Genomic DNA, 115,343 nt, shown 5'->3' with positions numbered 1-115,343 from the left:
TGAGATCATATAAGAGTGTACATATGTACATGTACTATTTTAGAGTCAAATTATCCGTTTTTCATTTTCTGCACGTGCAGAAAACCTGCAGAAAATATGCATCCGATTTTCTGCAATGGTTATTCAAGTTTGTGGGTTTTAAATTTTCGATCTTTTTTTTCATATCATTATCTCATAGATAATGGTAGTAAAATGGTCAGAGCCAGGTCCATGATGGAGACATGCTGCAACTTTTCATCAAAGTGAAGCAGAGTGAAGCATTGTGAGGAGAAAATCCGCTATTAAATATTATTCTGATTTAATATCTAGGCATAATTTTTTGAATTTAGATCTTTATTGCGGAAATCCTGCAGTTACACGTAGATATTACTCAGGTCAATGATAGTAATTCAGGAATTGGTACATGAGTACACAATTTGCTTTACAATAGATCTAATAATATATATTTTACATATCCAATTACATGATTTTTAGTGGTTTTTGATTGAGAGGCAGGCGCTTCATATGTGCAGCAAATAGATCTTTTTTTCTGCCATTCTTCAATCAGGTGTGTAACTATTGAAGAGTGGATTTTAATAATTCCCTGTCTCCTATTTTTCCCAATGAATTCCAAAATAATTGAATACCGGCCGGTTCAGAGTATAGTTAGTGACAAAATCCATGGAAATACCGAAATTTAAATACTCATAATCACATTATTGCTTATGTCCGGATGGTCTGCAAATCCTGCGAGAATCATCTTTTGCCTCGGTATTCTAATACTACTAGGAGTTCTGATGATTCCGTTTCATCCGGATTTTCCAATGCAAAATTCTGTTTTCCATGAAAACCTGATTATCCATCCTACTGATGCAGTTGAGATGGATCCAGACATGTATCATGAAATCCTGGATAAAATATCTCTTCCGGATGGATTTCACATTAACATATACGCAACTCATGTTCCGGGTGCACGATCTCTCTCATATAGTAAAAACAGAACGCTCTACATCGGAACCAGGGAAGACAAAGTATATGCTGTTCGTGATTCCGATGAAGATGGTTTTGCAGAGAATCGAACCATTATTGCTAGCGATCTTACCATGCCAAATGGAGTAGCAATACTAGAAGACGATCTCTATGTGGCAGAGATTAGCCGGATAATAAAATTTCCAGGAATAGAAATGACTCTTCCTGATATCCCAGATTATGAAATCTTGTATGCTGGTTTTCCAAAGGATACAGCTCATGGCTGGAAATTTATCAGGTTTGGTCCAGATGGTAAGCTCTACATTCCGGTCGGAGCACCCTGTAATATTTGTCTACCACCTGGTGATTTCTATGCTGCAATCCACCGGATTAATCCTGATGGAACAAGCCTTGAAAAATTTGCTTCGGGTGTAAGAAATACCGTTGGATTTGACTGGGATCCAAAGACAGGTGATCTTTGGTTTACTGATAATGGAAGAGATATGTTAGGAGACAATGTTCCCCCAGATGAGCTAAATCATGCCCCCACACCAAAAATGTTCTTTGGGTACCCCTATCTTCATGGAGGTAACATTATAGATCCGGAATTTGGTGATCTGTCTCCGGACGGATGCAAAAACTGTACTCCTCCAGCCAGAGAACTCGGACCCCATGTAGCTTCTCTGGGTATGAGATTTTATACAGGTGAAATGTTTCCAGACTCTTATACAAATGCAATAATCATAGCAGAACATGGATCCTGGAACCGGAAAGATCCTATCGGGTACCGGTTAACTATTGTACAGCGGGAAAACGGGATTCCGGTTTCTTATGAACCATTTATCGAGGGATGGTTACACAACGGAACGGTGTACGGAAGACCGGTTGATGTGGAGGTAATTCAGGATGGTTCTCTTCTTATTTCCGATGATATGAATGGAATTGTGTATCGGGTATCGTATAATCTTTAATTGATTTTCAAGTTTCTTGAGAGATTAATTACACCTTTTTTTGGGAATTCCAAAATAAGAAATCCATTCAAAAATATATTTAAAAGATGGCTCAATATTAAAATATGGTTGAAGAACAGGACATTACTGTTGCAATCCTAAAAAGACTTAAAACTAGTCCTCATGGACTTACTATCACTGATATTAGTAAAAAATTGAAAAAAGATAGAAATTACATTTCTAAGTATCTTGACATCCTTCGTGCTGAAGGAAAAGTTGAAACAAAAAAAATAGGGTCTGCTCGAGTCTATTGGCTTTCTCAAAGGATCCCTTTATCTGCATTTTTGTGTTTTACGAAAAATATGATAGTAATCCTGGATGAAAATTTAAATGTCGTTCAGGTGAATGAGCAGTATATTCGTTACTCCAATACATCAAAAGATGATATTATTGGGCGACATATAAGTGAAGATTCTCTTCCAATCATATCATCTCCAGATACTATAAAAATTATTGAGTCTACAAAAAATGAACAAATAATATCAGATATTTGTTATCACAAAGGAAAATTCCAACATTTTTTTAAAATGGAAGTAATCCCAACCCTATTTGAAGAGGGAATGAAAGGATTAACAGTTGTTTTAGAGGATATTTCAGAAAAAACAAAATATGTTCGAGACATGGAGTTACTTACCAAAACTGCAATGGAACTTGTAGAGTTAGCACCGAATGTAGATATATTTCAGTACATAGCTGATACTATTTCTTCTCTATTGCCTAGTAATCCCCGATGTTGGGTTTTATCTTATGATGAAAAAAACAATGGTCTTTTTATGAAAATAATTAAAGACCAAAATTTCCGTGAAAATACAAAAGAACTTAATAATGGAGAAGAGTTGTTTGGATTACAGGTACCAATCAAAGAATACTTTAGTAAATCTCCCTTTAATTGGAGCCTTGGATCTCTCAAACCAATGACTGAATTACATTTTAAACCATTTTTTAACGATGAGTCCATTCCTTTTTACGATCTTTGTGGAGGCCTTTTTCCTCGAGAGGTGTGTAAACAATTTATAGAAAATAATAATATCGGAAAAATCTGGGTTGCAGGACTGGTATGGCAGAACAATCTCCATGGGATAGTCGGAATATGTCTTCGTCCTGATGAAGAACTGGAAAATCACAAAATTATTGAATCATTTCTTCGACAGGCATCTATTGCAATTTCAAGGCGGATGACAGAAGAACGTATGAAAATGAGTGATATTAGGTTTCAGGAAGCTATACGATTTTGTGATCTCCCTGTATTAGTAACTAATAATCAAGGTTGTGTTACCATGATTAATCCAAAATTTTCTGATATTTTCGGATATTGTCAGAAAGATATCCAAACATGGAAAGAATTTCTTGGTAAAATAATTTGTAAAGGTTCAGAAAATCCTGAATGGAAAGATGATGATTCAGATAATTTCGAAGTAAATCAGGACTATTATAGCCCTGTGATCTCTATTCAATGTAAAAATAATGCAAAAAAGAATGTAATACTAAAATCTGTTCCTATATCAGATGGAGGAAAAATTCTTTTCTGTCTTCATAATTTTAATAGTACCTATTAAGAGAGAGTTTAATTATTTTATCTCAGTTTCTGCTTATAATTGCTATTTTGAATATAAATTTTGCATCCAACTCCTAGTACTTTTCATATATTCTCATTAGAGTCGAGATCCTCACGGCCACAAATTTTTTAATAATCAAAAGAACAGAATTGAATTAGGAAAGGTATATTAAAAAATAAATTAAATATCAGGTTTTTTTCTAATCAATGGAAATATATCATCATATGAACAAACAGGGATTTTGATTTTACCTTCTTTCGTAATTATGACACCCCAAAAATCATTCAAAGACCGAACACGATTTAGATCTATACGAGGATCACTCAGATCAATTTCCCGATATGAATAACATCCGTCCATGATATCCCTTCACAATTGAAATTTTATTTATATCCACAAATATCTACCGATACATCAAATTACAAACTAAAAAACCATGTTCTAAATACACACCATTTTTTACAGATTCATACCTTATCCCATGGTTAATCAGAATCAACGGCCCATCTCAAAAGCATCGTAACCCCTGTTAATTCATACTCCAATTCATTACACTCAATTTGTTGACTTTTTACATAACTTTTGAACAGATCTGCTTTATCTGGATATTTTTTTATTAATTCACTCGCCCTTTGTTTGATAACTAATTGTTGCTTATCATTTATTCGTTTTATTTCCTCAATTTCGGACAACCGGTCTTCAAGAAGTTTTACACCAGTATTTTGAAAAACATGAAACCATTCCTTTCTAGTTGGATATTTTCTATTAAATTCGACATTTCCATAAACATCATCGATAATGATATATCCTCCATTTTTTATTGTTCTTTTCAATAGGAGAATGGTTTCTTCTGGATTCCCAAATATATCACCTGCTGCGCCAAATATTACAATATCAAAGTCAGTTTCGACATAAACAGCATCGTTTATATCTCCAACGATAAATTCACACAGTTTTTCTACATGATACTGCAAGGATTTTGTTTTTGCATATTCAATAAAATCAGGGATTATATCAAAGCTTTTTACATGACAACCGAAGATTTGAGCAATCTGGATACTTATGGCACCCTTTCCACAAGCCAAATCAAGCACCTTCGTTTCGCTGGATGTTATTATATGCTTTTTAATTAAATCAGCAATGATCCTGGGTGATGAGCCTAATTCCCAAATATCTTGCAATAGATATGGGAGATATGGAATCAGTTCAATTGTATCAGCCGTCAGTGATTTAGCAAGCTTTTCCTGTGTTGTTTGCATAGTCTCTTTTCCTAATCAGTTTCTAAAAAAGAGAATAATATTGTATATCAGTCCGTTTCTATAATTTGATCCCTGATATGTGTCATTTTGTTATGAAGCAGAATCTTTCGTCACCCTTTAATAATAACAATTACCCATATTTCAGATAAGAGCTCAACAAATGAATTTTAACGATGCAATGGTTGTAATAACGGGGATACTCTGTTTCCTTGTGGGGATCCTGATGATTCCCATGATAGATGCATATATCCTTTCACATTTAGGATTTAATCTCCCGGCGGCCCTAGTCGGAGTAATTGATTTACTCCTGATTATTGGGATTATTTATATCCATACCAGCATCGTGGTCTACAATCAGAAAAGAAAAAATAAAAGTATCACTGAAGGTTTTACTAATATATTCAAAAGTGAAGAACCGGTTAGGGAAGAGGAGCAATAATCATCCGGTCAAATGACTGGATAGAAAGATTGTCTCCTCCCTTAATCTCAACTCCTTTTTCATATCGTTTCAGAACTAACCCGGCCATCTCTTCCGATCCACAGAGAAGATGTTGTTCAGGGTGAGTACCTCGTTGAATTGAACAATTTAATTCAATATGATCTCCAGCAGACACAACCATAGAGAGCCGTTTGCTACCAGGATGACCTTTGGGAAGAACGACAAGGGGAGCATGATACTCCCTGATGAGTTCAAGAAGAATCATCGCCTGCATAACCTCTCCTCCTTCCGGAGCAGAAACCACAACCAAATCTCCTTCTTCAAGATACTGACAATATTCATCATCGATTGTTTCAATGAAAAGATGAAAGGGGGAGAGAACCCTTCCAATCAGAAGAAAGGACTGCTCGGATCGAATACAGAGATAACCATCATAAAGAGGAGCAATCATGCTGGAACGCAGTTATCCGACCCACAGGTTGGGCAGCGGACATTTTTGCCGATTGTACTAAAGCTGCCACCACAGTCTTTACACTTGTAATTTTTCGGTTTTAATCCTTCATCAAAGTCGATATCAACAGGTCCGCCAACGGTGCACATAGACAATTCACCTCGATACCATATCTCGGCATAACCAGTAATAAATTATCCGTTTCCATACTGATTTTTGTAAGATTTTATACTTATTCCGTTCTTTATTCATACATAAAAATCTTTAAAAAACAATGTCTAATTCCTGATATGGCAAACCTGGAAAAATTACTGAGAAAAAAGTAATAGATGGTGATGCGTGCAGACCATCAGAGTTCAACCCGGGTAATTACTCCATGAACTTTATGGGAAGGTAACCGGTAATATTGTACAAATGAGGGGCAAAGTCTTTTTATGGCACTGAATATCTTCCAGATAATGTTCCTCGTAACAATCTCTTCCATTCCATAAAAGATAGTCTTCTCTTCAATACCAGCTTCACGGATAATCCGCATCAAATCTATAATCTGCATATATCCGTAACTAATAGAAAGATGTGAAAGACCGGGCTCTATTGTTTTGTCAAAATGCCATGAAAATCCATATGGCTCATCTTTAATATCCAGAGAAATAATCACATTCTCTTCATAGATTATCTCATTATTAAACATCGTCCGGGAGATATATGCCGGAACCTGGTCGAGTGATCGTGCAAAGAACAGTGCAGTTCCCCGAAGATGGCGTGCAGTTTTATATGCACGGGTGTATTTTTTGATGAACTGATCATGACCCATCGGCTTCATGGACCGGTATAGTGCCCGTTGTCCGGCAGTGTAAATAATGACAATTGAAAATGGTATAGCTGCAATGACCAGAGATAAGTAGCCGCCGTGAGTAATTTTGGATACTGTCGATAAGAAATAGGAAATATCTACCAGAGTAACCAACATCGCAATACTCATGTAGAAATATTTGCGTCTTTGCAGGAAGATGGCAATCATAAATGATCCGGTGATGGACATAGTTCCAGTAACCGCAAGACCATATGCACTTGCAAGCCGGTCTGAGTACTGGAAAATCAGAAGTACGAAGATTACTGCAATACAGAGAAGCCAATTCACAGTATTAATGTAAATTTGTGTTCTAAGTTCATCTGACGTATAATCAACCGGAAGCATCGGAAGAAGATGTGTTGTAATAGCCTGGTAGATAATTGAAAATATACCACTTATGACGGCTTGTGATGCAATGACAGTCGCCACTATCATCAATATCAAAAAGGGTATGTATAGGAGATGGGATTCTGAAAATATCATCTCAAAAAGAGGATTTGATACATCAGTATTTCTGAGCAAGAATGCTGCTTGTCCTAGGTAGGAGAAGAACACAGCTACAAAGACAAAACCCCAGGCATATTGTATGGGTTCGCGTCCAAGATGACCCATATCAGCAAACAATGCTTCAGCGCCAGTAGCACACAAAACAATCATAGAAAGTGAAAAAAAACCTAAAATGCCATTATGTGAAAAGAACTGAATTGCATACACCGGATTTATGGCAGCCAGAATCTCCGGACTGAATAGCACAGATACTAGTCCGGAAACAAACAACGTGACAAACCACAATACCATTATCGGGCCAAATGTTCTAGAAACCCCTTCTGTCCCTCTTTTTTGAAATAAAAACAATCCAAGAGCGATAATGATGGCAAAGAATATGAGCCAGTCCTGGGATATGAGTTCAAATCCCGGTATCTGTCTAACACCTTCCACCGCTGAAAGAATTGAAATGGCAGGGGTGATAACACATTCACCTATCATAAGTGAAATTCCAAGCGTGGCGAGTAAAGTAAATATTGCTACCCCACGAGGTTTTTTTAATAGAGGAAGAAGTATCCCTTTTAAGACTAATGTTCCCCCTTCACCGGTTTCTGACAAACGCATTGCAAGAAACGTATACTGGACAGTTACCATGATGATCAAAGTCCAGAATATCAATGATACAGCACCCATGATATTCGCATGAGTTGGTGGGAGGAAAAGAAACAACACTGCAAGAGTATAAATCGGACTTGTACCAATATCTCCGAATACCAACCCCGCAGCTTTTATGATCGAAGTTTTAGACGGGTGCTCCATATCTCTCTTATACGTTCATCTGATCTTTCTGTTAATGCTTCCCAATGAAACATGGAATGGGTGATAGAAAATGATTAAAAGAAAAATTTTTTAAAAGTGATTATGGACAACGAATGTACCAACCAGTTTTAGTTTCATCCAAAACCTTTTCACTGACCGGTTTGGTCACCAGGCTAACAATTATCATTGCAATTAAGGAAACAATGACTGCATAAAAACTAAAGTGAAGTGGTAATGGTGATACATATTGATAGTACGCTCCAAAGACACCAGCTGATATAAGACCAGAAGCCATACTCACAATTGCCCCCATTCTCGTTGCACGACGCCAGTATAATCCTGCTAACAATGGAACCGCAAAGGTTGAGAGCATAACACCAATCCCCATCCAGATTAAAAAGGCCAGCATTTCCGGCGGATTCAGTGCTATCACCATTGTAATAAGAGCCGAGAGAATAACGACTATTTTGCTGACTAACAGGACCTGTTTGTCAGAAGCATCTTTACAGATGATCTTTTTATAAATATCCCAGGAAAACATACCGCCAATTGTAAGCATTAACCGATCTGTAGTAGACATGACCGCTGCTAATACGATGACCGCAAAAATTGACCATAAGGCAATATGGGGAATCGCATTCTGAATGCCGTACAATATCACAAAATCCTGAGCATTTGGAACACTCGGCAGTGTAAATACTCCCTCCTGGACAAGAGCAATCCCTGCAAAACCGGCGAATTTTAAAAGAAACATTACCGCCCCATAAATAAGGAAACCAAGGAGAGGTGCCCACGCAAAGAGTCTGGCATCTTTTACAGCAAGTACATTATTGATGACATGTGGGGCACAAGCCAGACCCACAATAAGAAGGACACCAAAAGAAACCAGGTATGCCGGAGTAAAGACCATGCCTTCAGCCATCCATGGTTGAACAAGGGAAGGATTCACCGAAGCCATAAATTCATTCACATGAGTAAATCCACCTGCATAAAATATGATAATCGGTGACATGATGACGACTCCGATAATCAGGATAAGAGATTGAATAAGTGCAGCCCATGCTACAGCATACAATCCTCCTATTGTTGTATAAATAGTGACCACCAGGGTGGCAATAATAAGAGCAAGCCAGAGCGGAATCTCAAAAAGCCACATCAATACAATTGCAATTGCAGTATACTGACCTACCAGATAAATCATTGAAACAATAATTCCGGCAACAGCTGAAAGAGACCGAAGAGTTGTCGGACTTTCAAATCGGTGAGCAAGATAATCCTGCACCGTGATATATCCTGTTGTCCTGGTAATTGCATGGAGTTTAACTCCAAAGAACATGATACAGAACGCAATTGATAGGGGTACGAAAATTTGTTCCCATATGGTGGGCCATCCAAATTTGTAGCCTAACCCAGATACACCGAGAAGGGACATTCCCGAACAAACGGTTCCTATCATAAGGAGAACAAACACCCAGAAACCTAAAGATCTCCCAGCAACCAGATAATCTTCTGTATTTTTAATCTTCTTAGATGCCCATGCTCCTATCCCGACCATCGCAAGACAATAGATGGTAACAATTGCAATGGTTACTCCATCAGCCATTATGCTTCACCTCTGAAAAAAAGCCCCCAAAGGAAAAGAAGAATAGTACAAAGAATAACTGCTCCACCTACTATTATGATCGTCTCAGTTGGTAAACCAAACATTCATCGATCATTGTGCCATGCTAACATATAACATGCTCGTATTGTCTTGTCTTTATTTTATCCAGTATTAAGAAAAAATTGATAATTATCCGACAATACCTTAAGAAAATAAAACCGAGAATGTACTATGAAAAATAGGATTCAAAAAGCGCAAGCAATTTTTCTTTTTTCTACTATCATCTTCACAGGATTTCTCACCTCCTCAGTAATTGCAGGATTGGAGGGGCCCGTAGTTGATGCAATTTCCTACTATAACCAGGCAGTTGACGCCGCTTCAGAAGGATCCATCGATGAAGCTTTAATATTAATTAACAAGTCTCTCGAGATTCAGCCGGATTTCTATCTGGCTCAGGTAACAAAAGCTAGCCTCTATTCCCAAACCGGGAGACATTCACAAGCAGAAATAATTTTGAATGAAGCTGAAAAAACACATCCAGGTAATGTCTATGTACTTACAGCAAAAGCTTCCCTTTATCTGGAAACAGGACAGTATAAAAAAGCAATCCAAGTTGCAGATCATGCTCTTGCCATTGATCCCTCACTCATCGAAACCTGGATCATAAAAGGAACTGCACATGGAGGTCTTGGACAGTACGGTGAGGAATTGAATGCATCATCCCAGGCACTTCTCATAGATCCTGAAAATGAAGATGCATTATCAAATTACGAATTTGCACAAAAAGGGCTTATGTTGAATCAGAGTAATAGTGATCCAGTGAGGGCTGAGAAATCATCTCTTTCTCTTTCGTTACTTTTCGCGGGCGTCCTCTCCGCCGTGGCATTACAGGTTCTGGTTCGGAAGTAAATGATTTTTCAAATCTCTTTTTTATTTTTTCCTTGTTTTCTAGATTTTTTGGTTTATTTTGAAAAACATCTATTCGTTCCTCAGCTTTTAAGCAATATTCTGAAGAAATATCAATGCCCAGATATCGTCGTCCGGTTCTTGCTGCCACTGCAGTTGTAGTACCAGCCCCATTAAACGGATCAAGGATTATGTCATCTTTATAGCTGAATAGTTTCAGACATCGGTTCACTAATTCCTCTGGAAACATTGCCGGATGATTGTATTCTTTCATCCGCCTCTCAGGCCCGATGGACCATTTGGCTACCACCCAGGATTTAAACTCCTCATCGGTTATATCGGCATTTTCACTTTTTCCGGTTTTTTTAAGTGACCCTTTACAGAAAATTTCAATAAATTCCCACGTATATTTCAAATATGGACTACTCGGGCTTTTCCAACTCCCCCAGGAGGTGTATTTACAATTGTAATTATTTTTTTCCCATAAAATCTCCCCTTTCCAGATCATTTTCTGGTTCATAAAAAATGAGGAGATAAGATGGTGAAGAGGAATGTAATCTGAGAAGAGTGGCTGAACATTCACAATAAACCTGCCACCGAATTTTAATACTCTGATTCCTTCTGAAAATACGCGGTATAATTTTTCAAGATATTCCTCCCAGTGAGCACTATCACCTGATGAGGCATAATCTAATCCAAAATTATAAGGTGGAGATGTAATAATGAGGTCGATACAATTATCAGGAAGATTCTTAAGAATTTTTTCACTATCGCCACAAAGTATCTGGTTCTGATACTGTTTTGGCAATTCATTTACTTCTTGATGAAAAGTATTGCCCTCAATATAAAAATAAGCACCCCGCTCATTTTCTTTTTCTTTTCTTCCTGCTACTTTCCTTTCTGAAGCATATCCTGCATACACCCGCTTTCGATATCGTATCCCATAACTTCCAATTGAAAGGATTTTACTCATAAGGATTTCAAAAGGATTTTCCAGGCCATCAGAATATAATTGACATAAATTCGTCTTATCCATGTAATCCTGAATAGCTTTTTCATATTTACCAGGATCTAAAGTATATAGAAACGCTATCAGACTTTGAGCAGAAAAATTGAGAGAGATTTCATGAGGCTTAAACTGTTTATTTAATCTTGAAAGAATGTATTCTTCATCTGGAAGGAGAATCCGTGATAATTCTACGGTAACAATAACTGGATTTGTTAAAGAATGAGAAGAAACATCAGGTTTCATGAAGATATGCCATAATGATTCTCCGTTGTATCATTTACCATCATCGGAATAGTAACTTATACCATAAGAGTTTGATATGAAATATCGATGGATAAGATTCAAAGGAAGGATGATATGATCCCACCATTACAGAATGGATCATTTTTTTCAAAGTCGATTTATTACCCTTTAATACAAAATCTTCCCGGACCAGCATGTATTACAGACTCTAATTTCCAAATTCTCGCTACAAATAAAAAATTTTTAGAAATTTTTAGTTCAAAACATGCAATATCACAATATAGTACAATAAAACCATTATTTCAAAAAAATCATCCATTTTCAGGCATTCAGGAAGAGTTTAAAAAAATAATTGAAGGAAATAAATCACATTCAATCCAAATCATTCATTTTCAATCAGAAACTTATCATGAAAAATGGTATAAGATCCTGATAACTTCTATTCCAAACCCAGAAAAAGAAATAATACTGTTAATTTCAGGGTGTGATATCACAGATGAATGTAACCTAAAAACTGAACAAACCAGAATTAACGAGATACTCAAAATAATTCAGGATATTACCAAATCAGACCATCTTTACGATCACCCTGAAGAGCAAATTCAACAGGTAATGAGCAGGATTGGACTCATAACAAATATCCAGTATTGTTCGTATATGGAAATCGATGGATTAGGACCATATACTTCTATTCAGGAGCGGTATTTCTGGTCAAAGAAAAAAGGGTTCCTCATTGGTACTGATATAAATAATGTAAACCAGGATTCTGCTCTTTCTTCACTATTACAGATCCTTGTATCACATACGCCTATTGTATTGAAAAAACCAAAAGTATCCGGGCAGTTAAAATATTTATTCGACAAAAGAAAATCTGAATCAGCGTTAATTATTCCATTAATTCAAGGTATTTACCTATATGGTATGTTTCTGCTTTGGGATAGAGAAATAAGAGAATGGAGCCAGACTGAACAGACCGCTCTTATGATTCTGGCAGGAGTAATAGAAACGAAACTTGCCCGACGTCAAGTTGAAGATAATCTTGTCCGAAGCGAAGAAAAGTTTCAAAGTCTGATCGATCAGATTGGTGACATGTATTTTATGACTGATAAATCAGGAATCCTGATTCGTGTCAGTTCGTCTATGGCTAAAAACCTTGGATATCCGTCATCTCAATCACTTGAAGGAACATCTTTTGAAGAATTAATCCATTCACCTGAATACTGGCCCATTTTTCTTTCAGAAATCATCAGCGGAGAAAAAATTAAAGACTATGATATTCAGCTCCGGACATATGACAATAGGAGCATTTACTCATCCATTAGTTGTCGGCTCATATATGATGACGATGGATTATTACAAGGTATCGAAGGGGTTATCAGAGACATTTCCAGAAGAAAACAATATGGGGATCTACTTACCGATATTGAATGGAAATTAGAACAAGCTCAGAAAATTGCACGAATGGGAGTATGGTCATATGATATTCACCTGGAGCGGTTCAGAGTTTCGCCAGAAATATTTGCTCTTCTTGGGTTATCACAGGAACAAAACATAGTTACCATTCATGATTTTACATCCCGGACCATCCCTCAGGATTTAGATAAATTATTATCCTTTTTTCCCCGTGCAGTCGATCAAGGGATTGAATTTGATTTTGAATTCAGAATAAACCTTATGGAAAAAAAATTCAGATACCTTCGGATTAAAGGGAAACCCCTTATAAAAAAAGGGATTATTCACGGTTCTTTTGGGATTATACAAGACATTACTGAGAGAAAAGACGTTGAAAACCATTTAATGAAATATGCTACCGAACTTGAAGAAAAGACCATGGAACTTGATGCCATGAGAACTCAACTCCTTGACATGAATCGTGATCTAGACAACAGAGTTAGAAAACGTACAGTCCAGATAGATCAATTATTAAAACAAAAGGATGAGTTCATTCAGATAATCGGCCATGATCTAAAAACCCCCTTAACTCCTCTTGTTGCTATCCTTCCATACATTAGAAAAAAGATCGATGATCCAGAACTATGTGAACTTTTAGATAATTCGATTGAGGACGTTGCCACCATCAGAAAACTGGTGACTACAATTCTTGATCTGGCCCAGATGAATAGTCTGTATATGATCTCAGATATACAGGATATTTATATTTCAGAACTGGTAAATCAGATTATTAGTGATAATGCATATCTCATCCATCAAAAAAGTCTACATATAACAAATTCAATCCTATCTGAATACTCAGTGAAAATGTCTCCTGTTCATATTGAAACTATTTTTGGAAACCTTATCGGCAATGCCATAAAATATTCATTTATTGATGGAAATGTTCAGATAAGTGCTAATAATTACCAGGATTCAATTGAAATCATCATTAAAGATGAAGGAATAGGTATTGAATTAGAACATATCACAAGGATTTTTGAAGAATTTTACCGGGCGGATAATTCCCGCCATGAACGAGGATCTCATGGACTTGGACTTGCAATAGTAAAACGGGTCATTGAAATGTATCATGGGACAATATCTATTCAAAGTGAGGGGGCAGGAAAAGGAACTACCGTACATCTTCTCTTGAAAAAACATCCAGATATTCTTCTGAAGAAAAAACCTAAATTTTCTGAATCATTCAGTTCAAACAAAATGGTGAAAGTAGATGAACGAGCAAAAACACAAGGTCATGATCGTTGATGATGACTCACATGTCAGAATAGCAGTCCGTACAATTCTGGGCGATGCAGGATTTTCTGTAGTTACAGCAGATAGTGGAAATGAATGTATAAATATCCTTCAAAAAGGATTTTCTGGTGTAGTATTGCTTGACGTTATGATGCCTGAGATGGACGGGTGGGATACTATCAAAGCTATTCTTGATAACAGCCTGACAGAAGGTATCATAATTGTTATGCTCACTGCAAAAAGTGTTCCTGATACAAAGATGATTGGCCTTCAGGAGTATGTCATTGATTATATCACAAAACCATTTGACAATGAAGACCTCATTGAAAAAACCAGGTTTTTCATGAGTTATCTTCAAGATTAAGCCGAAATGGAAAAATAATCAAAATGAAAATTATTATTATTGGTTCGTCAACAGGTGGACCATATATTATAGAGTCTATTTTATCAGAATTTCCTGTTCTTCCTCTTACCATAATCATCGTTCAACATCTGCCTCCAACATTTACTAAAACATTTAAAAATCATATTACATCATTCACGAAAATGGAAGTAATCATTGCAGATAAAGAAACCAGGATTAAAGAACAACAGATCATTATTGCTCCTGCAGGGCATCATCTCATCGTAAAAAATAATCGTTATTTCCAGTTGGATGATGGTGAAAAACTCCACGGAGTCAGACCTGCTGTAGATCTGACTATGATGAGTATGCAAAAATTGAATAATGACAAGATAATGGGAATTATTCTTACCGGAATGGGACGGGATGGAGCCGAAGGACTTATCCATCTCCACCAATGTGGAGGTATAACAATTGTACAGGATCCAGCTACTGCTCCAATTAAAAGTATGCCTCAGGCATCTATTAAAACAGGCATCGTGGATTTTGTTCTAACACCTGAACAGATTCGCGAAAAAATAATTGCTTTTGGAAATGATAATTAAAATAAGAATGAAATTGACCACAAACAATTCAATATGTATCATACAATATTATGTACAGAACACAAGATTAGGACGAAAGGTATGAAAAATCTTCATAAACTATATTATATATCATTTGTGATATCGACTCTGATCCTAATAGGAACCCCAATCTATGCTGATGAAGGAAATGTAACAAACATCACAAATTATTCTGCAAATAATGAAACTCTGTTAACATCAGGAATTAAATATCCTTCTGATGGATTAGAAGCAACAGAGGGACTGGATTTAGGAGTTTCGGTGCAAGGATATGCAGACGCGGGACGAATCAGTACAGGTTTTTCGGGTTCATCAATCGAAGCACGAGGTGACAATCAAACTCCGTCGGTAGTTATGACATTTTCTGACAAGTCATCAGTAAGTGGACTTATTAAAAACTTTATGAAGTCGTTCCACTATGAGAGTGGAATAGATCTCTGATTTTTACCATCCGGCAATTACTTATTCTTTTTCCTCATTATTATTCAGGAAAGAAAATGGAAGAGGAAAACACGATATCAGGAAATATATCCAGAGTGTATCACTTGAAAGATTCATCTCTGTATATTAACCGGGAACTTTCCTGGATCCAGTTCAACCGTCATGTATTGGAAGAAGCAAAAGACCATACTCATCCGCTTCTCGAACGGGTCAAATTTCTTTCCATTTTTGCAAATAATCTTGATGAATTCTTTATGATCCGGGTATCCGGGCTTCATCAGCAATTACGAGAAGGAGTAATTAAGGCACCGCCTGATGGTTTAACACCAGGAGAACAGCTGGACGCAATATACAAAGCATTAGTCCCACTTCTTGAAGAGTCAGTCTCTGTTTGGAATGAAGATATAGTACCTGCCCTGAAAAATGAGGGAATTCTGATTCACTCATATGAGACTCTTAATGAAGGGCAAAAACGATATTTAAGAAATTATTTTATTAAGGAAATATTTCCTGTATTAACACCACTGGCATTTGATAAATCTCATCCCTTCCCTTTTATTTCGAATCTGGCATTGAACTTAGCAGTTATCCTTCGTGAGCGAGGACAAAAAGAAGAGTTATTTGCACGGATAAAAATTCCAAATAAATTATTCCCTCGCTTAATTCTAGTAAAAACAGATGATGAGGAACATGAAGAACGAGGGAAATCAGAATTTATTTTTCTTGAAGAGATTATTGCAGAAAACCTTGACCTGCTCTTTCCAGGTATGGATGTAAGAGCTGCTTATCCTTTCCGGGTTACCCGTGATGCTGATATTGAGATTGAAGAAGATGAGGCGGATGACCTTCTCACAGCTGTTGAAGAATCTATAGGGAGACGGTGGGTAGGAAAACCAGTACGGATAGAAGTCTCATCATGGATGGATCAATCAGTCTGTGCCATGATGGCAGAAAAAATGACTGATTATCCCCATATGTTTTACCGGTTGGGAGGTCCTATCGGTATGGCAGATCTTATGTGTCTGCTTGATTTAAATCGGCCTGATTTAAAGGACACTCCATTTGTTTCATCAGTTCCAAAACGAATTGATAATGAGCCAAATCTTTTCAATAAAATAAAAGCAAGGGACATGATGCTTTTTCATCCATATGAAAGTTTTCAGCCAGTTGTGCAATTTGTCCTTCAGGCAGCTCATGATCCAGATGTTCTTGCTATTAAAATGACCTTGTATCGGTCAGGTTCGAAATCTCCGGTCATCCGGGCATTATTGGATGCAAGAGAAAATGGAAAGGCAGTATCGGTTGTTGTTGAGTTGAAAGCAAGGTTTGATGAAGAAAACAATATAGGTTGGGCAAAAGCACTTGAACATGCCGGAGTCCATGTAGTCTATGGAATAATGGGGCTGAAAGTTCACGCAAAATTATGTCTTGTAGTCAGGCGTGAACGTGAGGGTATTGTCAGATATGTGCATATGAGTTCTGGTAATTATAATGCAACCACAGCCAGAATATACACGGATATAGGACTTTTCACAGCCGATCCGGAGATCGCTTCTGATGCTTCTAATCTTTTCAATGCCCTTACCGGATATTCCAACTATATGGCATATAATCATCTCATGGTCTCTCCAAAATATATCAGAAGAGGTATTCTTTCACTTATTGAGCGTGAAATCCATCGGCAAAAAGAACACCAGGATGGACATATCATACTAAAACTAAATGCCCTCCAGGATGCAGAAATGATCCGGGCATTATACCGTGCATCACAGGCCGGAGTGAAAATAAATCTTCAGATAAGGGGGATATGTTGTTTAAGACCAGGTATACCCGGAGTATCAGATAATATTACAGTCACCAGTATTGTCGGAAGATTCCTTGAACATTCTAGAATTTATTATTTCCATAACGGTGGAGACGAAATTGTCCTGATGGGGAGCGCTGATCTCATGCCAAGAAACCTGAACCGCCGCATTGAGGTATTATTTCCGATACTTGACCCGGGAATTAGAAATGAGATTATATCTACCATTCTTCCAATTCATTTACAGGATACCGTAAAGAAACGAATGCTTCGATCTGATGGCTCATACATACGTGTTCGTTCAGAAGAAAATTCGATACATGCCCAGGAATGGCTCATATCACATCGTGGACTTTGGAATGACCATCTACATGAAGAGCCAAAATGTGATATCCTCAAGAATGTGGACATTTAAAAAAAAAATAGAGGGAAATAAGTTTTGACGACTGGATTTGAACCGATACTGGGTATAGATCCTGGTTTTGCCAGATGTGGATATGGGCTTATCGGAAAAGAAAAAAATTACCCGATAGCACATACCTGGGGATGTATTCAGACAACCCCAAAGACTGGAGATACCTCTATTCGGCTTTTGACAATATTTGAGGGCATTGATGATCTTATCGAAACATATAAACCCTCATGTCTCTCCTGTGAAAAATTATTTTTTTCCAGAAACACAACAACGGCAATGCAGGTGAGTGAAGCACGGGGAGTTATTCTTCTTGCTGCAGCAAAAAATCACATACCGGTGTATGAATATACTCCAAATCAGGTAAAGCTTGCAATAACTGGATCAGGGAAAGCAGATAAAAAACAGATTCAAATGATGATTGCAAGGTTGCTCCGATTATCTGAAATACCACAACCTGATGATGCTGCTGATGGATTATCTTTGGCCTTATGCCACATGAACTGGATGAGAACGTATAGATGATTGCACGTATACGTGGACCGGTTCTCAATAAACAAGATGGATTTGTAATTGTTGAAGCTGGAGGACTTGGATATAAAATCAGAATTCCAGAATCTAATCTGATACATATTGAATTACAGAAAGAAACCATTCTTTATACTGAATTGATTGTCAGACAGGATCAAATTTCATTGTATGGATTTCAAACACCTGAAGAAGTTGAATTGTTTAGGCTATTGATATCTGTTTCTCATATAGGACCACAGACAGGACTTGCATTATTAAGTAAATTTTCAGTCCAGGAAATCTGTGATGCGATCTCTTGTAAAAAACCAGATAAACTTTCACAAGTTCAGGGTCTTGGGAAAAAGGGTGCAGAACGTATTATTCTGGAGCTTCAAAATAAAGTTCCGGAATTTATCAAAACAACAAGTCATTCAACTCTCTCATCATGTATCCAGGATACTATTCTTGCACTGCAGTCATTAGGATACACCCATGAGGAAAGTATTGCTGCCATTGAAAAGATTCAAGGTAATAATTCCAATATGAATTCTTCAGAACAGGTAAAAGAAGCGCTCAAACATCTTCGGAAAAAGTAAAGAAATATGCAGACGAGATTTGTAAGCCCAGTGAATCGAGATGAAGATACTGAAGAGCCATCTGTCAGACCCGGATATCTTCAAGATTTTGTTGGACAAGAACCAGTGAAAGATGCGTTGATGGTTGCTATCACATCTGCCATTAAACGCAACAAACCTCTTGATCATATTCTGTTTTCAGGCCCGCCAGGACTCGGAAAGACAACACTGGCTCACATCATTGCGCAGGAAATGTCAGCAGGTATTGAAACAACGAGTGGTCCGGTGCTTGATCGGCCAGGAGATCTTGCAGCGCTTCTAACTCCGTTAAAAGACCATGACATCCTTTTTATTGATGAAATCCACCGACTCTCACCTGTCATCGAGGAGATTCTCTATCCGGCGATGGAAGATTACACAATCGATCTCCTCATAGGAGAGGGACCGTCTGCCCGTACGATTCAACTCCCTCTCGAGCGGTATACGTTGGTTGGAGCAACAACAAGACTTGGTCTTCTGGGATCTCCATTCAGAGATCGGTTTGGAATTATTCTTCGTCTGGATTTATACGATCCCGCAGATTTACAAATTATCATCACGAGGTCTGCTGGTATTTTAGCTATTCCCATAACTCATGAAGGGGCAGAAGAGATTGCCATGAGATCTCGTGGAACACCACGGATAGCAAACCGTCTGTTAAGAAGGGTTTATGATTATGCAATAGTCAGAGGATCTGGTTCAATAGACAAAGAAATAGCAAACTCAGCTCTTTTTGCCCTTGGAGTCGATAAAAAGGGACTGGATGTCTTGGATAGACGAATTCTAGAAGTTATTGCACATGATTTTAGTGGAGGACCGGTTGGTCTGAAAACTATCTCAATTTCTGTTGGAGAGGAACCAAGAACAATAGAAGATGTGTACGAACCATATCTTATAAGAATTGGTTTTCTTAAACGAACACCACAAGGAAGAATGATCACTCCTTCAGGAAGTGAACATATGAGTTCAGTTATCACGCAGAATTTTTCATCTTGTTCCTGATTCCCCTGCAAGCTTGTATCGTATTGCGATCAATATTTTATTACATGAAACGATCGCAGCGACTATTTTTCATTTTTATTATTTACTTCCTTTTCATACCTGGTTCACTTTCAGAAAATGAATCAACCAATCTTTCGATTCTTGAATATGAGATGCATTTTACACCGGATCTTTCAGTATCTGATCTACAGTATCCGCAAACAGTAAAAACAGGAGAAGATGTAACCGGTTCAATAATCGTCTCAAATAATGGTCCAGTATCAGCCACCAATGTAGTAACAGATTTCATTCTGAAAAAAGATGGATTACAGGGTGAAGAAATCATTTGGCTGGGCAGTAAATCAACAGAAATAATGCCTCCCGGCCAGCGAGGGAAAATTCCTTTTGTTTTTTCTATACCTAAAGGACTGACTGAAGGAGATTACCATCTTGAAGCAATCATTCAGGCCTATGAACAGGAATTTTTTACTCATAACAATAGAATTCAAACAAGCACCCCCATAAAAATTATTCAGGGTGAAAAATGGAAGTGGGGACATACAAATCTTCAGATTGTAATTGATTCCATCGATACAAATCTGACCTCGCCTGGATCTCCTCTTCGAATATCCTATTCAACGATAAATCAAAACAAAGATACTGCTGGAAGTTATCAAACCGCATTTATCCTTTCACCAGATAAAAACTTATCATCAGGAGGGTATAGGATTCGTGAAGAACGAGCATTTTCTGTTCTCAGTTATATGAATGAAAAGGGTTCATCAGTTGATCTCATCCCTGAATATGTGCCTCCAGGAGTTTATTATCTCATCAGTGTTGTGGATTATACAGGAATGATTCAGGAAACAGACGAGGCTGACAATATATTCATTTATTCTGATCCAGTCACCATTACCTATCCGGATGATATTTATTCAGATTCATATGCAGATTCAATATCCGGGTATCTTTACCTCAAAACGAATAAATATAGAGAATATCTTGGTCTTCGTCCATTGGAATTTGATGATGATTTACGAAAGATTGCATTCGATCATTCTCTGGATATGATTGAGCGATCATATTTCTCCCATTATACTCCGGAAGGAATTGATCCTGCTGGTCGGGCACAACTGGCTGGATATGATATAAACCGAAAGATGGATGATGGGAGTATCAGAACAGGAATAGCAGAAAATATTATCCGTATTGCTTCAGGTCATACGATTGGAAAAGCATATACCGGATTTGTTGATCCAACAACACCGGAGGAAATTGCTGATGTGATGATGATAGAATGGATTAACAGCCCTGAACATAATAAAAATCTTATCAATCCAACAATTGAAAAAGTTGGAATCGGAGCAAAATTTGATGGAGAGTTTTTTTATGCAACCCAAAATTTTTTTTAATTTTTCATTGGTACTGGGTTTGATTCATTGAATGGAAAATGGTAACAATATCTGCATAATCAGCACGACCATTTTTATTAAAGTCTATACGTAGTGAAAGATTACTTTCACCAATCCAACGGAAATTATGGAAGAGAAGAACCAGATCATGCATATCAAGATGACCATTCCCGTTTAGATCTTCGAATCTGCCATCATTATCTGGATCTTTCATCTCCTTCATTAACGTCGAATTAAAACCGACTGGTATCATAATATCCGCACGATATTCAAGGTTTAATGCATCTGAGTTTTCCGGATCACGAATGAGGGTACTGCTGCTTATCTGAGCAGATGATACCCCTGCAAATCCTGTCTGTGCAGACGCTTCCTTATATGGTGATTGAGTAGTATTGGTTGACTGTGATCCAGCAAATACACAGGAAAGATCCTTTGAATTCTCTTCAGATCCTTTCAAATACGTAGCCACAGCATGTTCAGATGCCTGAATTGAACGATCACCGTCTGATGTATATGTTACCATTCGTTCCGAGGAAATACTTTCAGATCCTGATGTAGATCTAATTTCATCATTATTTCCTCCATTTGTCATAATGTCCTGATAATACACTGCTGTACCAGATGATACCATAGATGTGTCAGTTTCATTCTTGGTGTAGTACTTCTCAACTATTGTTTTATCATGAACAAAACCTTCCCCAGAGGAGGAACCCATGATATTCAGATCTTCACTACCCTGATACAAACGATTGAATGTTCGTATCAGGCCGGAAATCAATGTCCTGTCATAAAGTTTTATCTCACCGGTATTTGTTAAAGATTGACCGGTAAATGTGGTGATAATTGTCCCTTCAGTATACTTGTCTGTGCTATTAACGCCAGAATTTCCGATGTTAAGAGAATAATCTAAATTCCCGTCTATATGTCTTGCAGTAGAAGATAACTGAAGTTCTTTCGCATTTACAATACTGAACGAAGCAGATTGACCCTTAAATGATTGTTGGGATACTTCATAGGGATTGCCAAAGCACAACGTTCCTTTTGATTGATTTGAAAGAATATTTGTTGATGCATAAATAGATTCATCGGATATAAGATGGGATCCGGTATCTCCGGCAGAATACCCGATAATTTTTTGAGTTTGAAGGACTGGCGACACAGCTTCTTTTCCAGTCATACTGAGGTGTTTATTGAGAGTTAACGCCCCACCATTTGTCATGAGCGAATCAGAATACACACCAGTAATATTTGTTCCGTTCTCATCACTCCCAGACCATAACCCGGTAAAACTATCTCGCACTGGTCCGGTTGTGTCAATTATTGTTCCAATTGAGTAATCTGCGAAGACAAAAAATCCATTCATGCCTGTACTTATGAAGATTACTATAACCAAAATTATCCTGAGACCTAACGGTAGCGGAGACATGAACGCTGATGAAGTATTGATGTAATAAGTATAAAATTAGTTGTATAAATGATAATAAATACAATCAGGATAGGTTTAAAAATTTTAGTTTCATTTTTTGTAAAAATCCCACTCTTTCAGGTTCCCTGAAAAAAGTCAGTTCTATTCCATATTAAATAATAGACAAGGCTAATAGTAATATTTCCGATAGCAAAAAAGAATTAAATCATTTAAGAGTTTTTTCCAGATAATACAATTTCACCATATGATCCGGATGGTATCGTTCCTTTGCTTCGCGAAGTCCAGGTATTCCCATATCACTCTCACGATTAATATACTTATACCGATCCTGAAGGTGTAATGCAGTCTGAAAATTTACTTCCTTGTATATACCTTCACAGTCCGGAAGACCTTTTTCATAATGAACAACAGCAGTTTCCGGGTTTAACTCTTCAAATATCGCAATAGCACCAATCTCTCCCCGGGGATTTACGGTAATGCCAGAAAAATTGAGCTCTGAAAAATAATTAATCGCTTCATGGATAGCCTCTTTTTCATGTTTTAAAATAGTATACTTATCGCATTCTCTTTGTGCACACCATCTAATTAAAAATTCTAAAACATCATCCATGTTAGCTTCGGATATTTGTTCTATAGTCGAAGGGCACTTTTTTCTAAACCGATTCAGATGTTTGCGAACAGTAAGAAAATCCTGTCCTGGAAGAGTGGCGAGAATATCTGATCGATACACATAATCAAAAAAATCTCTATCCTGCTTAAAAATCAAATCAGGCCGGTTTTTTTCTACCCAACTCAATTGCCATGGCTCTAGTATCAATAAAGGAGCATCATCATGAAGCTCCTCAGCAAGTTTTATTGTTGCTTCAAAGACTTCAGGATTCAATGAACCCAGGGGAAAACGATATGATCGGTAATTTTCCGTTTCGCCTTTAATAATAAGAGAGTCTTCATGTTCGCAAATTGAATAATTACCATATGAGCGCCAACAATACAGTGTTCCAAATGTATTTTCAGAATGTTGTATTGGATATTTTTTAAAAATGCGATCAAAAATTACTTTGTCTTCTATTTCAATTGGATGAAAATCTTCTTCATGTAACTTCATTGAAAAATCCTATCTGCTATGTAAAAGAAATATCTGGTTTTTATTAGAAATAAAACATGATTTTTTATAAAATGATTCTGTATTTGGTTCTGCAACCAGCATAATTTTTAAAAGACCAGCCTTTCTGGCCTCATTTACCAAAGATTGAAGAAGAGCTTGTCCAATTCCCTTACCACGGAAATCTGAATGAACGCATAAATCCTGAATAATACCTATGCTTATGCCATCAGATATTATACGCCCCATCGCAATTGTCTCACCAGATGTTACATCAATTCCAACAATGAATCTATAACTTGCCTTGATAAGGCCGGGAATTTCGTCAGGAGAATACTCTTCTTTCCACCATCCAGCTTCCTTATATAATCGGACAATTGAATTCGTATTCCAGGACTCAACTATAGTGAATTGAATATGATTCATAATGAGAAATTGATCTAATTTTGTTTTCATTATAAATTGGTTTTTCTGATGTAAATATTATCAGATAAAGAAAATATCGGTTCAATATATATTTTTTAGTATCTATACATATAGACTAGTAAATATGGAAATACGCAGAGTTCAAATGACGGGAGGTTCTTCCTATGTAATTACCCTACCGAAAGACTGGATTGAATCGACCCACATTAAAAAAAATGATCCCCTAGGTATAATGGTTCAACCAGATGGAACCCTCCTTATTACAAAGAATACTACTGGTGACCAGATTCAAAGAATTAAAAATCTCGAGATAGAATCCGGTACAGACCCAGATTTCTTTTTGCGAATATTAATAGGAGTTTATATTGCCGGATATAATGCCATACATATCACAACCAAGGACCGTATGAACGGAAATATCCGCATGAAACTGCGTGAATTCTCCAATATGGTAATAGGACCTGAATTTATAGAAGAAACAGATTCTAGTGTTCTCATTAAAGATCTTTTAAATCCTCTTGAGATGCCAATTCAAAATTCTCTCAAACGGATGTTTGTCATTGTGAAGGGGATGTATACTGATGCGATTGATGCATTCATTGCACATGATTCAGACCTTATCTCTGATGTTATAGAACGCGACAATGATGTAGATCGACTGTTCTGGCTTATTGCACGACAAACAAATATGATCATGCATAACGTGCACCTATCTAAAAAGATGAATGTCAATGCATCAGAAATGCTTCCACATTTTCAGGTTGCTCGAATTATTGAGCGAGTTGGAGATCACAGTGTACGAATCGCAAAAAATGCACATAAAGTCCATGGAGAAGAAATACCACAGGAAATATTAGAACAAATTCGGGCAGCGTCAATGGGAGCGCTAAAAACTTTTGAAAAAAGTGTTGAGTCCTTTTTTACCCATGACCTCAAAAAAGCAAATAAAACAATAGAATATATGAAAGATCTCGAAGATACTTTTTCTAAAATCAATACCGACCTTTTGGCCCTTCCGGCACATCTGGCAGTACCGGTTCGCAATATCACGGATAGTATCAGAAGATCAGGAGAATATTCAGCAGATATTTCTGAAAATGTAATTAATTATGAGATGATGATTGAGAAAAAAACCTAATAATTTATATTTGGTTCATATCCTGAAGAAGCGTTTTTACATCCAACCAGATTACTAATTCTGTGCTTTCTTTATCCTTATCTTTTATTTTTTTCTTAATTATTCCAAGAATATGTGAAGATTCATCACCCGTTGTCGCTGTTTCATCAACCTGACTAGCATTAAAGGTAGATACAGTAAGCACATCATCTACCATAATCCCTATTTTTGAATGGGTAATCCGATCATCTAACACAATTATTCGTGTTTCTTCTTCACTTGTTGCAGTACCGGAGGTTATTGCGAGTTGTTGTTTTAAATCTATGATAGTTGTAATCTCACCACGTAAATCTATGATTCCTTTAATATATGAAGGGCTATTTGGTAGTTTTGTAATACGTGTATATTCAACGACTTCTTTCACATCAAAAAGATCTATTGCAAAATGTTCCTGCCCCAGAAGAAACTCAACAACTTGAAATGATTCTTCCGCTCCATCATCATGTGACTTTCCGTAACTTTTATTCGCAAATAGTCCACTAGTTCCATGAGACATTGAAGATGATATACCCGGAATATTGCCGGCCATGAATTACAGATGGAACCTCAATATAAAAAAAATCTTTTATAAAAAATAATGTGTTATCAGCATTCACAAAAAACACAAGGTCCAATGACCAACTGACCAATATTGACATTATTCGATTTATCGAGTTCTGGAAGTTCTTCACCACAATAGGACATAAAGGAACATGGATCAATAACTGAGAACCAATAGTATTCTCCATTCATGAGATCTCCAGGAACAGTAACCGTGATTGTATTGGTCAATTGCTCTCCTACACAGATTTTGTTGATCTCCCAGATTCCCAGATATCTGGCAGTTGATGGATCAAAATCCGCATATGGAGAGATGTAATAGGCAACCGTTACATGCTCAGCACATCCATTTCCAATATTTGTAATTGTATCAATAATTTCTGCATCTTTCCCGGGTTCACCACAAGGGAATTTAGTAAGAACGTGAGTCAGATCAGGAATCCGTGCTGCAGGGTTATATTCCACACGTACAGGACGATTTCCGGTCCAATAATTATTTGCAGTATTTCTCTCAGGTGGGTTTGAGGTAACCGTTATCTTTTTTGTAAGATAGTAAATACCTGACCTGACAGAATCCGGTATTCCAACAGTTTCTTGTGATGTGCGTGTCTCTCCAGCTTTCAGATTGTGAATTGTCCACCAGCCGAGATGGCGGGCATTAGATCCATCATCCTGGGTAGCGACCAAGTATTCAACCCTTACTATACCTGCAGTAGATCCTCCAATATTTGTAACCGAATCGGTAATTTTTGCACCTTCACCAATATACATCACATCCGGATAGTCTGTTTTTACTGTCATTATATCCGGTTCAGATGTGGTTGGCTCTACCGGTGCAATGGATATTACCGGTGTCGGAACAGGTTCACGTTCTGCAATAGAATATGACTCATCCGAAACCCAGTATACATCAGAATTTTCTGACACCAAGTCAAGAGGAATAAATGATGTTATTATGAAATATTCAGAATTTTCAATATCAGAAGGGACTGGAAATATTGTTTCTACGGTCTGTTTTTCAGAAGGTTTTACCTGAATGAAATCAGATTCTCCAAAAAAAATCACATCATCAGAAATGAGACCGGTTTTGGAGAGATAATATGATAATTTTGTTTCAACAGAATGGGTTTCATTCAGGTTTTCAATTGTTGACGATAATCGTAGCATCTCTCCATTTTCAGCGGTCAGAAAATTTTCTTCATTATACCCCAATCCAAAAAATTCAGGACCATTATTGACATATAATGCCTTTTCATTTCCCGGAATAAAGGAGTCTGGTTTAGAACTCACAATCAAATCAGAAAGGAGGATTACTCGACGGAGTTTATATGATCCGGATTTAATCTCCATTGATATCGGAAACGACACATTTACAGATTTTTGTCCACCAGGAACCAGGTTTTGAATTGATATATTACCTAAATAAAAATCTGGGTTTGATCCGGTTTCATCCTGCAATACATACCCAATCGAAAAAAAGCCAGTTGATTGTGTCCCTCTGTTTCGAACAGTATCAACAATTCGAAGATAAGTTCCAGCATCTACATAACTGGGAATGTCCATCCTTATTCCAATAATATCCAAATTGACAGTATCATCTGCAGTAACAATCCCACCAACAGAACTCCATTCACCTGTTATGAGATGAGGAGATCCAATACAGATAAAAAAACACGTAATAGATATTGTAAGAAATAAAAATCTGTTTAAAATAAAATCAGTATTCATATATGAGGATATCTTTTCGCTCATGAAAGTCTTTTGGGCAAAAATTTTAAGAGTCCCCGGTATATCGAAGTATGATACCAAGAACAGTTATAAGAGCTAGAAAAGCGGAAATTGGAGATAAGGGAGTTTCCTCTTTTGGAGCGCTTTTCAATAGAAGTTCTTTATCAATACGATATTTTACCACATCAGGGTCTATAGAAATGGCCATATCATATGCCATAGAAGCCTCTTCATATTTTCCTAAAAGACCATATGCAGTCCCCATGTTATCATACGCCATCGAAGAATTCGGAACAAGCATGACTGTTTCATTCCAGGCCATTATTGCTTTCTCATAATCTTTCATTGCCGCATATGCAAGGCCGGTATTATACCATGCATTCGCTGATAATGAAGGATCAATTTGTTTGGCCTGCATCCAGAGTTCAATTGCCTTATCAAGAGACCCTTGTGCATAATGCTCATTCCCGATCTCAAACAGGTCTTCTCCGGAATAAACCGGTGCACCAGAGGCGCCAATAACCAGCATAGGGATTAGAAATAAGATCGGATATTTTTTCAGCATCCTGATACTCGTACCTATCTGTATTCTGCCCTTGTTAAGATTCTTCTCCTATCAAAGGTTTTGTATAAAAAAGGTTATGAAGATCCTGCAGCTCCGACAACAATAGACAGAGAGGATACAATCTCCGGTATCATTTCTATTGGAATGCCCATTACCATTTCATTCTCTTCTATTCCTGAAAATTTTCTGGAGCCATCGCATCCAAGAGAGAAATTAGGTGACCCTGAAAGATAGACCTGCGCACATGCATCAGAACATACCGATTGAATACCTGAGAAATTCGAATTAATTCTACCACCCAGACGATATAAACTACTTTGGGCCAATTTCAGCATTGATTTCGGTTTCGTGATAATCAAAACAAGTGTAGGATCAAATGGAGTTGTTTCAAGGGGGGCATATAGCGTAGCATGCGTGGTAAGTGATTCAACATGGGGAACACGATCAATTGTTCTTTTACAGGCAGGCCATGAATCAAATTTACCAAGTTTATAATAAAATTCTCCGGTTTTTAGACTTTGAGTAAGCTCACGAAGCCCAAGCGCCCATGATCCTCCCATACAGGCATGATTCTCCACCGTTGAGTAAAAAATCATCCCTTTTTTCCTTGCCATATCCACCATCTGGCAATGGCGGATTGTTTCAGTAATATGTGTCATACCGGCTGGAATATCTTCTGCAGATTTACAGATTTTAAAGGCAACCGGAGAGCCATCCAAATTGAGGGTTTTCTTTAATACATTCGATGCTTCAGCATAATCAAATCGTGTTCTAATAGTGTCCTGCATGATACTCAGTCCTTTGGAGGATATCATACAGGAACCAAATTAAAACTTTCTTTTTTACTTAAAGATGCCGTAGTTTTCTATTAATCTTTTCAAAAAAATTCTGTCCTGCTTCGAGAAATAAGGCAGGACTATCGCTTTTTGTAAGTTCTACAACACAATTTTTCTCAAGATGGATCTCTGTCTGACCATCAATAACCAATTTTGCAGGTTTTGTTGCCTCAAGAGTTACTGACACAGTCCTTGAAGAATCTATGAGATGGGGTCGGTTTGAAAGCATAAATGGGGCCAATGGTACCATTAAAAATCCTTCCACCCGTGGATCTACGATTGGCCCTCCTGCACTCATTGCATAGGCAGTAGAACCAGTTGGAGTGCTGATAATAAGACCATCAGCTCTGAATCGTTCAGCTATTTTTCCATTAATATGTATAAGAAATTTGAGCATTTTTGCAGGGCGATCAGTTACTATTAATGCTTCATTTAATGCGGTACCGATAACATCCCCATTCAAACGAAGTTCAATTCTCATTCGCGCTTCAACCTGAAGTGGTTTTGAAAGACGGTTTACCAATTCGGCAGTATCATCAGGCTCAATGTCTGCAAGAAAACCAACCTCTCCATAATTTATACCAACAATCGGTACCTGAACCGGCATTCGCTGCGTTGCAAGAAGAATGGTTCCATCCCCTCCAATCACAACAACAAGATCTGGAGATGAATCAGGATCAAAAAGAAAATCAGTGCTCTCCAATAGGTTTTTCTTACATTTATAAACTGAATGCCCATGTTGAATGAGTAATCTCTCTACATCTTGAGAGAAAGATTCTGCACGAGAGTCAGCATGACGGCATACGATGAGGATGTGCAATAAAACAGGCACCATTATCACCGCAGATATTCAATTACTTTTCCGTGAAGACATTTATTTGTACCAACGAGACAATTACCAATATTGACTTCATCAGGAAGAACAAGTCTGTTTCCGTCACGATCACTTACAATACCTCCTGCTTCCTCAAGTATCAGAATCCCTGCTGCTGCATCAGTTGCCCGAAGGGTCTGGCGTAGATCAACAAACCCATCAATTTTACCTGCACCTACATAAGAAAGTTCGAGAGCTGATGCTCCAAATTGACGGAAGCGTCTGATTTTCCGGATAAGATTAATGACCCGATCATATTGGAAATGTTTTCCATATACGCTCATGGCACTCGCTTGTAATTCAGAAATATCAGATACACAAAGAGGTTTTTTATTTAAAAAAGCCCCACCACCTCTTTTAGCGGTAAATAGATCACCGTTAGCGAGATTTCCAACAAAACCCTCTTGTAATATTCCTTCTTTCGCAAAAGCTAAAGATACGGCATAAAAGGGGATATTCATTATTGCATTATATGTACCATCTACTGGATCTAAAAAGATTGTCCCCTTTTCTCCATCCATTTCTACTTTTCCGGCTTCTTCACTAATAAGAAGATTACAAATACCGTTTTTTCGAAGTTCTGATAATGCAATATCCTCCGCAACCTTATCTATATACTTGGTAGGAGTTCCATCAGCCCCAATTCCGGTAATGACCCCAGCTTCGGGTGTTCCGATGAGAGGAGTGATAGCTATTCGTATTAATGTGAATATAGAATTACTGACTGAGTAAAAGTCCATAGCGGTTTCCTGATCTCTATTCCGGACGGTGTATTTATGTAAGGGTGACACGTAAATATAACCAGCTTTTCCCAAGGTGTTTTATGAAAGAGCAGACTGAAGTTGGTAAGCTGAAAGAAGGAAAATATCTGTTAGTAGATGATGAACCGTGTAAGATCCTGTCAATATCTGTATCCAAACCTGGGAAACATGGAGCTGCAAAAGCTCGTCTTGATGTCATGGGTATTTTTGATGGCGTCAAGCGGTCCATTGTCCAGCCGGTATCAGCAAAGGTATACGCGCCTATTGTTGAAAGGAGAAATGCGCAGGTGATATCAATCGCCGGTAATGTTGTTCAGATGATGGATCTTGAAAGTTTTGAAAATTTTGAGGTCACCGTTACTGACGATGTCATTGACAGAATAGAGGCAGGAAAGGAAACGATGTACATTTATTCCATGGAAAAAAGAAAGATCGATTTCCTTTAATCTTATTTTCTCGCACTCATTCGTCTCTTAATTAATGAAGTAATTTTCTATTATGCAATAATTTCTGAATTGTATTTGTGGCTTATTCACTGATAATATAACGTTATGAAAACATTTTCCAGTAACATGTATCAGGGTTTGTTCTTCCCCTAGTTCGGTTGAAAATGTGAAAATAATAAAAGTTTATTAAAACATCAGTTTAATAAAAATTCAACCAAATGAGAAAATATTAAAGAAATTTTTTTAGTACCGAATGACAGGGCTATTTACAAATTTCCATTTATTATCTACTTTCTTCAATTCTATGTCAAATGGAACGTATTTCTCATATCCATTATAATCTATTTTAAAACTTCCTTTTATTGTTGCATCAGTACTTTGAACAAGTTTGTTGGTTTTCCCCAGGTAACCACGTAATGAAACATCATTGAGAATGGTATCTTTAATGATAATGCCAGCTGCTCTTGCTTGCATATAATTACTCATAATTAATTTCATATCATCGGAAGAATAATTATGAATATCAATATATTCTGATAAATTACTGAAATATTCCGGGCTGATTATTTCATTAAAATTATTAACAAAGGAATTTAGCATGAACCGAATGTTCTCTTTCTCATTTTTAGATATTACATCCTCATCTGACTGATTTTGTGTCCAGGTTGCTTCGGGCACTAATATTTGGATGTTATATGAATCGATACTCTGTGTAGATACATCAAAGGTATAATTACCTGGTCCATATATTCGTTCTTTCCACGGTCTTGGATCTTTTATGTATCTCCACTTTTCTTCCCATGCATCCTGATATTCCTCTGAATCAAAATATTCCTTTTTCCCTTTTTGTGTCATTATTTTTTCAGCTTCTTTTTTATGCACAGCCTCATCCCATTGTAACGGATCAATACCACCACTGGGAGTAATGACAATAGGAGGTTCACTTGGGTCATCTAAGTTGGTGATAACCATTTGAAAGACAGGTTTCATGTAACCGACAGTCTCCACTAATGCCGGAATAGATCCCGTTTCATATTCAGTTGTCTCTGTCTCAAATGGAGGTGTCGCGTTTGGTTCTTCATCCTTGGGAATTTTCGTTAATACAGTGTCTTTACTTGGCCTAAATGAGGTTTCACCTTCAACTCTTTGTTTATTCGGTACTAATATTGGAATTGGATTTCCACTTAGATACAAAAGAGTAAAGTTACCTTCATAACTAACATTAGGTTCCTTATATTGACGATTGAATTCAAAGACTTTGTCATCTTGTGGATTTGCAATTTCAGTTCTATAATCAACCGTATATATAATATCCCAATATCCATACGGGATAGAAATTGGGTTTGAAATTACTCCTGTAACACCACTAAAATTAATATAGGTATTCATTTTTGTAGTATTAACAATCTGATCTGATGGATATACCCGCCCCCAGGGTTTTGTTTCATATTTTTCTTTTATATCCAAAGGTTTGGGATTACCATCCCATGTTGGGACAGGAGTGGGAGTCGGGATTACCTGAATAATATGTTGAGTATTATAGGTAACATTTGAATCAGTATCTACAATTTTTACAGTCCAATTCCCTTCCGATAACATTAAATTTTCAGCTCGTAATTTCCCACCATCTAATGTTATGTTATATGTTTTATTTTCTGAATCCGAAAAAACCCGAACTAACATTGTTTCCTTAAAGTTCTCTCCAATTACATCAATCGAGGCGGTAGGATCTAAAGGCTTCATAGTATCCGGAGTAATGGATTTAATGAGAGGTACTTGTGATAAGGGACGATCAGATCTTGATGATTCTTCAAACCTATTCTCGTTATTAGGGGATGTATTATTATTTGAAAAAAGACCAGATATTTCATCTGGAATCAGTTTCGCTTCTTTTCCCGTAACTAACGGCTTTATATACATCGCCATAATAAGGACGATAATTATCGCCACAAAAATTACAAGAATATCCCGTTTTTCCATATGCATCCTTATGTATCGCGAATATATTTTAAAGGAATTTGAATTATGATCCTATACTCTTTTAACTGATTTGCCAGAATACTCATATAATACTCCTTTCCTCCTTCAAAAAATCTGAATTCACGTGGATCAGGTTCCTTACCATTACGCCAGCTTATTGTTCTGATAGTCTTTTCTTCTTTTTCACTTTTCTCTATAACATCTATTGAAAAAGATGCTGACATATCTGCTGGAGTTACATTATAATGGAGTTCCCAGTATGGTGTTGGTATTCTGAACGGTGATGTTGAACCGGTATATTTTCCAATAATTTCGGCATAATTCGTCATCTGGATTGCTGGCATCGGATCATCTGGATTTGGTTGCCAGGTCATTGGTGTAAGTGTCGGAGTTGGTGCCTGAACATTTGTTGCTGTGGATATTGGTTGCGTTTCTTCTGGTATTTGAGTCTGTTCAGGTGTTAATACAACTTCCGTGTCTACTGGGGCAATAGTGTAAGGAGTTTCAGGATAAATTTCATAATCTGAACTCTCTGTTACGGGAGGAGACTCTGGAAGGAAGATTACCGGTTGACCCGTAATTACTGGCTTTACTACTACTGCCATTATAAATACCACTATAATTGCTGCTAAAATGACTATTATATCCCGCTTCTCCATCAGGCAGCCCTCTGCTGATACAACATGGGTGACTTAAATATTTATAGCGTGAAGTTAGGGCCCTTACAAACAGATGAAATTATACTGGTTCACAGTGAAAATCATGATCTTATTTATGCCAAAGTGAGGCGAATAATATGGAATCACTGAATGAGGAAGATCAATATGTCTGATACGAACAAACCAACTCCTGGATCCTGTGATAATAACTGTTCATCCTGTCCTTCCGGCGCCAGCTGCCCATCAGCTGCAGGAAATCTCCCACCGAAAGCAGACATTGATGTGAAACATGTAATTCTTGTTCTTTCTGGAAAAGGAGGAGTAGGTAAATCCACTGTTGCAGTAAACCTTGCATATGCCCTCTCGAATCACGGAAAACAGGTAGGTCTTTTAGATTTGGATATTCATGGACCGAATGTTCCAAAAATGTTAGGAATTGAAGATCACAAACTCCTTGCAGATCAAAATAAAATTGTCCCGGTAAAAGTAACCGGATCATTACAGGTTGTGTCGATGGCATTCCTGCTTCCAGAAAAACACGCACCAGTTATCTGGCGTGGGGCGATGAAATCTGGCGCCATCAAACAATTCCTTGAAGATACCGCATGGGGATCTCTGGACTATCTTGTAGTTGATCTTCCTCCGGGTACCGGAGATGAGGCTTTAACGATTGCACAGATGGCACCAAACCTTCGTGGCGCAGTTATCGTAACAACACCTCAGGAAGTTTCAACTCTTGACTCGACTAAGGCCATAACTTTTGTAGAACAACTAGGACTCAAAGTAATAGGTGTCATTGAAAATATGAGCGGATTCATTTGCCCACATTGCGGTGAAGAGGTGGATCTTTTTGGAAAAGGAGGAGGAGAACGTATTGCCCAGGAACATAACGTTCCTTTCCTTGGAAGTCTTCCCCTTGATCCAGAAGTCAGAAAAGCCGGAGATGAAGGGCGACCATTTATCATACGTCAGAAAGACTCACAGACATGGAAAGCAGTTGACACCGTTATGGAACACCTGGTCAGCATTGTAGAAAAATAGAAATGAATTATTTATCTGTTCTTTGTGGAAAGGAAGAAAACCTTCCTATCTATTCTCAAATTGTTACATGTCTGGAAGATATAACTCAATTTCCAGACCTTGTTGAACCCATTTACCGTGACGCCATCACTCTAAACGACACACTATTAGAGAAATTGCGGTTTGGGCTGCTACGCCTCCAGTTATATTCTGAGATACACAGAAATAGTGATATGGAAGAGGCACAAAAAATGCGATTTGTTTCAGAAATGATTGAACGAACGATATTTGGTGGACTATTTATCGATCGTGAAAGTTTTGTATCTGATTCTGATTAAAAACGAGACAATATCATGCCAACGGACAGGACTGAATTCTTTATAATAAGAATTCCGGATACGGGTTCTCTTCTTGATGCAGTTCGGCTCATTGCTTCATCCGGACTGACAATAACACGATGCCATTTTAACCGGTCATTAGATCCCGTAACTGCATTTTTTTCTGTATCTGGAGATGAATCAGATTGCAGAAAAGGAGAGCAGGCCTTATTAGAAGAAGGATATCTTCAGACCACAGTCACCTATCCTAGAAGTATCAGGTTTACTATTATTGTTCCGGAGATTCCAGGAACACTTCATAGAATCCTTACCATCCTTGACTCTTACCAGGCAGAAATTAGTTCCCTTTCTTTTGATAACCGCGGTAGATATCCTGACCGTTTGCATGTCATGCTCAGGGTTCGAAAACCTTCACGGACCGAAGAATTAATTCAGGCAATTCGATCCGAGTATGCAGTTGAAATAGAAGGCTATGATTGTGGAGATAGTTGTGATGACGGAAGTCTCTTTTATGTCAGATATGCGGCACGTGTCAATGAGATTCTAGATAATCTTGAAGATCCGCATATTCTTGAACTTCTCCATCAGTTTAGTCACCTTGCCCAACAATTAACTGAATATGGAAAGGAATACCAGGATGTTCTGGAACAAATTCTCCTCAACGGGAAACGTTTGAAAGAAACAACTGGAGATGGATTTTATGCAGATGTCCAGAAGATCTCAATATCTGATACTGTAACGCTCTATTGCTTTCAGCTCCCTGGTGGGGGAAGCATCTTTGTAATTGATACTCCTGAGGAACGGATCATGATCGATACCGGATATGGAATTTATCATGAAGATGTTCTTTTAATGTTCAAGCATTATGGACTTGGAGGAAAAGAAAATTTTTCACGGATAATTCTGACCCATGGAGATACTGATCACTGTGGTGCATCAGGATTTTTTGATTGCCCAGTCTATACCCATGAAGGGACCTGGGAGATTATCAGAACAAATAATCGTGCATGGGGTGCCACCTCTCAGGATCTTGTTCTTGAACAGGTCTATACGGTAATGATCAATTTATTTGCACGAATGACAACTCCTGATTCGATTTCGCTTTTACCACCTGCGGGAAAAGACAAAGAAGGAGAATTCCCTGTTCTTTCTACGTTCACTGCTGGTGGATATACCTTTCAAATCCTGGAGGGGCATGGCGGACATCAACATGGTCTTATTTACGTACTCTGTAAAGAAGCCGGCCTTCTTTTTACATCAGACACTATTTTAAACCTGAAATACCTTAGTCCAGAGAGGAGTGCTTACAACAATTTTGCTGTATATCTGGTTACAACAGTAAATGTCGATCCAGATCTCGTCAAAAGTGAGCGAAAAGCCCTGACAAAACTTGCATCTGATATTGACGCATCACTTCGTGAGAAAGGAAAACACCTGCTCTATTGCTGTGGTCATGGTCCTATTTCCATTATGCGGGATAACGAATTGATACCGGCATGTAAATCACACACCTATAAACATCAATATCTCTCTGATCTCAGTACGATATCCTGAAGAGGAATTGATCGGAAAGTATACTCAAGTATGAACCAGCACCGCGTACAGGATATGATGAAACTGATGGCTACTCGTATAAATGCCATCGCAGATCATATTTCTGATGATGAAGTATCTCATTTTATAAAAGAACTCCTGGATGCCAAACGAATTTACGTGATGGGTGCAGGAAGATCTGGTCTTGTTGCAAAAGCATTTGCAATGCGACTCATGCACCTTGGCATGATAAGTTATGTTGTTGGTGAAACGATCACTCCGGCCCTTCAAACCGGAGATCTCATTGTTGTATTATCAGGATCAGGAAAGACAAGAACAATTGTTGAAATTGTTCAGACAGCAAAAGAGATCGGGGGTCGAATTTCTCTTGTTACATCAAATCCAGACTCTCCTATCGGAAAAATCTCTAACTCAATAGTAATTATTGAAAATTATAGAGATAATATTCCTGATGAAAGTAAAGAATATGACACAAGGCAGATGCTTGGAGAACACAAATCCTTTGCACCCCTGGGAACACTGTTTGAAACTGCAGCGATGACATTTTGTGATGCTGTAATTTCTCGTCTTATGGAAATTACCCAGACTGATGAATCAGAGCTGAAAGGCCGTCATGCAAACATCGAGTAATACGTATGAAAAAAATTTCAACACGCGCTCAAAATATTGAAATGTCTGGTATCCGAAAATTTTTCCAGGCTGCAAAACCTGATTCAATTAATATGACATTAGGTCAGCCAGATTTTGATACACCATCTCACATTAAAAATGCTGCTATTCAGGCTATTCAAGAAGGGAAAACCGGATACACATTTAATGCAGGCCTGCCAGAATTAAGAGATGCGTTATCTGTAAAATTTAAGTCGGAAAATAATCTGTCATATAATCCTGATGAGATAATTGTAACCGCCGGAGCAGGAGAGGCTCTCTTTATCGCCATTCAAAGTCTTGTTGATAATGGAGATCGAGTTCTCCTGACAGATCCTGGATTTGTTTCATATGAATCCTGTGTGAAACTAGCTGGAGGTATTCCTGATTTTATTCCGTTAAAAAAAGACCTACACATCGATCATGAAGCATTGAAAGAAAAACTCAACGGTGCCCGTCTTCTGATATTAAATTCCCCCTGCAATCCAACAGGGGCTGTGGAATCTCCTGAATCAATCAAGGCTCTCGTTGAATCTGCAATGGATGCTGGTGTTACAGTATTATCAGATGAAGTGTATGAACACATCATATATGATTCTGTTCATGCAAGTGCAGGGACTTTTGGTGATGATGTCCTCACCGTGAATGCGGCTAGTAAAACCTATGCAATGACTGGCTGGCGGCTAGGATATATTGCTGGTCCTTCAGAATATATGGAACAATGCTTGAAAGTTCACCAGTACTGCCAGACCTGCGCCACATCTATTAGCCAGTATGCAGGACTTGCAGCATATACCGGAGATCAATCCTGTGTAAAAATGATGCGGGATGAATATCAGGCCAGAAGGGATATTTTAACATCAGGGTTTACCGAGATCGGTGTTTCTTTCCCTGTTCCTCAGGGTGCATTTTATGCCTTCGTTCCTCTTGGTATTGATAAAACAAAGCAGATTATGGATGCAGGAGTCATCGTTGTTCCTGGTGATGCTTTTGGACCATCAGGAAAAGAGTATGCCCGGTTTAGTTATGCTACCTCACGTGAAAATATACGAGCTGCAATAGAGCGGATGAAACCAGTTTTTGAGGATGAATAATGGTATATGATTTATTAAAAAAATTATCTGATGCACATGGCCTTTCTGGTTTTGAAGGGAATATCAAGACTATTATAAGAAAGGAACTTGACGGATATGTTGATGAAATAACTGAAGACCGGCTTGGCAATCTTATTGCAATTAAAAAAGGATCTGATTTCTCGGTAATGATCGCATCTCATATGGATGAGATCGGTCTGATGGTTCAATATATTGATGATAAGGGGTTCATAAAATTCGTCGGTATTGGAGGATGGTTTAATCCGACACTCCATACTCAGCGTGTAGTCTTACATGGCACGAAAGGTCCGGTACCAGGTGTCATAGGATCTAAACCTCCTCATGTCATGACACCTGAAGATCGAAAAAAAGAGATAAAAATGGAAGATCTTTTTATCGATATTGGTGCTTCATCTGCAGAAGAAGCAGCCGGACTAGGTATTGAAATCGGGACACCGGTAACAATAGAACAAGAACTTATTAAACTCGCTAATAATAGAGTGACTGGTAAAGCCCTTGATAACAGGGTTGGTGTATTAGTTCTTATTGAAACACTTCGCAGGATGAAAACTTCAATGACCATCTATGCAGTGTTTACAGTTCAGGAAGAGATCGGGCTTAAAGGAGCCAAGGTAAGTGCCTTTGCCTTAAATCCGGATGTTGCGATTGCAACAGATGTTACTATCCCCGGTGATCATCCAGGAGTATCAAAAAAAGAAGCATCTCCGGAAATGGGAAAAGGACCGGTCCTTGTACTCGCAAGTGCTTCAGGAAGAGGACTATTAGCGGATAACAGACTTGTAACCTGGCTTCGTTCTGCCGGTGATAAAATGAAGATACCATACCAGCTTGAAGTAGGTGATGGTGGAAATACTGATGCTTCAATAATTAACCTCGTACGGGATGGTATCCCAAGCATTCCTTTATCAGTACCGTCACGATATATCCACTCTCCGGTTGAAGTTGTAGATTTAAAAGACGTAGAATCTACAATAGATCTTCTCGTTGAAGCTCTCAAAAAGAAACCAAAAATCTGATCTTTATCAGAAAAGTTGATATTACAAATCTTTTTTTAGCCTATTAATGTATATTTCATAGTATCATGAAAAGATTTGTGCCTATTGTATTCATTTTTATTTTACTATGTGTGTTTGAATTTGGATTAGGAGTTTTTGCAACAGAAATGCTTCCCGAACCATCAATAGCTCAGGATTTGATTCAAAATGGTTCTTATGAAGAGGGATTAGCAATTCTCAAGAATTATACCCTCAATAATACTACTGATCCAGTTATCTGGAATTCAATTGGATATGCACTTAACAATTTGGGAAGGTTTGAGGAGGCAATTGATCCCCTTGAAAATGCCACCCGTCTTGATCCTAACAATAGCATTTTCTGGACAAATATGGGTTGGGCATACAATGAACTCGGAAGATTTGACAAAGCATATGATGCTCTTGATAGAGCAATAAAAACAGATCCAGGAAATAAATATGCCCAAAGTACATTAGGGTATACATTGATTCGGCTTGGAAGAGTAGATGATGCAATTTCTGCGCTTCAAATCGCACTTAACCTTGATAATGACTTTTCGGATGCATGGAATAATCTGGGATGGGCATATTCAGAACAACATAGATACAATGATGCCGTTGTTGCATTACAAAAAGCAACAATGTTGAATCCGGATAATGGTTATGCGTGGAATAATTTAGGTAGAATTCTCTATCTACTTGGAAGAATGAATGAGGCTCAAAATGCTCTTAAAAATGCCACTATCACAAAACCTGTATTTGACCAGGGATGGTATAATTATGGAAATGTTTTGTATGCTTCAGGTGCATATAATGAATCAATGACTGCGTATAAAAAAGCAGTCGAATTAAACCCAGAAAATGAAATAGCGAAAGAAAATTTAAAAATTTTAGAGAGTCAATAAAATAAATTTTATATCGAAACGGTTATTGGAGATCGCTGGATTTTCCCTAGACACAGAGGACATAACATAGATTTTTTATTATCAAGATCATCCAGTGTTAGAGGATTTGCCATAATACAGGATGGATTATCACAATGATCAAGATGGAGTAAATGACCAAGTTCATGAGCACCTTCCCGTGATAATCGGTCTACTAACATCATTTCATCAGAAGGGAGACCCCAATATTCATTTTTAAGTCGTGCTGAAGATATCACAGCAGTTCCAGTTGCAGGGCGTGATAGTCCGAATACATACCTGGTATTCTGACGGTATATATCATCACCGATTACCAGGAGTATTAAGTTTTTTTCTCCATTCCGGCGCGAGAAAATATCAAGACAGGTTAATATTTCACTTGCATCAAACTGATTTCTCGTCCTGTCAAAGCCATTATATAAAACAGGACTCTCACATACTGAAGCCGGAATATCCAGAATTTGAGAAATGATCCGATAAACAGGAATTTCTAGACCTGCTGGTGCCCCGCGATCCCAAAAAATAAGGATATTCATCTCCAATAATCTGGGTAATGAGCGGGTATAAACATATTGAGACGGAGATTGCCCGCTACATCGTTTGGAGGTACCGCTCAGCGGTCGAAACAGGGGCTGGAGAAAACCTTCATGCTGCCCATTTATTGTTTCGAGCAGGTGTTTTAAAACGATGTACAGATATTGTTGTTCCAAAAAAGATGTTATTTATACCATATGTGTATGATGATGTTTTTTCACCTCAATTATCACTCTACAGTGATTGTGAATGTATTTATGCCATAAGACCTGTAGAAGAGATGATCCCTTGTCTTATCAGACTTGCACAAGCAATAGGAGTTGATTTATTAATATATCATCTCGGATTTGAAGGGACAGACAGACCTGCCCCTGTTTCGGGATGTGATGTTTCTCTTCACCAGTATGTTAAAAATTAAATAATGTTGATTGAGAAGTTTTTTTATCCTTTTCTATTGATTTGTCATCTGTTTTTTCAGAATTCTCTTCCCTTGGATTTATTCCATTTTTTTCCTGACAAACCAGAGTCTCGATGGATGAAACAGTATCTGTGGTTTTGTCTGATCCTTTTTTGGTAACTTTTGATTTCTTAGCTTTTGCCTCTTCCTCCTTCTTTTTTTTCTTTAATTCCTTTTCTATCTGTTTTCTTTCATCTTCTATAGCTTTAACTATTGATTTGGCCGTTGCTGTGTCGTGAATTAAAATATCGAGTTGATCAACATCCAGATTAAATTCCCTGGCAAAAGGATCAGGAAACTGTTTGGCTAGAAGGGATACGGGACACAAATAAAGATTTCGGACAGATGATGCTGACATATGCATATCTGATCCTAAATTGGATAACAATTGTTCACGCATCAATTTTTGTCTTTTCGCAACAGACATCTGTCGCCATCTTGATGGGGGCATGATTTTTGCATATCCAGATGGACGCCCCTTCATGACATCATGCACACCAAGAAGCATCATTGCACTCGCATATCGCCAAAGTGTGTAGTATTGATTTTTAAAAGTATATCCAAGGTACATATCCGCCCGGGATAATGCCCCATATGCCTGGGAGTTTTTATTTTTATCAGGTAAAACACCGAGATTGCTTTCTATCCATTGAAGAATAGCATCAGGAGTTTCATCTACTGACATTCCCATCTCCAGAAGAGAAGGTGCTTGTCTGTACCCTAATGTTGCCGCAACCAGATCAAAAATACTAGCCCTGTTATCCTTCGCTGAAATTGAAACGTCATCCTTTCCTATTTCATCACGTCCAATTGCAGAAGCATAAAGCATCGTTACTGCGGACCGAATGTCCCCTCCAGCTTGTTCAGCAATATCAGTAAGGGCCTGTATGGAACAGGATAGTTCTTCCTTTGAACAAATTTCTCGTAAACGCGGCACTAATGATTTTGCAGGGAGAGCTTTAAACTGAATTTTTGTACAGAGATTTCGAATAGTTCCATCCAGTCCATACAGATCATTCGCAATAAGGATAAGGGGCTGACGTGCCTGTCTGATAACTTCTGCAATAGCCCTTGCACCTCCGCGATCTGCATTACCCTGAAGATTGTCAGCTTCATCCAGAATGATAAGTTTTCGGAAAGCACCAGTCAATGATCCAGTACTGGCGCTCCCACCTGCTACCTTTTCAATAACTGCTTTAGTTCTTTGATCACTGGCATTCAGTTCTACAACTTCCCAGTTCATATCATGTGCGAGAGCCCAGGCACTAGACGTTTTCCCAATGCCTGGTTTCCCATAAAGAATGAGAGGGGGTGAGTTTGTTGTCCATCGAGTGGCCCATTCACTCATCTGGTGTAATGCCTCCCGGTTACCCACCATCTCATTCAGATGTCGGGGACGATACTTCTCAGCCCAATCCATCCCCGATATATTAACCGGCAATGAAGATAAACCGCTTGAACCTTTCATGACTCATTTCTTCCAGTAGAGAACTTCTGCATTAAATAAGACATTTTATGAGTGATGAAACAGAAAAAAAGAGTGAGATTTTGGGCCATGGGAGAATACACCTGCTCAACCGAACAGATAGCACAAGCTGTCAGAATGTATGACGGAGTGAGACGCAAAAGTGAAATCGGTGCGATGGTTCGGGACCTCCGGATTGATTCTCATGCTATTGTAGCCTCATTTGGAGAAGATGCTGCAGTTATACAGAATGGTTCAGATGCACTCTTACTTGCTGCAGACGGAATATGGAGTAAACTTATGGATGCTGATCCCTACTGGGCAGGGTATTGTGCAGTCCTTGTTAATATTCATGATATTGCAGCGATGGGAGGAAAGCCACTTGCGATGGTTGATGTGTTTTCAATCTCGAATGAATCAATAAAAAAACAAGTCATACAAGGCATGCATGATGCTTCCCTTCAATTTGGTGTTCCAATTGTGGGAGGGCATCTTCACCCTGATACGCCTTATAGTGTAATCGATGTCGCTATCCTTGGTATAGCCCCAATGAATGGAATCATTTACAGTAATACAGCTGAAGCAGATGACATTGTTTTGGTTGCAATTGACCTGGAAGGAAGAATTCATCCTTCATGTATTCTGAATTGGGATTCTGCAACACTCCGGACTGCTGATGAAGTGCGGAAACAAATCTCTGTTATGCAGGAGATTGGAAGCAGAAAACTCGTGACTGCTGGTAAAGATATATCAAATCCTGGAATCATTGGGACACTAGGAATGTTGCTTGAGGTTTCAGGAAAGGGTGCAGATATTGATCTGACTCAAATTCCTAAACCGGATTTAGATGCACTGGGAATCACATTTGAGCACTGGCTTCGGATGTATCCAGGTATGGCATTCATTCTCACAGCAAAAAATAACAACATTAAAACTATCATTGAATTATTTAGGAAAACAGGGATGACTACAAAGCCTATCGGGACGGTGAATAATAGTGGTGAACTAAGGATTCATGATGACAATTCATCCTCTTTGGTATTTGATTTTTCAAAAAATGGAGGCGTAATGCATCTTGGAACCTACCAATAGAAAGCCATCTGTTATCGGAATTGGAGTTGGAGAAGACCCCGACAGAATATTCAAAGGGATTTTTTCTTACACCGGTCCTTCTTCAATTATTTGTTACACAGCACCTGATGTTTTAATACCTGATTCTTTTCCTCATAGAATAAAAAAGTCAGAGTATCCTGAATCTGATCTTATATCAGATCTTTTTTCTGGATCAATTGATGCGGCAATACGTGGGACTCTTTCAGCACACAAAACCATGAAGCTGCTGAAAGACTTTTCAAAAGTTTCTAAACTTGAACGTATTGTTCTCTTAGAAACATCAGATAAAACCAGATTCTTCCTTGGTCCTGTCGGCATTGATGAAGGATGGTCTGTATCAGAAAAAATATCATTGATAGAGAAAGCAAAACCGCTATGCAAAAAATTTGGTCTCCCTGAAAGAGTGACTGTCCTTTCCGGAGGAAGACTTGATGATATTGGTCGCCATCCTTCAGTCGACAGAAGTCTTGCTGATGGGGAACTTGTTGCCAGGCTTACAAAAGCATCACACGAAGGGATTTTGATTGAAAATGCCATCAGGCATTCAGGTCTTATTATTGCTCCTGATGGGATAACTGGAAATTTAATCTTCAGAACTTTGTTATTTTTGGGGAGTGGACTCTCTCATGGGGCACCAGTCCTAAATATCCCTAAAATTTTCGTAGATACTTCGCGCGTTAACCCGGATTATCAATATGCGTTAAATCTGGCAGATAATTTGGTTGGATGATTCTACATACGAATATCCTTGAATATTAGACTTTTTTTATTTCTTTACAATAATCCATCCGATTGTTCATCTCTGAATCATAAACTCATGAAAGTAAGAAATCTTCTCTAAACATGTCTGAAAATCGAAAATCTCAAGATAATCTCGAAATATTTAAATAGATATCAATATACTTTGTTTTGAGGTAGAGGACTATGGCAGACTTACCTATTGCAGCAGTTGTAAGAATTGCAAAGAAAAATGGGGCTGAGCGTGTGGGAAGCGATGCAGCAGCAGCTCTTGTAGCAAAAGCAGAAGATTACATTGCGAACCTTACCAGGGAAGCAAACAGACTTGCCCAGCATGCCGGCAGAAAGACGATCAAGGAAGAAGACGTCAAAATGGCAGCAGAGAATGCCTAAAGCATTCTCCACCTTTACGACGTACGATGATGAACCGATCCCTTACCTCATAAAAAAATATGTGTGCTCGGATGGGGTTGATTTCTTTCGTTACAGCACACCTTTTGTACTTGGGATAGAGTTATCCTGACTGTCAACACGAATTGCCATTCGTAATGCAATTCCAAAGGCTTTAAAGAGGGCCTCACATTTATGATGATCTGAGAAACCTGAAACATTCATGTGAGCAGTAATTTTAGCATTTTGCATAAAACTTTCAAAAAAATGACAGACAAGCCAGGGTTCCAAGACCCCTTCAACAGGACCACTAAAAGAACCTTCAAAAACAAGATATGGTCGGCCTCCAACATCAAGAGCAACCTCCGCCCTTGACTCATCCATAGGCACTACAATGCTGGCAAATCTGGATATGCCCTTTCCATCACCAAGAGCTTTTAAAAAAGCCTGACCCAGAACGATTCCAATATCTTCAATGGTATGATGAGGTCCGGTTTCCAAATCTCCAGTTGCAATAATTTCCAGATCAAATTTTCCATGTCTTGTAAAAGCATCAAGCATATGGTTGAAAAAAGGGATGCCCGTATTCAGGGTTGAGGTTCCGGACCCGTCCAGAGAAAATTGAATTATAATATCGGTTTCTTTTGTTTTGCGAGATATTTTTGCAGATCTCATCCTGCTGCCTCCAAGGCTTCACGAAGGGAAATCCGACCACTATACAGAGCTGAGCCAAGTACCACTCCTGCTGCATCAGTTTCCTTTAGGATCGATATATCTGATGGAGAGGTTATGCCACCCGCCACGACAACAGGAACACTAACTTTTCGAAGCAGGGTCCGTACGGGTATTGGATCGATCCCGTTACATAATCCTTCAACACTCACATTTGTGTAAAGAAGTGAACCTGCTCCCTTCTGAATAAACAGATTAGCCCACTCAAGAAAATCACCAGCAGGTCTTTCCCATCCATGGGTAACCATCTCTCCAGCTTTTGCATCGACTCCTGCCATGATCCGATCACTGCCATATTCATCAGAGAGAGTTGTAAGACAGTCTGGATCATGAACAGCAAATGTGGATATAATGACTCTATCGACTCCACAGTCAAGCCAGGAGCGTGCATCATGTAAGGATCTGATCCCTCCACCTAGTTGGGTTTCAACTCCTGTCTGAATTATTAGATCAGTAATCTTTTCAGCATTCAAGGTTGAGGAACCAAATGCACCGTCAAGATTTACAATATGAAGAGCTTCTGCACCCTGGTTTATCCATGACTCAGCACACAAAAGGGGATCACCATACCCAGTTGCTGTCTCACGTTTCCCTTGAATAAGCTGAACACACCGACCTCCAAGGATATCCACTGCTGGAAAGACAATCATAGTATTACCTAATCATACGTTCTATATTCATGACCAGAATGTCTCTGGCCCCCGCCTGTTTGAGTTTATTAATCAATTGATAAACCATCTCCTCTTCTACAACGGCATGTACTGCTACCATATCTGTCGATGATGCCACATCCATAACAGTCGGGCCTCCCATACCTGGTATAATGGTTCGGACAGTATCAAGCGAACTTCGAAGAATATTCATCATGAGATAACATTTACCGTTTGCATTCAGAACACTTTCAAGGGCAAGATATATCTCATCTATTTTATTTTTTTTCTCAATACAGGAACTGGTATTTGCAATAAGAAAAGTACTCGTTTTGAGAACAGTATCAATAATCTTCAAATGATTCTGACGAAGTGTTGTTCCTGAACTGGAGATATCCACAATGGCATCAGATATTCCAAGTGATGGAGTAGCCTCGCAGGCCCCTCCTACTGGGACTATTACTGGTTTTACACCAATCTTTTTAAAATATTTTCGGGTGATTGCAGGGAATTCAGTTGAAACCCGTTTTCCATCCAAGTCCCTAGGATTATTCCAATCTGAATCATCAGGCACAGCAAGAACAACAGAAGCATTTCCAAATCCAAGGTTGAGAAGTTCTGTTACTTGAGAGCCACGTTCTATAACCATGTCATGCCCAGTAATCCCAAGATCTGCGACACCAGATCCAACATATTCAGGGATATCAATGGGACGTGCATAGAGGATCTCAACCTTTTCATCCCTAGTACGGGCGATAAGAGATCGATCCCCATTATCAAAGATTCCAAGTCCTGATCGTTCTATTAAATCCCGTATTGGGACAGATATTCTGCCTTTATTCGGGATAGCGATCCGGATTTTTACTCCGGGATCACTTTCAGAGACCTGATTTGTATTTACTGTCATCAAAATGTCTTAAGTTCGCCTCTAATTACGCGTTCTGTGACAGAAGTGATGTTTTCTAGACCAGAATCAATGATCTCAAAGACATCTTTTTCAATATCTTTCATGGTAAAAGATTGTTTTGGAATTATCTGTGCACTTGCAATGAGTGGTTGATCAATTGGAACACCAATTTGAGACAGAAGACGGATTTGGATTTCGGCTATACCATCTACTTTTTCAACACAGGTATGAGCAAGTTCGTTTGAGAGAAGATTATAGATCTTTCCAATGTGATTGATCGGATTTTTCCCACTTGTCGCTTCCATACTCATCGGCCGGTGTGGGGTAATCAATCCATTCGCTCGGTTTCCACGACCAACAGAACCATCATCACCCATTTCAGCTGATGTTCCGGTAACAGTAAGGAAAAGACTGCATTCCACATCACAATCTGCAGTATTGACAAATACTTCTACATGTTTGTCAGTGCAGGTTTTCGCTACCTTTAATGCTTCTTCTGCTAATTTTTCGCGGTAATTAACATATTCAGAGAGAGATGAAACATACCGATCTACCATTGCACAACAGATAGTAAGTTTTATGGAGTTGCCTTGACGTAGCCCCATAATTTTAATATCCTGCCCATATACCGGATATTTCGGACGAAGAGTTGTATCAATGTATGATGATATTTCCTTAATACACTTCTCAATATCAGAGAAAGGTGCATATGAAACTCCAAACGAAGTATCATTTGCCCGTGGAATTTTCCCTTCTTCAGGATTGAACACATCACGAAGATCCGTAGAACCAGTTCCGAGTCTGCAATCCATGATAAGGTGTTTATCAAGATTTAATTCAGGAACTATCGAATGAAGGTAATCCTTTGCTGCCTGCAATGCAACTGTATCAGCAGCAATTTTTTCTCCTTTGAATTCCTTTGTTGCACGCCCATCTAAGAGGATAAATATCGGTTTAATAATCTTACCGCCACCAAATTGTGGCATAGATTCTCCTGCTACGATCTCACCCTGGTCAGTGTTGTGGTGAAGTACTCCCCCAAACTGATCAATGTAAGTATTACATAATGCACGGCTGACTGCTTCTGCTATACCATCGGCAATGCTGTCAGGGTGACCAAGACACTTCCGTTCAACTAATTCAATCTGCTGATCCTGAACCGGAACCTGGTTCAGCATTTCTATTGCAATATTTCTACTCATCAAAGACCTCTGTACAACTTAAATCAGGAAGATATACCAAGGACAGGTACAGAATACTGTACTGATTCGGTGAGAATAAAATAAGAGATTACCGATAGAGGTTTTCAATACATATGTAAGATATGATTACTATGGAATGAAAAACATGGATAATAATATTGATAATGATACAAATATCTGCAGATATCTCTGGGAATTCCCAATAGAACCAGCGGAAAATTTTTTTTCTATCTTGAACGATTGTAACCGAGGCGCAAGAACCCTTTGCCTGATATCCGCATCAGTCAAATTAGGATTATTTGATTATCTGGATGACTGGATATCTGAAGAAGAAATTGAAATGATATTTTCTTATCCACATCCGGTCAATGATTTTCTATTAAGCTTGGTTGAGTCAGGCCTTATTGAGTACAAAGAAAGGAAATATAAAAATACAAAGGTTTCTTCGGTTTATCTTTCAAGGAACTCACCGTATTTTCAGGGAGCATATCTTGAAAAAATGAACCGTCATTTAAAAGATCTGTGGATCCAGCTTTCAGATATAATTAATTCTGGACCGGTAATGTATCAGGAAGAAGAATTTTTTTCTGAACTTTCTTTACCATCTATGGCACAGAATGCGATGTGTGGCAGGTTGCAGTCAGTAGTACAGGCAATTGCATCACTGCCAGAATTTCCAACGATGAAAAAGATGATTGATCTTGGAGGAGGCCATGGTCTTTATGCAATTGCACTTGCATGTAAAAACTCTACCTTGAATGCAATTGTCTTTGATTTACCAGGAGTTATCCCATTGACAAAAAAATACATCCATTCATACAATTTACAAGAGAGGGTTTTAGTACAGGGAGGAAATTTTCTTACAGATAATATCGGTGATAATTATGACTTAATATTTTCTTCATCAAATCCAAGCGGAAAAAGTCCAGATATGATAAAAAAGATCTCCAAGGGCTTAAAGCCAGGAGGATACTTTGTTACCGTTCAACCAGGAGATGAAACTGTCGCTTATGATCCATTAAATGAACTGGAATTTAGTCTCTGGACATTTGAAAATATTAAGATACCTAAAAAATCATGGAGCAAAAATAAAAAATTTTTAACTGAAGAGTATCTCAATGCTCTTAATACCCATAAATTATCAGTTCAATCAATATCCAGGATATCAGATCCATATATCAGAAATTATGGCGTATCCATGCTCATAGCAAAAAAAGAACTCTAAATCAAGGATTAAAATTTAATATTGGAGACGGGATGAATAGTTCAAATCTGGCTCCTTGGCCAGGAATCCCCTTCTCATGAATAGTGATTCCAAAAACCGATAACAATTTTTCAGACAGGAAAAGGCCAGCTCCATTCCCATTTCCAAAACCTAAATCAAATATCCGAGCCTTATGCTGTTCAGAAATGCCACAACCATTATCCTCGATACTTAACAATCCGCCTTCATCTGTTGATCTCAATTGGATTATTACATCTGTTGCTCCTGTTGCATGAACAGGAATATTTTCAAGAATCTTTTCAAGAGCTACCCGGAAATTTTTATCGACATATAATGAAGATTGATTCGTCTCGATTTTTATCCGGATAGGACCAAGTAAAATTTCATTTAAAGCTTCAGATATGATATCTGACAAAGAAATCCATGAAAATTCCAACAATCCGATTTTTTGGTATTCCCGTGTAAAAATTAAACGATTCCTAATTTTTTCCGCGGCGTTTTGTTCCTTTTTAGAGAAATCAATAAGCATCGGATCAGTAATAATATCTGTTGAAAGCTCTAGATAGCCCAGGATCGCAGTAAGCTGATTTAATATATCATGCCTGATTTTTGAGTTTAAAGTATTCCAAACTTCAGATCCCTTTGTGAGAAGAGCCCATTCAACTGGAAGACTACTCATCCAAAGATAACTATATGCAGAAATAATTTCTCCTGATTCATTGTATGAAAGTGAACAGTGCTCTTCTACCCAGCGAAAAAAAGATCCCGTACGAATTCGATACCTGAGATCAATTCCTAATCGCTGCTGTAGGATAGCTGCACCAAGTTTCCGTGTCACCAATTCCTGATCATCAGTGTATATTGATGAGAGAATATCAGTATCCTCACCCGTTGATTCAGTAAAGATTCCAAATTGTTTACTATTAGGTGAAATATTACGAGTTTTCCACAAATCGGTGACATTACGTTCAAACGCAACGACCGGTACTGATTTATATAAGTCATCCGGAGATGTTACAAAGGTCATCTTCTAATCGCTATTTCTCTTTCCAGTTAGTAATATACTTTGATATCTGATCAGGAAACCAAATCATAAAGTCAGTTCTTTAGAAATTGCATCACGAATCGGTGGCCAGGATATTCTTCCGATTGGAATTATCTGTCCTTTAAGGAGAATCATCGGAATTGCTGGATGCTCTTTCTCGTAAATCTCTCTAATGTAGTCAGGAACCTGATCATCAAGAAGGGTGAGTTTCATCGTGACGCATTCGCCGAATTCTTTTTCAACCTCATTTTTCAATGCGTCATATGCTTTCACAAGACTTGCTGACGAAACACAGGCAGTAAGGCCACACGTTCTGTTCTCATCGCATGGAAATGGTGAACATTCAGAATCAGAGTACCCAACAATCTCAAGTGTTACTGTTGCTATCACGGGAATTAATGTAGACAGAATAAGATATGAGGGTATTGGTTAGTGGGTCATTTTAAAAAGAGCTCAAAACGTTCCTTACCCACTTTACATATCGGACATTTTTCAGGAGGATTGTTTCTGGCACAAAGATATCCGCAGACTTTGCATCGAAACACCGGATATGGTAAATTTCCTGATATGTGAAATGATAGTTTGTCCTTTTGTAATTGTGATATCGGAGGTCTTCTTTCTGGAACCACAGGAGTCGGCTTTTTTTGTAATGAGATCTCTTCAGAGACATATAATCCACAATAACATGCACCAAATTCAACCAGATCATCATCCCGGTAGTCACAGGGACAAATGATATCCCGATCATTTTTTTCCTCACCATACGAAAGTCTGCATGGACAGGATTCATATCCATATCGATCAGAATTAATCAAAAGGCCTTCCACGAGCCCTTTTGTAAACACTGGATCCGGATTTAAAAAATATCCAGATTGTTTTGCATCAGTCTCCAATTCATCCCATCTTTTTTCAATTTGTTCAGAAGAAAGAACAGAATTCATTATAGCAACACCTCTCGTATTTCATCTAATCTGCTTCCAACTATGACCTTATTATTATTGATAACAAGGGTAGGAAATGAACCCCTTGGATTGAATTTCTCCATCTCTTTTAAAACATCATCCATCTCAGTACGACTTAATTGATCAACATAAAGATAATCATACGCCACTTTTAATTCATCTAAAAGATTCCTGGTCTGTTTACAATGGATACAGGTCGATAAAGCATACAGCATAATTGACCCTTTATCAGAACCATCCACATGAATCGGTTGAATTGCCATAGATTTACTATCAGTCATTGGTAAGTATAAATAACCAGAAGATTGAGAATTCTCATTCATATCTTCGAATGAAGTACCAATGATCGGCTAATTTTTTCTTTAAATCAGAAACCATTTTTATAACCGTTGAAAATGCATCTTCAGAAAATTCATTTAGTAACATAGACCGGTATATTTCAGGCTCTCTGATACCTGATATGTCAAGTCCTGCCATTGCTGCAATGAGTCCAAGGTTTGTGTAGGGCAAACCACCTTCAATGCCATATCCACCTTCTAAAACAGCGATTATTCTACCAAAACAGATGGAATCAGCGAGAATACACATCTCCTGCATAAGTTGTGCATACCCTTGCGCGGTTAAAGCAAGTCCGGTAAGAGGATCACTGAAATGATTATCCTGCCCTGCCGATATGGCAATAGCATCAGGCATATACTCATCAGCAAGAGGGAGAATTACTTCTTCAAGCAGATATCGGTATACCTTATCAGAACTACCTGCAGGAATTGGAAGATTAATGTTGTATCCTTTTCCATCACCAAATCCTATATCTTCAACTCTTCCAGATCCTGGATAAAACGGATATTGATGGACAGAACAGAATAATACCGTAGGATCATCATAAAAAATTTCTTCTGTTCCATTCCCATGATGGGCATCCCAGTCCAGTATCATAATCCTACGAAGTCCTCTACGTTGTAAATAACGAACCATGATGGCTACATTATTTAAATAACAAAATCCTCCACCTTGAGAACGACCTGCATGATGACCTGGAGGTCTTGCAAGGACAAAACAATTTTTTACTTCCTGGTTAAGAACGGCTTCAGCACCAGCAATTGCCCCACCTGAAGCAAGGAGCGCATCATGTATGAGACCTTTTGGAACATAGGTATCAACATCAATAGTACCTCCAGACACAGATGTTTGTTCCAAAAACCGAAGATACTCTATACTATGCACAAGAAGGACTTCATCACGCAATGCTATCCTTGGAGTGATGAGTTTAATTTGTGGGAGATCAAAAATCCCTTCTTCTTGTAATTGATCTAGAGTGTATGCTAACCGCTCACGACGTTCAGGATGAGAAGGACTTTGCTGGTGCATCAAGAACGACGGGTGATAAACCACACCACATGTCATAGTGCCTCCATCGAGATCCCTGGAGCTATTCCAAGAATAATATCTGTTATCCGTGCTGTGATTCTCCATCCTTTCACCACGTCATATGCTGAGAAAAAGTGGACTTGTACGTCCTGAATATCATCTTCAGGAGCTCCTTCAGATCGAGCACGTTCTCTGATAAGATCAGATGCGTACGCTAACAGCGTGTCATCATCTTGAAATTCCTTGTAAGGATATTCAGATCCATTCAAAGTGAGACGTTTTCTTTCCGTATCAACATGGACATGTACTTCCAGACTTATTCGCGAAACAGCAGCACCGACCGCATTTGCTGATGCAGCATGTTCTGGAACGATTCCAATTGCATGTGCGCGTTCAGCGATCTCTGAAAGAAGGTAGTGAGCCAAATATCCCGTTCCAATAAGGATTTTTGGATGATATTCTCTTATTGCTGCAGTAACCTGATCAAGGTAAAACTGTACAATGTCCTGAGCACATGATGATGTGATTACTTCCGACCGATCTACATCCCCTATTCGGGCCCCAGTCACGTTCAAAGCATCAGTAAGTGTTGGTTCACCTCCACCAAATGAACGTGATGAACCTGCCCTGAATGAACAAAGGCCTTCACGGATACAGGAATCTCCACCATATGGAACACTAGTCGCATGAACAGCCTGAATCAAAGTTTTCGATCCATTCAGAATTACTGTTTCCTGAACAGGTTTTCCATTTTTTATCGGAACCAACTCTGTTGTCGTCCCTCCAATATCCACAACAAGACAATCGTCATTTCTACTGAGAAAATAAGCTCCATTCGCAACAGTTGCCGGACTGGACCTATACAAAAGCATGGGATTACCCAAAGCACGCTGAGCACTGGTCAGACCACCCGTTGACGTAACAAAATAAAAATTGGGACATGCAGACTGGATCTGACTTATTAATTTCGATACTTTTCCTTTGATTTGTGCATTGAACCGAGTTGTATGAATACGAGCTGGAAAATGTAATGCCCCTAAAGGTGAACTGAGTGCAATTTGCTCTTCAGAAAAATATTCAGACACAATATCAAACACTTCCTGTTCAAGAATGTCATTTCTGACTGAAAATTTTCCAGCGATAGCAACACCTCTTGCATGAGAGCCTTTCATAAGGGTGTGGATTTCTCCAGGATCTATCGGTTCAACAACATCACCCCGGTGAGATACTGCTCCCTTAACTGCACCCGGATATATAAGACCTGGACCAGGAATTGTTATTGTTTTTATATCCGCGGGAGGACCTGTGATGATATCATTCAACGGTTGTGATGTGCTTATTGCAAGGCGCCCGGAAGAAGAGATCTTTCCAAGGGCAGAATTCAGGCCCTCACTATTAGGAACCTTAAATGTTTTAATCTCTGAATCTATAATCGCAATATCAGTATTCGTCCCTCCAATATCTATCCCGGTAAACATATGACTCACGGGGTTTTTAGATTTTTAACATATATCAGATGATGCATATACTACTGGGATAATTTAGCATACATCAGGTTTTTTAACTATGAACGTGGGGTGTCAGAAGGGCGAATCATTACTCAAAAAAGGGGTTGCTGCAGTTTTTTTTACTCCGAAAAACCGATATGTAACAAAAATTTATATTACAAATTATCGCCTGATTATTAAAAATCAGAAAAATCAGCTAATAAAATTATCATATGACCTCATACACGAGATATATGTTGAAAATAATAAGTATCTCTGTATTCGATGTAACACCCCACTTCGGTTTTTTGATGGAAAAGATGAATATGTCAGAATTTTTCTTCACGGACTAAAAAGAAAGGAAGGTGGGGGACTCATCCTTTTAGATGATCCAAAATGGCCAAATTATTGGAAAAAAATACTGTCCGTTCAAATATCTAAATATCAATCACAAATTGCGCTAAAAAAGCATGCTATGCAAAATGAAGAGGATGATCTCCTCCTCATCGAAGGAGTAGTCAGATCAAAAGAAGGTCTTGACGAATTCGAGATAGTAAAAACCAGAGAAAAAATGGATATTTGGTTTGATGACTATTTTTATGAAGCATGCATGCTTTATGCAACCAACAACCGACTTATAATAAAAATAAAATCTAGGGACTTTATTATCATCCCATATTCTGTAATTTATACTGCGCAATCTGAAGATGACGATAAAATTTCTATTAACTTTTCATTTCCCCAGTGTGTCGAAGGTTTTGAGAATGATATTTCAAAAATGCAAATTAAACGCATTTCAAAACCGAGTGATGAATATCCTGAACAGATACAGGAACGATGGCACGATGAATGGAATGAATTTTTCAAAAAAGTTACATCTCAATTTCGTGAACATAAAGGCGCCATTAGTGAAGATGAGATGTTTGAGATGCTTATTGAAATGAAACACAGCCCAACAAAATACAATCTTTCATCTTATGCAAAACAAGGATGGGATAGAGCTTGTGGGCTGGCTTTGGATCGATTTGGATATGAAAAGGGAGACCTTTTTTTGTATATGAATTTCTTACTCAAAGAATATGAAGAGATGAAGACTCGTGCGATGGCTGAACCTGACTCTGCAAGACAGGAAGCGTACCGGGGTTCAGAGATGGCTTATAGTGCAATTCTTTCTTACATAAATCATCATACAAAGGTTAGGTAACATCGAAATTAAATACTCAACAGATTATTCTGGTTATGGATCCTGAACAGGATGCCATGATGATCATAGCATCACTCATGGCAGTCTCTGCACGGACAGCACCAAAAGGAAAAGGTGTTGACACAATTATTACCCGTATCGTGAAAGGAGATGATCTTTCCCGTTTAGCAGACGAGATGATCACTATAGGTAACAAGACAAGCCTCCCCCCATTTCCCCGTGATGCACAAAATATCAGAGACAGCTCTGTATGCGTTCTTATTGGTTGCAGGGGTTTTGAAGATGTAGGACTGAACTGTGGAGGATGTGGATATAAGACCTGTAAGGAAATGCATCAGAAAATGAATATAGATCCTGTTCAATCATTATTCACGGGTCCAAATTGTGTTATCAGAATGGCTGACCTTGGAATTGCAGTCGGATCAGCTGCTAAAACGGCACAGATCCATAACGCAGACAATCGAATTCTATTTACAGCCGGAGTAGCCGGATTATCCCTAAATTTGCTACCAAATTGTACCTGTGCCTATGGAATCCCACTCTCTGTTACAGGTAAAAATATTTTCTTTGACAGGAGGCCAGTTCAATGACCATCCTTCGTATCAGAGGAGGAGATTTAGACCTGGTAGAATATGAATTTAATTCATTTCATCCAGGAGAAAACATCAATACCTGCGGGTATGAAGGTTCATATAATTTGAAAATATCCCAAAATCCAATCAGAACGAAAGCACCAGGACGGATACATCTCACAGTTCTTGACATGAATCGGTTTGCTCCAGGACATCCCGGTGGTGGGGGAATTGGATTTGCAATTGATGTATATGCTGAAGTTGAAGTACTCTGTATACAAACCGAATTTAAAATTAATTATTCAAGACCTGCAATAATTAACCATTTTCTCACAGTATTCTCTAAAACTATAGGATATACCGGAGGATTTAGTGTAACCGCTAAAGATCATGACTACAAACATGTCGGTCTTGGATCAACCAGCACTATCCTTACGGCTCTTGCGTTTGCAGTAAATAAGGCTGTAGGAGATCCATTATCAATTGATCAACTTCGGATTCTTATTGGTAATAATTATGTAGAAGAGACAGAAGAGGGTATGATCGCATATGGATTTGAGACAGGTGTAGGTCCTGCTGTCAGCAGTCGGGGAGGAATGGGAATCCTTGGAGATAATCTTACTGTTGTCCATCAACATGCATTTGCTGAAAACAGTAATGTTCACATCGTAATCCCGCCTAGTTCAATCTCATCCGCTGGCGAAGAAGAATTTTCTCTCCTCATGAACAAAGCCAGAACCCTTGATTATCGTGATCGCGAATTAAAATCTTATATTGTTATGATGGATTTTATTCCAGCTTTAAATAAAGGGGATTTGAAAAAAATGGGTGATGCATTATGGGAGATGGAATTCCGAGGATCCAAACGAGCTGAGATAGAGCACCATTCATTTGAATTATATCAATATATGCATAAACTCAGAAAAGAAGGATTGGAATTTGTAGGAATGAGTTCTGTGGGCCCTTCTATTGCAGTCATCACCTCTAAGAAAGAAGAAGAACTAGCAAAAATATTACATCCATTAAACCTTGAGATTGCAGTGAGCACGAAAGTGAACAATACAGGTGTGATATACCTTTAAAGACACCTAATATTACCAATTTTTTTAATATATTATATCCGGTGAAAACATTGATTGATACTAAACCCCTCGGGTGTTACATTTCAGGAGGACTTATCTGGTTTTCACCAGTTATCACCCGGATATTGCGGTTAACAATTCCTTTTATTCTAGTAGGGTGTTTGATTGGAGTAATATTCTGGTTTTATGATGATACTACAGCTCTCCAACTTGGTGGATTACTACTAATTTATTTTATTCCTCCCGCAGGGAAAGAAACAATCATACCAGCAGGAATTGCCCTGGGTTTTCCGTTTCAGGTAATGTGTCTTTCAATTGTCTGTGTTGACATCGCTTGTTGTCTTTTCATGATATGGAATTTTGAATTGATTTGTAATGTTCCATATCTGGGTTCTTTGATTCAGTATTTAATACGGAAAGGAGAATCATTTCTTTCAGAACATCGCTGGCTGGAACGGCTATATTTCATAGGTCTCATTTTGTTTGTTTTTTTTCCATTGCAGGGAACCGGATCCGTCAGTGGATCAATTATTGGAAAAATGCTCGGATTAAAATCCATAGAGATTTTTACTGCAATTACTATCGGAACAATATTTTCAAGTTTTCTTATTGGTTATTCAGTGTATGCCCTACAGGAATATCTGGATGTTAATGTCTGGTATATTCTCATTGCAGTGATGATTCTTCTAATAGGTATTCCCGCTGTGTCATATGCAATTTATCAGACAAAAAAAGGAAAATCAGCTACGAATTACCTATCAAATCGTATATCTTCTTTTCGGTTCAATAAGAGAAAATAAAAATTTATGATGGTCACAAACAAAAAACTTAGATCCTCTTTCAGGATAATATCGCACCTTTTAACTTGTTATGGGTAAACCTTGGATCGGACAAATCCTCATAGACAGGGAGTCTTTTTCTCATGCATGAATATGGAATAGCGTATGATATTGTTGTCACGTCACGAAGAGCTGCACTTGAAAATAAGGCGAAATATATCACTACTATTTATGTAGATGTTGGAGAACTGTCAATTGTTAATCCTGATCAAGTAGAATTTTTATTCACTACCATAGTAGAAGATGATCCACTGTTTCATGAAACAAAACTCATCTGCACAAAGGTTCCTCCGCAAACACGGTGTGCTTGTGGATATGTTGGCAGTGAAATTTTTGTATGTCCTGAATGTGGACAACTCCCGGCAATTGAAAAAGGAAAAGAAGTCGTAGTTACACGAATAGAGGTTGAGGCTGATTAAATGAAAATATCACTGATGCATGGTGCCGGTGGAGAAGTCATGGGAGAAGTAGTAGATCTATTCTCCAAAATTACGAATACAAACGCTGGTGGAATAGGACTTGAAGCACTTGATGATGGGGCCGTCATTCCCATCGGGGGAAAACAAGTAGTTTTTACAACAGATTCACATGTAGTCCGTCCATTATTTTTCCCCGGCGGTGACATCGGACGAATTTCTGTTTGTGGCACGATTAATGATATCACCATGATGGGAGGAAAACCATTAGCTCTTTCATGTGGACTCATTGTTGAAGAGGGTTTTGATTTTGAGATACTAGGAAAAATTGTTGAATCAATGGACCATGCCCTCTGTGAAGAAAATGTTGCTCTTGTTACCGGTGATACCAAAGTTATGGAAAGAGGGGCTCTTGACCAGATAGCAATTAACACAGCGGGTATTGGAGTTGCTGATACCATTATTCGTGATAATGGTCTAAAGCCTGGTGATGCAATCATCGTTTCCGGAACACTAGGGGATCATGGATTTGCTGTACTGGCAAGCAGAGAGGAATTTGATTTTGCGGACCAAATCGTATCAGATGTCGCTCCTTTATCTGGTATGGTTCATTCAGTTATGAAATCAGGAACCATTCATGCAATGAAAGATCCCACAAGAGGAGGATTTGCCAGTGCTATTAACGAAATGTCAAAAAAATCCAATGTAATGATACGAATATCTGAAGAAAATATTCCAATACGATCATCTGTCAGATCAGCTTCGCAATTGCTAGGTATTGACCCTCTTGAAGTAGCCAATGAAGGAAAAGTGGTTATGGGTGTCCCCGCTGAAGAGGCTGATTCAATCCTACAAATTCTAAAAAGACATCGTTATGGACGTGATGCAGCTATCATTGGAACGGTAACAAAAGGACAAGGAGTTATTATGGAGACAGAAGCTGGGGGAGAACGGTTTATCGAACCACCTATGGGTGATCCCGTTCCTCGCGTTTGCTAAAAATAATTATTTCCTTTTTCCTAAGAAAATAAAACCAAAGATAAGACTTACTAGCACTATTCCTATTGGGAGAGGTGTTTCAGTACCGCTCGTTTCTGAGCTTCCATATCTGGGGGGAACACCAAATGCTTTTGCAGCAGTATCCGATAATGAAACAGATGTTGCAGTATCCCCGGTTATTGTTACTTTATCAGATGCTTTAAAACTGTAAGGATATACTTTCAGGTATATTTCATGTACTGAGTCAGATATTGTAACCGATTCATGGGCGTTTCCCATTTCTTCATTCACTTTAATACCTGCTCCTTCGGTGGTAGTTTTATATTCCAAAACCCAGTCAGTATTATCTGAAGTTTGAATAATAATAGGGGTTTTATTTGTTGAAACAGTGAAATACCCCGGATTGTCTCGTGATACTTCCGCTGTTGCTGATTGACCAGTAATTTTTTCCTGAATGGAAACAGGTGTAGTTGTGACTACAACTTTTGTCGTTTCAGGTTCCGATAATTTGGCACTGGTTACCGGTTCAACATGCTGAGTGACATCAGGTTTTCCAGTCAAATGATAGAGATCCTTTTCTTCTGATACTATGGAGTATTTACCAATGAAACCATCATAATCAGTAAATGAAACGTCATATGTCCCGGGTTCTGCAATTGGAAGTTCATATGAAACTTTCCCTCCAGACACAGGAATAGATTCAGGGCCAAAAATAACATCTTTTCCTTTTGTCACCTCCATCTGTATTGCGTTTTCTTTATAACCTGAAATTTTTGCTTCTATAAGGAGTACCTTCTCAAACTCCTGCCATGTGGGAGATGTCATAGTTATTATATCAGATCTATCAATGAGTTTTACAACCCTGATTGAACGTGATCCAGCTGAAAAATCCCTTTGTGATTGAGAAAGACCTTCAACTTTATAATTTCCTTTTTCAAGACCTTCAGTAGTAAAGGTCACATTAAAAGTGGTGTCACCTTTTTCTGTTATTTGAATCGACTGACGACCTACCTCAATTGGGACATTTAATGCGTGAGATAAAACAATATCAATCTTATCCGGAGGTGGCGTATTTGTGGACCCGGACACAGTAATAGGCTCTCCAACCTTAACCTGAGCTGGCGCATCGATTGAAAGATAATAGGCGCTGACCGGACCACATACGAACAGTAAGAGAACCAGTACAATTCCTGATTGAACATAACGAATATTCATGAGTAACATCCTCTTGGCGGTTGGTCAATATTGTGGATCTCTGGAACCTAATATATTGTTGGTCAGATAATGAATAACGATCTAGATCGTATAACCTGTATTCATACATAAACATACGAGAAAATCAGATCCGATTTTCATCAATGCCAGTAAATTACTCTATTTAATTGTAAGCGTACAGGTATGAGAATACCAAAAACATTAAAAAATCAGAGAAAAAAATACATGAAACCTATAAAAAATCCTGAGGAACCATTGGCAATCTGGTCTGGACAAGACCGGATAAATGACGATATATTTACCAGCGTTACTACGATTATTCGCTCCGGTGGATGTTCATGGAACAGATGTAAAATATGTCAGTATCGACATGAACGTTTCACGGGGATTGATTCTGCTGAACTCATCCGCCTGATGCATGCTCAAGTAAGCAGACTTGAGACTGAGATTTTAAAGGTTCAACCTCAGGTAATTAAGGTATATACTTCAGGAAGTTTTTTTGATCCACTCGAGGTTCCGGAAATCATTCAGGAAAAGATACTACACCTCGCTCAGGGAAAGATCCTCGTCGTCGAATCCAGATGTGATTATATTAACGCTGAAAAAATAAAAACGGCTGTCAATACTATAAAAAGTGAGACTGGAGATGGGGAACTTTATATCGCAATTGGATTAGAGACGACAAATGATACCATACGAGAAAAGTGTATAGATAAGGGGCTTCAATATTCTGATTACTTGAATACCACCACCATTATCCATCATGCTGGTGGCAAAGTAAAAACATATCTCCTTCATAAACCACCATATCTGACTGAATTAGAAGCATATAACGACATGGTACAGTCGATTCAGGATATCATTCCGGTAACTGATTTAATCTCAATGAATCCCTGTACGGTTCAAAGAAACACTCACTTAGAGAAATTATGGAAACAGCAGGCATATCGTCCTCCCTATCTTTGGAGTGTCGCCTCTGTCCTGGCACAAACAACTGCCCATGTTACCTGTGATCCAATAGGAGGAGGACAAACACGTGGGCCTCATAATTGTGGTTCATGTGATGGATTCATTCTGGATGCTATACGGGACTACAATCTGAATGCGGATCAGGATCTGATGAAATCGGTCCTTGAAATGGATTGTAAATGTAAAAAAGAATGGGAATATGTCATGGAACATGAAAAACCATGGGCCATGCCAATCACACGATAATTTACTTTTTGTTCTGTAGAATGTGAACCTGGTCAAGCAGCATCGGGAAGAAGGCTCCTGCATCACTTACAACACCGATGGCTTGCGATGTTCCACGATCCATTAGTTTTGTAAGAGTTGATGGATTTATGTCCACACAAACGGTCATAACATATGATGGCAGACAGTTTCCAACAGCAATTGAATGAAGCATTGTTGCTATCATCAAAACCATCCCAATATCAGGAATATATTTTCTCATCTCATCCTGAGCCTGCATTGAATCAGTTATGACATCAGGAAGTGGACCATCATCACGGATTGATCCGGCCAGAACATAGGGAATATTCTGTTTTACACATTCATACATAATACCTGACTTTAAAACACCAGTATCCACTGCCTTCTTTATCGAACCCGCCCTCATTATCTCACTAATCGCATACAGATGGTTTTTATGTCCTGCTGATACCAGTTCTCCAGACTTGATATTCATCCCAAGAGAGGTCCCATACAGATTGTATTCAATATCATGGGTAGCGAGTGCATTTCCGGCAAATAGAATATCTATACATCCTTCCCGAAACATGGTAGCACACGCATCATCTGCCCCGGTATGAATTATTGCAGGGCCACCTACCAAAGCTACTTTTAGTCCTTTTTTATGAGTATCAATAATTTCTCTTGCAATTTTCCGGATAGTTGTTTCAGTGGGCCTCTCGGAAGAAATCACCCCACCCATAAATTCAAACTCTTCATGAGAACGGGATCTTTCAGGTGGCTGAATCTTTACACCATGTTCACCAATGATGACAAGATCGCCTTTCCTGAGTTTTGACATTGGGGTTGCGACTGCTTTCATTTTGTCACGAGATACCACTATCAAGCAGTCCATTTCAATATTTTTGACAGGTATCCACTCATGGTTAATCCTGATTTGTGTTGGATAGTTGGTTGTTGAATAAAATCCCTTCGGAACAATACAATTACCCTCTGCAGGTACCAGGGTAACATCATCAGAATCAACAAGTCTGGCACCATGACGATGTAACGTGCTTATGATTGCATCAAGATTTTCACTATTCGTTCCGGTAATTAATACACGGGCATAACTGGTATCAGTTTTTCTTTTTCCTACTGTAAATTCCAGAATTTCAAAATCTCCACCCATATCCAGGATGGAGTCAAGGACATGTTCCATGATCCCTGAGTCAATTATATGCCCGTCGAGCTCTATCTCCCGGGAATCACTCATACCAGAAACGTTAGACTTCAGGGCTATATGAGAGTTGGTTGCAATTCATGACTTCTTTGAAAAACATAACAACTTTTCAGCTAATTCAATATCTTCACGAGTGTTAATGTTTACAGTTAAAAAAGGATCATCAAGGACGATTTGAAGTTCTTCTTGTTCTTTATCTATCATATCTCCACGGATAATATTGAGCCCGACTGGTGTTCCAGGAATTTTTTCTAATAATTCATTTCTGTAGTTATTTAGCACATGACCATCTATTTGATTATTTGTCCATACCGAGCACGCCGATAGTCCGGATTCAAAATATTGCTCAAGTACTGTTTGGATATGTTCAGCAGATATTCCTGGTAAGTCTGCACAAATAGTTAGTACGGGTCCGGTTATAGAAAGTTCTTCAACTGCCTGTCTGAGATCTTCAATATATCCTGCTCCATCAGTACATATCCAGTCAATTGCATGAGTTCTGCAATAGTTAGTAGTATATGGCGTGAGAGGGCTGACCACAACAACAGGATCTAAACCGGCCTTTGTAACTGCAGTGACAACAAAAGAGATGAGTGGCTCATCATGAACCCGAGTCAGTGCTTTCTCTCCCATTGCAAGACGAGTAGCTTTACCACCGGCCATTATGAGCGCATACATGATACAACCTTTTCCATCGCCTCAATGAATTGGGTATTCTCTTCTGCGGTTCGAACTGCCACACGTATGCAGGTTGGTAGATCAAAAGAGGTGCAATCACGCACGAGTATCCCTGATTTATAAAATTGTTTTGTAACTTCTTCGGCATTGTAGCCTGTATCAATCAGAAGGTAATTGGCACTTGCTTGAGTTAAGGAAAAACCCATTCGCCTGATTGCTTCAATGAGATGTTTTTTTTCATTGAATATTTTTTTACGAGATGTTTCCAGATCACTGTATCTTGAAAATGCCGATAAAACAACTTTTTCTGCAAACGCATTCACAGTCCATGGTGGGCGCATCACTTCCATCGATGATATCAACTCAGGATCGCCTATTCCATATCCAAATCTGACGCCAGGTATAGCAAAACTTTTTGTAAGGGATCGGAGAACAAACAATCCCGAATTTTGAAAGTCTGTGAGCGATTGTGAGGGATCAGACAGATCTATAAATGCCTCATCTACACAACAAAGATGTTCTCTTCCTTCTAACGCGAGTATCTGGTCCTTCAGAGTATCTTTCGGTATGAGAATGCCGGATGGATTATCCGGATTACAAATAAATGAGAGGGTAGCTTTTTCTTTTTCATATTCTTTTGATGCTCCTGTAAGTCTTGCAGACAATTCGTACTCTGCAAATGTGTGGGGAGGAACATAATAAGTAGAATCGGAGGTCAAAACCGTATGACACAGAGTTCTGATTACTTCCACAGATCCATTTCCAACCGTAATTTGTTCCGGATGACATCCATGATGTCGAGCAATCGTCTCCTTTAATATTAAATATTCATCATCCGGATATCGTATCAACGCATCAGAGGGAACTGAAAGATCTATATCCGGAGGGTAGGGATTGATACTTGCACTAAAATCAAGTATCCCGGAATCAGAACCTGCAATATATGTACCTCTGCCCCCATGAATGGCACGAGGTTCAGATTTGAATTTCATGTGAGAACTCTTTCGTATTCATGAACACCTGATTGTTTACAGCTATCTATTTTTACCTGCAATAAAATCGAAACCTTTATTAATTTAAGGATTGTATTCTGTGTATCTCGTTGTGTCTGACTTTTGTCACCTCTATGTCAGACGAGTGACAGACATATGACCGACAGATGTCAGATCATGAGGCCAAGGTATGAAGCGAATCACCATCCGGTTGCCTGAACAGCAAATATCGATGCTGGAGAAGATGGTTGAGGCGGGTGAATTTCCCACCGTCTCCGAGGCTATCAGGGATGCTGTACGTATGCTCATCGAAAAGCGGGCAACCAGAGTGCTCGCTGACAGTGATCAACTGTCATTTTAGACGTGAGGGGGATAAAAGTATGCAGAGTATCATCAATGCCGCAGTCATCAATGCGGAAAGAGAAAAAGAACTCAAGAATATATCGCAAAATTATGATGATGATATGGATGGTCAGCCGCGTATCGTCATCATAGGATGCGGTGGGGCTGGAAATAACACCATTAACCGTCTTCATCATATGGGTGTCTCCGGCGCTGAAACGATTGCCATCAACACAGATAAACAGCACCTGGATATGATTCAGGCCGATAAGAGAATCCTTATTGGAAAAAGCCTGACAAAAGGGCTTGGAGCAGGAGGATATCCAGAAATCGGGCGCAAGGCTGCTGAAATGGCTCGTCCAACGCTTGAAAGCCTGCTTGAGTCTGTTGATCTCTGCTTTATTACAGCAGGTATGGGTGGGGGTACTGGTACTGGTTCTGCACCTGCTGTCGCGCAGATTGCAAAAGAACAAGGGGCCATTGTTGTAGGTATGGTTTCATACCCATTTGATGTTGAGAAAGCAAGACTCATCAGAGCAGAAGATGGGCTTGAAGCCATGTCAAAAGCATGTGATTCCGTCATTCTTCTTGATAACAACCGTCTGAAAAGTTTTGTTCCAAACCTTCCACTTGCCCAGTCTTTCTCAGTTATGGACCAATTAATTGGAGAAACGGTAAAGGGAATTACTGAAACCATAACAGAGCCATCACTTATCAACATCGATTACGCTGATGTCCGGGCAATCATGAGTAAGGGAGGAGTCGCTACAATGCTTGTTGGTGAGTCCAAACAGCAGAACAAAGCTGAAAGTGTTGTCCGGGAATGTCTGTCAAATCCAATGCTTGACATAGACTATCGTGGTGCGACAGGGGCATTGATCCACATTACCGGTGGGAGTGACCTGACACTCATAGAATCTGAAGAGATCGCTTCCTCTCTGACATATGAGTTAGATCCTCACGCTGATGTTATCTGGGGAGCCCGTATTCGTTCTGATATGGAAGGAAAGGTCCGTGTTCTTGCCATAATGACCGGTGTGAAAAATGGTGACACCATCGCCAAACCTAAACAACCATACCGGGAAAAACTTGACAGAATTGAAGAACAGGTTCGTTACCCCAAATCTCCGGACCTCGCGCGAATCAAACCCCGCTCCGTTGCTGCAGCCATGGATTATGCAAGCGGACCTGACATTATGTGGATGTAAACCACATTTGCAAACAAACAACTGCCATAGACCTAAATACAATACGTTTCTCTTTTTTCACCTACGAAATTATTAAAAATGTTGTTGTCTTCTTAATAGTAGAAGGTCACACAGGATCCCTTCGCGATTTTATGAACGATGGGTCTCTTGTTTCGGAGCCTTTTGGTATTGGGAGTCGAACATACGTGGATCGTGTAGCGAACAAGAACTGTAGTCGAACAGATGAATGTTATCCCACTCATCAAGGGTGGCAGGCATCCCTGCAGGGGATCCTGAAGTGTTATCTATCTCTGATTCTTCCCGTTTTCACACGTCCTTTTGTACATACTACGTATTGCTCTTACGTATGTCCCATCTCTCGCACCGGTAGGGGATACCAGACGTGCCTTTTAATGCGAGGATTGGTTAACGATGTTGAATGAACTGATTGATAAAAGAAAAGTTACTATCTCGGGATCTGAGGATCATAAGAATAAACGGAATGAGTTTAATGCTCAGGCAAGTCAATTTGCCAGAGAAAGAAATACTCTGAATAATCAGACCCGTGAATGTGTTGAAGAAGCACAAAAGCATAAAGAACTCCGGGATCAGTTCAACAAGGAAGTTCAGGAACTTAAGGATAAGAGAAACGAGCTTAATGAACAGGCTAATGTTCTTTTTGGAGATATTGATGCCTTCAAAAAAGAACATGGCGGAATAAAAAGCCGGAGTATCAAGGAACTTCACAAACAGATTGAACACCTTGAATTCAGACAACAGACCGAAGTCTTTACTACTGAGAAAGAACGCGAACTTATTGAAAAGATTAAGGCCCTGAAAGAACAGCTTCGTGAGCAGGAAGCTGAAATTGAGCAGAACAAAGAAATCAGGGAAAAGATAACACTCGCAAAAGAACTCCGGAGACAGGCATCTGAGATCCACGACCATGTTACTCAGCTTGCAGAAGACGCTCAAAAGCACCATGACCTCATGGTAGAGTGTTACCGAAAAGCAGACTCTTCCAGAGAGAAAGCAGATGAAGCACACAAGAAGTTCGTCGAAGCTCAAGAAGCAGCAGACAATGAACACAAACTCTTCATCTCATGCCAGAAAGAACTCCGCGATTATGACAAAGTTATAGGTGGACTTCGCAAGAAGAATAAAAAGGTCAAAACCACCAAAGAACAGAAAGAAGTCAGAAAAGAAGCTGAACAGATATTTTCACAGTTTAAAGCAGGAGAAAAACTCACCACCGAAGATCTCCTCCTTCTCCAGCGTTCCAGACTTCTTTAATCCCATTTTTCTCTTTTCACAAAGAAGTCATTTATAGGGAAGAAACCAATATCATTGTAATGGGTTTCATCCGGACATTAGTCCTCAATATCGACCGCGATGATGATATTGGGTTTAAGTCATCTGTGGAAAGCCCGGTTATTGGAAGAGCAGCATGTCTTGATGCTGCTATTCGTCTTGCCTTGGCTGATCCTGAAGATTCTGATTTAAATGCAATTTTTCAAGCCATATCCACCTATGATAAATTAATTGCAGAAGATGAAGATGCGGAAGTTGTGGTTATCGGGGGGAATCATTTCCGTTTTATTGAGGGAGATAGAAAAATAGCACGATTATTAGATGAAGTTTTAGAGAAGACCGGATGTAATCAATGTATATTAGTTACAGATGGAGGAGAGGATGAATATATACTGCCAATTATTCAAGGAAAGATACCTATATCATCAGTTCAGCGTGTTGTTGTTTCACAAATGCCTAACTTGGAAGGTACATACTATATTATTAAAAAACTAGTCAGTGACCCAAAAATATCAAAAATTGTTCTTGTACTTCCTGGTCTTACCCTTCTCCTCTATGCTATAAGTTATGCTGTCAACCGGCCGGAAATTGCAACAATTGTAATCGCTGGATGTGTCGGAGGATATCTATTGTATAAAGGATTTTCACTCGATGAAGTTGTCAAAAGTGAAGTAATTGATCTCCGATCAACTCTTTACCGCGGAAGATTCTCATTTGTTACCTATATCGGGGGGCTCATTTTTGCGATCATCGGAGTCATGGAAGGAACATCAGCATTGACGAGTTATTGGGATGGGAGTGGAATTTTTCCGATGGCTATAATTTTCCTCTGGGGGGCAGTAGCCTGGTTTACTCTAGCTGCCATTACAACATCACTTGGCTCAATTATCGACAGTTTTCTTTATGAACGTGAAAGCCTTTCACGCGCAGTGATATTTTCATATTTTATCAGCGCTATAGGAGTTCTTGCATTTGGTGGAATGAGTTATACTCTATCAAATCTCGGTCTCTCACAATTTCCTATTTCACAAGACCTTGGAATCACTTATATTATCCAAGGCGCTATCGGTGGACTGATTTGTGCATTTGTTGGAATAATTCTTCAGCATTTTATTTCTATATGGGCACAAAAATCAGATGAACTCAAACTAACAATGTAAGGTTTCGTTTTATATTTGACTCGACCTTAAAAATAGGGACAATATTAAATTCTCAACCGTCTCTTTTGACCTTATCAGATCTCATGGAGGACTGATTATGGGGAGTTATAAAAAAAATATCCGATTCATTCTAGCACTGACTACAATTTTCTTACTATTATGCGGACAGGTAGCAGCTATTACCGCGAATGCTCGAATCTCTCCGCTTCAGGGAACATCCCCTCTGAATGTCATGTTCAATGATGTATCGGACGGCAATCCAATCGAATGGCATTGGGATTTTGGTGACGGTTATACCAGTGACGGACCACGCACCATGCATACCTACATGGTACCTGGTGCTTATACGGTAACTCTTCTCGTCCTGGATGAACAGGGAATGTCAGATACAGCAATTTTTAATAAAGTCATTGCCGTTTCTGCCAATCCATTCATGCCGGTAATACCTATGAATGTTCCTTCATTTTCTGCTGATTTTACCGGAGGGCCTCAATCAGGACCGGCACCACTTGCTGTTTCTTTTGCCGACCTTTCAAAAGGTAGTCCGAAGACCTGGGTATGGGAATTCGGGGATGGAACAACATCTATTGATCAAAATCCAGTTCATATCTATTCAGCACCGGGAACGTATACAGTCACATTAAAAATTGCCAAAGATGCCAGCACAGGAATGAAAGAAAGAAAAAATTACATTTCTGTGACTAAGGGAATTGGAATTACTGAGCAACAGGTTGTAAGTTCCGCTTCTGTTACTCCCATAAGTGAGAAGACACCAGTTTTAAACACACCAGTAAATGAGACATCAGAAAATACTTTTATGATGGACCACATTACAGGGGAAACAGAATCATGTCTATCAGACTTATTTCTGACTACCGAATCGGAGACTATCCCATCAGATGAAGATTTTTCGATCAATGTCAATGGAAAACCCCTGGAAAAAGTTTACTTCTGGATATCATCTGAGGAAGTTAATCAATCGGACAATAGTACGTATCCAGTAATTTTGGATAATGAGATGGTTTTTGATGAACAGGGAGGAATGTACCCTATCGGTTCATTTATCCCGAATAAAAAAACAGGAGAATCGATAATCGATCTTATTGTTAATAATGGATCAGAGTATACTACCAGATATTATGGCTTGGTGGCACTCGATAAAAACGGTGAACATACGATATCTCTACAGGCTAAGGAATCTTCTCCAGGGGTATATATTGCGAACGCGGTATCAGGTGAAACAGGAAATGATGAGTTGTGTGTCAATCAACTACAGGTGACAATTCTGCCATAATACATTTTAAGAGGGTATCTTAATAATCATGAGTAGTATTCTTAAGAGGTGATCTTCAATGAAAAATAACTATATTATTCAGATAACCGGAGTGATTTTCTGTTTTCTTTTTTTAGCCATTGGAATAGGATCTGCTTTTTCCATGTCATCCGGGGTGTCTTCCACGAGTTCATCAGGTGGGTTTTCGTCATCAAGTAGCACATCAAGTAACCTTGGGTTTAGTTCTTCCACGCTGGTGATGACCGGCGGGACTCCATCAAAACCTACACCTTCTCCAACTCCTTCCGGAGGTCCGGGTACTATTCCGACTAATGAAATAATCCCCTCACAATGGCAACCAGGAACACGATCAGGAACATTTTTTGATCCTTTTACCCAGAGCAGTTGGTTTTTTGATAATGTTCTTCAGAAATTTTATAGCCCGACATATGGATGGTTTTTAGTAACCCAATACACAAAAGAAGGGAAAATTTTTGCTCAATTTTATTATGATCCAAAGACCGGTGTTTTCAGAGATATGAAAACTGGATCTACAATTATGAGCCCTGCAAGTACAACACAACAGTCTAGAATAACTGGGCAGCCAGGACAACAACCAAGCCCCGTATCATCTGTACAGCTGACTCCTTCTCCAACCCCCGATACATCTCCCATTATTGCAACAGGTCAGCAATCAACTCCTGTAACTCCATCATCTTCAGCTCATCCTTGCAGAATTGCTTGTATTTCCTGTCCATCCGGATTCTGTGATGATTGTAACCAGAATGGGGTTTGTGACGATTCTGAATCATCAGGAACACCCGTAGTAGCCGGAACACAATCAGATACACAACCAGGCGGAGTGAGTGAAGAGCCACAAAAACCCATCCAGATTAATCTGCCAGTTACCCCTTCAGGAGTATCAGCGGAGGGGGGTTTAAGTGAAGATCCACAATCGACTATCTATTACCAGTTGGTACTTCCACAAGGAGGAATTCGACCAATTTTAGCCTGTGATCCAAATCAAGACTGTGAATATTGTCTGGATATTGATGAGGATGGCGCATGTTCAATTCTCGACTATGCAATTATTCTTTGTAATGAGAAATGGGGGCTGGACTACATGGGAAGCAGAGATAATATCTGTGATACTGAAATTCTTTTAATTATGAATTGCTCTGAACCATCGGATTGTATCATTGCAGAGTTCTGCAGAGACATGAATGGTGATGGTCTTTGTGATGAAGAATTAGAAACTGAAGAACTCTTGTAACCCCTTTTTTTCATTACTATTTAAACAATATTTTAGAATTCATATCCATGATTATTAATAATCTGCACATGTATGATGACTACATGGGCAGAACTGAATCGATTATATCAGAAACAACAAATAAAACAAACGAAAAAAGATTAACCAATCTTATCAAATGGATTTTTATTTTTTTTATCATCATTTTTTTTATTGAACCGGTTCCTGGAGCAGGAAATGCATACACAATTGGAGATATTATTCTCAAAACTGATCAGTTGAGAAATCTGACTAGAGCAGATGGATCAGGAATAGGGGTAGGAGTAATTTCAAATGGTGCAAATGGGCTTATACAGGCACAACAGTCGGGTGATCTTCCTGAAAATGTGATAATTCTCATGAATGGAAGAGGAAGTGAAGGAACAGCAATGATGGAGATCATCCATGACATCGCTCCTGGTGCACCACTGCTCTATCATGATTTTGGTGGAGGAGCCAAAAATGACTTTATTTATGCAGTAGAATCTCTTATAGATGCAGGAGCCAGGATAATCGTTGATGATGTCGGGTTTTTACAAGTTCCCTATTTTGAGGATGGATATACTGCTAAAAATTTAAATCGGATACTGGATGAACATCCTGAAGTGATTATTGTCAGTGCTGCAGGGAACAATGCAGAAATCCATTATCAGGGACGCTTTTCTAATGATGGGATGGGGTACCATTCATTTGACATGGTGAGAGGCATTCCCATCGCAATCCAGCCGGGAGGAATATTTTCTGCATTTTTACAGTGGGATGATATGTATGGACGCTCTTCAAATGATTATAACCTGTATCTTGAAGAAAATGGAGAAATGATTGCTCTGAGTGAACGTCTCCAGGATGGAAGTTCACTTCCTGAAGAAAAATTCACCTACATAAATGATGGGAATAGACTTGTTCAGAGTGAACTCAGAATAAAAAAGGAAAATTCTTCAGCTGAAGACAAAAATATTGAAATCTTCATAAATGCTCAAAAAGATAAGGTATACATCACCAGGGAACATCTGGTTATTGAGGATTCTATAATTGGGCAGGCAACAGTTCCCAAAGTTTTATCGGTAGCTGCTATATCACCTGAAAAAGTAAATGCCATCGAACGATATTCATCACATGGTTTTGTCACCTTATCATATCCGGATAGTTCAGTGAGAAATAAACCGGACATTACCGGAATTAATAATATTGATGTTTCCGGTGCAGGTGGATTTCCAAAAAAATTTCCAGGTACAAGTGCTGCCGCTCCACATATTGCAGGATTGATGGCCCTTGAATGGAGCCTTTTCCCCACCATTCCGGCTGATAATATGAGAGAGGCGCTTCTTTCAACAACCCTGGAACTAGGAGAGCCTGGCTGGGATTCGGCTTTCGGATATGGTCTGCCTGATGCAATGAAAATGTATGAAAAATTACAGGGATTTAATCCAGAAAATCCCCTGGATTCATCATTGGCCCAAAAATCGATTCAACCCATACAATCCATGATTGAACCTCCGGTTATGCTGTCTGGTTCTGGGGAGATAACCGGACCTGTGATAATCACTTCTCCTGGAACGTACACTCTTGGAAAAGATATCACTCATTCTGCCGGGTCGATCATTACTATCATGTCTTCTGATGTTATCATTCAGGGTGAAGGAAAAAGAATTGAAGGTATAAGTGTTCAGTTTATCGATAATACTCCGATAGATCAGAATGCTATCCTCATACAGTCACCGGATTTTGGAAAACTGAAAAATGTGGTAATCAGGGATATGGTAATAGAAGGCACAACAAATGCTATTATTGGAAAACAACTGGATCAACTTCATATTGATAGTTGCACCCTGTCACACAACACAATAGGAATCGGCCTATATGGATCTAATAACAGCCTCATCGAAAACTGTCTCCTTTCTGGTAATTCATATAAAGGTCTAGCAATCAAAGACGGGTCATCTAACAATCTGGTAAAAAGAAATACCATTGAAAAGAATCTCTATGGAATCGATACAGTTGGAAGTGTGAACACTATCCTTGAAGACAATATTATCCAAGACAACCGAAGGGAGGATATATACACCCCGAAGGATTCTCCACCAGTAATAGGTCCAACCATTATTCCCACAAGAGTAATCCCCTGTCCGGATATGAATTATGATGGAATTTGTGATGATCCAAATGGGACTCCACAACTGACAAATGTGCCAGCCACTTCCTCTGTTCCATATTCATATTCAGAGGAAATTACAATGACTACCATCTATTCACATCCAACGGACCATCCGACATATTATCCCACATCACATCCAACATCCTGTTCATATTGTTAATTTTTAATCCGTTTTTTAATAAAATCCAGTTCAATTACGGATTTTCCAAAACTTCATATACTGATCATCCTGGAGAACTCCATCATGGTGTGGTATGTATGGAAATAGCAGAAATTTTCTATTTTAATAGTACTGATTTTAATACTCGGATTTTTTCCATTATTGGCTGAAGGGGATGATTCCACCTTTATAGAGAGCATTACTTCAGAATTTCGTATCCCAATTCAAAACTCTGTCTTTTCTCTTTTTAATATATTCCCTTGGGATAACCGGAATATTTGACAGAAATCTACAATATATCATTAACAAATCCATAACTTTCTAAAAAAGGTGAACTCTCAAATAGTAAGACTTAAAACAATACTCATACAGGGAAGGGAAAATTATGACAGATACATGGAAAATGATTCCAAAAGAAAAGATAATTATTCACTGTCTTTTTTGTTTTTTATTCATATGTCTTTTATGTAATCCGGTAACTGCTGCAGGATCAATTCATACAGTAGGCGATAGTGTATTAAAAACTGATCAACTGAAAAATATGACGAATGCTAATGGAACCGGAGTGATTGTCGGAGTAATTTCTAATGGAGTAAAAGGATTAGATGAATCTCAAAAATCAGGTGATTTACCGAATGACCTTATTGTATTAAAAGAGGGTAAAAAGGCAGAAGGGACCGCAATGATGGAGATAATTCACGATATTGCGCCTGGTGCAACCATAATTTATCATGATTTCGGTGGAGGAAGAGAAGAGAAATTTATTGAAGCTTTTCAAAATCTCATAAAAGCAGGCGCAACCATCATCGTAGAAGATGCATTTAATTATGAAGTTCCCTATTTTGAAGACGGGAATATTGCTCAGAAAATTTCCAGGATCATTGATGAAAACCCTAATGTCCTGATTATTAGTTCAGCAGGGAATACTGCAAACAACCATTATCAGGGATTTTTTTCTGATGATGGCGAGGGATATCATTCATTTAATGGATCTACCGGAATACCACTTGAGATTCAACCCGGGGGCAGGGTAAAATTACATTTACAATGGGATGATCCCTACTCTGCAGCATCGAATGATTTTGATATCTTCATTCATGATCTACAGAGTGACTCAGATATTGCCATTGGAAACAAAGTTCAGACCGGAGAACAAAAGCCTTACGAAAAAATTGATTATCAGAATGTGGGCGATAATGTCCAGAAAGCAGAAGTTCGAATCCGGGCAAAAGATGGTAAAGGACAAGGATCTCACCTGGAACTTCTTCTTGAAACAGATGCAACAAGGGTCAAAGTCGGAAAGGAATATTTGACATCTGACGATTCGATTATTGGTTGGGCCGCTCTTCCCAATGTGATTTCGGTAGCAGCAATTTCTGCAAACAATCAAAAAATTCAGGATTTCTCTTCACAGGGCACAGTCACGATCGTTCACCCTGTTCCTGACATAAGACAAAAACCAGAGATTACCGGTGTAGACGAAGTTGAGGTAACTGGTTCTGGAGGTTTTCCCACAATATTTACAGGAACAAGTGCTGCTGCACCACATATTGCGGGTTTGCTAGCTTTAGTAAAAAGTCTTTATCCTTCAGTACCAATTACAGAACTGCGAGATGCTCTCCTTAATAGTGCTAAAGACCTGGGAACTCCAGGATGGGACGAAATTTATGGCTATGGTCTTGCGGATGCTCTTTCACTTCATGCATACCTACAGGAAGAAGGAAAATCCACAGGAATTACTGATTCAAATCAGACATCAGTCATATCTGAAATCATAATACCACCTGAGCAGGTTCCTGCGAACGAATTTATACTCATTGAACCTGCTGTCCTCTCAAAGCCCGGATTTTATATCCTGGGTGATGACATCATCGACTTTTCTGAGTCAATTCTGACAATTACCGGATCAGATATCAGTATTGATGGAAATGGTCACTCAATATCCGGTATATCAATCCGATTTGGAACAGAAGCACCGGTATTACAAACCGGGATTCTAATCTGGTCTCCAGAAAATGAAGTAATCTCTAATATATCTATTAAAAATGTGAACGTCACTGGAACATATGCAGGAATTTCAGCGAAGGGAGTTCAGAACCTGTTTATAGACTCATGTGGTCTTACATATAATAACAGGGGAATGGATATTTCCAATACAAAAAATATTCAAATTAAAAATTCTGTTGCTATAGGGAACGGATATGCAGGAATCCATGCAGATGCCAGTTCTACAGAACTATCATTAGAAGAAAACCAAATTATAAAGAACCTATATGGAATCGTACTGGATGGATCCACACTCTGCTTAATAAAGCAGAACCTGGTCGCAGATAATTACTATGATGGCATCAAACTTGATCATGGAATAAGTCTTTCTCATATTGATAATAATTTCTGTGTAGGAAATAAGAATGGAGGAATTACCCTTTTATCCGGTCATAAAAACTTCATCACAAATAATACTTGTCAAATGAACAATCCTTCAGGGATATTACTTTCCGAGTGTTCTGAAAACACCCTTTCTGGAAACCGTCTGATCCAGAATGTACGGGGATTAAATGCTTATTATTCAGACAATAATACCATATCTCATAATGAAATTGTGGGAAATGATGCAACCGGTATTATGCTTCAACCATCAGGACATAATACCATATCTGACAACCGGCTTATCGCGAATTTTGCAGAAGGGATTTTAATCACCAATGCTGTTGGATCAGATCAAATCAATCGTATTGTAAATAACTATCTTGAAAATTTTCAGAACATCCGTATCCAGGAAGGAGGAAGACCCAATTACCAATGGAATGATCCAACGACAACGGCGACGAACATTGTCGGAGGACCGGTAAAAGGTGGAAATGTCTGGTCACTTCCAAATGGGAAAGGATATTCACAAACCTGTCAGGATAAAAATTCTGATGGCATATGTGATCTCCCCTATACTATTTTTTCTGGAAATGTCGATGAATTTCCGTTAAAGTATACCGGTGAGTCCTTATCCCAAACAGTGATAGCCGAACTTGGTCCTCTTCCTGAACCACAAACCGCTGAAGATTTTGTAACGAGAGGAAAAATTCTGATGGGGAGTAGCGATTACTCCGGTGCTCTTGAAGCATACGAGCAGGCAATTGCTCTTTCTCCGACTAACTATCAGGCATGGCGGGATAAAGCTCTCTGTTTGAAGGAATTAAAGAAATATGATGAAGCGATGCAGGCTTTGAATACGATCCTCCCCATATACAAAGAAAAACCAGAACTATGGTCAACTGCGGGAGACATACTTCTAGTAGATATGCAGAAATATACAGAATCTATATCTTTTTTTGAAAAGGCAGTTTCTTTGGATGCTCGGGATACACATACGCTCGTGAACCTTGCCTTTGCGTATGATAAAACAGGTAAACCAGATCGTGCATTGGAATTATACCGCCAGGCACTAGAGATAAACCCATCACTCACTGATGCATGGAATAAAGCAGGCAATATTCTTACTCGCGCAGAGCAATATGAAGATGCTGTGGGGATGTACGACAAAGGACTGTTAATTGACCCGGGAAATACATACATTCTCAACAACAAGGGATACTCTCTGTTTCTTGCAGGGAAATACCCTGAAGCAGTAGAATCTCTAGAGAAAGCTGTAATTCTGGATCCCAAATATAAATCTGCATGGAAAAATCTAGGTGATGTATTCAAAGCTATGGGAAGAATAGCAGATTCGGAGAAAGCATATGCAAATGCTGCCTGATTGATCAACATTCCATAATACTTTTTTATAAGAAGTACTGATGTGAATACATGAAGCGGATTGCCGTTTTCATGATAAGTGTGTGTATCATGGTTCTCTCTCTGGTAGCGACTGGATCAGCATGGTATTCATCTAGCTACTCTTCTCAATATCAGTCGTCATCAGGATGTGCATGGGATCCATGGTTTGGAACGCAGTGTGGATATTCTCAGAGTTATAGCCAGCAGTCGAGTACTTCGTATGGAGGATATTATCCATGGGGAGGGGGATGGGGAGGTAGTTACTACAATTCCTACTCTTCATGGGACTATGGAAGCTGGGGATTTTGGGCAAATGGATCACAAATTGAAGATGTGACCGGTGTTTGGAATACCGATCTTCTTGGTGAGATAAATCTGAAACTAACCGGAGACGACATTATCCGGGGTTCATATATGAATGGAGAAAACCAAGGATACATCCAGGGGAATTTCAGTTACTCAAATGAAACATTACCTGCTATGGATGGTATCTGGTGGGAAGAACCTACATACCAGCCCCCGTATTCAGCAGGTGTAATGGAGATTACATTCCTGAATTCAACTGCCCTTGAAGGTATATTCTCTTACTCTGATGGAACATGGGGGCCGTTCACCGGAACGAAGGTTAGTGGCAACCTCTCCGAAGAGACTGAGGAAATGCTTCTTGAAATGCCAGAAGTGAACTGGACCCTTAATTATGATGAACAGAAAGATTACCTTGTCAGCAACCCACCGGAAGAAAACCCAGTGATGCAGCCTGGCGAGGAATCTACTGTTTAACTTTTTTTCTGACATATCTTACATATAAATATAATGATGACATATTTTCTCCAATATAATCATCATATCGGGTGATAGAGATGGGAATACAAGAAACTGATGATGCTATGCAAATAAAAGGGGATGACAACCTATTTTCTGAAATAAAAAAAGTTATCGAATTTCAAAAATCCGGACTCATCGAAGTAAGGATAGATATTAATCGACTTTCTGGTACAAATACTGAAATTGGTAATTTATTTAATGAGATATTAGACATTCACAAAAAAAATTTGAATGAAATACAAGCTTCGATTGGTAACCTTGTTAATGGAGATTTTACAAGAGAAGAAACAAGACTTCCTGGTGAACTTACGAAAATATCTGATGGGATCGGTACCCTTCGATCATCTCTTTTAATGCTGGAAAAAGATGTTTCCAGATTTTCCACAGCCTTTCAACAGGGAGATCTCACATTCAGAGTTGATGCAGCAAAGTACAAAGGAGGATTTGCTGATATTATAGAAAAAATGGATCAGGGCATCGAGGCAATTAACACCCCAGTAAAAATAGCATTCGCAGGAGTATCCAATTTTGCCGAAGGAAAGATTCCTGAAACCAATGATGAAACCAAATTTCAGGGTGATTTTAAAGGTTTAATTCAAAACCTCAACCAGATCGTTTATGTTTCGAAAATGAGGGCAGAAGATATTCAAACACTCATTAAATCTGCAGAAGAGGGTATTTTAGATGCCAGGGCTGATCCTACGAAATATCCGGGATATCATGGAAATATATTAGCCGGATTTAATGAAATTTTAGATGCATATATCAGACCGATTAATGTTTCAGCTGAATATATTGACAGAATTAGTAAAGGAGATGTTCCACCAAAAATTACGGATGCATACCGTGGCGACTTCAATGAGATTAAAAATAATCTCAATGCTCTCATTGATGTCGTACACATGAGAAATGACGATATAAAGATGCTCATTGATGCAGCGATTGACGGGAAACTCGATGTTAGAGCTGATCACTCAAAGTATCCGGGAGAAAACGGAAAGATGATCAAGGGCATCAATGACATGCTTGATGCATATATAGGACCAATCAACCTTTCAGCTGAATATATTGACAGGATTAGCAAAGGAGACATTCCACCAAAAATTACGGATGCATACCGTGGCGACTTCAATGAGATTAAAAATAATCTTAATGCTCTCATTGATGTCGTACACATGAGAAATGACGATATAAAGATGCTCATTGATGCAGCGATTGACGGGAAACTCGATGTTAGAGCTGATCATTCAAAGTATCCGGGAGAAAATGGAAAGATGATCAAGGGCATCAATGACATGCTTGATGCATATATAGGACCAATCAACCTTTCCGCCGAATACATTGACAGGATTAGCAAAGGAGACATTCCACCAAAAATTACTGAAGAGTATCATGGGGATTTCAATGAGATCAAAAATAATCTCAATGCTCTCATGGATGTCGTACACATGAGAAATGACGATATAAAGATGCTCATTGATGCAGCGATTGACGGGAAACTCGATGTTAGAGCTGATCATTCCAGATATCCAGGAGAAAATGGAAAGATGATCAAGGGCATCAATGACATGCTTGATGCATATATAGGACCAATCAACCTTTCCGCCGAATACATTGACAGGATTAGTAAAGGAGACATTCCACCAAAAATTACTGAAGAGTATCATGGGGATTTCAATGAGATTAAAAATAATCTCAATGCTCTCATTGATGTCGTACACATGAGAAATGACGATATCAAGTTGCTCATTGATGCAGCTATTGATGGGAAACTCGATGTTAGAGCTGATCACTCAAAGTATCCGGGAGAAAACGGAAAGATGATCAAGGGCATCAATGACATGCTTGATGCATATATAGGACCAATCAACCTTTCCGCCGAATACATTGACAGGATTAGCAAAGGAGACATTCCACCAAAAATTACTGAAGAGTATCATGGGGATTTCAATGAGATCAAAAATAATCTCAATGCTCTCATGGATGTCGTACACATGAGAAATGACGATATAAAGATGCTCATTGATGCAGCGATTGACGGGAAACTCGATGTTAGAGCTGATCATTCCAGATATCCAGGAGAAAATGGAAAGATGATCAAGGGCATCAATGACATGCTTGATGCATATATAGGGCCAATCAACCTTTCCGCCGAATACATTGACAGGATTAGCAAAGGAGACATTCCACCAAAAATTACTGAAGAGTATCATGGGGATTTCAATGAGATTAAAAATAACCTAAATGCATTAATCGACGTTGTCCATATGAGAAATGATGACATCAAGATGCTTATTAATGCCGCAATAGATGGGAAACTCGATGTACGGGCTGATCCCTCAAGATACCCTGGAGAAAACGGAAAGATGATTAAGGGCATCAATGATATGCTTGATTCGTATATAGGACCCATCAACCTTTCTGCAGAATATATAGACAGAATTAGTAAAGGGGATACACCACCGAAAATTAAAGAAGAATACAGGGGAGACTTCAATGAAATTAAGAATAATCTAAATGCACTCATTGAAGTCATTCAATTGCGTGGAGCAGACATTCAACTATTAACAAACGCAGGTTTGGAAGGAAAACTTGATGTTAGAGCAGATCCTTCCAAATATTCTGGATATCATGGAGGAATGATCCAGAGCATTAATAATATGCTTGACACCTACATCAGTCCGTTAAATCTTGCGGCTGAATATATTGACAGAATTAGCAAAGGTGATCTCCCCCCGAAAATTACCGAAGAATATCATGGAGATTTCAACGAACTAAAAAATAATTTGAACCAGTGCATTGATGCAATTTCATTACTGACCGAAGATGTCAAAATATTATCTGATTCTGCAACAACTGGTGATTTGCATACACGTGCAGATGTATCCAAGCATCAGGGATCCTATGCAACTCTTGTACAAGGAATAAATAAAACACTTGATGCTGTTGTTGGGCCTATTGAGGAAGCAATGAGAGTGGCAAAGGAATATGCATCATGCAATTTGTCTACTCATTTTGATCAGAGTATTTCAGTTCAGGGAGAGTTTGCAGAATTTAGGGATTCTTTAGATACTATTGGAATTGATATATCAAAAACTATTGAAAACCTTCATAATGAGATAGAATCACTCTCTAAACATTCTAGTAATGCCCAATTTGGTGTGGAAGATGTAAGCAGAGGAGCTCGGGAGATTGCACAAAATGCTGAAGAAACTTCTTTGAATGCTTCAAAATCAGAAGAAGGAATAGATCAGGTTTTACGGGCAATGGCTGATCTTACCGTAATGGTTAGCGATATTTCTGCAAATGCTGATGCGGTGGCACGATTAAGTGAAGATGCAAACGCATTGGCTAAAAAAGGAACTGAATATGCTGGTGCTGCAGATAAAGGTATGGAGAGTATAACCAGGTCATCATCTGAGGTTGAACAGATCATTGGAGCAATTCGAAATGAAATGGATCAGATAAGAAAAATTGTTAATATAATCACTGATCTTGCAAACCAGACAAATCTCCTTGCATTAAATGCAGCAATTGAAGCAGCACGAGCTGGTGAAGCAGGAAGAGGATTTGCAGTAGTAGCAGCAGAAGTAAAAGCTCTTGCTCAGGAATCAAGAACATCTGCTGAGTCAATTGCAGATATGATCATGGGTCTTGAGAGAAAATCAGATAGTGCAGCTCATGCTATTGAAGCCGCAGGGAAGGCAGTTATTGAAGGCAATAATGCATTATCAGATACGTTGAATGTTTTCAATGAATTAACAAATGCAGTGGAAGATATTAATCAGAAGATGCTTATAATTGCCCAGGGCACAGAACAACAGGCAGCATCATTTGAAGAAATAACGGCTAGCGCGAATGAAATGAGCACCCTGGTTAAGAGAACTGCAGATGACGCCACGCAATCTTCAGCAACGAGTGAAGAAGCTCTTGCAGTTGTTTCTCAAATAAATGGGATTATTAACCTGATCAATGAAGCAGTGATGAATATGAGAAAAGAGATGGAAGTGTTCCATTTGAGAGAAATTTCCTGAATTCACTGTTTTTTTGATAATAACAACGAATGAATTTCGGCAGGAGTTAAGATTTTATCAACTTCTGTGGCCCTTAGAGCTGCTTCAGGCATGCTTCGAATGGTGCATGTATCAGGATCCTGAATAATTGTTGTAGCACCTATTTTTTTCATGTGAGCAAGACCATAGGCCCCATCACTTCCCATCCCGGACAGGATTATTCCTGTATATGAATGCCGGGTATCAGGTGAGAGAGACAACATCGTAACATCAATAGATGGGCGGACAAAATTTACTTTTTCTGATGAGTTAAGAAGAAGAATATCATTATTTTTAAGAGTCAGATGATTATCTCCAGGAGCAATATAAAGAGAGCCATGCTTTAGCATCTCTCCACTTTTCGGAATGATAACCTCCATAGAAGTGAGTTGAGAGAGACGACGTGCAAATCGAGAGGTTGTTGACTCTGGCATATGTTGCACAATAACAATTGCAACCGGAAGAACAGGAATACCAGTAAATATATCAAATAAAATTCTAGGTCCACCAGTTGATGATCCAATAATAAAAAGATTCATAAAATGGGTTTTAATTTAACATTGTAAGGTAATCATCAACAAGCGCGATAAGGTTTTCAGGTTCAAATGGTTTTGTAATATAATCGAAGACATATTCTTTCAAGTGATCGAGTGATGTATCCGGAACATCTTTTGCAGTAAACATAGAAATAATGAGATCATGCATCATATCCCGGTTGACGATCTCCTGGATAGTCTCCCACCCATCAAGTCCGGGCATCATGATGTCCATCAAAATCACTCCTTTAAACCCTTTCTGAAGGTAATTCAGACATTCCTGTCCTGAATGCGCAAGTAATATCGGGAATGGCCTTTTTTTAAATAAAGAATAAACAGTAAAAAGAATATCCTCATCATCATCAACAACCATGAGACCAGTAATTGAAGTATCTATACTTGTATCCTGTGAGGAATTCATATGAATGGGATATTGTGAGTAAGACTATATTATATGCTCGATTATCAGATAAACAGAAACATACAATTGGTTCAGCGAAATAATGGCAGATATTTATGACCGATAAAAAAACTAAGAACGATTTTATACAAAAATTTGTAGAAAAAAAGAATAATGCACGGAAAAAAAAGAAAGATAAGAAAAAAAATATTCAGCCAGAAAAAGCTACGAAAACCGGAAATTTAAGGATACCATCGCGATTAGAGCGATTATTTGAACAATATATTGAAATTAAAACAGGAAAACCTGTTGATTCACCTCAAATCATCGAAAAAATTAAAAATTCTATCCTTGCTCAAAAGGCAGGATATTGGAATAAGAGTCCACACGCAAAATATGGAAAAGCATATGATGTATTTGCATACATGGCTTATCAGGCTCCAGGATACATCATCCAATTTAAATCTATTTTAAAAATTCTTGAAAACGATAAAGTATTAGCAAAAGATCTCGTGGTGCTCGACCTTGGTACTGGTCCGGGTGTTGTACCTCTGTCATTGATTTGGTACATGAAGGAAAAAAGATCAGGAACCCTTACAATACATGCAATTGAACAATCTGAAGAATTTTTAGAGGCATTCAGATATTTAATTTCATCATTCGCTACAGAGTCATCTATTAAAACCGGAATTATTTCACATACTGATATAAAGTCAGTTCCAGAATCAATTCCTGATGAACTGAATCTCATAACATGTCAAAATGTTCTCGCAGAATTATCAGACATGAGTAATTCTGAGAAGGTAACACTTCTGATGAAATACATCTCACATTTATCAGATGATGGCTTTCTCGTAATAGTAGAACCAGCTGAACTCAGGCATTCAACACAATTGAGAATTCTCCAAAAGGAATTAGAAAAAGCCGGACTATATGTATACAGTCCTTGTAGATATCTCCATGATGGGAGTTGTAATCCGGAAAACTGTTGGTCATTTCTTGAACTTCCCTTGATGAAGTCTACAAGATTAATGGACTTGTTGTCACAGGATAAAGATGGATACCGGTTCGTGAACACTGACATTAAATGTTCTTATAGCATCCTATCAAAAAAACCAAGACCCTTGATATCACATGTAGGAATGGAAGAACTCATTCCATTCTATTCTCTTGAGGATTATCTGGGAGAAAAAATAAGTGTTGCTGGGGTAAAATTGTCAAACGACATAGGAACCAGAGATTTTGCAATTTTTCTAATATGTGACGGAACAGGATCACATAAAGTGTACTTGATAATTCCCAGGACATTGAAAACAGAAGAAGTAAAAATGGCGCGATATGCGAATTATGGTGACATCTTAAGGATCGATAATGTCAGGGTCAGATGGAATCCGAAAAAAAATTCATACAATCTTGTTTCAGGAACACGGACACGTGTTTCTGCAATGAATAAATAGATTCCCAGTTAATTTATATTCAGTGTTTCAGTATTGCATCAGATATCAGGTCGATAAATGTCAGATGAAGACCCAATAAAAATATTACAGGTACGCTTTGCAAAAGGAGAAATTACATCTGAGCAATATGAGCAGATGCTTTCATATCTCGTCCGAGATATTTCGTCATTTCAGTATAATTTTCAAAATAAAAAATCTGATACCAAACCAGACCTACCTGAAAGCAAAACTCATATTCAAATTTCTGTTTTACCTGAATCTCATATAAATCCTGAATATGATAATTCTGAAGAACCAGTTTCATCACTAACTGAACCGGAACGCATAAAAGTAAAAGAAATTGCAACAGAGATTGCAAATTCTGAAGAACCGGTGACATCCGATACAGAATTTTCTGGAGATAAAGAAACAAAGGATGATGATGAATCAATTCCGGATGAAGATTTTGCCGCTGGAACAGTATTAGATACAACGGTATCCAATGAACAAATTGAATCAATAGAGATATCAGAAGAAGTAGTTGAAGAAATTTCTGATCAAAAAACATCTCCAGATAAATTATTATCTCAGGAAGATCTTGGAGATGTATGTTATCGGACAGCTGTAAATCTGGTTCAGGCAGGAGAATTTGATAAAGCGTACCCCTTTATAGAGAAATCATTAACCATTCAACCGGATCTCACATTATCATGGTTATACAAAGGTTTTATTCATCATAACCGGAAGGAATTCGAAGAGGCAATCATCTGCTTTGATAAGGTGGTAAAAAAAGAGCCTACTCAGATAAGAGCATGGCTTTTTAAGGGGTACAGTCTTTTTCACCGTCATCAGGATGAAAAAGCACTGGAATGTTTTGACATCGTATTGAAGGATGATAAAAACCATCTTCGGTCTTTAATCTACAAAGGATATTGTCTAAAAAATCTAAGTCGATATCGGGAAGCAAGTACAACTTTTGATACTGCAATCCATCTCAATCCAAAAGATATTATTTTACGTCTGAATAAAGGGATTTGCCTGTTTGAAGATAAACAGTACTATGATGCTTTAAGTGCGTTTGACAAAGTCCTAGAGCTTGATAAAAGAAATTTATCAGCATGGCTTTTTAAAATTCGTAGTCTTATCAGAATGGACAGAATTCAGGAAGCATTTCAGAGTTCTGGTAAATTACTAGAAATTCAGCCGAAAGAAGTCAGCGTGTGGCTTGCACGTGCTGATCTTCTCATAAAAATGAAAAAGGTTGAAGAAGCGCTCGAGGCTACCAGAAAGAGTCTGTTATTAGATAAATGGAATCCGGATACCTGGTCACTTCGAGGTCTTTGTTTTTATAAATTGGGGAAATTTAACGAAGCACTACAGTGTTATGATAATGCTCTAAAAATCAATGCAAGGCATCCTGATGCGATGAAGAATAGAGCAGTATGCCTTCATAAATTAAAACGACATGATGATACCCTTGATTATTACGATTATGTAATAACAATAAATCCAAAAAAAATAGAAGCATGGTTTAACCGAGGATTAATCCTTCATAAATCAAAAAACTACGAGAATGCACTACAATCATATAATAAAGTAATCGAACTGGATAAATACCATATTAAAGCATACTTCAATAAAGGCTTGATCCATCGTCAGCTCGAACAATATTTTGAAGCACTTGAATCATTTACGAAAGCCACCGGTGTTGATCCCACATTTGCATCAGCGTGGTATCATATGGGACTTATTTACACCGATCTTGTCAGGCATAAAGATGCTTTACAGTGTTATGATAAAACCTTAAAATTAAATCCAAAACATGTGGGAGCTCTTCTGAATAAAGGGGTAATATTAGAAGATGCTGGATTAAAAAGAGAGGCGTTTTTATGTTTCCAGAAGGCAGCAAATTTGGATACAAAAATTGCTGCTTCAATTAAAGGAAGATTTGTTCATTAAAAATTAAGTTCCGTGATCCCAGCTGCTCATATATTCCTGCTGGTCATGTGATAGTGAATCTATTGACAGATTCAATGAAGAAAGTTTATAGGACGCAACTGTGCGGTCAATCTCATCAGGTACCTGATGTACATCTGGTTTGAGGTCTGAGTAATGTAATGCAAGATACTCAGTGCTGAGAGCTTGTAATGCGAAAGAGAGATCCATCACTTCAATAGGATGTCCCATCCCTTTTGGAACTGCCAGATTGACAAGTCTGCCCTCTGCAAGAAGATGAATCACTTTTCCGCCGAAATGGTATGAATGAATACCTTCCCGTTCCTCAATTCTGTCAGCATGTGAAGATAGCCAGATCCCATCAATCTCAATATTGAAATGTCCGGCATTTGAGAGAATAACACCAGATTTCATAACAGACATGTGATCTCCGGTTATAACATCCCGGTTCCCTGTCGTTGTAATAAATATATCACCAATTGAAGCTGCTTGACTCATTGACATTACATGGAATCCTTCCATATGTGCTTCAAGAGCCCTTCGTGGATCAATCTCTGTAACAATAACTTTTGCTCCTAAAGCTGATGCTTTTCGTGCAAGTCCTCTTCCACAAAAACCAAACCCAGCAACAACAATCCATTTACCAGCAATCAATGAATTTGTAGTTGCCATAATGGCAGTAAGAGCACTTTCTCCGGTTCCATGAACATTATCAAAGTAGTGTTTCATTGGAGTATCATTCACAGCGATGACCGGAAATTTTAGTTTTCCCTCGGAGGCCATTGCACGAAGCCTGTGAATACCTGTAGTGGTTTCTTCACAACCCCCGATTACCTGTTGCAAAACATCAGTACGGACTGTATGAAGACGGTGAATTAAATCCATTCCATCATCTATAGTGATGACTGGTTTTGCATCGAGAACGGTGTCAATCGCTTGATAGTATTCATCAACAGAGCAGCCGCGCTTTGCATAGCAAAAAACATTCGGAACTCTACTTAAAGCAGCGGATACATCATCCTGTGTTGAAAGCGGATTACATCCTGTGATATGAACTATTGCACCCCCATCTGCAAGGGTTTTTACTAAATTTGCTGTTTTTGCCTCCACATGCAGGGCCATACCAATGACTTTTCCAGCAAACGGTTTTTCTTTCTTAAATCGTTCAGATATTGCATTCAGGACAGGCATGTATTGTCTTGCCCATTCGATTTTTAATTCCCCAGATTCCATATTTACCTCTAAAGATCTGATACTATTATAAAAATTTTCCATAAGTGTTTATCGGGCAATCATAAATCTTCTTTCCATAATCCTCTTCAGGTATTGTGAGAAAGGAATTACATATATGACTCTTACCCGGAGAATAATTCCTTGTCTGGATATAAAAGATGGACGTGTAGTCAAAGGAACAAATTTTCTAGGACTTCGGGATGCTGGTGATCCGGTAGAACTTGCCTGTAGGTATAATAAACAAGGCGCTGATGAGGTTGTTTTTCTGGATATCACTGCATCTAAGGAGAACAGAGGAATGATTCTTGAAGTAATTCAACGAGCAGCTGATGAACTCTTTCTTCCACTCACCGTTGGAGGAGGGATCCGTACACTTGACGATGTTCAAAAAACACTTCGAGCAGGTGCAGATAAAGTCTCGATGAATACCAGTGCAGTTCAAAATCCCTCTCTAATTTCAGAAGCATCAACTTCCTTCGGAACTCAATGTATTGTTGTAGCAATTGATGTGAAACGAAGAACTCAGATGGAATCAGATAAAACGCCCGTTCTTCTTCCAGATGGCACATCTTGCTGGTATGAAGTTGTGACACATGGAGGTTCAAAACCAACCGGAATAGATGCCATCGCTTGGGCAAAAGAAGCAGAAAATCGTGGAGCCGGAGAAATTTTGCTTACTTCAATGGAAACGGACGGAACGAAAGAAGGATTTGATATCCCTATCACCGCGGCAATATCTAATGCAGTGGGTATTCCGGTTATCGCTTCCGGAGGTGTTGGAACGATGGAACATTTTTATGATGGTTTTGTTAATGGAAAAGCGGATGCTGCTCTTGCTGCCAGCGTATTTCACTATGGAGAGATGACAGTTGCAGAAGTAAAAGAGTACCTCACAAAAAGAGGAATCGCAATTCGTCCTCCAGGACAATAATTCCTTATTTTGTTTTTCCAACTGACGCAAGATAGATACAAAATTCACTATCTCCATCAATACCCAGGATACAATTTATGTCATCATCATTGTACGATCCAATCGCACATACTCCAAGTGACAGGGCAGCACACGCTACATATAAATTTTGACAAATATGACCCGCCTCTATAAACAGATATCTCCACCCACGAGGTCCGAATTTCCAGATCATCCTCTCCGGAACTGCAGTCCATATAAATGATATAGCTGATGATGAAATCAGGTTCGGGTTTTTGCACACATGGCATAAAGACTGATGATCTCCAGAATGGCATTCTTCATGAACGAGAGCATGGTCAAGAGGAAGATATCGGTATATGCCTGGCTCAAGTCCACTGACTCTGTTTACAATAATGCGTGTTTCAAATGGGTGCAATGCGCCAGCTGAAGGCACAGTTCTGAAATGAGAACCATTTTTTTTCTCTCTGACACCCTGAGTATAGTGAAGGAGAAGTGATAACTCCCATTTATGCATCTCTTCATCAGAATAGGTACGTATTGTCTGGCGATCATCAAGAGCATCCCATAAAATTACAGGATCAACAGCTATTTTATTAATTTCCGGTAAGGGAATGAGAGTCTGGTTTGGTTCACAAACACCACATACGCGGGTTTTTGGTTCCTCTTCAACTTTTATATGTGAATCGCGGTACAGGGTTTCCTGTAAAAACTTGCGTCCAGTCCATCCGGAGTCAGATAGCATATATAGCAATAAGGATTGACAGCTACCTGAATCTTACGATACAATAGATAGATGAGTGGGAGGAGTAAGCCCCCTTCTGTTCATTGCGGCATTCAGCTTAGCACCGAACCCGGGCAGATTCCGAGTTATCTATATGCCCTGTTTCGATTTGCACCCGCAGGGATTCGCCGTTTCATCGGTTGTGACCTTCGCAGTTCAGCAGACATGCATCATAACTCCAGACACTCCGTATCGTTTCTGGTCCATAGCCGTGATTCTCACCACCCCTGATAATCAGGGCTGCGTACCCGGATGGTGGGGGGACTTTCCTCAGCTACGTAAATACGTTACCGTCGGCCGCACTCTCCCTCTCAGTATATCATAGATGTATTTAGTGAAAAGTGTATAACCTTGATAAGTGGTATAACTCAATCGCGATAAACCATTATTTATTTATAGAAATATCCTGATTAATGTAATTAGAAAGGGGAATCTTATTACTACAACAGCATTTATCCACCATAAGGGTGGAACTGGAAAAACAACCTCGTGCTTGCAAATTGGAGGAATATTAAAGAATATGGGAAGATCAGTATTAATCGTAGATACAGATCCCCAGGCAAATGCAACACTTGGTCTTGGTGTTTATCCAGAATCGGTTTATAAAAATATTTATCATTATTATTTACAACAATGTTCGGATAAAAAAAATTCAATTTCTCTTTCAGAATACATCATTAAAACCATTTCCGGTATTGATTTGATTCCATCTCACCTGGATTTAGTTGGTGCAGAATCGATCCTTTATCAAAATCCAGAACGATATCACATTCTTTCTCATGGAATTACCCCACTAAAAATGAAATATGATCATATTCTTATTGATACTCCCCCATTTCTTGGACAATTTCTCATGAATGGAATGATTGCATCTGATAAATCAGTGATAGTCTTTTCTTCAGATATATTTGCTATCGCAGGGTATGACCACCTAAATCTTGTTATTTCGGATATTAAAGATGTATTAGGAATTAAAATCCACATAGGAATGGCTATATTAAACAGGTGGATGGAATCAAAAGAAAAATCTGATTCTTTCATTTCAAGATTAGCTTCTTTTTTCAACATGAACATTGAAACAAAAATGAGTTCATTACAAGAAATACGTAACCAACTTGAAAGTCGCGTTCGGATTGATATTCCTGAAGTGGTATTGGTGGCAGAAGGCAAGGAAATATCTCGATCTATAAAACAGGGAATTCCTCTGATAACTCTGGCTCCCGATGATCCGGCGGTGCCAGGATTTACACAAGCATCAAAAATTATTGATGGATGGATAACCGGAGGGCAATAAGAATGCAACGGGAACACGAATATACTGGTAGAAAAGGACTTTTCACGATTACCTCAGAGGAGGCAAAGCAAAAAGAAATTATAACTCATGATGAAAATCTCGAGGAGATAATTGCAAAAATCTCTTTATATAAAGACGGAGATTTCCCTACAGTACCAGAGAAGTTTATTGCCTTATTAGAACGCATCCAAAAAGATGCAGAATCAATTACAAATGCCAATCAAGAAATACACTCTATCCAAGGTGAATTACAGAAATTAACTGAAGAGCAAGCATCATTAAAAAAAGAACATGAATCTTATCTATCGGATTTAATTTCTGCTCATACGGAATTTGACAGATCACTAGAAATATTTCAATATCATGAAATCCCGATGGTCATTGTTGGAAAAGACCAACAGGTAATGGATGCAAACGATAAATTCTGTTCAATTTTTGCTGTTGAAAGAAGTGAAATTATAAGACAATTCCCTCTTATTACCAGATATATACCGGAACAAAAACCATTTATCGCTCCGGACGAGAAAAAATACACAACAGTTTCTTTAAAACCACCCATCCTTCCTTTTGATCATGAAGCTGTTTCATTAGAGCTTCTTATTCAGCATTCCAGTAAAGAGAAATTCAGTGATATCGAAAAAATTCCATATCAAATTTTAGAAAATGCCCTCAATGAAACACTTCTTCCAGTTACCATTGTTGATGAATATAATATCGTTCAATTTGTTAATCCGGCACTTTTATTTCAATTGGCAAGAGAAAAGCAATTCGTAACCCGAAGAGATATTGCAAGCTGTGGTTTTGACGGTGAAATTGTTGAAAAAATTAATGAAGTACGGGTATCCTGGACTCGACAGGAATTCCAGACATCAATTTATCACCGTGATAATACAATAATCCACGTTTGGACACAGTTAATCCCTCTTGAATACAACGAAAATAAATATATTCTAATTGTCCTATTGCCTGATGATGAAGAACCTGAGCCAATACTAACCCAAGAATATCCAAAATCTACATCCATCTCTTCTACATATGTTAAAACTCTGATAGATATCAATCCTAATCCAATTGTTTTGTTTGACTCTGACACAAAAATAGTGCATGCAAATGAAGGAGTATCTGAATTAATCGGTGTTTCATCAGATCTACTAAAAAATCAGAAACTCTCTGATATTGGATTTCAAATACCCGATGCCTCATTGATTACCGGAGATATTGAAATTCTGCCAGATGAAATTTGTATTGAATCTCCATATGGCGTTCAATGTTATTCTGGTCTGTTAATACCAGGAAATTCTGAAGAAGGATCTTCCTCCATTCTCATTTTACAACCACCACTCCATAGTGAAGAAAATCCTCAAAACGACACACAAACAGAAAATGTACCTGTTGAGTTACCATCACCAGAAATGAGTGTTGATTCAACTGAAAAAATATCATCATCGATATCACTCTATATGTCTTTTTCCATTCCGCTCATCCTCATCGACAATGAAAATAAAATGCAGATGAATGAAGAATTTTTAGTGTGGAGTGGGATAACATACGAAAAATTTTCAGAATATGAACAGGGGATTTTTTTATTATTGGAGGAGTTAGTAAAGCAACCAGATAAAATTTGCACATTTTCATTCCCTCATGGAAAGAAATCTTTCCGAATCAATATTCAAAATAAATCAGGAGAACAATCTCTTCAAATTTACTGGTTTATTGACCAGACCCGGGAGTATGAACATATCTCTGAATTACAATCACAAGTTGAATCTGTGAAAAAAGAATTGACAACTGTCAGAAATTCCCTATCTAATGAACAAGTATCAATAAAAAACTCAGAAAACCTGATTGACCAGATTGATATTGTTGAATTTGAATTATCCGGCAGTCGTTATGCAATGGATATTGGAATGGTACGGGAAGTTGTTGAGATGCTTCCTATTACACCCCTGCCAAAAACCCCTCCCTATATAATAGGAATCATTAATTTACGCGGTGAGGTAACTCATGTTGTTGATCTCGCTATTTTGCTTGGGGAAGGTATAAAAAAGGATAGAACAGGACAGAAGATCATTATTGTTCCCCCCGATGCAGCTCATGGGGAACATTTAGGAATAGTTGTGGATAATGTTCGGAGTGTAACAGAGATTGGAGTAAAACAGGTTACTGCCCTTGGTGAAGAGATCAATAACAGAATTCAAACCCGTATAAAGGGTATTATTAAGGTCACACATGATGATCTAATAGATAAGCGTGAAGGAACAGAGAAAGATGCAAACCTTGTAATCTGGCTTGACATGAAAGAAATTTTAAATAGATTGGCAGGATTTCATTAATACTACCATTCACATTTTGTATATCAGATAATTATGGATAAAAAAATTGTTCCACCTGTATTTCCTCAAATAAATGTACCTCAGGTCAGTGATAAAGGCCTTCCGGAATTAATTCTAGATGTTCAAAAAAGACTTAATATTCAGTTGACAAGTTACAAACAGGACTATATAAAAAGGCGACTCTTATCCAGAATGAATTCAACACGGTCCAAGGATTTTGTTGAATACCATCAATTCCTGAAAACTCATCCTGAAGAGGAAGAAAAACTTCGGAATGCTCTGACCATAAATGTCACAAAATTCCTTCGTGATCCAGATGTTTTCAATCTGATAGGAAAAGAATTATTTCCTTCAATTATTCAGGAAAAAAGAACAATTAAAATCTGGAGTGCCGGATGCTCATCAGGTGAAGAGCCATATACATATGCGATTCTTCTTCATGAACTCAATAAACCTGGAGTAATTTTAAACAACGTAATCACAGCAACCGATATTGATGAAGAGATCCTGAAAAAAGCAAGAAATGGGATTTATGAAAAAAATGCCTTGGAAAATTTAAGTGAAACTCAAATATCCAGACATTTTGAAAAAACTGAAGATGGAAAATTTAGAATTAAAGATCACATTCGAAACATGGTCAGGTTTCAATCACATGATCTCATGAAAGGTGTGCCGGTTGCACGGATGTTCGATGTAGTATCATGTCGGAATGTAACAATATACTTCAATGAACAACAAAAGAAAGACCTCGTAAAATTGGTTCATGAAAGTTTGGGCAATAATGGCTATTATATCATGGGCATGTCAGAATACATGTCAAAAGATGTTGAGCATCTGTTTAAACCCTATAAACCAATGCTAAAAATATTTCAAAAACTTAATTAATAAGAGTCTCTTCTTATTTTTTTAAAAAACCCTTTTTCTTTGGAATCGGATCCAGTCCGGAAAGTTCCCGGTTTTTATCAACTTTATCTTCATGCGCCTTTATCTCTGAGTACATAATGTAAAAATTAAGACCCACCATTATTAAAACTAAAAATGTTCCAAGAAACAGTGCCAATCCCTGTGGACGAATTTCCTCAACCGTCCACATAATATAGAGTACCAAAAGTAACCCAAGTATATAAAAAGGTCCCCACATCCGGATATTCAGGTACTTCATGTGTGCTTCCAATTTTCATTTCATATGATATGAATCTCACGGAGCGATCTTCAAATCCTCATATAGATTTATAGAGAACTACATAATTCAAGCAGTCAAATGATACAATATGAATATCAGAATGCTTCAAATATGCATCTTTATCATCACCTCTCTAATTATTGGAACAATGCTTTCCGGGTGTGTGGAAGTTACACCACCTTCAGGAGAGCAGGAAGTTTCTGCTTATGGACCATCTTCAACTGGGGGAGATCTAAAAGATCTTGCAAAAGGTGAGAATACAGATGAAATAAATCAGAAGGTAAATATCAAACAGGATACAGGTGACTTGACGAAACCTACAGAACAACCGGTTACGGTTTTACCTGGAGTTGAAAATGGATCATTTGTAAAAGTCGTTCCCCGTAATTACGAAGAACTTCGTTCAGATACTCAAATATCATATCTGCCATACAATAGGCCAGTCTTTACAGAAGACAGACAATATATCACAATACAAGAAATGAAAAACCAGTCTTTTTCAAATAACGCATCTGCATATGCATATGAATTGAAAACTCCTCCATTATACATCGATTTAAATTTTTACCCGAAAATAGTAACAGATGAACAGGAAATATACAAAAGAACTGGAGACAAAGAAGGAACCATAACGTTTACAAAAACGCGACCTTCACAAGATGCCTGGTTTGAGATGAGAGTGTATGATATAAACACAAATCAGGAAATTCTTCGGGAAGGATATGGAAAAACCTATAGTCTGACGAATAAATCAACAGTAATCCGACGGGCAGGACATTTCCAGTTTGATTTTATGGGAGATTTTATGAATGCAGATATATCTATGAAAATCCCTGTCGATTCATCGACGGTAGAAAACTATACTCATGTTAACACAATAATAGAAGATCAGAAAATAAAATCCGGTTTATTACCAGATATTTTTCTTAAAATTGTAGATTTAGGTCCAAGTTGGCAACAAACCGGGCGACTCATCCATTCTCCTGATACATATTCAGTAATTTTTGTAAATCCAGTTTCAGGATCAAAAATTGCGCAGGATATTAAAAAATATTCTAATAACGATGTTGCTAAATCTCATTACTCAGAGACAAAATCTAAAAATTCAGGAGAAATACAAACTTCAATCATCGCCGGAGATGAAGGATATGGTTTTGAATCGGTGAGGAAAACAGGTATTGTGTTTGCTCAGGGAGAATATGTTGTAGAACTTACCAGTTTTTCTGTTCCTCCAGTCTCACTTGATGAGTTAAAAAAATATGCTTCTTTAATTTCTGGAAGGATTAATTCCCATTAAATATTAATTTTTGAAAGAGATTCAAAATCATTGACATTACAAAAAACGTTTAGATCCGGATCAATCAATCTTATATCATGGGTTGAAACAAAGTTTGTATGCAGTCCTTGAATAAGAGAAGAAAGCTTGCGGTCATCACTGGTTTCATAAAAATTCCGAACGGCATCTCGTCGATATACTGCACAAAGCGGTTCATATTTTCCATCATCCCAAACCGGTACAGCAGCATCATAACCTTTCGCAGCTTGAAAAAGATATACTATTACTGTACATGAGAGATAGGGCATATCACAAGCGGTTACAAAAAAATACTCTCCACCTGCATGCCATGCACCCGAATGAATACCCCCTGAAGGACCCTGACCTTCTCGAATATCGTGAATATATGAAATATTCTGAAATTCAGGGATGTCTTTTTTTTGGTCTTCATTTCTACAAACAATAAACAGTTCATCCATACATGCTGATAATTCTTCGACCTGTTTTTCAAGAAATGTTTTGTCCCCACAAATAAATTGGTGCTTTGGATAGCCACCTGCCCGAGATGCATGACCACCAACCAGGATAAGAGCAGTTTTCATAATGATTTAAATCCCATTTTTATTTGCATGCTTCATTTTCTTTAAAACCTGAGCCTCTAACTCTAATAACTCCTGTTTTATTGAAATATCTGGAGTGTATCCACCTAATCCATTCATTGCGACAACTCGATGGCAAGGAACAAGAATAGGTGTGAGATTTCTTTTCATAGCCATACCTACCACCCGGGCTCCCGTTCCCACAAGATCAGCAATTTCCTTATATGTTTTGGTCTCCCCATAAGGAATTTTTACTACCTGCCGGTAAATATCCCCATAGACTCCACAATCCTGCATATGAACACTAAGGAGCGGAGAAAGATCAATGGACTTACCCGCCAAAAACCGGGACAGAGGTGATGGGACCGGACCATCTATTGCCTGTTTTACAAACCTTATGCGACTTACCACTTGTGAATCATCCCATCGGATGTAAACATACCATAGACCAAATTTGATAGTTCCTTCCATCATTTCCATTCCTTCAATAAAGTAGGAAAAGATTGTATGGTAGTTTCCTGTATTTCCTGTTGCATCCAGCCAGGAAGCCGTTCTTTTATCGTTGGATCTAAAAACCGGTTGTCCCCCATAATCAGAACTCCCCGATCCTCTGGAGTTCGTAACACCCGACCAAGCGCCTGTAAAACTTTGTTGAGTGCAGGAAGTGTGTATGCAATAAATTTACCTTCTTCCCCATATTGCCGGGTATAATATTGCATTATCATCTGCCTGACCTGATTCCATGGTGCAAGAGGCAGACCGATAACCATCGCTCCAGTTAGCATCTCTCCACGGTAGTCTAAGCCCTCTGAAAACTTCCCTCCACATACTGCAAAAAGAATTCCCTTCTTTCCCATTGCAGGGAGATTAATAAACCGTGATAATAAAGCACCAGCCTCACTGCTCTCGCGAGGTTCAATGAATACTTCCCGATCATGTAAATGCATCTCAACCTCCCGTGTCACAGATTCAAGCATCTGGTATGAAGGAAACCAGACCCCGAGATTTCCTGGAAGATTACAAAATGCCTTGATATATGTAACCATTCGTTTTGTATTCTCTTCAGACTGACGTTGTGAAAATGCAGAGGTAATATCTGATGTTGCTAACAATGCCCGGTTCTTTTTTGGAAAATGATTTGGAAGAGAGAAGGTATGTATTGGATAATCACTTGGAAGAACACGGAAATAGAGTTGTTGATAACTTAACAATGGAGTTAGTGTACCGGAAATATATATTGAGCAAAAATGTTCTCTGGCTAGTGTCGACAAAGCAGGAGATGGATCGATATTACGGACCTCAAGGTAAATATTGTCATTGTCTTTTCTAAACAAAGTGAGATATGCGGGATTTGTACCTGAATTATGCAACCGATAGAGAAAACTCGAGAGTCGTTCGATCCCTGATGTCCGATAATCTCCTCGTTTATTATTCGCCTCCTTAATATTCTCAGCAAGATCCATAAAATCATCAACCACCTCTTCCATCGTTGTATAAAACGATTCACGAAGGATCATTCTGCTAAATATCTGAGGATCAAACCAGTCTTCAGTTTCAGTAGAACGACGAAGCCCGTCGAGAAATTTTTTAATACCAGGAATAAGCCGTCTGATCGCTTCAAGATCTTTGACATCTTTCCGTATGGAAGTGATATCATGGTCTGCTTGTTCAAGTGCCCGGTGATCAAGACTGACAGACATAATATCCTGCATAACATCCCCGCAGTTGTGGGCTTCATCAATAAGGAGGAGGACATCAGATGGTTCTCGCCCAAGATTCAGATAAAGTTGTTCCCGAATCTGGTCATCCATAATATGATAATAATTGCAGATGATGACATCTGCCTGTAAAGAAGCATGAGTCATGACCTCATATGGACAAATACTCTCACAGATCTCTTTTAACGAATCCGGAAGAATAGAACGTTCAATGACCCGCCCTGATATCTTTTTGCACCCCTCAGAAGGTACAAGTCGAAGTCCTCCACCCTTTTCATTCTGTACTGCAATTTTACTTCGAATAAAATATGGACAGATCAAAGGATGATCTGGATCATTTTTCCGGATCTGATCAAGTATTATTTTATCTCGTGTAGGATCCAAAGATCCTCTGTCAGCACGTTCCCGAATAAGCGCTGTAGAAAAGGCTTTAACGGCTTCACATTTTCTGTATGTATCACCAGTTCCACCAAGGGGACACATGGTATTTTTCCCTACCAGATACGAAAATTTTAAATCGGATTGTTTTTTCCGTATGAGCTCAAGCTCGCGAATATAGGTTGCAAGTTGAGATATTGTCCGGACTGCAACAATTATCTGACGCCCTTTTCTTACAGATAACAAGGATGAGATGACAGAGGATTTTCCAGATCCTGTAGGAGCATCAATAAGAAGAACTCCTCCGGATTTTGCTGTTTCAACAGCTTTCCGAAGCATCTCTTCTTGTCCTGGGCGATAAGAGGAATAAGCAAACCAGTCCTGCAACTCATTCATCTCTAGCTCATTGCCCTTGAACCATTAAAGATGATACGAATCAACCTGACTTCATAAGTCAAAAATTTTATATTAGACCGTTTTTATTAAATACACCGGAATATTTTTTATCAGTTCCTTTTATATGATTTGAAACCCAGTCACGTAGAAATGACATCAACTCCATTGATAATCCAAGTTTATTTGACTGATAAGCAGATATAAAAGATTCAATTTTTGAAACAAAAGCATCATGCTCTTTTTTATGAGAAAGAAGACCGATATAATTAAATTCTGTCATATACTTCTCTTCTGTGGAAAAATGGTAAACTGTATACGCAGCCAGCTCATCCAGAATTCCTGCGAGCATCTCCTTACTTTTTTTCTCCAACATCGCTTCATGGAGAGAATTTATTATATCAATCAATTTTTTATGCTGATTATCTATCTCTGTCACCTGAACACTAAGATCATCAGACCACTTCATGAGAACCATAATTCATCATCCTTATGCTATGGTATACCTGTATCATTTCTTTTTCGATACGAAACGTAATTTATGAAAATTATCTGAAAGATATATGTGGAGAGAAATATATTACTACTATGGATATTGCAGTATTTTCTAATCTGCATGTGAAAATTTCAATAAAATTGATTTTACTATGTATCGTATTTTTTATTTTCATTATTCCGGTGTCGGTTACATCTGATAGTATGTTTCATGAACAGAATAATTCTTTTAAAAACGATAATAATGAAATATCAGTATTACCATTCCAAATCACACAATCCGGCGTTTATTCTTTAAATTCGAATCTTATTCTAAACAATACTGCTATCACAATAACTTCATCAAATGTAATTATTGACGGTCAGGGACACAGTATATCCGGAAATCTGACACCAGGTTCGGTAGGGATTCTTATTTATTCTGAAAAATCAGAATTGACAAATATAACCATTCGGAATATTACCGTTCAGGAATTTGATATCGGCATCAAACTCCAGAATGTTTCACAATCGCTATATATTGAAACAGATGTACTTTCGAATTTACGATCTGGATTCATGATCGAATCTTCCAATTCAATAAAGATTTCAGAAGGAAAGATAAAAAATAACAGAAATGATATAACTGGCGGTTACGGAATTCAGATTTTAAATTCTCATCATATTATTGTAAATAATTCTCTTGTCACCGGAAATGGAAAGAGTGGAAAACCCAACTCAGGAGGAATTACTTTCTTAGAATCCACATATTCGGATCTTATCAAATGTCAGATCATATCAAATCCCGGATTTGGTATCAAGGGAGATTCAAAATCAGATTATCTTACCATTTCTGAATGCGACATCGTTGGAAATTCAGGTGATGGTATTATCATCAGCAATAGCAGAGATCCAACTATTCAAAAGTGCACAATTAATAAAAATAAAGAATCAGGAATAGAATTTTCACATGTGATGCATCCATCAGTAACTGGAAATCAGATTTCATCCGGAATGATGGGTATAAGTTTATCAGAAACATCCGATATGGTTCTATCCTATAACAAATTATCGAATAATAGAATCGGATTTGACATATCTGCTTCAAAAATTCAATATTTAAGTCATCAAATATCATCTTCGAATACCATAGATTCACGAAAACTCTTATATTTGAATAATGAACAGAACAAAACCATCGGGCCTTCTGATAATCCTTCATTCATACTAGCAGTCAATTGTTCAAATATTTCAATTTCGGAAATTGTTCTATCAAAGAATTGTGCTGGGATTATACTTGCCGGGTGTCAGAATATATCATTATCAGATATTTCATTCCTTGAAAACGGAATTGGGCTCTGGACTTTATTTAATACAACCGGATTAACCTGTACTCGTCTTCATGCAGAAAGAAACCTGGTGAGTGGATATTACCTCTCACAAACTCATCAATTTCAGTTACAAAACCTCTACGCACAAGATAGTCCATCCGGAATGTATATCCAAAAATCTGATGACGGGTACGCAGAAAAAATTTTTATTACCAGTATTTCCGGTCTGAAAAACAGAATGCCTTCAGGGATTACTTTAAGTGGGTGTAATAATTTTACAATAACACAATCCCAAATTTCTCAATGTTCATATGCAGGGCTCCTTTCAGATTCAACGAATCTAAATGTAAGCAGGAATGTTTTTTCAGAAAATTCATATGCCGGGTCTGTCATCCTTTCCGGACCAGTGAAAATTTTAAAAAATTCGTATCTTAAAAATGAAAATTCGGGTTTAATTGTTCGTGGAAACAATTCTGAAATTCTTGAAAATACAATTTCAGATAACACCATACAAGGTTTACTTTTATTAAATGGGCACCGGAATTTCATTGCTGGAAATGTCTTTAAAAACATAAAAAATTATGAATTGTCATCAGATGCAGCATTAAATAATTGGAATTATTCACCTGAATCCAGTTTAGATTCAACACGCAAGGGTGGAAATTTCTGGAGTGATCCCGATGGCGAAGGATATTCTGATCTTTGTTCTGTTGATACTATGGGGTACTGCATTGATCCTTACATAATAAATGCTGAAAATATTGATTATCATCCCCTGACTTTCAATAATACTTGGAAATCTCTTTATTTAACCACAGATATCAACCAGAATGGGCGTGAAGAATTACAGGATGTAGTTCTCTATATGAAAAAAGTTACTGCAGGAGAAGAAGAACTATTCGATTATAGTGGCGATGGAAAAATCAACCTCAATGATGTTGTGGCATTATTTAGAATAATCTCTCAAAAACAATCGAATAATTTTTCCTAAATTTAAAAATATATTTTTATTTTCTTCTTAAATTAAAAAAAAAATGACCATTATTCTTAAATTCCAATAGAAACTATTTTTTATTGAGATGCTGAAGTTTGGAAGCACATTTATCAAAGTATTTCAATTTGAGGTGTAATATGGAGATGAATTTTTCTAAAGAACAATGTAATAGACTTATTCTCCCACGGGGGCTTCAATAGTGACCGCTTCAGATCCAGATTCTGGATGCCTCCTTGATCATACTCCGGTTGATAATCCGGTTCCTCCAGCTGGAAGAGAAAAATCATTACGTCTTCAGCGAGGGATAAAACCATGGATGGCTAGTCTGATTGCCATAGGGGGTATTATTGGTTCAATATACTACCTTGGTTCAGGATATCTTATAGCTGAGATGGGCCCCAGTGTTATTCTTTTGTATGCTATTGGTGGGCTTGTTATCTGGACCGTGATGCAATCTTTTGCAGAACTGTTAGTTAATGTTCCCAGACAAGGCAATTTTATCAGTCACTCGGCGGAGTTTATATCTCCAACCTGGGCAGTAGGAACAGGATGGAGTTACTGGTTTAACTGGTGTGCTTACATCCCTTCTGAAGCGGTTGCAGGTGGCATTATCATGCATGTATTTGCTCCGCAACTCCCGATTGTTGCCTGGGCAGTAATTTTCCTCACAATGATTACTATTCTGAATATCATTCATGTAGGAGGATTTGGATTTGTTGAAAGTACCCTATCTCTCATAAAAATCATTCACAATGGAATATTTTGTATCGTTGCTGCATTAATTATTCTTGGAATAGTCGGTAATGGTGGATTCATAGGACTGAATGTTCTTTTCCCGCCAAACAGCGATCCATTTATGGACATCTTCCCGGCTGGAGTATTTATTTTAATCAGCAACCTTGCGTTAATCCTTGTAAATTTCCAGGGTTCTGAAATTGTTGGACTCGCAGCTGCAGAAACACAAAATCCAGACCGAATAGTCCCAAAGGCATGTCGTCAGGTTGTATATAGAATCCTTCGTGTTGATATCATTCCAATTCTCCTCCTGGTCATGATTCTCCCATACTCTGAAGCAGGTCTTTCAGACAGTGTGTTTTCCCTAGCATTATCAAAATACGGATTTAATGAAGTTGCAGGAATTCTATCATTCATTGTTCTAACAGCAGCATTTTCATGTGCAAATTCAGGATTCTATGGATCAGTCAGAGCTCTATACGGGCTTTCTTTGGAAGGAATGGCACCGAAGATCTTCTCACGACTGAATAAACAATGCATACCAATGTACGCAACGTTATTTACCCTTCTCATGTGCTGGGCAGTACTAAGTATGTGGTGGTTTTCTAATGGTGAAGGAGAGTTATATCTATGGTTACTTTCAGTATCTGCCTTTACTGGTGCAATTTGTTGGATATCAATCTGTTATTCACAGGTTGTATTTAGAAAACGGGTCTATCAACGTGGATACACTAAAAAAGACATCAAGGCTCCGGCACCACTGTCCCCATGGTTCCCACTCATGATCGGTGTGATCCTTGAGATATTTGCTCTGGTAATACTGGCATTTAATGAAGATTTAAGAGGCTCACTATACCTTTCTGTTCCAGCAGTCGCCATTCCAATGCTCATTTATGTCATTGGAAGAAAAACAGGAAAAATTAGTGGTATTAAAATACGCCATGAAGATGAAAAACCATTTGATGAACTTTTCCCGGAAAAAAATAACACCTCATAATCATAATTTTTCTATGCAACAGAGCATAGGGTGTAAGGTGTGACACATGAAAGCCACGTTTCAGTAAAAACCGGTCTGCCACCAGGTATTCCAATCTATATCGGAAAACAGGAACCAAATAGGACCACATTATCTGCTATTATTTATACTGAGCTTGATTTTCAGATAATAGATAATATACACCCGGATGATTTAAAAAAGATCAAAGAATTACAAGGAATTTGCTGGATACATATAACCGGACTTCAGGATATCGATACCATTAATTCTGTCCTTTCATTTTTTTCATTACATCCACTTATCGCAGAAGATATATTCAATACAAAAGGAAGGGCAAAGATAGAAGATTTTGGTGATTCTCTCTTTATCGTTTTGGATATGGTATTATCATCAAGTGAACAATGGCAGTCTCAAAAAATTAACATCATAACTAAAGATAATCTACTCATTTCCGTTGCAGAATCAGGCGATCCATTTGAAAATATTCGAGTCAGGGTAACACATCCAAATGGTAAATTTCGAACATATGGTACAGACTATCTTATGTATTCTTTAATTGATTCAATTGTTGACACCTATTTTTTTGCCCTGGAAAAAATTGAAGAATCTGCAGAAGAATTAGAAGAACGGGTGGTTCATGATCCAAAACCAGATATCATAAGAGATATTCAAACATTCAGACATAATCTTATCAGATTCAAGCGACAGGTCTGGTCACTTCGAGAAGTAATTATGCACCTTGAACGATCTGATTCTAATATTCTTTCAGATTCAATCAGGATATTTATGAGAGATGTGTATGATCATGTCATTAAAATCTCTGAAGATCTGGATGTTCACCGAGAAATGGCAGAAGGAATAATGGAGATTTACCTTTCCTCTGTTTCCAACCGGACAAACGAGATTGTCAGAGTGTTAACAGTTATTGCAGTCATCTTCATACCACTAACATTTATAACCGGAGTATATGGTATGAATTTTGCTTATCTTCCAGGAATAAACCATCCACTAGGGCACCTGATAATATTTGGAATGATGCTTGTCATAACTATCGGAATGGCAGTTGTTTTTAAATTTAAAAAGTGGATCTAATTAGATTACTCTTACAGCATCACGATATTTTTTTGTTGATACCCCGTATGGGCCTTTTACGGTAAGTGATACAGTGTATGTTCCAGCTTTGGAGTACATATGAATGGGGTTTTGATCTTCAGAAAACTCACCATCCCCAAAATTCCAAAGCCATGTTTCTATTGTTCCGGTAGATTTGTCTAAAAAGGTTACTTTCAATGGTAACCTACCACTTTTTCGGTTCAAGACAAAATCCGATATAGGCTTTGACAAACCATCTTCAAAGGATTCAAATGCTCCTGATTTAGAAACATTTGTATTAAAGGAAATGTTAGATGAAGATGAACCAATCTGAGAACTTTTGAGAACAGGTCCAACATGAACAACCTGATCAGCTGAACTGACTCCTGATGATCCATAAACTGTTAATGATACAATATATGATCCTGGCTGCGTAAACCGATGTGTCGGATGTTGATCTTCTGATACTGCACCATCACCAAATTCCCATAAATATCGATTTATTGCTCCTGTAGATGTATCAGTGCACTGGATGGAAAGAGGTACGATCCCTCCAGACGGAGTTAGATTAAATTTCGCAATTAATGGTTCAGGATAAGGAGATACAACCAGATACCCCTTTTTGCTCATTGCATTTGTTCCAGCAGGTCCAGTTACTTTAAGAGTAACTGAATAAATGCCAGTACTATTGAACTCATGGGATGGATTTTGTTCGTTTGATGTTGATCCATCACCAAAGTTCCATGACCATTCTGTTACTTTTCCGAGTGATTGATCAGTAAAGTTGACCAAGAGAGGTGCAAATCCAGTTCTTTTATCGGTTTTGAATTTCGCTTGTGGAGGAGTTAACAGAGAACCAACGGTAATGAAATCCTCTCTGACTTCTTCAGATGATCCACCTGGACCGCTGACACGTAGGCTTACAGAATAGGTACCTGCCCGAGTGTAGGTGTGAGAAACCACCTCTCCAAAATCTTTTCGTGAATCTCCAAAGTCCCACATCCATTCAGAGATAATTCCACTTGAATTACTTTTGAATGTAACATTGAGTGGGACTGGTCCGGACAGAGGAGTTGCTGAGAATGAAGCAACCGGAACAGAGGAAATATCAGTTACATTTATCAGATCATTACTGATAATTTCCTGTGTCCCTCCATTATATTCTCGAATAAGACGAATTGAATATACTCCTGGTTCAAGATAAGTATGCTCTGGTTCTGACGTATTGGTAGTTGAACCATCACTAAAATTCCACAAGAAAGATCCTGGCTCTGTTGCCCAGCTTGAGGAAAACTGAACAGTGAGTGGTGTAGTCCCTGTATTCGTCGATGCAACAATCCTTGGTATTTCCGTAATAATATTCGGATAGAATTTCGTGTCAGACTTTTCTGGTTCTTCTACCGTATGATTTGTTTCATTTTTTGATTCATTGGTGATTACATCTGGCAACTCTTGTTCTGCTGATTCTGTGACATTCCTCTTTAAAACCGTTTCATTTTCTATAATTTCAGAAATAACAAAAGGTCCTGATACATTCTCCTTTATTTCGTGCTGAATTGTTTCAGTTTTATTCTTTGTGAAATTGTTCCATTCTGCCGGATTAAGGTTTTTTTCTTCTGCCACCGTGAGTTTTCCAGACTCAGTCAGATTTTCTGGGGACATAATCTCCACAGGGATCGGTATAACGTTTAAAGGACCCTGAGAATGAATTATCAACGGCTCACCAACAACAGTATTCTCTCCACCCGGACCATAAACCGTAAGTTGAATCGTATAATTACCGGGTTTCGTAAAGGAATGAACACAGTCCTGTGTTGTTGCACTCTGACCATCACCAAACTGCCATAACCATGAAGTTATATCACCTTTAGACATGTCGGTAAACCGAATAGGACATGAAGTATTCCCTTCAGTCAGATTGGATGTATATAATGCGATAGGTGGAGGGATTGGCCTTGTTACATTAACAAACTCATTCTTAGTCAGAGTCCTGTTATTGCCTGCTTCATCCTGGATTGTCAGACTAACATTATAAAGACCTGGATTGAAATATGTGTGAACCGGATTCGTTTCTGAAGAAACAGAACCATCTCCAAAAGTCCACAAAAATCCAACCTCATTGCCAATTGTACTCTTATTAAATATCACGGTTAATGGGGCAGTGCCCTCCGCGGGATCAGCCTTTATTACTAATTCAGGAGATATGTCGGATCCGAGAACAGATATCATATCAACTTTCTTAACAACATCTGAACCACCAGGGCCACTCACTAGCAAAGATACGGTGTAAATACCTGGTTTCGAATAGATGTGAACAGGATTTTGTTCTTCAGATATACTCCCATCTCCAAAATCCCAGACCCATGAACTCATATCTCCGACAGATTTATCAGAAAATGCAACCGTTAAAGGTGCCTCACCTGAGATGGGAAGACTTGAAAAAGCTGCTCTGATAGGTATGGGAGTATATGTTGCGACAACAAGTCCTTCCTTCTTCACCTGTTTTGTTCCATCCGGACCAGTTACTGCTAAAGTAATATCATAGGTTCCTGGTTTTGTATATATGTGTGTTGGATTCTGTTCTGTAGAGTTTGCTCCATCACCAAATTGCCATGACCATCCGTTAATAATACCTGAAGATTCATCAGTAAATGATACTTTATGTGGAACATCTCCAGAAGTATTGTTCGTTGTAAATTCTGCCTGAAGAGTAGGTTGTGGAGAAGTAACTAAAATAACCGAAGGTTTTTTAATTTCATCTTTTCCATTTGGTCCTTTCACCATGAGTGTAATTGAGTATATCCCAGATTGTGAATAAGTATGAGTGGGATTTTTTCCTCTAAGGATCTTTCCATCACCAAAATCCCAGATCCATTCTGTGATATCACCAGACGATCTGTCAGTACATACTATAGGAAAGGGGGCCGGACCAGTGGTGGTGCTAATAATGAAATCAGCGACTGGAGGAAGAATATTGGGTGCAGAAGTATTTGTTAGGAAATCAGATGAATTCGGTATTTCAGGAGTTGGTTCAGGAGTAGTCACCAGAGGTATTTCCTCATATTCATCTGGGATGTTTGAAAAATCTGACTCAGGAACAGGAGTAAAAGAAGGGGTTGGAATAGGGGTTGGGACTGGAGTTGGTGGAGGAAGATCGGGCTTAACAGTAATATAAGAAGGCCGGGTAAGAATGTCTTCATTATGTGAACCAATTATTTTCAAACTAACTTCATATGTACCAGGTTTGTCATACACATGAACTGGATTGGCGACATCAGAATGGTGCCCGTCTCCAAAGTCCCATTCCCTTGAAAGAGCTAATCCAGTCAGTTCCTCAGAAAATGATACTTCCAAAGGTGCAACACCACTTACCGGATCACCAAGAAATCCTGCTTTAACCGGAGCACTAACCTGAATAAGACTAGATTTAAAAATGCTGTCTTTTCCACTATCTCCTTGTACAGTAAGGGACACATTATATGTCCCTGGACTCTGATAAATATGAACAGGAGATGACGCTGCTGAAGAAGTACCATCACCAAAGTCCCAGAGCCATGTGTGAACAGGACCAGTTGAATGATCAGTAAAACTGACCTTTAGAGGAGCAACTCCGGAAGAGTCAACTACAGACATTTCAGCATGAACAGAATTTACTGGAGAAGAGGTTTCTATTGAAGACTCGATTATTGATTCATTTGATGGTATCTCTGTCTGTGTTGATTCAGTTTGATGAAATAATTCGGTTTCATTATCAGTGAGATTTGCCAGATCAGAAACTATAAGATCACCATTCTGAATAGCACCAGGTTCTTCAATATTCGTATGTTCAGGAGATTCCAAATCCTCATACGATGTTGTTCCAGCTTCTGATTCAACAACAGTTATATATCCAATTCGGGTTTTTTTATCAGAACCGCCGGTCCCAATTACTGATAAAGATACAGTATATACTCCAGGCTCATAGTAAATATGAACCGGGTTTCCTTCTTGAGAAACTTCTCCATCACCAAATGACCATTCGTAATGATCAATCAGCCCACCAGATATACTAGAAAAAGTAACCATTAGGGGGGCAGATCCCTGTTGAATATCAACAAAAAAATCTGCATTTATTGTAGTATGCGCATTCTGAACGCTAATTGGTGGAATTTCTCCTGACGATAATCCGCCAAACACAAGGAGAGATATAATGAATATCCCAACAATACCATTCCTGTTACATAATTTCATAAGCCCAACCCATCGTGGTATAGCATATGGGTTTTTATATATAAAAATTATTATCTAAAATAGATACGCCGAAGGGGAGATTTGAACTCCCGAGGTGTTGCCACCAGTGGTTTTCGAGACCACCGCCTTCCCGGACTAGACTACCTCGGCACAAGTACCTTATTTTATTATCATTCCCGTTTGATAATAATATCGAAGATGGATATCACACGTCATTCAAAAATCTATTCAGATGTTCGTTGTTGAACTTCTGTAAGGAAAAGCGTGACAAATGTGCCCGGCATATTTGCCCGGCCAACCAGTATGCTTATGCAAATGCATGTTCTAAAAATTAGTGGTATCACCGATACCAGTCCGACCCGGTTGATCACCCCTGCCATCTTAGAGGGTCGGACAATATGTTATTTCTTAAAATTCCTTTAATCACATAACAGATAATGTTTTTCTATTGTAAATGAGAATAAATTATTATAAGCTGCAATTTGCAGAACACATTGCCAATATAATTACTGTTGATATTATGGTTCTGTTCAGAAATAAGGATGAAAAACAAAACCTGAGCAAAATAAGTTGGTCTGTTCCTTTCCCTCCGGATTTACTTGCACGTTTAAGAGGATTTTCTGCTGTATCAATAGCAAAAGCCTCTGGAATGTACCTCGATGATGTTTTTGATATTTTAAAAGGAACAAGAATGCGTACTTCTCCTGAAGTCATTGAATTGCTTCAAGAAGTACTTAAAAAACTGGAAGAAGAAGATCAAAGACTTGAACGTGAAGCTGCTAAAATCAACTTTATGATTAAAGGATTTGATGTACTCGAGCAAAAAAATATAAAACAGCGCTTAAACCGTCTTTCGGATCCTTACAAAACTATTGAAGAATAAAAAAGATTATTCCATAGGTTCAGGCATTCCTGAACCTCTTCCAGATTGTGAAACCATCATATCATCAACCCGGAGAAGCATCTCTACAGCTTCTTCTGAGCTCTGTATTGCCTGCCTCTTACACCGGATTGGCTCAATAACTCCCTCTTTCTGCATATCGACAAGTTTTCCGGTATATACATTCAGACCATAATTTTTCTTGCCATCGGCGTGAGCCTTTTTCAGCTCAACAAGTTTGTCAATTGGATTATAACCGGAATTTTCGGCAAGTGTGATTGGAACTGCAGTAAATGCATCTGCATATGCTTCAATAGCAATCTGTTCACGTCCACCAACCTGAACTGCATATTCACGGAGGCGAATTGTCAGTTCACTCTCAACCGCTGATCCACCTGGAACAAACAGGCCATCTTCCATTGCATCCATAACGACACGGGTTGCATCTACTACTGCCCGCTCGAGTTCATCGACAAGGTAGTAGGTAGAACCACGAAGAAGAATAGTAACTGTCTTTGGATTTTTAGAACCAGAAATAACAACCATCTCAGCATCATCAAGCTCTTCTGCTTTTGCTGCGATACCAAGCATATCTTTTCTAAGGTCTTCAGGTTTTGTTGCTATTGTTGCGCCAAGTGAACGTGCAGCAAATTTCATGTCTGCTTCAGGAACATCTTCAACTGCAAGAATACCCGCTTTTGCCAGATAAAACTGTGCTGCATCCGCAATACCCTTCTGACAAAGGAGAACATTTGCTCCAGAGGCTGCGACAGCATCTGCCATCTCCTTTAACGTGTTTCGTTCCTGTTCGGCAAATGCTTCAACCTGATCGGTGCTCGAAATTTTTATTTTTGCCTTGACTTCTGTCTTCTTTATCTCAAGAGGATTTTGAACAAGAGCAACTTTTGCATTTGCGATGCGTTTTGGCATCTCCTGATTGACGCGGGTCTTATCAATGACACAACCCATAATAAGTTCTGCGTCATCCATAGTAGCGCCGGTATGCTTCTTAATCTTGACGTCATCTTCACTAACAGTGATTTTGCTGCCATTTTTAGAAGCAACCTTCATTACCGCTTCAACAGATATTTCACTAATTTTTTCCTTGACATCTTCTATTGATTTTCCGGTAATTGCTGTCAGGACGATCTTCTTCATCACATCTTTATTGTACGCATCAGTTTTGGATGCCATTGACTGCAGAATCTCTAGAGCCTTCTGCATTCCCATACGATATCCACGACAGATAACAGTCGGATGGATCTTCTTGTTAAGAAGAGCTTCTGCCTGTTCCATTAAGGCCCCGACAAGAATGACCGCAGTGGTAGTCCCATCCCCCACCTCTTCATCCTGTGTACGAGACACTTCAATGACCATTTTCGCTCCCGGGTGCTGAACAGATATCTCATCCAGAATAGTTATTCCGTCATTGGTGATGGTTACATCTCCAGTCCCATCAATGAGCATCTTATCCATTCCTCTCGGACCTAATGTTGACCGAACCGCCTCGGCAAGTGCCTTTGCCGCTGCTATATTGGAGCGCTGGGCCTCATAGCCCTGTGTACGCTCGACATTCTGTTTCAGAATGATTACCGGTTGTTGAACAAGCATGGAATATCCTCCGTTTCAATACAGGTGGATTTAAAGTTCTATATAATAATTGTGAGTGGTTGCCTGATTGATAAACCAGTTAGTCAATTCGGGAGACCTTAAACAGACTGTAAACCGGAACTCCGTCAATCTCGCGAATACCGCGCTTATCAAAGAGAACACAACAGGCAACAGGAACCGCACCATGTCTTTTAATATAACCAATTACTTCCTGTAATGTATTTCCAGATGTTATGACATCATCGACAACAACAATCCGTTCTCCGGCACGAATTCCAAAATTACCACTCATCGATCCAATCGGTTCGTCACCTCCCGCGTGTTTAGCGGGATGATATATACCAATTCTGACTTCATCAGAAACTGCCATCAATGTTGCGAGAGGAATGCCGGATATTGCAATCCCAACATACACATTCGGTGCTGGCTCTCCAGGATTTTTTAACTTGAACCGCGAGAGAAGCATCATAGCACTATCATACAAAAGCTGCGATTCACCACTCACAGCAGTCCAGTCAATGTGAACATCTTTTGGAGTCACCGCTCCTTTCTCCTGGGTTAAAAGCCAGGTCACAGTCTCCATAGAAAGAGACAATTCATCAGCAATCTGTCCAGGACTATGTCCTTCACTTCGAAGGAGGCGGGCTTTTTGTATCAACTCATCCAGGGTAGACATCTGAACAGAGATTTTCGTCATTCTATTTATTTTTTCGTCTTACTTGGGCACCACAGATCTTACAGAGAGAATCTCCAGGCATAGTGTCATAGTAAGCACCACACCCGGCACATCGTAATTTCCAGGTTTTGATCGCTGCTTTTTTTTGTATGAGCGGATGAACTACAATTCCCAGATGTTGTGCAGTATTTTGCAACGCAAAGTCATCTGAGTAGAGTTCTCCATGGAACTCAAAAGCAAGAGCAAGAAGATCCAGATCAGTTGGTGATAAAACAGAATTATCACCGGATTTTTCTGAAGCGTGTTGTACCGCTACGATAGCATCTGGTCCGGGTTCACTAATAATCAACCCTTGTGAAAGTAGAATCTCCAAACGTGCTTTTCCTCTCAAATCTTTTAATTCATTCACTACTTTCCTCACGGTCATCAATCTGCCAGAAAGAGGGATGGAAATAAAAAAAGCAGAGGTATCAAGGATAATGACCGTTGATGATTGATTTTGTGTCATCAGGCCATCCCAGATTAAATTAGATATATCCTGCAATGACAGATCCAGCAGAGTATTTGCTGCAGGCACGTTCAATAGTATCACTACAGGAAATTGAGACAATACCCGCACTTATAAGCCGTGTGTAAGCTCCCGATGCCAACACCCCATGAATTCCAACGGTATGAATAGATCGGGCACCTTGTTCATGCAACATGGAAGCAGCAGTAGCCTGTGTTCCACCAGTTGAAATAATGTCATCAAGAATTACTACATCTCTTCCTAAAACAGGAATTGATTTAGGTGCAATTCTTACCTCATCGCCAGAGATACGGGTTTTTTGAAGATAATCGGATTCCCAGGAGCCATGAGAGGCTACATCTCGTCCCAGATGTAATGCGCCCTCATCCGGACTAAGAATAAGTGGATTATCCAATGAAAGTGTTGTAATGTATTCTGCAGCCGGACCTGACAATGAGACATCTGTCGCTTCAGTATGAAAATAATTAAGGACAGTTTTTTCATGAATATTTACAGTATATACTCGTTTTGTGTTACTTCCAAGGATCTGGGCGATTGCCCGAGCTGAAAGAGGTTCACCTGGATTAAACTGCTTATCCTGTCGTGCATATCCCATATAGGGAATAACCAGAGTAATATCTGATTCAGAAAAGATGTCTTTGAGCAGTAGAAGCTCAATAAGATCATCACTTGTTAGAATACTCCCACAAATGATCACTTTTTCTGCGGGCTGCACTGCACGCACATAAATCTCTCCATCTGGAAATTTCTGCCATCTGGTATCAATTACCGGGATATTCAGAGCAGTTGCGAGTCGGCCAGCCAGAACCTGAGACCGTTGCGTACTGACAACCTTCATAATTCCATAACCATTTGCTGAAAGTACTTAAACAATTGTCCATGAAATAATTACCACGAACGGTATTGCAGGTGTCGAGATTATAATGAATCGGGTGAACGAACCATCGGAGAAAGAAAATTTTTCAGATACTCCGGATACAGACCATATTGAACCTGTTCCGGAAACTTTGACTACCGATAACAAGAGTGAAGAAACAGATGCGCCAATTGCAGAAGCAAAAGGAGCAAACGGAACCTCAGATAATGAACCAGACCAACAGGTTGATGATGGCTCTTCCCGATCAGTTACGGTTCCAGAAAAACTCATTGATCAGGTCATTGGACAGGAGCATGCAGTAGAAGTGATTAGGAAAGCGGCGACTCAGCGCCGACATGTCATGATGATCGGAACGCCAGGTACTGGAAAATCAATGCTTGCAAAAGCAATGGCTGAGTTATTGCCAAAGGAAGAGATGCAGGACATTCTGGCGTACCCAAACTCTGATGATCAGAATGAGCCAATTATCAGAACGGTAAAATCTGGCAGAGGGAAAGAGATCGTCAGTGCTCATAAAGCAGAGGCCAAAAAGAAGATTCAATTTAGAAATACTCTGATTATGATTCTGATGATCGGTATCATCGGATATGCATTCATCACCTATCAATGGCTCATGGGTATCATTGCTGCAGCATTTATCTTCATGGCATTACGGTATGCTACCCCGCGTGAGGAGCAGATGGTCCCAAAACTCATCGTCACGAATGATAAAACCGCAACAGCACCTTTTGTTGATGCAACAGGATCACATGCCGGGGCCCTGCTGGGTGATGTGCGGCATGATCCGTTTCAATCCGGAGGACTTGAAACACCTGCACATGACCGGGTTGAAGCTGGAGCAATTCACCGGGCACATAAAGGTGTTCTCTTTGTTGACGAGATAAACACCCTTGGCCTTCCATCACAGCAAAGCCTTCTTACTGCAATGCAGGAAGGAGAATTTGCAATTACCGGGCAGAGTGAAAGATCATCCGGGGCAATGGTCAGAACAGAACCGGTTCCCTGCGACTTTGTCATGGTAGCAGCTGGAAATCTGGATGCAGTAGAAGGTATGCATCCTGCTCTCAGGTCACGAATCAGAGGGAATGGATACGAAATATATATGGAAGATACCATGCCGGACACGCCTGAGAATCGGGAGAAATTTATTCGGTTCATTGCCCAGGAAATTAAAAATGATGGTATGATCCCTCACTTTGACCGGAGTGCAATTGATGAAGTTATCCATGAAGCGAAAAGACGATCGAACCGGAAAGGATACCTGACCCTGAAACTTCGGGATATGGGCGGACTTATTCGTGTTGCCGGAGATCTTGCACGACAAGAAGGAGCAGAACTTACTACTCGTCGCCATGTCCTTGAAGCGAAAAAGACTGCAAGGTCTATAGAAGACCAAATATCCGGTCAAATGATTCGAAGAACCCGTGAATATGAACTTGCTGTGGTTGAAGGGACAGAAATCGGAAGAGTGAATGGTCTTGCAGTTATGGGAAGTGATGCAGGATCAGTACTTCCAATTATGGCTGCAATAACTCCGGCACAAGGTGATGGCGGAAACATTATTGCTACCGGTTTGTTAAAAGAGATTGCCCAGGAATCCATTAAAAACGTGGGAGCTATCCTGAAACGGTTTACTGGAAAAGATATCAGAAATATTGATATTCACATTCAGTTCATTGGAACATATCAGGGGGTGGAAGGAGATTCA

Annotated in this window: 103 protein-coding genes, 1 tRNA gene and 1 other RNA gene (1 of these 105 cut by a window edge); 56 read left to right on the top strand and 49 right to left on the bottom strand. The window is 38.6% G+C overall.

Going from position 1 to position 115,343, the window contains the following annotated elements; translation table 11 throughout:
- The first annotated feature begins 776 nt into the window (after positions 1-776).
- Entirely contained in the window at positions 777-1,919 is a 1,143-nt protein-coding gene (locus KSK55_RS01060) for a PQQ-dependent sugar dehydrogenase (protein WP_256664127.1), read from the top strand.
- A 104-nt stretch (positions 1,920-2,023) separates the two neighbouring features.
- Entirely contained in the window at positions 2,024-3,514 is a 1,491-nt protein-coding gene (locus KSK55_RS01055) for a PAS domain-containing protein (protein ID WP_218607840.1), read from the top strand.
- 485 nt (positions 3,515-3,999) lie between these two features.
- Here KSK55_RS01055 and KSK55_RS01050 read toward each other — a convergent pair whose 3' ends face one another.
- Positions 4,000-4,773 carry a class I SAM-dependent methyltransferase gene (locus KSK55_RS01050; RefSeq protein WP_218607839.1) on the bottom strand — a complete coding sequence of 258 codons (774 nt, stop codon included), beginning with the start codon at positions 4,771-4,773 and terminating at the stop codon, positions 4,000-4,002.
- 160 nt (positions 4,774-4,933) lie between these two features.
- On the opposite strand from KSK55_RS01050, the gene KSK55_RS01045 reads away from it, so the two are divergent.
- Complete coding sequence (locus KSK55_RS01045; RefSeq protein ID WP_218607838.1) at positions 4,934-5,212, top strand: hypothetical protein; 279 nt, start codon at positions 4,934-4,936, stop codon at positions 5,210-5,212.
- Here KSK55_RS01045 and KSK55_RS01040 read toward each other — a convergent pair.
- The 4 genes from KSK55_RS01040 to KSK55_RS01025 all read right to left on the bottom strand — a co-directional run bounded on the left by KSK55_RS01040 (position 5,193) and on the right by KSK55_RS01025 (position 9,424).
- Positions 5,193-5,663 (bottom strand): alpha/beta hydrolase, encoded by a 471-nt coding sequence (locus KSK55_RS01040; protein ID WP_218607837.1) that lies wholly within the window; start codon positions 5,661-5,663, stop codon positions 5,193-5,195. The genes KSK55_RS01045 and KSK55_RS01040 overlap by 20 nt on opposite strands.
- Complete coding sequence (locus KSK55_RS01035; RefSeq protein WP_214418388.1) at positions 5,660-5,812, bottom strand: hydrogenase maturation nickel metallochaperone HypA; 153 nt, start codon at positions 5,810-5,812, stop codon at positions 5,660-5,662. The genes KSK55_RS01040 and KSK55_RS01035 overlap by 4 nt, the downstream gene beginning before the upstream one ends.
- 200 nt (positions 5,813-6,012) lie before the next feature.
- Positions 6,013-7,821, bottom strand: a complete 1,809-nt coding sequence (locus KSK55_RS01030; RefSeq protein WP_218607836.1) for a KUP/HAK/KT family potassium transporter — start codon at positions 7,819-7,821, stop codon at positions 6,013-6,015.
- Positions 7,822-7,921: 100 nt separating this feature from the next.
- Complete coding sequence (locus KSK55_RS01025; protein ID WP_214418386.1) at positions 7,922-9,424, bottom strand: sodium:solute symporter family protein; 1,503 nt, start codon at positions 9,422-9,424, stop codon at positions 7,922-7,924.
- A gap of 231 nt (positions 9,425-9,655) precedes the next feature.
- On the opposite strand from KSK55_RS01025, the gene KSK55_RS01020 reads away from it, so the two are divergent.
- Positions 9,656-10,333, top strand: coding sequence for a tetratricopeptide repeat protein (locus KSK55_RS01020; protein WP_218607835.1), 678 nt, complete (start codon positions 9,656-9,658; stop codon positions 10,331-10,333).
- Here KSK55_RS01020 and KSK55_RS01015 read toward each other — a convergent pair.
- On the bottom strand, positions 10,215-11,582 hold the full coding sequence (locus tag KSK55_RS01015; RefSeq protein WP_218607834.1) for a DNA-methyltransferase: 1,368 nt from the start codon (positions 11,580-11,582) through the stop codon (positions 10,215-10,217). The two genes, KSK55_RS01020 and KSK55_RS01015, sit on opposite strands and share 119 nt — an antisense overlap.
- Before the next feature lie 114 nt (positions 11,583-11,696).
- On the opposite strand from KSK55_RS01015, the gene KSK55_RS01010 reads away from it, so the two are divergent.
- The 9 genes from KSK55_RS01010 (at position 11,697) to KSK55_RS00970 (ending at position 21,413) form a co-directional block, all read left to right on the top strand.
- A complete protein-coding gene (locus KSK55_RS01010; protein WP_214418383.1) occupies positions 11,697-14,282 on the top strand; it encodes a sensor histidine kinase in 2,586 nt (861 codons plus the stop codon).
- Positions 14,248-14,634 (top strand): response regulator, encoded by a 387-nt coding sequence (locus KSK55_RS01005; protein WP_214418382.1) that lies wholly within the window; start codon positions 14,248-14,250, stop codon positions 14,632-14,634. The genes KSK55_RS01010 and KSK55_RS01005 overlap by 35 nt, the downstream gene beginning before the upstream one ends.
- 23 nt (positions 14,635-14,657) lie before the next feature.
- Positions 14,658-15,218: a CheB methylesterase domain-containing protein gene (locus tag KSK55_RS01000; RefSeq protein ID WP_214418381.1), complete on the top strand. Its 561-nt coding sequence runs from the start codon at positions 14,658-14,660 to the stop codon at positions 15,216-15,218.
- 117 nt (positions 15,219-15,335) lie between these two features.
- Positions 15,336-15,680 (top strand): hypothetical protein, encoded by a 345-nt coding sequence (locus tag KSK55_RS00995; RefSeq protein WP_218607833.1) that lies wholly within the window; start codon positions 15,336-15,338, stop codon positions 15,678-15,680.
- A 56-nt stretch (positions 15,681-15,736) separates the two neighbouring features.
- Positions 15,737-17,899, top strand: coding sequence for a polyphosphate kinase 1 (gene ppk1 / locus KSK55_RS00990; RefSeq protein WP_218607832.1), 2,163 nt, complete (start codon positions 15,737-15,739; stop codon positions 17,897-17,899).
- Positions 17,900-17,923: 24 nt separating this feature from the next.
- Entirely contained in the window at positions 17,924-18,421 is a 498-nt protein-coding gene (gene ruvC / locus KSK55_RS00985) for a crossover junction endodeoxyribonuclease RuvC (RefSeq protein ID WP_218607831.1), read from the top strand.
- A complete protein-coding gene (gene ruvA / locus KSK55_RS00980) occupies positions 18,418-19,002 on the top strand; it encodes a Holliday junction branch migration protein RuvA (protein ID WP_218607830.1) in 585 nt (194 codons plus the stop codon). The genes ruvC and ruvA overlap by 4 nt, the downstream gene beginning before the upstream one ends.
- A gap of 6 nt (positions 19,003-19,008) precedes the next feature.
- Positions 19,009-20,022, top strand: a complete 1,014-nt coding sequence (ruvB, locus tag KSK55_RS00975; protein WP_218607829.1) for a Holliday junction branch migration DNA helicase RuvB — start codon at positions 19,009-19,011, stop codon at positions 20,020-20,022.
- 44 nt (positions 20,023-20,066) lie between these two features.
- A complete protein-coding gene (locus tag KSK55_RS00970; protein ID WP_218607828.1) occupies positions 20,067-21,413 on the top strand; it encodes a CAP domain-containing protein in 1,347 nt (448 codons plus the stop codon).
- Positions 21,414-21,417: 4 nt separating this feature from the next.
- Here KSK55_RS00970 and KSK55_RS00965 read toward each other — a convergent pair whose 3' ends face one another.
- From KSK55_RS00965 to KSK55_RS00955, 3 genes are all read right to left on the bottom strand, one after another.
- Positions 21,418-22,776: a hypothetical protein gene (locus tag KSK55_RS00965; protein WP_218607827.1), complete on the bottom strand. Its 1,359-nt coding sequence runs from the start codon at positions 22,774-22,776 to the stop codon at positions 21,418-21,420.
- Positions 22,777-23,044: 268 nt separating this feature from the next.
- Positions 23,045-23,944: a DUF2156 domain-containing protein gene (locus tag KSK55_RS00960; protein WP_218607826.1), complete on the bottom strand. Its 900-nt coding sequence runs from the start codon at positions 23,942-23,944 to the stop codon at positions 23,045-23,047.
- A gap of 9 nt (positions 23,945-23,953) precedes the next feature.
- Complete coding sequence (locus KSK55_RS00955) at positions 23,954-24,367, bottom strand: GNAT family N-acetyltransferase (RefSeq protein ID WP_218607825.1); 414 nt, start codon at positions 24,365-24,367, stop codon at positions 23,954-23,956.
- A 124-nt stretch (positions 24,368-24,491) separates the two neighbouring features.
- On the opposite strand from KSK55_RS00955, the gene KSK55_RS00950 reads away from it, so the two are divergent.
- Complete coding sequence (locus tag KSK55_RS00950) at positions 24,492-25,505, top strand: phosphate uptake regulator PhoU (RefSeq protein WP_256664123.1); 1,014 nt, start codon at positions 24,492-24,494, stop codon at positions 25,503-25,505.
- Positions 25,506-25,509: 4 nt separating this feature from the next.
- Here the strand turns inward: KSK55_RS00950 and KSK55_RS00945 are convergent, their stop codons facing one another.
- From KSK55_RS00945 to KSK55_RS00920, 6 genes are all read right to left on the bottom strand, one after another.
- Positions 25,510-26,073 carry a chemotaxis protein CheW gene (locus KSK55_RS00945; protein WP_218607824.1) on the bottom strand — a complete coding sequence of 188 codons (564 nt, stop codon included), beginning with the start codon at positions 26,071-26,073 and terminating at the stop codon, positions 25,510-25,512.
- A gap of 56 nt (positions 26,074-26,129) precedes the next feature.
- On the bottom strand, positions 26,130-27,812 hold the full coding sequence (locus tag KSK55_RS00940; RefSeq protein ID WP_218607823.1) for a CARDB domain-containing protein: 1,683 nt from the start codon (positions 27,810-27,812) through the stop codon (positions 26,130-26,132).
- A 46-nt stretch (positions 27,813-27,858) separates the two neighbouring features.
- Positions 27,859-28,341 (bottom strand): tetratricopeptide repeat protein, encoded by a 483-nt coding sequence (locus tag KSK55_RS00935; protein WP_214418369.1) that lies wholly within the window; start codon positions 28,339-28,341, stop codon positions 27,859-27,861.
- Between the two features lie 110 nt (positions 28,342-28,451).
- Complete coding sequence (locus KSK55_RS00930; RefSeq protein ID WP_218607822.1) at positions 28,452-29,165, bottom strand: DUF169 domain-containing protein; 714 nt, start codon at positions 29,163-29,165, stop codon at positions 28,452-28,454.
- 58 nt (positions 29,166-29,223) lie between these two features.
- A complete protein-coding gene (locus KSK55_RS00925) occupies positions 29,224-30,048 on the bottom strand; it encodes an NAD(+)/NADH kinase (protein ID WP_256664122.1) in 825 nt (274 codons plus the stop codon).
- Between the two features lie 2 nt (positions 30,049-30,050).
- On the bottom strand, positions 30,051-30,827 hold the full coding sequence (locus KSK55_RS00920) for a bifunctional fructose-bisphosphatase/inositol-phosphate phosphatase (RefSeq protein WP_218607821.1): 777 nt from the start codon (positions 30,825-30,827) through the stop codon (positions 30,051-30,053).
- A gap of 83 nt (positions 30,828-30,910) precedes the next feature.
- On the opposite strand from KSK55_RS00920, the gene KSK55_RS00915 reads away from it, so the two are divergent.
- Entirely contained in the window at positions 30,911-31,294 is a 384-nt protein-coding gene (locus KSK55_RS00915) for a translation initiation factor IF-5A (protein ID WP_218607820.1), read from the top strand.
- Between the two features lie 243 nt (positions 31,295-31,537).
- Here the strand turns inward: KSK55_RS00915 and KSK55_RS00910 are convergent, their stop codons facing one another.
- Both KSK55_RS00910 and KSK55_RS00905 read right to left on the bottom strand, forming a co-directional pair.
- Complete coding sequence (locus tag KSK55_RS00910; RefSeq protein WP_218607819.1) at positions 31,538-33,274, bottom strand: hypothetical protein; 1,737 nt, start codon at positions 33,272-33,274, stop codon at positions 31,538-31,540.
- 8 nt (positions 33,275-33,282) lie between these two features.
- Positions 33,283-33,933, bottom strand: coding sequence for a hypothetical protein (locus KSK55_RS00905; RefSeq protein ID WP_218607818.1), 651 nt, complete (start codon positions 33,931-33,933; stop codon positions 33,283-33,285).
- A gap of 165 nt (positions 33,934-34,098) precedes the next feature.
- Between KSK55_RS00905 and KSK55_RS00900 the strand changes: the two genes are divergently transcribed.
- From KSK55_RS00900 to KSK55_RS00870, 7 genes are all read left to right on the top strand, one after another.
- Positions 34,099-34,974: an Mrp/NBP35 family ATP-binding protein gene (locus KSK55_RS00900; protein WP_214418364.1), complete on the top strand. Its 876-nt coding sequence runs from the start codon at positions 34,099-34,101 to the stop codon at positions 34,972-34,974.
- 2 nt (positions 34,975-34,976) lie between these two features.
- Positions 34,977-35,291 carry a hypothetical protein gene (locus tag KSK55_RS00895; protein WP_214418363.1) on the top strand — a complete coding sequence of 105 codons (315 nt, stop codon included), beginning with the start codon at positions 34,977-34,979 and terminating at the stop codon, positions 35,289-35,291.
- A 15-nt stretch (positions 35,292-35,306) separates the two neighbouring features.
- Positions 35,307-36,845 carry an MBL fold metallo-hydrolase gene (locus tag KSK55_RS00890; protein ID WP_218607817.1) on the top strand — a complete coding sequence of 513 codons (1,539 nt, stop codon included), beginning with the start codon at positions 35,307-35,309 and terminating at the stop codon, positions 36,843-36,845.
- 30 nt (positions 36,846-36,875) lie between these two features.
- Positions 36,876-37,475 (top strand): 6-phospho-3-hexuloisomerase, encoded by a 600-nt coding sequence (gene hxlB, locus KSK55_RS00885; RefSeq protein WP_214418361.1) that lies wholly within the window; start codon positions 36,876-36,878, stop codon positions 37,473-37,475.
- 41 nt (positions 37,476-37,516) lie between these two features.
- The gene (locus tag KSK55_RS00880) at positions 37,517-38,587 is read left to right on the top strand and encodes a pyridoxal phosphate-dependent aminotransferase (protein WP_256664119.1); all 1,071 of its coding nucleotides are present in this window, start codon (positions 37,517-37,519) and stop codon (positions 38,585-38,587) included.
- Complete coding sequence (locus KSK55_RS00875) at positions 38,587-39,624, top strand: M42 family metallopeptidase (protein WP_218607815.1); 1,038 nt, start codon at positions 38,587-38,589, stop codon at positions 39,622-39,624. Before KSK55_RS00880 ends, KSK55_RS00875 begins: the two co-directional genes overlap by 1 nt.
- Before the next feature lie 65 nt (positions 39,625-39,689).
- A complete protein-coding gene (locus KSK55_RS00870; RefSeq protein WP_218607814.1) occupies positions 39,690-40,526 on the top strand; it encodes a tetratricopeptide repeat protein in 837 nt (278 codons plus the stop codon).
- An 8-nt stretch (positions 40,527-40,534) separates the two neighbouring features.
- On the opposite strand, the gene KSK55_RS00865 is transcribed toward KSK55_RS00870, so the two are convergent.
- Positions 40,535-41,080 carry an archaemetzincin family Zn-dependent metalloprotease gene (locus KSK55_RS00865; RefSeq protein ID WP_218607813.1) on the bottom strand — a complete coding sequence of 182 codons (546 nt, stop codon included), beginning with the start codon at positions 41,078-41,080 and terminating at the stop codon, positions 40,535-40,537.
- A gap of 17 nt (positions 41,081-41,097) precedes the next feature.
- Between KSK55_RS00865 and KSK55_RS00860 the strand changes: the two genes are divergently transcribed.
- The gene (locus KSK55_RS00860) at positions 41,098-41,496 is read left to right on the top strand and encodes a UPF0146 family protein (RefSeq protein WP_218607812.1); all 399 of its coding nucleotides are present in this window, start codon (positions 41,098-41,100) and stop codon (positions 41,494-41,496) included.
- Here KSK55_RS00860 and KSK55_RS00855 read toward each other — a convergent pair.
- Positions 41,486-42,955 carry a replication factor C large subunit gene (locus KSK55_RS00855; protein WP_218607811.1) on the bottom strand — a complete coding sequence of 490 codons (1,470 nt, stop codon included), beginning with the start codon at positions 42,953-42,955 and terminating at the stop codon, positions 41,486-41,488. The genes KSK55_RS00860 and KSK55_RS00855 overlap by 11 nt on opposite strands.
- 135 nt (positions 42,956-43,090) lie before the next feature.
- Between KSK55_RS00855 and KSK55_RS00850 the strand changes: the two genes are divergently transcribed.
- The 3 genes from KSK55_RS00850 to KSK55_RS00840 all read left to right on the top strand — a co-directional run bounded on the left by KSK55_RS00850 (position 43,091) and on the right by KSK55_RS00840 (position 45,244).
- Positions 43,091-44,092, top strand: a complete 1,002-nt coding sequence (locus KSK55_RS00850; protein ID WP_218607810.1) for a methanogenesis marker 2 protein — start codon at positions 43,091-43,093, stop codon at positions 44,090-44,092.
- Complete coding sequence (mtxX, locus tag KSK55_RS00845) at positions 44,076-44,843, top strand: methanogenesis marker protein Mmp4/MtxX (protein ID WP_218607809.1); 768 nt, start codon at positions 44,076-44,078, stop codon at positions 44,841-44,843. The genes KSK55_RS00850 and mtxX overlap by 17 nt, the downstream gene beginning before the upstream one ends.
- A 194-nt stretch (positions 44,844-45,037) precedes the next feature.
- Positions 45,038-45,244 (top strand): histone family protein, encoded by a 207-nt coding sequence (locus tag KSK55_RS00840; protein ID WP_011447948.1) that lies wholly within the window; start codon positions 45,038-45,040, stop codon positions 45,242-45,244.
- Between the two features lie 90 nt (positions 45,245-45,334).
- Here the strand turns inward: KSK55_RS00840 and hisB are convergent, their stop codons facing one another.
- Genes hisB through KSK55_RS00820 form a run of 4 tightly spaced genes read right to left on the bottom strand, consistent with a single transcriptional unit; the run spans position 45,335 to position 48,732 of the window.
- Entirely contained in the window at positions 45,335-45,916 is a 582-nt protein-coding gene (gene hisB / locus KSK55_RS00835) for an imidazoleglycerol-phosphate dehydratase HisB (protein ID WP_214418353.1), read from the bottom strand.
- A complete protein-coding gene (gene hisA / locus KSK55_RS00830; protein ID WP_218607808.1) occupies positions 45,913-46,623 on the bottom strand; it encodes a 1-(5-phosphoribosyl)-5-[(5-phosphoribosylamino)methylideneamino]imidazole-4-carboxamide isomerase in 711 nt (236 codons plus the stop codon). The genes hisB and hisA overlap by 4 nt, the downstream gene beginning before the upstream one ends.
- 4 nt (positions 46,624-46,627) lie before the next feature.
- Positions 46,628-47,530 carry an ATP phosphoribosyltransferase gene (gene hisG / locus KSK55_RS00825; protein WP_218607807.1) on the bottom strand — a complete coding sequence of 301 codons (903 nt, stop codon included), beginning with the start codon at positions 47,528-47,530 and terminating at the stop codon, positions 46,628-46,630.
- A complete protein-coding gene (locus tag KSK55_RS00820; protein WP_218607806.1) occupies positions 47,530-48,732 on the bottom strand; it encodes a methionine adenosyltransferase in 1,203 nt (400 codons plus the stop codon). Before KSK55_RS00820 ends, hisG begins: the two co-directional genes overlap by 1 nt.
- A gap of 145 nt (positions 48,733-48,877) precedes the next feature.
- Between KSK55_RS00820 and KSK55_RS00815 the strand changes: the two genes are divergently transcribed.
- Positions 48,878-49,957, top strand: coding sequence for a methyltransferase (locus KSK55_RS00815; protein WP_218607805.1), 1,080 nt, complete (start codon positions 48,878-48,880; stop codon positions 49,955-49,957).
- A 1-nt stretch (position 49,958) separates the two neighbouring features.
- Here KSK55_RS00815 and KSK55_RS00810 read toward each other — a convergent pair whose 3' ends face one another.
- The 6 genes from KSK55_RS00810 to KSK55_RS00785 all read right to left on the bottom strand — a co-directional run bounded on the left by KSK55_RS00810 (position 49,959) and on the right by KSK55_RS00785 (position 54,810).
- Complete coding sequence (locus tag KSK55_RS00810; RefSeq protein WP_218607804.1) at positions 49,959-50,984, bottom strand: sensor histidine kinase; 1,026 nt, start codon at positions 50,982-50,984, stop codon at positions 49,959-49,961.
- 63 nt (positions 50,985-51,047) lie between these two features.
- The gene (locus tag KSK55_RS00805) at positions 51,048-51,392 is read right to left on the bottom strand and encodes a hypothetical protein (RefSeq protein ID WP_218607803.1); all 345 of its coding nucleotides are present in this window, start codon (positions 51,390-51,392) and stop codon (positions 51,048-51,050) included.
- 47 nt (positions 51,393-51,439) lie between these two features.
- The gene (locus KSK55_RS00800; protein ID WP_218607802.1) at positions 51,440-51,943 is read right to left on the bottom strand and encodes a ferredoxin-thioredoxin reductase catalytic domain-containing protein; all 504 of its coding nucleotides are present in this window, start codon (positions 51,941-51,943) and stop codon (positions 51,440-51,442) included.
- Positions 51,943-52,227, bottom strand: a complete 285-nt coding sequence (locus tag KSK55_RS00795; RefSeq protein ID WP_256664113.1) for a glutaredoxin family protein — start codon at positions 52,225-52,227, stop codon at positions 51,943-51,945. Before KSK55_RS00795 ends, KSK55_RS00800 begins: the two co-directional genes overlap by 1 nt.
- A gap of 52 nt (positions 52,228-52,279) precedes the next feature.
- Positions 52,280-53,368, bottom strand: a complete 1,089-nt coding sequence (locus KSK55_RS00790; protein ID WP_218607801.1) for a histone deacetylase family protein — start codon at positions 53,366-53,368, stop codon at positions 52,280-52,282.
- Complete coding sequence (locus KSK55_RS00785) at positions 53,365-54,810, bottom strand: hydantoinase/oxoprolinase family protein (protein ID WP_214418344.1); 1,446 nt, start codon at positions 54,808-54,810, stop codon at positions 53,365-53,367. Before KSK55_RS00785 ends, KSK55_RS00790 begins: the two co-directional genes overlap by 4 nt.
- 88 nt (positions 54,811-54,898) lie before the next feature.
- On the opposite strand from KSK55_RS00785, the gene KSK55_RS00780 reads away from it, so the two are divergent.
- The 6 genes from KSK55_RS00780 to hypE all read left to right on the top strand — a co-directional run bounded on the left by KSK55_RS00780 (position 54,899) and on the right by hypE (position 59,931).
- Positions 54,899-56,023, top strand: a complete 1,125-nt coding sequence (locus tag KSK55_RS00780; RefSeq protein ID WP_214418343.1) for a hypothetical protein — start codon at positions 54,899-54,901, stop codon at positions 56,021-56,023.
- A 35-nt stretch (positions 56,024-56,058) separates the two neighbouring features.
- The gene (locus KSK55_RS00775) at positions 56,059-56,613 is read left to right on the top strand and encodes a ferredoxin domain-containing protein (RefSeq protein WP_214418342.1); all 555 of its coding nucleotides are present in this window, start codon (positions 56,059-56,061) and stop codon (positions 56,611-56,613) included.
- Positions 56,610-57,677: a GHMP kinase gene (locus KSK55_RS00770; protein WP_214418341.1), complete on the top strand. Its 1,068-nt coding sequence runs from the start codon at positions 56,610-56,612 to the stop codon at positions 57,675-57,677. Before KSK55_RS00775 ends, KSK55_RS00770 begins: the two co-directional genes overlap by 4 nt.
- Before the next feature lie 50 nt (positions 57,678-57,727).
- On the top strand, positions 57,728-58,477 hold the full coding sequence (locus tag KSK55_RS00765; protein ID WP_214418340.1) for a small multi-drug export protein: 750 nt from the start codon (positions 57,728-57,730) through the stop codon (positions 58,475-58,477).
- Between the two features lie 122 nt (positions 58,478-58,599).
- Positions 58,600-58,935, top strand: a complete 336-nt coding sequence (locus KSK55_RS00760; protein ID WP_214418339.1) for a hydrogenase maturation nickel metallochaperone HypA/HybF — start codon at positions 58,600-58,602, stop codon at positions 58,933-58,935.
- Entirely contained in the window at positions 58,936-59,931 is a 996-nt protein-coding gene (gene hypE, locus KSK55_RS00755) for a hydrogenase expression/formation protein HypE (RefSeq protein WP_214418338.1), read from the top strand.
- 6 nt (positions 59,932-59,937) lie between these two features.
- Here the strand turns inward: hypE and KSK55_RS00750 are convergent, their stop codons facing one another.
- Entirely contained in the window at positions 59,938-61,146 is a 1,209-nt protein-coding gene (locus tag KSK55_RS00750) for a hypothetical protein (protein ID WP_214418337.1), read from the bottom strand.
- A 225-nt stretch (positions 61,147-61,371) separates the two neighbouring features.
- On the opposite strand from KSK55_RS00750, the gene KSK55_RS00745 reads away from it, so the two are divergent.
- The gene (locus KSK55_RS00745; protein ID WP_214418336.1) at positions 61,372-62,361 is read left to right on the top strand and encodes an archaeosine biosynthesis radical SAM protein RaSEA; all 990 of its coding nucleotides are present in this window, start codon (positions 61,372-61,374) and stop codon (positions 62,359-62,361) included.
- 1 nt (position 62,362) lies between these two features.
- On the opposite strand, the gene KSK55_RS00740 is transcribed toward KSK55_RS00745, so the two are convergent.
- Genes KSK55_RS00740 through KSK55_RS00730 form a run of 3 tightly spaced genes read right to left on the bottom strand, consistent with a single transcriptional unit; the run spans position 62,363 to position 65,232 of the window.
- Positions 62,363-63,595, bottom strand: coding sequence for an ornithine cyclodeaminase, nickel-pincer nucleotide-dependent (locus tag KSK55_RS00740; protein WP_214418335.1), 1,233 nt, complete (start codon positions 63,593-63,595; stop codon positions 62,363-62,365).
- A gap of 45 nt (positions 63,596-63,640) precedes the next feature.
- Positions 63,641-64,240, bottom strand: coding sequence for an NTP transferase domain-containing protein (locus tag KSK55_RS00735; RefSeq protein ID WP_214418334.1), 600 nt, complete (start codon positions 64,238-64,240; stop codon positions 63,641-63,643).
- Positions 64,225-65,232 carry a pyridoxal phosphate-dependent aminotransferase gene (locus KSK55_RS00730; protein WP_214418333.1) on the bottom strand — a complete coding sequence of 336 codons (1,008 nt, stop codon included), beginning with the start codon at positions 65,230-65,232 and terminating at the stop codon, positions 64,225-64,227. The genes KSK55_RS00735 and KSK55_RS00730 overlap by 16 nt, the downstream gene beginning before the upstream one ends.
- Positions 65,233-65,422: 190 nt before the next feature.
- Between KSK55_RS00730 and KSK55_RS00725 the strand changes: the two genes are divergently transcribed.
- The 10 genes from KSK55_RS00725 (at position 65,423) to KSK55_RS00680 (ending at position 82,741) form a co-directional block, all read left to right on the top strand.
- Positions 65,423-65,593 carry a ribbon-helix-helix domain-containing protein gene (locus tag KSK55_RS00725; RefSeq protein WP_214418332.1) on the top strand — a complete coding sequence of 57 codons (171 nt, stop codon included), beginning with the start codon at positions 65,423-65,425 and terminating at the stop codon, positions 65,591-65,593.
- Positions 65,594-65,612: 19 nt separating this feature from the next.
- Positions 65,613-66,782: a cell division protein FtsZ gene (gene ftsZ, locus KSK55_RS00720; RefSeq protein ID WP_214418331.1), complete on the top strand. Its 1,170-nt coding sequence runs from the start codon at positions 65,613-65,615 to the stop codon at positions 66,780-66,782.
- Between the two features lie 411 nt (positions 66,783-67,193).
- Entirely contained in the window at positions 67,194-68,054 is an 861-nt protein-coding gene (locus tag KSK55_RS00715; protein WP_214418330.1) for a coiled-coil protein, read from the top strand.
- A gap of 59 nt (positions 68,055-68,113) precedes the next feature.
- On the top strand, positions 68,114-69,232 hold the full coding sequence (locus KSK55_RS00710; protein WP_214418329.1) for a DUF373 family protein: 1,119 nt from the start codon (positions 68,114-68,116) through the stop codon (positions 69,230-69,232).
- Positions 69,233-69,329: 97 nt separating this feature from the next.
- Positions 69,330-70,526 (top strand): PKD domain-containing protein, encoded by a 1,197-nt coding sequence (locus tag KSK55_RS00705; protein WP_256664106.1) that lies wholly within the window; start codon positions 69,330-69,332, stop codon positions 70,524-70,526.
- Positions 70,527-70,584: 58 nt separating this feature from the next.
- Entirely contained in the window at positions 70,585-71,778 is a 1,194-nt protein-coding gene (locus tag KSK55_RS00700; protein ID WP_218607800.1) for a hypothetical protein, read from the top strand.
- 47 nt (positions 71,779-71,825) lie between these two features.
- On the top strand, positions 71,826-74,111 hold the full coding sequence (locus KSK55_RS00695) for a S8 family serine peptidase (protein ID WP_218607799.1): 2,286 nt from the start codon (positions 71,826-71,828) through the stop codon (positions 74,109-74,111).
- 385 nt (positions 74,112-74,496) lie between these two features.
- Entirely contained in the window at positions 74,497-77,862 is a 3,366-nt protein-coding gene (locus KSK55_RS00690; RefSeq protein WP_218607798.1) for a NosD domain-containing protein, read from the top strand.
- A 50-nt stretch (positions 77,863-77,912) separates the two neighbouring features.
- Complete coding sequence (locus KSK55_RS00685) at positions 77,913-78,662, top strand: hypothetical protein (protein ID WP_218607797.1); 750 nt, start codon at positions 77,913-77,915, stop codon at positions 78,660-78,662.
- A gap of 80 nt (positions 78,663-78,742) precedes the next feature.
- Entirely contained in the window at positions 78,743-82,741 is a 3,999-nt protein-coding gene (locus KSK55_RS00680; RefSeq protein WP_218607796.1) for a methyl-accepting chemotaxis protein, read from the top strand.
- Positions 82,742-82,743: 2 nt separating this feature from the next.
- On the opposite strand, the gene KSK55_RS00675 is transcribed toward KSK55_RS00680, so the two are convergent.
- Both KSK55_RS00675 and KSK55_RS00670 read right to left on the bottom strand, forming a co-directional pair.
- Positions 82,744-83,298, bottom strand: a complete 555-nt coding sequence (locus KSK55_RS00675) for a CheB methylesterase domain-containing protein (RefSeq protein WP_214418322.1) — start codon at positions 83,296-83,298, stop codon at positions 82,744-82,746.
- Between the two features lie 10 nt (positions 83,299-83,308).
- A complete protein-coding gene (locus KSK55_RS00670; protein ID WP_214418321.1) occupies positions 83,309-83,716 on the bottom strand; it encodes a response regulator in 408 nt (135 codons plus the stop codon).
- 95 nt (positions 83,717-83,811) lie between these two features.
- On the opposite strand from KSK55_RS00670, the gene KSK55_RS00665 reads away from it, so the two are divergent.
- Positions 83,812-85,152, top strand: a complete 1,341-nt coding sequence (locus KSK55_RS00665; RefSeq protein ID WP_218607795.1) for a small ribosomal subunit Rsm22 family protein — start codon at positions 83,812-83,814, stop codon at positions 85,150-85,152.
- 57 nt (positions 85,153-85,209) lie between these two features.
- Positions 85,210-87,090, top strand: coding sequence for a tetratricopeptide repeat protein (locus tag KSK55_RS00660; RefSeq protein ID WP_218607794.1), 1,881 nt, complete (start codon positions 85,210-85,212; stop codon positions 87,088-87,090).
- A gap of 3 nt (positions 87,091-87,093) precedes the next feature.
- Here KSK55_RS00660 and KSK55_RS00655 read toward each other — a convergent pair whose 3' ends face one another.
- Entirely contained in the window at positions 87,094-88,320 is a 1,227-nt protein-coding gene (locus KSK55_RS00655; RefSeq protein ID WP_218607793.1) for an adenosylhomocysteinase, read from the bottom strand.
- A gap of 115 nt (positions 88,321-88,435) precedes the next feature.
- On the opposite strand from KSK55_RS00655, the gene hisF reads away from it, so the two are divergent.
- Positions 88,436-89,251: an imidazole glycerol phosphate synthase subunit HisF gene (gene hisF / locus KSK55_RS00650; protein WP_218607792.1), complete on the top strand. Its 816-nt coding sequence runs from the start codon at positions 88,436-88,438 to the stop codon at positions 89,249-89,251.
- Positions 89,252-89,255: 4 nt separating this feature from the next.
- Here the strand turns inward: hisF and KSK55_RS00645 are convergent, their stop codons facing one another.
- Together KSK55_RS00645 and rnpB are read right to left on the bottom strand one after the other, a co-directional pair.
- Entirely contained in the window at positions 89,256-89,996 is a 741-nt protein-coding gene (locus tag KSK55_RS00645) for a SagB/ThcOx family dehydrogenase (RefSeq protein WP_218607791.1), read from the bottom strand.
- Between the two features lie 53 nt (positions 89,997-90,049).
- Positions 90,050-90,348, bottom strand: an RNA gene (gene rnpB, locus KSK55_RS00640) — RNase P RNA component.
- 180 nt (positions 90,349-90,528) lie between these two features.
- Here rnpB and KSK55_RS00635 point away from each other — a divergent pair.
- Genes KSK55_RS00635 through KSK55_RS00625 form a run of 3 tightly spaced genes read left to right on the top strand, consistent with a single transcriptional unit; the run spans position 90,529 to position 94,547 of the window.
- Positions 90,529-91,329 (top strand): ParA family protein, encoded by an 801-nt coding sequence (locus tag KSK55_RS00635; protein WP_256664102.1) that lies wholly within the window; start codon positions 90,529-90,531, stop codon positions 91,327-91,329.
- A 2-nt stretch (positions 91,330-91,331) separates the two neighbouring features.
- A complete protein-coding gene (locus tag KSK55_RS00630; protein WP_218607790.1) occupies positions 91,332-93,662 on the top strand; it encodes a chemotaxis protein CheW in 2,331 nt (776 codons plus the stop codon).
- A 33-nt stretch (positions 93,663-93,695) separates the two neighbouring features.
- Entirely contained in the window at positions 93,696-94,547 is an 852-nt protein-coding gene (locus tag KSK55_RS00625; protein WP_214418314.1) for a CheR family methyltransferase, read from the top strand.
- A gap of 13 nt (positions 94,548-94,560) precedes the next feature.
- Here the strand turns inward: KSK55_RS00625 and KSK55_RS00620 are convergent, their stop codons facing one another.
- Positions 94,561-94,824 carry a hypothetical protein gene (locus tag KSK55_RS00620; RefSeq protein ID WP_214418313.1) on the bottom strand — a complete coding sequence of 88 codons (264 nt, stop codon included), beginning with the start codon at positions 94,822-94,824 and terminating at the stop codon, positions 94,561-94,563.
- A 109-nt stretch (positions 94,825-94,933) separates the two neighbouring features.
- Here KSK55_RS00620 and KSK55_RS00615 point away from each other — a divergent pair, with 109 nt between their 5' ends.
- Entirely contained in the window at positions 94,934-96,142 is a 1,209-nt protein-coding gene (locus KSK55_RS00615; protein WP_218607789.1) for a hypothetical protein, read from the top strand.
- Here KSK55_RS00615 and KSK55_RS00610 read toward each other — a convergent pair.
- The 4 genes from KSK55_RS00610 to KSK55_RS00595 all read right to left on the bottom strand — a co-directional run bounded on the left by KSK55_RS00610 (position 96,139) and on the right by KSK55_RS00595 (position 99,648).
- Complete coding sequence (locus KSK55_RS00610; RefSeq protein WP_218607788.1) at positions 96,139-96,723, bottom strand: molybdenum cofactor guanylyltransferase; 585 nt, start codon at positions 96,721-96,723, stop codon at positions 96,139-96,141. The two genes, KSK55_RS00615 and KSK55_RS00610, sit on opposite strands and share 4 nt — an antisense overlap.
- Positions 96,724-96,729: 6 nt before the next feature.
- Positions 96,730-97,194 carry a methylated-DNA--[protein]-cysteine S-methyltransferase gene (locus KSK55_RS00605; RefSeq protein ID WP_256664101.1) on the bottom strand — a complete coding sequence of 155 codons (465 nt, stop codon included), beginning with the start codon at positions 97,192-97,194 and terminating at the stop codon, positions 96,730-96,732.
- On the bottom strand, positions 97,191-99,212 hold the full coding sequence (locus KSK55_RS00600; RefSeq protein ID WP_218607787.1) for an ATP-dependent DNA helicase: 2,022 nt from the start codon (positions 99,210-99,212) through the stop codon (positions 97,191-97,193). Before KSK55_RS00600 ends, KSK55_RS00605 begins: the two co-directional genes overlap by 4 nt.
- Before the next feature lie 67 nt (positions 99,213-99,279).
- The gene (locus KSK55_RS00595) at positions 99,280-99,648 is read right to left on the bottom strand and encodes a bacteriohemerythrin (RefSeq protein ID WP_256664098.1); all 369 of its coding nucleotides are present in this window, start codon (positions 99,646-99,648) and stop codon (positions 99,280-99,282) included.
- A 260-nt stretch (positions 99,649-99,908) separates the two neighbouring features.
- Between KSK55_RS00595 and KSK55_RS00590 the strand changes: the two genes are divergently transcribed.
- The 3 genes from KSK55_RS00590 to corA all read left to right on the top strand — a co-directional run bounded on the left by KSK55_RS00590 (position 99,909) and on the right by corA (position 104,832).
- Positions 99,909-102,005: a NosD domain-containing protein gene (locus tag KSK55_RS00590; RefSeq protein WP_218607786.1), complete on the top strand. Its 2,097-nt coding sequence runs from the start codon at positions 99,909-99,911 to the stop codon at positions 102,003-102,005.
- 202 nt (positions 102,006-102,207) lie between these two features.
- Positions 102,208-103,740 carry an amino acid permease gene (locus KSK55_RS00585; protein ID WP_214418307.1) on the top strand — a complete coding sequence of 511 codons (1,533 nt, stop codon included), beginning with the start codon at positions 102,208-102,210 and terminating at the stop codon, positions 103,738-103,740.
- 39 nt (positions 103,741-103,779) lie between these two features.
- The gene (gene corA / locus KSK55_RS00580) at positions 103,780-104,832 is read left to right on the top strand and encodes a magnesium/cobalt transporter CorA (protein WP_218607785.1); all 1,053 of its coding nucleotides are present in this window, start codon (positions 103,780-103,782) and stop codon (positions 104,830-104,832) included.
- Here corA and KSK55_RS00575 read toward each other — a convergent pair whose 3' ends face one another.
- The gene (locus tag KSK55_RS00575) at positions 104,833-109,062 is read right to left on the bottom strand and encodes a PKD domain-containing protein (protein ID WP_218607784.1); all 4,230 of its coding nucleotides are present in this window, start codon (positions 109,060-109,062) and stop codon (positions 104,833-104,835) included. It lies immediately after the preceding gene.
- Between the two features lie 66 nt (positions 109,063-109,128).
- Positions 109,129-109,212 (bottom strand) — tRNA-Ser (locus KSK55_RS00570).
- Positions 109,213-109,516: 304 nt separating this feature from the next.
- On the opposite strand from KSK55_RS00570, the gene KSK55_RS00565 reads away from it, so the two are divergent.
- Positions 109,517-109,945, top strand: a complete 429-nt coding sequence (locus KSK55_RS00565; RefSeq protein WP_214418304.1) for a hypothetical protein — start codon at positions 109,517-109,519, stop codon at positions 109,943-109,945.
- A gap of 6 nt (positions 109,946-109,951) precedes the next feature.
- Here the strand turns inward: KSK55_RS00565 and thsA are convergent, their stop codons facing one another.
- From thsA to KSK55_RS00545, 4 genes are all read right to left on the bottom strand, one after another.
- Positions 109,952-111,553: a thermosome subunit alpha gene (gene thsA / locus KSK55_RS00560; protein WP_218607783.1), complete on the bottom strand. Its 1,602-nt coding sequence runs from the start codon at positions 111,551-111,553 to the stop codon at positions 109,952-109,954.
- Positions 111,554-111,632: 79 nt separating this feature from the next.
- Complete coding sequence (locus KSK55_RS00555) at positions 111,633-112,229, bottom strand: orotate phosphoribosyltransferase-like protein (RefSeq protein WP_214421354.1); 597 nt, start codon at positions 112,227-112,229, stop codon at positions 111,633-111,635.
- Positions 112,230-112,251: 22 nt separating this feature from the next.
- Complete coding sequence (locus KSK55_RS00550) at positions 112,252-112,737, bottom strand: NOB1 family endonuclease (protein WP_218607782.1); 486 nt, start codon at positions 112,735-112,737, stop codon at positions 112,252-112,254.
- Positions 112,738-112,756: 19 nt separating this feature from the next.
- Complete coding sequence (locus KSK55_RS00545; protein ID WP_214418301.1) at positions 112,757-113,596, bottom strand: ribose-phosphate diphosphokinase; 840 nt, start codon at positions 113,594-113,596, stop codon at positions 112,757-112,759.
- 85 nt (positions 113,597-113,681) lie between these two features.
- Between KSK55_RS00545 and lonB the strand changes: the two genes are divergently transcribed.
- Positions 113,682-115,343, top strand: partial view of an ATP-dependent protease LonB gene (gene lonB / locus KSK55_RS00540; protein WP_214418300.1) — the 5' portion only. The gene runs 381 nt beyond the window's last position; only the first 1,662 of its 2,043 coding nucleotides appear in the window; the start codon lies at positions 113,682-113,684; the stop codon falls past the right edge of the window.

Origin of the sequence: Methanospirillum hungatei, assembly GCF_019263745.1 — an archaeon.
Taxonomy (GTDB): domain Archaea; phylum Halobacteriota; class Methanomicrobia; order Methanomicrobiales; family Methanospirillaceae; genus Methanospirillum; species Methanospirillum purgamenti.
Note: the sequence above shows the minus strand (reverse complement) of the source record. Positions and strands in the feature narration are given on the sequence as shown.

Bases quoted from the DNA above. Each gene is read 5' to 3' on its own strand.
- KSK55_RS00700 (WP_218607800.1), top strand. From the start codon at position 70,585: ATGAAAAATAACTATATTATTCAGATAACCGGAGTGATTTTCTGTTTT.
- KSK55_RS00630 (WP_218607790.1), top strand. From the start codon at position 91,332: ATGCAACGGGAACACGAATATACTGGTAGAAAAGGACTTTTCACGATT.
- KSK55_RS00940 (WP_218607823.1), bottom strand. From the start codon at position 27,812: ATGAATACTGATTTTATTTTAAACAGATTTTTATTTCTTACAATATCT.
- KSK55_RS00655 (WP_218607793.1), bottom strand. From the start codon at position 88,320: ATGGAATCTGGGGAATTAAAAATCGAATGGGCAAGACAATACATGCCT.
- ppk1 (WP_218607832.1), top strand. From the start codon at position 15,737: ATGGAAGAGGAAAACACGATATCAGGAAATATATCCAGAGTGTATCAC.
- KSK55_RS00695 (WP_218607799.1), top strand. From the start codon at position 71,826: ATGATTATTAATAATCTGCACATGTATGATGACTACATGGGCAGAACT.
- KSK55_RS00870 (WP_218607814.1), top strand. From the start codon at position 39,690: ATGAAAAGATTTGTGCCTATTGTATTCATTTTTATTTTACTATGTGTG.
- KSK55_RS00795 (WP_256664113.1), bottom strand. From the start codon at position 52,227: ATGGCAATTCAACCGATTCATGTGGATGGTTCTGATAAAGGGTCAATT.
- KSK55_RS00970 (WP_218607828.1), top strand. From the start codon at position 20,067: ATGAAACGATCGCAGCGACTATTTTTCATTTTTATTATTTACTTCCTT.
- KSK55_RS00645 (WP_218607791.1), bottom strand. From the start codon at position 89,996: ATGCTATCTGACTCCGGATGGACTGGACGCAAGTTTTTACAGGAAACC.
- KSK55_RS00600 (WP_218607787.1), bottom strand. From the start codon at position 99,212: ATGAATGAGTTGCAGGACTGGTTTGCTTATTCCTCTTATCGCCCAGGA.
- hisG (WP_218607807.1), bottom strand. From the start codon at position 47,530: ATGACAGTAAATACAAATCAGGTCTCTGAAAGTGATCCCGGAGTAAAA.
- KSK55_RS00710 (WP_214418329.1), top strand. From the start codon at position 68,114: ATGGGTTTCATCCGGACATTAGTCCTCAATATCGACCGCGATGATGAT.
- KSK55_RS00910 (WP_218607819.1), bottom strand. From the start codon at position 33,274: ATGGAAAAACGGGATATTCTTGTAATTTTTGTGGCGATAATTATCGTC.
- KSK55_RS00945 (WP_218607824.1), bottom strand. From the start codon at position 26,073: ATGGCCGGCAATATTCCGGGTATATCATCTTCAATGTCTCATGGAACT.
- KSK55_RS00565 (WP_214418304.1), top strand. From the start codon at position 109,517: ATGAGAATAAATTATTATAAGCTGCAATTTGCAGAACACATTGCCAAT.
- KSK55_RS00875 (WP_218607815.1), top strand. From the start codon at position 38,587: ATGGTATATGATTTATTAAAAAAATTATCTGATGCACATGGCCTTTCT.
- ruvB (WP_218607829.1), top strand. From the start codon at position 19,009: ATGCAGACGAGATTTGTAAGCCCAGTGAATCGAGATGAAGATACTGAA.
- KSK55_RS00665 (WP_218607795.1), top strand. From the start codon at position 83,812: ATGACCGATAAAAAAACTAAGAACGATTTTATACAAAAATTTGTAGAA.
- KSK55_RS01060 (WP_256664127.1), top strand. From the start codon at position 777: ATGATTCCGTTTCATCCGGATTTTCCAATGCAAAATTCTGTTTTCCAT.
- KSK55_RS00930 (WP_218607822.1), bottom strand. From the start codon at position 29,165: ATGCAGGACACTATTAGAACACGATTTGATTATGCTGAAGCATCGAAT.
- hisB (WP_214418353.1), bottom strand. From the start codon at position 45,916: ATGAGATCTGCAAAAATATCTCGCAAAACAAAAGAAACCGATATTATA.
- KSK55_RS00965 (WP_218607827.1), bottom strand. From the start codon at position 22,776: ATGAATGGATTTTTTGTCTTCGCAGATTACTCAATTGGAACAATAATT.
- KSK55_RS00905 (WP_218607818.1), bottom strand. From the start codon at position 33,933: ATGGAGAAGCGGGATATAATAGTCATTTTAGCAGCAATTATAGTGGTA.
- KSK55_RS01055 (WP_218607840.1), top strand. From the start codon at position 2,024: ATGGTTGAAGAACAGGACATTACTGTTGCAATCCTAAAAAGACTTAAA.
- KSK55_RS00770 (WP_214418341.1), top strand. From the start codon at position 56,610: ATGACCATCCTTCGTATCAGAGGAGGAGATTTAGACCTGGTAGAATAT.
- KSK55_RS00675 (WP_214418322.1), bottom strand. From the start codon at position 83,298: ATGAATCTTTTTATTATTGGATCATCAACTGGTGGACCTAGAATTTTA.
- KSK55_RS00760 (WP_214418339.1), top strand. From the start codon at position 58,600: ATGCATGAATATGGAATAGCGTATGATATTGTTGTCACGTCACGAAGA.
- KSK55_RS00880 (WP_256664119.1), top strand. From the start codon at position 37,517: ATGTCTGGTATCCGAAAATTTTTCCAGGCTGCAAAACCTGATTCAATT.
- KSK55_RS00785 (WP_214418344.1), bottom strand. From the start codon at position 54,810: ATGTTTACCGGGATAGATATTGGAGGGACGAATACTGATATTGCGATT.
- KSK55_RS00925 (WP_256664122.1), bottom strand. From the start codon at position 30,048: ATGGTGCCTGTTTTATTGCACATCCTCATCGTATGCCGTCATGCTGAC.
- KSK55_RS00950 (WP_256664123.1), top strand. From the start codon at position 24,492: ATGGAAATACGCAGAGTTCAAATGACGGGAGGTTCTTCCTATGTAATT.
- KSK55_RS00800 (WP_218607802.1), bottom strand. From the start codon at position 51,943: ATGAATTCTGTTCTTTCTTCTGAACAAATTGAAAAAAGATGGGATGAA.
- KSK55_RS00855 (WP_218607811.1), bottom strand. From the start codon at position 42,955: ATGGATTGGGCTGAGAAGTATCGTCCCCGACATCTGAATGAGATGGTG.
- KSK55_RS01015 (WP_218607834.1), bottom strand. From the start codon at position 11,582: ATGAAACCTGATGTTTCTTCTCATTCTTTAACAAATCCAGTTATTGTT.
- KSK55_RS00775 (WP_214418342.1), top strand. From the start codon at position 56,059: ATGGATCCTGAACAGGATGCCATGATGATCATAGCATCACTCATGGCA.
- KSK55_RS00780 (WP_214418343.1), top strand. From the start codon at position 54,899: ATGAACGTGGGGTGTCAGAAGGGCGAATCATTACTCAAAAAAGGGGTT.
- hypE (WP_214418338.1), top strand. From the start codon at position 58,936: ATGAAAATATCACTGATGCATGGTGCCGGTGGAGAAGTCATGGGAGAA.
- KSK55_RS00960 (WP_218607826.1), bottom strand. From the start codon at position 23,944: ATGAAGTTACATGAAGAAGATTTTCATCCAATTGAAATAGAAGACAAA.
- KSK55_RS00920 (WP_218607821.1), bottom strand. From the start codon at position 30,827: ATGGACTTTTACTCAGTCAGTAATTCTATATTCACATTAATACGAATA.
- KSK55_RS00715 (WP_214418330.1), top strand. From the start codon at position 67,194: ATGTTGAATGAACTGATTGATAAAAGAAAAGTTACTATCTCGGGATCT.
- KSK55_RS01010 (WP_214418383.1), top strand. From the start codon at position 11,697: ATGATCCCACCATTACAGAATGGATCATTTTTTTCAAAGTCGATTTAT.
- KSK55_RS00740 (WP_214418335.1), bottom strand. From the start codon at position 63,595: ATGAGTGATTCCCGGGAGATAGAGCTCGACGGGCATATAATTGACTCA.
- KSK55_RS00605 (WP_256664101.1), bottom strand. From the start codon at position 97,194: ATGATGGAAGGAACTATCAAATTTGGTCTATGGTATGTTTACATCCGA.
- KSK55_RS00820 (WP_218607806.1), bottom strand. From the start codon at position 48,732: ATGAGTAGAAATATTGCAATAGAAATGCTGAACCAGGTTCCGGTTCAG.
- KSK55_RS00685 (WP_218607797.1), top strand. From the start codon at position 77,913: ATGAAGCGGATTGCCGTTTTCATGATAAGTGTGTGTATCATGGTTCTC.
- hxlB (WP_214418361.1), top strand. From the start codon at position 36,876: ATGAACCAGCACCGCGTACAGGATATGATGAAACTGATGGCTACTCGT.
- KSK55_RS00610 (WP_218607788.1), bottom strand. From the start codon at position 96,723: ATGAAAACTGCTCTTATCCTGGTTGGTGGTCATGCATCTCGGGCAGGT.
- thsA (WP_218607783.1), bottom strand. From the start codon at position 111,553: ATGCTTGTTCAACAACCGGTAATCATTCTGAAACAGAATGTCGAGCGT.
- KSK55_RS00865 (WP_218607813.1), bottom strand. From the start codon at position 41,080: ATGAATATCCTTATTTTTTGGGATCGCGGGGCACCAGCAGGTCTAGAA.
- KSK55_RS01030 (WP_218607836.1), bottom strand. From the start codon at position 7,821: ATGGAGCACCCGTCTAAAACTTCGATCATAAAAGCTGCGGGGTTGGTA.
- KSK55_RS01045 (WP_218607838.1), top strand. From the start codon at position 4,934: ATGAATTTTAACGATGCAATGGTTGTAATAACGGGGATACTCTGTTTC.
- KSK55_RS00815 (WP_218607805.1), top strand. From the start codon at position 48,878: ATGGATAATAATATTGATAATGATACAAATATCTGCAGATATCTCTGG.
- ftsZ (WP_214418331.1), top strand. From the start codon at position 65,613: ATGCAGAGTATCATCAATGCCGCAGTCATCAATGCGGAAAGAGAAAAA.
- KSK55_RS00890 (WP_218607817.1), top strand. From the start codon at position 35,307: ATGCCAACGGACAGGACTGAATTCTTTATAATAAGAATTCCGGATACG.
- KSK55_RS00550 (WP_218607782.1), bottom strand. From the start codon at position 112,737: ATGACACAAAATCAATCATCAACGGTCATTATCCTTGATACCTCTGCT.
- KSK55_RS00790 (WP_218607801.1), bottom strand. From the start codon at position 53,368: ATGACATGTGGTGTGGTTTATCACCCGTCGTTCTTGATGCACCAGCAA.
- KSK55_RS00620 (WP_214418313.1), bottom strand. From the start codon at position 94,824: ATGAAGTACCTGAATATCCGGATGTGGGGACCTTTTTATATACTTGGG.
- KSK55_RS00575 (WP_218607784.1), bottom strand. From the start codon at position 109,062: ATGAAATTATGTAACAGGAATGGTATTGTTGGGATATTCATTATATCT.
- KSK55_RS00660 (WP_218607794.1), top strand. From the start codon at position 85,210: ATGTCAGATGAAGACCCAATAAAAATATTACAGGTACGCTTTGCAAAA.
- KSK55_RS00810 (WP_218607804.1), bottom strand. From the start codon at position 50,984: ATGACCTTTGTAACATCTCCGGATGACTTATATAAATCAGTACCGGTC.
- KSK55_RS00705 (WP_256664106.1), top strand. From the start codon at position 69,330: ATGGGGAGTTATAAAAAAAATATCCGATTCATTCTAGCACTGACTACA.
- KSK55_RS00915 (WP_218607820.1), top strand. From the start codon at position 30,911: ATGAAAGAGCAGACTGAAGTTGGTAAGCTGAAAGAAGGAAAATATCTG.
- KSK55_RS00545 (WP_214418301.1), bottom strand. From the start codon at position 113,596: ATGAAGGTTGTCAGTACGCAACGGTCTCAGGTTCTGGCTGGCCGACTC.
- KSK55_RS01020 (WP_218607835.1), top strand. From the start codon at position 9,656: ATGAAAAATAGGATTCAAAAAGCGCAAGCAATTTTTCTTTTTTCTACT.
- KSK55_RS00750 (WP_214418337.1), bottom strand. From the start codon at position 61,146: ATGAATATTCGTTATGTTCAATCAGGAATTGTACTGGTTCTCTTACTG.
- KSK55_RS01040 (WP_218607837.1), bottom strand. From the start codon at position 5,663: ATGATTGCTCCTCTTTATGATGGTTATCTCTGTATTCGATCCGAGCAG.
- KSK55_RS00725 (WP_214418332.1), top strand. From the start codon at position 65,423: ATGAAGCGAATCACCATCCGGTTGCCTGAACAGCAAATATCGATGCTG.
- KSK55_RS00730 (WP_214418333.1), bottom strand. From the start codon at position 65,232: ATGAAATTCAAATCTGAACCTCGTGCCATTCATGGGGGCAGAGGTACA.
- KSK55_RS00955 (WP_218607825.1), bottom strand. From the start codon at position 24,367: ATGAATCATATTCAATTCACTATAGTTGAGTCCTGGAATACGAATTCA.
- KSK55_RS01050 (WP_218607839.1), bottom strand. From the start codon at position 4,773: ATGCAAACAACACAGGAAAAGCTTGCTAAATCACTGACGGCTGATACA.
- KSK55_RS00840 (WP_011447948.1), top strand. From the start codon at position 45,038: ATGGCAGACTTACCTATTGCAGCAGTTGTAAGAATTGCAAAGAAAAAT.
- KSK55_RS00850 (WP_218607810.1), top strand. From the start codon at position 43,091: ATGGGAGAATACACCTGCTCAACCGAACAGATAGCACAAGCTGTCAGA.
- KSK55_RS01035 (WP_214418388.1), bottom strand. From the start codon at position 5,812: ATGTGCACCGTTGGCGGACCTGTTGATATCGACTTTGATGAAGGATTA.
- KSK55_RS00860 (WP_218607812.1), top strand. From the start codon at position 41,098: ATGAGCGGGTATAAACATATTGAGACGGAGATTGCCCGCTACATCGTT.
- KSK55_RS00680 (WP_218607796.1), top strand. From the start codon at position 78,743: ATGGGAATACAAGAAACTGATGATGCTATGCAAATAAAAGGGGATGAC.
- KSK55_RS00935 (WP_214418369.1), bottom strand. From the start codon at position 28,341: ATGCTGGTTATTGGCGCCTCTGGTGCACCGGTTTATTCCGGAGAAGAC.
- KSK55_RS00625 (WP_214418314.1), top strand. From the start codon at position 93,696: ATGGATAAAAAAATTGTTCCACCTGTATTTCCTCAAATAAATGTACCT.
- hisF (WP_218607792.1), top strand. From the start codon at position 88,436: ATGACTCTTACCCGGAGAATAATTCCTTGTCTGGATATAAAAGATGGA.
- KSK55_RS00895 (WP_214418363.1), top strand. From the start codon at position 34,977: ATGAATTATTTATCTGTTCTTTGTGGAAAGGAAGAAAACCTTCCTATC.
- hisA (WP_218607808.1), bottom strand. From the start codon at position 46,623: ATGATTGTCTTTCCAGCAGTGGATATCCTTGGAGGTCGGTGTGTTCAG.
- KSK55_RS00900 (WP_214418364.1), top strand. From the start codon at position 34,099: ATGTCTGATACGAACAAACCAACTCCTGGATCCTGTGATAATAACTGT.
- KSK55_RS00590 (WP_218607786.1), top strand. From the start codon at position 99,909: ATGTTTCATGAACAGAATAATTCTTTTAAAAACGATAATAATGAAATA.
- KSK55_RS00555 (WP_214421354.1), bottom strand. From the start codon at position 112,229: ATGTCTACCCTGGATGAGTTGATACAAAAAGCCCGCCTCCTTCGAAGT.
- KSK55_RS01005 (WP_214418382.1), top strand. From the start codon at position 14,248: ATGAACGAGCAAAAACACAAGGTCATGATCGTTGATGATGACTCACAT.
- KSK55_RS01025 (WP_214418386.1), bottom strand. From the start codon at position 9,424: ATGGCTGATGGAGTAACCATTGCAATTGTTACCATCTATTGTCTTGCG.
- KSK55_RS00670 (WP_214418321.1), bottom strand. From the start codon at position 83,716: ATGAATTCCTCACAGGATACAAGTATAGATACTTCAATTACTGGTCTC.
- KSK55_RS00745 (WP_214418336.1), top strand. From the start codon at position 61,372: ATGAAACCTATAAAAAATCCTGAGGAACCATTGGCAATCTGGTCTGGA.
- KSK55_RS01000 (WP_214418381.1), top strand. From the start codon at position 14,658: ATGAAAATTATTATTATTGGTTCGTCAACAGGTGGACCATATATTATA.
- KSK55_RS00615 (WP_218607789.1), top strand. From the start codon at position 94,934: ATGAATATCAGAATGCTTCAAATATGCATCTTTATCATCACCTCTCTA.
- ruvA (WP_218607830.1), top strand. From the start codon at position 18,418: ATGATTGCACGTATACGTGGACCGGTTCTCAATAAACAAGATGGATTT.
- KSK55_RS00690 (WP_218607798.1), top strand. From the start codon at position 74,497: ATGACAGATACATGGAAAATGATTCCAAAAGAAAAGATAATTATTCAC.
- KSK55_RS00735 (WP_214418334.1), bottom strand. From the start codon at position 64,240: ATGTATGCGCTCATAATGGCCGGTGGTAAAGCTACTCGTCTTGCAATG.